The organism is Bacillus sp. BP-3, from assembly GCF_028401955.1.
In the GTDB taxonomy this organism is placed as follows: domain Bacteria; phylum Bacillota; class Bacilli; order Bacillales; family Bacillaceae_G; genus Bacillus_A.
In genome coordinates, this window is the sequence record NZ_JAQOTJ010000010.1 from 57672 (window position 1) to 173014 (window position 115343).

At 37.8% G+C, this 115343-nt stretch carries 112 protein-coding genes and 2 pseudogenes (2 of these 114 cut by a window edge); 18 read left to right on the forward strand and 96 right to left on the reverse strand.

Annotated features, from left to right (window positions below):
* On the reverse strand, positions 1-46 hold the beginning of the coding sequence (locus tag PLX19_RS16375; RefSeq protein ID WP_272189796.1) for a YkvA family protein. Its footprint begins 320 nt before the window's first position; the window shows 46 of its 366 coding nt (coding positions 1-46); it begins with the start codon at positions 44-46; its stop codon lies beyond the left edge, outside the window.
* Positions 47-681: 635 nt separating this feature from the next.
* On the opposite strand from PLX19_RS16375, the gene PLX19_RS16380 reads away from it, so the two are divergent.
* From PLX19_RS16380 to PLX19_RS16395, 4 genes are all read left to right on the forward strand, one after another.
* The gene (locus PLX19_RS16380; RefSeq protein WP_272189797.1) at positions 682-2604 is read left to right on the forward strand and encodes an LTA synthase family protein; all 1923 of its coding nucleotides are present in this window, start codon (positions 682-684) and stop codon (positions 2602-2604) included.
* Between the two features lie 258 nt (positions 2605-2862).
* On the forward strand, positions 2863-3744 hold the full coding sequence (locus PLX19_RS16385; RefSeq protein WP_272189798.1) for a D-amino-acid transaminase: 882 nt from the start codon (positions 2863-2865) through the stop codon (positions 3742-3744).
* 201 nt (positions 3745-3945) lie between these two features.
* Positions 3946-5475, forward strand: coding sequence for a C40 family peptidase (locus tag PLX19_RS16390; RefSeq protein WP_272189800.1), 1530 nt, complete (start codon positions 3946-3948; stop codon positions 5473-5475).
* Between the two features lie 401 nt (positions 5476-5876).
* A complete protein-coding gene (locus tag PLX19_RS16395; RefSeq protein WP_272189801.1) occupies positions 5877-7085 on the forward strand; it encodes a NupC/NupG family nucleoside CNT transporter in 1209 nt (402 codons plus the stop codon).
* 325 nt (positions 7086-7410) lie between these two features.
* Here the strand turns inward: PLX19_RS16395 and PLX19_RS16400 are convergent, their stop codons facing one another.
* The gene (locus PLX19_RS16400) at positions 7411-7545 is read right to left on the reverse strand and encodes a hypothetical protein (RefSeq protein WP_272189802.1); all 135 of its coding nucleotides are present in this window, start codon (positions 7543-7545) and stop codon (positions 7411-7413) included.
* 839 nt (positions 7546-8384) lie between these two features.
* On the opposite strand from PLX19_RS16400, the gene PLX19_RS16405 reads away from it, so the two are divergent.
* From PLX19_RS16405 to PLX19_RS16420, 4 genes are all read left to right on the forward strand, one after another.
* Positions 8385-9233, forward strand: coding sequence for a 3D domain-containing protein (locus tag PLX19_RS16405; protein ID WP_272189803.1), 849 nt, complete (start codon positions 8385-8387; stop codon positions 9231-9233).
* A gap of 92 nt (positions 9234-9325) precedes the next feature.
* The gene (locus tag PLX19_RS16410) at positions 9326-9640 is read left to right on the forward strand and encodes a DUF3910 family protein (protein ID WP_272189804.1); all 315 of its coding nucleotides are present in this window, start codon (positions 9326-9328) and stop codon (positions 9638-9640) included.
* A gap of 144 nt (positions 9641-9784) precedes the next feature.
* Positions 9785-11404 carry a hypothetical protein gene (locus tag PLX19_RS16415; RefSeq protein WP_272189805.1) on the forward strand — a complete coding sequence of 540 codons (1620 nt, stop codon included), beginning with the start codon at positions 9785-9787 and terminating at the stop codon, positions 11402-11404.
* The gene (locus PLX19_RS16420; RefSeq protein ID WP_272189806.1) at positions 11388-14144 is read left to right on the forward strand and encodes a DEAD/DEAH box helicase; all 2757 of its coding nucleotides are present in this window, start codon (positions 11388-11390) and stop codon (positions 14142-14144) included. The genes PLX19_RS16415 and PLX19_RS16420 overlap by 17 nt, the downstream gene beginning before the upstream one ends.
* A 49-nt stretch (positions 14145-14193) precedes the next feature.
* Here the strand turns inward: PLX19_RS16420 and PLX19_RS16425 are convergent, their stop codons facing one another.
* Positions 14194-14679: a VanZ family protein gene (locus PLX19_RS16425; RefSeq protein WP_272189808.1), complete on the reverse strand. Its 486-nt coding sequence runs from the start codon at positions 14677-14679 to the stop codon at positions 14194-14196.
* 111 nt (positions 14680-14790) lie between these two features.
* Here PLX19_RS16425 and PLX19_RS16430 point away from each other — a divergent pair, with 111 nt between their 5' ends.
* Positions 14791-15015: a DUF1659 domain-containing protein gene (locus PLX19_RS16430; RefSeq protein ID WP_272189809.1), complete on the forward strand. Its 225-nt coding sequence runs from the start codon at positions 14791-14793 to the stop codon at positions 15013-15015.
* Positions 15016-15034: 19 nt separating this feature from the next.
* Positions 15035-15250 carry a DUF2922 domain-containing protein gene (locus PLX19_RS16435; protein ID WP_272189810.1) on the forward strand — a complete coding sequence of 72 codons (216 nt, stop codon included), beginning with the start codon at positions 15035-15037 and terminating at the stop codon, positions 15248-15250.
* A gap of 27 nt (positions 15251-15277) precedes the next feature.
* Here the strand turns inward: PLX19_RS16435 and PLX19_RS16440 are convergent, their stop codons facing one another.
* Positions 15278-15667 (reverse strand): DUF4359 domain-containing protein, encoded by a 390-nt coding sequence (locus PLX19_RS16440; protein ID WP_272189811.1) that lies wholly within the window; start codon positions 15665-15667, stop codon positions 15278-15280.
* 229 nt (positions 15668-15896) lie between these two features.
* On the opposite strand from PLX19_RS16440, the gene PLX19_RS16445 reads away from it, so the two are divergent.
* Positions 15897-16400, forward strand: coding sequence for a competence protein ComK (locus PLX19_RS16445; RefSeq protein WP_272189812.1), 504 nt, complete (start codon positions 15897-15899; stop codon positions 16398-16400).
* A 261-nt stretch (positions 16401-16661) separates the two neighbouring features.
* Here PLX19_RS16445 and PLX19_RS16450 read toward each other — a convergent pair whose 3' ends face one another.
* The 5 genes from PLX19_RS16450 to PLX19_RS16470 form a co-directional block, all read right to left on the reverse strand.
* A complete protein-coding gene (locus tag PLX19_RS16450) occupies positions 16662-17138 on the reverse strand; it encodes a sigma-70 family RNA polymerase sigma factor (protein WP_272189813.1) in 477 nt (158 codons plus the stop codon).
* 245 nt (positions 17139-17383) lie between these two features.
* Positions 17384-18049, reverse strand: coding sequence for a Yip1 family protein (locus tag PLX19_RS16455; protein ID WP_272189814.1), 666 nt, complete (start codon positions 18047-18049; stop codon positions 17384-17386).
* 169 nt (positions 18050-18218) lie between these two features.
* The gene (locus tag PLX19_RS16460) at positions 18219-19418 is read right to left on the reverse strand and encodes an ABC transporter permease (protein ID WP_272189815.1); all 1200 of its coding nucleotides are present in this window, start codon (positions 19416-19418) and stop codon (positions 18219-18221) included.
* Complete coding sequence (locus PLX19_RS16465; protein WP_272189816.1) at positions 19415-20095, reverse strand: ABC transporter ATP-binding protein; 681 nt, start codon at positions 20093-20095, stop codon at positions 19415-19417. The genes PLX19_RS16460 and PLX19_RS16465 overlap by 4 nt, the downstream gene beginning before the upstream one ends.
* Positions 20092-21279 (reverse strand): efflux RND transporter periplasmic adaptor subunit, encoded by a 1188-nt coding sequence (locus tag PLX19_RS16470; protein WP_272189817.1) that lies wholly within the window; start codon positions 21277-21279, stop codon positions 20092-20094. Before PLX19_RS16470 ends, PLX19_RS16465 begins: the two co-directional genes overlap by 4 nt.
* Before the next feature lie 515 nt (positions 21280-21794).
* Between PLX19_RS16470 and PLX19_RS16475 the strand changes: the two genes are divergently transcribed.
* Positions 21795-23519 (forward strand): GW domain-containing glycosaminoglycan-binding protein, encoded by a 1725-nt coding sequence (locus PLX19_RS16475; protein ID WP_442869059.1) that lies wholly within the window; start codon positions 21795-21797, stop codon positions 23517-23519.
* Between the two features lie 238 nt (positions 23520-23757).
* On the opposite strand, the gene PLX19_RS16480 is transcribed toward PLX19_RS16475, so the two are convergent.
* The 7 genes from PLX19_RS16480 to tagU all read right to left on the reverse strand — a co-directional run bounded on the left by PLX19_RS16480 (position 23758) and on the right by tagU (position 31147).
* Entirely contained in the window at positions 23758-25098 is a 1341-nt protein-coding gene (locus tag PLX19_RS16480; protein WP_272189819.1) for an MFS transporter, read from the reverse strand.
* Positions 25099-25117: 19 nt separating this feature from the next.
* A complete protein-coding gene (locus tag PLX19_RS16485; RefSeq protein ID WP_272189820.1) occupies positions 25118-26152 on the reverse strand; it encodes an ABC transporter substrate-binding protein in 1035 nt (344 codons plus the stop codon).
* Entirely contained in the window at positions 26149-26931 is a 783-nt protein-coding gene (locus PLX19_RS16490) for a DUF3919 family protein (protein ID WP_272189821.1), read from the reverse strand. Before PLX19_RS16490 ends, PLX19_RS16485 begins: the two co-directional genes overlap by 4 nt.
* A gap of 66 nt (positions 26932-26997) precedes the next feature.
* The gene (locus tag PLX19_RS16495; RefSeq protein ID WP_272189822.1) at positions 26998-28425 is read right to left on the reverse strand and encodes a sensor histidine kinase; all 1428 of its coding nucleotides are present in this window, start codon (positions 28423-28425) and stop codon (positions 26998-27000) included.
* A 10-nt stretch (positions 28426-28435) separates the two neighbouring features.
* Positions 28436-29104, reverse strand: a complete 669-nt coding sequence (locus PLX19_RS16500) for a response regulator transcription factor (protein WP_272189823.1) — start codon at positions 29102-29104, stop codon at positions 28436-28438.
* 200 nt (positions 29105-29304) lie between these two features.
* Positions 29305-30129, reverse strand: coding sequence for an SGNH/GDSL hydrolase family protein (locus PLX19_RS16505; protein ID WP_272189824.1), 825 nt, complete (start codon positions 30127-30129; stop codon positions 29305-29307).
* A gap of 100 nt (positions 30130-30229) precedes the next feature.
* Positions 30230-31147: a polyisoprenyl-teichoic acid--peptidoglycan teichoic acid transferase TagU gene (gene tagU / locus PLX19_RS16510; RefSeq protein WP_272189825.1), complete on the reverse strand. Its 918-nt coding sequence runs from the start codon at positions 31145-31147 to the stop codon at positions 30230-30232.
* 356 nt (positions 31148-31503) lie between these two features.
* On the opposite strand from tagU, the gene PLX19_RS16515 reads away from it, so the two are divergent.
* Positions 31504-32493, forward strand: coding sequence for an LCP family protein (locus tag PLX19_RS16515; protein WP_272189826.1), 990 nt, complete (start codon positions 31504-31506; stop codon positions 32491-32493).
* A gap of 74 nt (positions 32494-32567) precedes the next feature.
* Here the strand turns inward: PLX19_RS16515 and rfbD are convergent, their stop codons facing one another.
* The 43 genes and pseudogenes from rfbD to PLX19_RS16730 all read right to left on the reverse strand — a co-directional run.
* A complete protein-coding gene (gene rfbD / locus PLX19_RS16520) occupies positions 32568-33437 on the reverse strand; it encodes a dTDP-4-dehydrorhamnose reductase (RefSeq protein ID WP_272189827.1) in 870 nt (289 codons plus the stop codon).
* Between the two features lie 4 nt (positions 33438-33441).
* Positions 33442-34461 carry a dTDP-glucose 4,6-dehydratase gene (rfbB, locus tag PLX19_RS16525; RefSeq protein WP_272189828.1) on the reverse strand — a complete coding sequence of 340 codons (1020 nt, stop codon included), beginning with the start codon at positions 34459-34461 and terminating at the stop codon, positions 33442-33444.
* 10 nt (positions 34462-34471) lie between these two features.
* The gene (gene rfbC / locus PLX19_RS16530) at positions 34472-35029 is read right to left on the reverse strand and encodes a dTDP-4-dehydrorhamnose 3,5-epimerase (RefSeq protein WP_272189829.1); all 558 of its coding nucleotides are present in this window, start codon (positions 35027-35029) and stop codon (positions 34472-34474) included.
* Between the two features lie 14 nt (positions 35030-35043).
* Complete coding sequence (rfbA, locus tag PLX19_RS16535) at positions 35044-35937, reverse strand: glucose-1-phosphate thymidylyltransferase RfbA (protein ID WP_272189830.1); 894 nt, start codon at positions 35935-35937, stop codon at positions 35044-35046.
* Positions 35938-36012: 75 nt separating this feature from the next.
* Positions 36013-37167 carry a beta 1-4 rhamnosyltransferase Cps2T gene (gene cps2T, locus PLX19_RS16540; RefSeq protein ID WP_272189832.1) on the reverse strand — a complete coding sequence of 385 codons (1155 nt, stop codon included), beginning with the start codon at positions 37165-37167 and terminating at the stop codon, positions 36013-36015.
* Positions 37168-37185: 18 nt separating this feature from the next.
* The gene (locus PLX19_RS16545) at positions 37186-38304 is read right to left on the reverse strand and encodes a glycosyltransferase (protein ID WP_272189833.1); all 1119 of its coding nucleotides are present in this window, start codon (positions 38302-38304) and stop codon (positions 37186-37188) included.
* 440 nt (positions 38305-38744) lie between these two features.
* A complete protein-coding gene (locus PLX19_RS16550) occupies positions 38745-40052 on the reverse strand; it encodes a glycosyltransferase (protein WP_272189834.1) in 1308 nt (435 codons plus the stop codon).
* Between the two features lie 151 nt (positions 40053-40203).
* Positions 40204-41508, reverse strand: coding sequence for a hypothetical protein (locus PLX19_RS16555; RefSeq protein WP_272189835.1), 1305 nt, complete (start codon positions 41506-41508; stop codon positions 40204-40206).
* 202 nt (positions 41509-41710) lie between these two features.
* Positions 41711-43141 (reverse strand): lipopolysaccharide biosynthesis protein, encoded by a 1431-nt coding sequence (locus tag PLX19_RS16560; protein WP_272189836.1) that lies wholly within the window; start codon positions 43139-43141, stop codon positions 41711-41713.
* Positions 43142-43168: 27 nt separating this feature from the next.
* On the reverse strand, positions 43169-44287 hold the full coding sequence (locus PLX19_RS16565; protein WP_272189838.1) for a glycosyltransferase family 4 protein: 1119 nt from the start codon (positions 44285-44287) through the stop codon (positions 43169-43171).
* A gap of 152 nt (positions 44288-44439) precedes the next feature.
* Entirely contained in the window at positions 44440-45681 is a 1242-nt protein-coding gene (wecC, locus tag PLX19_RS16570) for a UDP-N-acetyl-D-mannosamine dehydrogenase (RefSeq protein ID WP_272189839.1), read from the reverse strand.
* A 34-nt stretch (positions 45682-45715) separates the two neighbouring features.
* A complete protein-coding gene (locus PLX19_RS16575) occupies positions 45716-46402 on the reverse strand; it encodes a sugar transferase (protein ID WP_272189840.1) in 687 nt (228 codons plus the stop codon).
* A gap of 19 nt (positions 46403-46421) precedes the next feature.
* Positions 46422-47303, reverse strand: coding sequence for a UTP--glucose-1-phosphate uridylyltransferase GalU (galU, locus tag PLX19_RS16580; RefSeq protein ID WP_272189841.1), 882 nt, complete (start codon positions 47301-47303; stop codon positions 46422-46424).
* Positions 47304-47560: 257 nt separating this feature from the next.
* Entirely contained in the window at positions 47561-48328 is a 768-nt protein-coding gene (locus tag PLX19_RS16585; RefSeq protein ID WP_272189924.1) for a tyrosine-protein phosphatase, read from the reverse strand.
* A gap of 65 nt (positions 48329-48393) precedes the next feature.
* Entirely contained in the window at positions 48394-49098 is a 705-nt protein-coding gene (locus tag PLX19_RS16590) for a CpsD/CapB family tyrosine-protein kinase (protein WP_272189842.1), read from the reverse strand.
* Positions 49088-49831, reverse strand: a complete 744-nt coding sequence (locus PLX19_RS16595) for a YveK family protein (RefSeq protein WP_272189844.1) — start codon at positions 49829-49831, stop codon at positions 49088-49090. Before PLX19_RS16595 ends, PLX19_RS16590 begins: the two co-directional genes overlap by 11 nt.
* Positions 49832-50138: 307 nt before the next feature.
* Positions 50139-50816, reverse strand: coding sequence for a CpsD/CapB family tyrosine-protein kinase (locus tag PLX19_RS16600; RefSeq protein WP_442869060.1), 678 nt, complete (start codon positions 50814-50816; stop codon positions 50139-50141).
* Between the two features lie 287 nt (positions 50817-51103).
* Positions 51104-51538, reverse strand: a complete 435-nt coding sequence (gene fabZ / locus PLX19_RS16605) for a 3-hydroxyacyl-ACP dehydratase FabZ (RefSeq protein ID WP_035430592.1) — start codon at positions 51536-51538, stop codon at positions 51104-51106.
* Between the two features lie 477 nt (positions 51539-52015).
* Complete coding sequence (locus tag PLX19_RS16610) at positions 52016-53017, reverse strand: rod shape-determining protein (RefSeq protein WP_242216887.1); 1002 nt, start codon at positions 53015-53017, stop codon at positions 52016-52018.
* 161 nt (positions 53018-53178) lie between these two features.
* The gene (gene spoIIID, locus PLX19_RS16615) at positions 53179-53448 is read right to left on the reverse strand and encodes a sporulation transcriptional regulator SpoIIID (RefSeq protein WP_272189847.1); all 270 of its coding nucleotides are present in this window, start codon (positions 53446-53448) and stop codon (positions 53179-53181) included.
* Positions 53449-53772: 324 nt separating this feature from the next.
* Positions 53773-53907, reverse strand: a complete 135-nt coding sequence (locus PLX19_RS16620) for a hypothetical protein (RefSeq protein WP_035430594.1) — start codon at positions 53905-53907, stop codon at positions 53773-53775.
* Positions 53908-54046: 139 nt separating this feature from the next.
* Complete coding sequence (locus PLX19_RS16625) at positions 54047-55015, reverse strand: M23 family metallopeptidase (RefSeq protein ID WP_272189848.1); 969 nt, start codon at positions 55013-55015, stop codon at positions 54047-54049.
* A 161-nt stretch (positions 55016-55176) separates the two neighbouring features.
* Complete coding sequence (locus PLX19_RS16630; protein ID WP_272189850.1) at positions 55177-55884, reverse strand: ABC transporter permease; 708 nt, start codon at positions 55882-55884, stop codon at positions 55177-55179.
* Positions 55884-56726 carry an ABC transporter ATP-binding protein gene (locus PLX19_RS16635; protein ID WP_272189851.1) on the reverse strand — a complete coding sequence of 281 codons (843 nt, stop codon included), beginning with the start codon at positions 56724-56726 and terminating at the stop codon, positions 55884-55886. The genes PLX19_RS16630 and PLX19_RS16635 overlap by 1 nt, the downstream gene beginning before the upstream one ends.
* Positions 56727-56960: 234 nt before the next feature.
* Positions 56961-57968 carry a LytTR family transcriptional regulator DNA-binding domain-containing protein gene (locus PLX19_RS16640; protein ID WP_272189852.1) on the reverse strand — a complete coding sequence of 336 codons (1008 nt, stop codon included), beginning with the start codon at positions 57966-57968 and terminating at the stop codon, positions 56961-56963.
* A gap of 116 nt (positions 57969-58084) precedes the next feature.
* Positions 58085-60040, reverse strand: a complete 1956-nt coding sequence (locus PLX19_RS16645; protein WP_272189853.1) for a pre-peptidase C-terminal domain-containing protein — start codon at positions 60038-60040, stop codon at positions 58085-58087.
* A 201-nt stretch (positions 60041-60241) separates the two neighbouring features.
* Positions 60242-61852 (reverse strand): long-chain fatty acid--CoA ligase, encoded by a 1611-nt coding sequence (locus PLX19_RS16650; protein ID WP_272189854.1) that lies wholly within the window; start codon positions 61850-61852, stop codon positions 60242-60244.
* A gap of 244 nt (positions 61853-62096) precedes the next feature.
* Positions 62097-63119 carry a stage II sporulation protein D gene (spoIID, locus tag PLX19_RS16655; protein ID WP_272189856.1) on the reverse strand — a complete coding sequence of 341 codons (1023 nt, stop codon included), beginning with the start codon at positions 63117-63119 and terminating at the stop codon, positions 62097-62099.
* 201 nt (positions 63120-63320) lie between these two features.
* Positions 63321-64625, reverse strand: coding sequence for a UDP-N-acetylglucosamine 1-carboxyvinyltransferase (gene murA / locus PLX19_RS16660; protein ID WP_272189857.1), 1305 nt, complete (start codon positions 64623-64625; stop codon positions 63321-63323).
* Positions 64626-64659: 34 nt separating this feature from the next.
* Entirely contained in the window at positions 64660-65358 is a 699-nt protein-coding gene (locus PLX19_RS16665; RefSeq protein ID WP_272189925.1) for a YwmB family TATA-box binding protein, read from the reverse strand.
* A gap of 70 nt (positions 65359-65428) precedes the next feature.
* Positions 65429-65665, reverse strand: a complete 237-nt coding sequence (locus PLX19_RS16670; protein WP_020061457.1) for a DUF1146 family protein — start codon at positions 65663-65665, stop codon at positions 65429-65431.
* 129 nt (positions 65666-65794) lie between these two features.
* Positions 65795-67315, reverse strand: coding sequence for an NADH-quinone oxidoreductase subunit NuoN (nuoN, locus tag PLX19_RS16675; RefSeq protein WP_272189926.1), 1521 nt, complete (start codon positions 67313-67315; stop codon positions 65795-65797).
* A 7-nt stretch (positions 67316-67322) separates the two neighbouring features.
* The gene (locus PLX19_RS16680; protein WP_272189858.1) at positions 67323-68825 is read right to left on the reverse strand and encodes an NADH-quinone oxidoreductase subunit M; all 1503 of its coding nucleotides are present in this window, start codon (positions 68823-68825) and stop codon (positions 67323-67325) included.
* Entirely contained in the window at positions 68822-70687 is a 1866-nt protein-coding gene (gene nuoL, locus PLX19_RS16685) for an NADH-quinone oxidoreductase subunit L (RefSeq protein WP_272189859.1), read from the reverse strand. Before nuoL ends, PLX19_RS16680 begins: the two co-directional genes overlap by 4 nt.
* 29 nt (positions 70688-70716) lie before the next feature.
* The gene (gene nuoK, locus PLX19_RS16690) at positions 70717-71031 is read right to left on the reverse strand and encodes an NADH-quinone oxidoreductase subunit NuoK (protein WP_272189860.1); all 315 of its coding nucleotides are present in this window, start codon (positions 71029-71031) and stop codon (positions 70717-70719) included.
* Complete coding sequence (locus tag PLX19_RS16695; RefSeq protein ID WP_272189861.1) at positions 71024-71548, reverse strand: NADH-quinone oxidoreductase subunit J; 525 nt, start codon at positions 71546-71548, stop codon at positions 71024-71026. The genes nuoK and PLX19_RS16695 overlap by 8 nt, the downstream gene beginning before the upstream one ends.
* Entirely contained in the window at positions 71545-71964 is a 420-nt protein-coding gene (gene nuoI / locus PLX19_RS16700; RefSeq protein ID WP_020061451.1) for an NADH-quinone oxidoreductase subunit NuoI, read from the reverse strand. The genes PLX19_RS16695 and nuoI overlap by 4 nt, the downstream gene beginning before the upstream one ends.
* A gap of 22 nt (positions 71965-71986) precedes the next feature.
* Positions 71987-72988, reverse strand: coding sequence for an NADH-quinone oxidoreductase subunit NuoH (gene nuoH, locus PLX19_RS16705; RefSeq protein ID WP_272189927.1), 1002 nt, complete (start codon positions 72986-72988; stop codon positions 71987-71989).
* A complete protein-coding gene (locus PLX19_RS16710; RefSeq protein WP_272189863.1) occupies positions 72988-74088 on the reverse strand; it encodes an NADH-quinone oxidoreductase subunit D in 1101 nt (366 codons plus the stop codon). Before PLX19_RS16710 ends, nuoH begins: the two co-directional genes overlap by 1 nt.
* A gap of 3 nt (positions 74089-74091) precedes the next feature.
* On the reverse strand, positions 74092-75243 hold the full coding sequence (locus tag PLX19_RS16715) for an NADH-quinone oxidoreductase subunit C (RefSeq protein WP_272189864.1): 1152 nt from the start codon (positions 75241-75243) through the stop codon (positions 74092-74094).
* Positions 75240-75758: an NADH-quinone oxidoreductase subunit NuoB gene (gene nuoB, locus PLX19_RS16720; protein WP_020061447.1), complete on the reverse strand. Its 519-nt coding sequence runs from the start codon at positions 75756-75758 to the stop codon at positions 75240-75242. The genes PLX19_RS16715 and nuoB overlap by 4 nt, the downstream gene beginning before the upstream one ends.
* Positions 75749-76117, reverse strand: a complete 369-nt coding sequence (locus PLX19_RS16725) for an NADH-quinone oxidoreductase subunit A (protein WP_272189865.1) — start codon at positions 76115-76117, stop codon at positions 75749-75751. The genes nuoB and PLX19_RS16725 overlap by 10 nt, the downstream gene beginning before the upstream one ends.
* Before the next feature lie 283 nt (positions 76118-76400).
* A pseudogene (locus PLX19_RS16730) lies at positions 76401-76613 on the reverse strand (DUF975 family protein); the annotation flags it as partial.
* Positions 76614-76969: 356 nt separating this feature from the next.
* On the opposite strand from PLX19_RS16730, the gene PLX19_RS16735 reads away from it, so the two are divergent.
* Both PLX19_RS16735 and PLX19_RS16740 read left to right on the forward strand, forming a co-directional pair.
* Complete coding sequence (locus PLX19_RS16735; RefSeq protein ID WP_272189928.1) at positions 76970-77413, forward strand: MarR family winged helix-turn-helix transcriptional regulator; 444 nt, start codon at positions 76970-76972, stop codon at positions 77411-77413.
* Between the two features lie 339 nt (positions 77414-77752).
* Positions 77753-79624, forward strand: a complete 1872-nt coding sequence (locus PLX19_RS16740; RefSeq protein WP_272189867.1) for a sensor domain-containing diguanylate cyclase — start codon at positions 77753-77755, stop codon at positions 79622-79624.
* Positions 79625-80002: 378 nt separating this feature from the next.
* Here PLX19_RS16740 and PLX19_RS16745 read toward each other — a convergent pair whose 3' ends face one another.
* The 17 genes from PLX19_RS16745 to PLX19_RS16820 form a co-directional block, all read right to left on the reverse strand.
* Positions 80003-80404 carry a F0F1 ATP synthase subunit epsilon gene (locus PLX19_RS16745; RefSeq protein ID WP_090917905.1) on the reverse strand — a complete coding sequence of 134 codons (402 nt, stop codon included), beginning with the start codon at positions 80402-80404 and terminating at the stop codon, positions 80003-80005.
* Positions 80405-80424: 20 nt separating this feature from the next.
* Positions 80425-81819 carry a F0F1 ATP synthase subunit beta gene (atpD, locus tag PLX19_RS16750; protein WP_272189868.1) on the reverse strand — a complete coding sequence of 465 codons (1395 nt, stop codon included), beginning with the start codon at positions 81817-81819 and terminating at the stop codon, positions 80425-80427.
* 231 nt (positions 81820-82050) lie between these two features.
* Positions 82051-82908 carry an ATP synthase F1 subunit gamma gene (gene atpG / locus PLX19_RS16755; RefSeq protein WP_272189869.1) on the reverse strand — a complete coding sequence of 286 codons (858 nt, stop codon included), beginning with the start codon at positions 82906-82908 and terminating at the stop codon, positions 82051-82053.
* A 207-nt stretch (positions 82909-83115) separates the two neighbouring features.
* The gene (atpA, locus tag PLX19_RS16760; protein ID WP_272189870.1) at positions 83116-84624 is read right to left on the reverse strand and encodes a F0F1 ATP synthase subunit alpha; all 1509 of its coding nucleotides are present in this window, start codon (positions 84622-84624) and stop codon (positions 83116-83118) included.
* An 11-nt stretch (positions 84625-84635) separates the two neighbouring features.
* The gene (locus PLX19_RS16765) at positions 84636-85178 is read right to left on the reverse strand and encodes a F0F1 ATP synthase subunit delta (RefSeq protein ID WP_272189871.1); all 543 of its coding nucleotides are present in this window, start codon (positions 85176-85178) and stop codon (positions 84636-84638) included.
* Positions 85175-85684, reverse strand: a complete 510-nt coding sequence (gene atpF, locus PLX19_RS16770) for a F0F1 ATP synthase subunit B (protein ID WP_272189872.1) — start codon at positions 85682-85684, stop codon at positions 85175-85177. Before atpF ends, PLX19_RS16765 begins: the two co-directional genes overlap by 4 nt.
* 126 nt (positions 85685-85810) lie before the next feature.
* Positions 85811-86029: a F0F1 ATP synthase subunit C gene (atpE, locus tag PLX19_RS16775; protein WP_020061436.1), complete on the reverse strand. Its 219-nt coding sequence runs from the start codon at positions 86027-86029 to the stop codon at positions 85811-85813.
* A 57-nt stretch (positions 86030-86086) separates the two neighbouring features.
* A complete protein-coding gene (atpB, locus tag PLX19_RS16780) occupies positions 86087-86806 on the reverse strand; it encodes a F0F1 ATP synthase subunit A (protein ID WP_272189874.1) in 720 nt (239 codons plus the stop codon).
* Positions 86807-86813: 7 nt separating this feature from the next.
* Complete coding sequence (locus tag PLX19_RS16785) at positions 86814-87206, reverse strand: ATP synthase subunit I (protein ID WP_020061434.1); 393 nt, start codon at positions 87204-87206, stop codon at positions 86814-86816.
* On the reverse strand, positions 87206-87430 hold the full coding sequence (locus PLX19_RS16790; RefSeq protein ID WP_272189876.1) for an AtpZ/AtpI family protein: 225 nt from the start codon (positions 87428-87430) through the stop codon (positions 87206-87208). The genes PLX19_RS16785 and PLX19_RS16790 overlap by 1 nt, the downstream gene beginning before the upstream one ends.
* Positions 87431-87471: 41 nt before the next feature.
* Positions 87472-87516 carry a DUF4024 domain-containing protein gene (locus tag PLX19_RS26240; protein ID WP_368087050.1) on the reverse strand — a complete coding sequence of 15 codons (45 nt, stop codon included), beginning with the start codon at positions 87514-87516 and terminating at the stop codon, positions 87472-87474.
* Positions 87517-87913: 397 nt separating this feature from the next.
* A complete protein-coding gene (gene upp, locus PLX19_RS16795; RefSeq protein ID WP_020061432.1) occupies positions 87914-88543 on the reverse strand; it encodes a uracil phosphoribosyltransferase in 630 nt (209 codons plus the stop codon).
* A 584-nt stretch (positions 88544-89127) separates the two neighbouring features.
* Positions 89128-90369: a serine hydroxymethyltransferase gene (gene glyA / locus PLX19_RS16800; RefSeq protein WP_272189877.1), complete on the reverse strand. Its 1242-nt coding sequence runs from the start codon at positions 90367-90369 to the stop codon at positions 89128-89130.
* Positions 90370-90547: 178 nt separating this feature from the next.
* A complete protein-coding gene (locus tag PLX19_RS16805) occupies positions 90548-91120 on the reverse strand; it encodes a TIGR01440 family protein (RefSeq protein WP_272189878.1) in 573 nt (190 codons plus the stop codon).
* A gap of 66 nt (positions 91121-91186) precedes the next feature.
* A complete protein-coding gene (gene rpiB, locus PLX19_RS16810) occupies positions 91187-91630 on the reverse strand; it encodes a ribose 5-phosphate isomerase B (RefSeq protein ID WP_098917345.1) in 444 nt (147 codons plus the stop codon).
* A gap of 99 nt (positions 91631-91729) precedes the next feature.
* Positions 91730-92170 carry a low molecular weight protein arginine phosphatase gene (locus PLX19_RS16815; RefSeq protein WP_272189879.1) on the reverse strand — a complete coding sequence of 147 codons (441 nt, stop codon included), beginning with the start codon at positions 92168-92170 and terminating at the stop codon, positions 91730-91732.
* 145 nt (positions 92171-92315) lie between these two features.
* A complete protein-coding gene (locus PLX19_RS16820) occupies positions 92316-92813 on the reverse strand; it encodes a PTS sugar transporter subunit IIA (protein ID WP_272189880.1) in 498 nt (165 codons plus the stop codon).
* Positions 92814-93174: 361 nt separating this feature from the next.
* Between PLX19_RS16820 and PLX19_RS16825 the strand changes: the two genes are divergently transcribed.
* The gene (locus tag PLX19_RS16825) at positions 93175-93561 is read left to right on the forward strand and encodes a DoxX family protein (protein ID WP_272189881.1); all 387 of its coding nucleotides are present in this window, start codon (positions 93175-93177) and stop codon (positions 93559-93561) included.
* Positions 93562-93719: 158 nt separating this feature from the next.
* Positions 93720-94328, forward strand: coding sequence for a flavin reductase family protein (locus tag PLX19_RS16830; RefSeq protein ID WP_272189883.1), 609 nt, complete (start codon positions 93720-93722; stop codon positions 94326-94328).
* 374 nt (positions 94329-94702) lie between these two features.
* Here PLX19_RS16830 and PLX19_RS16835 read toward each other — a convergent pair whose 3' ends face one another.
* The 13 genes from PLX19_RS16835 to PLX19_RS16895 all read right to left on the reverse strand — a co-directional run bounded on the left by PLX19_RS16835 (position 94703) and on the right by PLX19_RS16895 (position 106978).
* Complete coding sequence (locus tag PLX19_RS16835) at positions 94703-95263, reverse strand: manganese efflux pump MntP (protein ID WP_272189885.1); 561 nt, start codon at positions 95261-95263, stop codon at positions 94703-94705.
* Positions 95264-95320: 57 nt separating this feature from the next.
* On the reverse strand, positions 95321-96364 hold the full coding sequence (locus PLX19_RS16840) for an L-threonylcarbamoyladenylate synthase (protein ID WP_272189886.1): 1044 nt from the start codon (positions 96362-96364) through the stop codon (positions 95321-95323).
* A gap of 107 nt (positions 96365-96471) precedes the next feature.
* The gene (locus tag PLX19_RS16845; RefSeq protein ID WP_272189888.1) at positions 96472-96930 is read right to left on the reverse strand and encodes a mechanosensitive ion channel protein; all 459 of its coding nucleotides are present in this window, start codon (positions 96928-96930) and stop codon (positions 96472-96474) included.
* 52 nt (positions 96931-96982) lie between these two features.
* A complete protein-coding gene (gene spoIIR, locus PLX19_RS16850; RefSeq protein WP_272189889.1) occupies positions 96983-97810 on the reverse strand; it encodes a stage II sporulation protein R in 828 nt (275 codons plus the stop codon).
* 188 nt (positions 97811-97998) lie between these two features.
* Positions 97999-98847, reverse strand: a complete 849-nt coding sequence (prmC, locus tag PLX19_RS16855) for a peptide chain release factor N(5)-glutamine methyltransferase (RefSeq protein ID WP_272189890.1) — start codon at positions 98845-98847, stop codon at positions 97999-98001.
* Positions 98847-99914 carry a peptide chain release factor 1 gene (prfA, locus tag PLX19_RS16860; protein WP_272189929.1) on the reverse strand — a complete coding sequence of 356 codons (1068 nt, stop codon included), beginning with the start codon at positions 99912-99914 and terminating at the stop codon, positions 98847-98849. Before prfA ends, prmC begins: the two co-directional genes overlap by 1 nt.
* Positions 99915-100087: 173 nt before the next feature.
* Positions 100088-100672, reverse strand: coding sequence for a thymidine kinase (locus PLX19_RS16865; RefSeq protein ID WP_272189891.1), 585 nt, complete (start codon positions 100670-100672; stop codon positions 100088-100090).
* A 305-nt stretch (positions 100673-100977) separates the two neighbouring features.
* Entirely contained in the window at positions 100978-101223 is a 246-nt protein-coding gene (locus PLX19_RS16870; protein ID WP_034635411.1) for a type B 50S ribosomal protein L31, read from the reverse strand.
* A gap of 141 nt (positions 101224-101364) precedes the next feature.
* A complete protein-coding gene (gene rho, locus PLX19_RS16875; RefSeq protein ID WP_020059786.1) occupies positions 101365-102636 on the reverse strand; it encodes a transcription termination factor Rho in 1272 nt (423 codons plus the stop codon).
* Between the two features lie 299 nt (positions 102637-102935).
* A complete protein-coding gene (glpX, locus tag PLX19_RS16880) occupies positions 102936-103901 on the reverse strand; it encodes a class II fructose-bisphosphatase (protein ID WP_272189892.1) in 966 nt (321 codons plus the stop codon).
* Positions 103902-103991: 90 nt separating this feature from the next.
* A complete protein-coding gene (locus PLX19_RS16885) occupies positions 103992-105281 on the reverse strand; it encodes a UDP-N-acetylglucosamine 1-carboxyvinyltransferase (protein WP_272189893.1) in 1290 nt (429 codons plus the stop codon).
* A 261-nt stretch (positions 105282-105542) separates the two neighbouring features.
* The gene (locus PLX19_RS16890) at positions 105543-106400 is read right to left on the reverse strand and encodes a class II fructose-bisphosphate aldolase (RefSeq protein ID WP_098310043.1); all 858 of its coding nucleotides are present in this window, start codon (positions 106398-106400) and stop codon (positions 105543-105545) included.
* Between the two features lie 209 nt (positions 106401-106609).
* Positions 106610-106978: a response regulator gene (locus PLX19_RS16895; RefSeq protein WP_272189894.1), complete on the reverse strand. Its 369-nt coding sequence runs from the start codon at positions 106976-106978 to the stop codon at positions 106610-106612.
* Between the two features lie 191 nt (positions 106979-107169).
* Here PLX19_RS16895 and PLX19_RS16900 point away from each other — a divergent pair, with 191 nt between their 5' ends.
* Entirely contained in the window at positions 107170-107697 is a 528-nt protein-coding gene (locus PLX19_RS16900) for a DUF2529 domain-containing protein (protein ID WP_272189895.1), read from the forward strand.
* A gap of 38 nt (positions 107698-107735) precedes the next feature.
* Here the strand turns inward: PLX19_RS16900 and pyrG are convergent, their stop codons facing one another.
* From pyrG to PLX19_RS16935, 7 genes and pseudogenes are all read right to left on the reverse strand, one after another.
* On the reverse strand, positions 107736-109343 hold the full coding sequence (pyrG, locus tag PLX19_RS16905) for a CTP synthase (RefSeq protein ID WP_272189896.1): 1608 nt from the start codon (positions 109341-109343) through the stop codon (positions 107736-107738).
* Between the two features lie 251 nt (positions 109344-109594).
* Positions 109595-110122: a DNA-directed RNA polymerase subunit delta gene (rpoE, locus tag PLX19_RS16910; RefSeq protein ID WP_272189897.1), complete on the reverse strand. Its 528-nt coding sequence runs from the start codon at positions 110120-110122 to the stop codon at positions 109595-109597.
* 172 nt (positions 110123-110294) lie between these two features.
* Positions 110295-110936, reverse strand: coding sequence for a TetR/AcrR family transcriptional regulator (locus PLX19_RS16915; protein ID WP_272189898.1), 642 nt, complete (start codon positions 110934-110936; stop codon positions 110295-110297).
* Between the two features lie 57 nt (positions 110937-110993).
* Positions 110994-112133 carry an acyl-CoA dehydrogenase gene (locus PLX19_RS16920; RefSeq protein WP_272189899.1) on the reverse strand — a complete coding sequence of 380 codons (1140 nt, stop codon included), beginning with the start codon at positions 112131-112133 and terminating at the stop codon, positions 110994-110996.
* Positions 112134-112146: 13 nt separating this feature from the next.
* Entirely contained in the window at positions 112147-113277 is a 1131-nt protein-coding gene (locus PLX19_RS16925) for an acyl-CoA dehydrogenase (protein ID WP_272189900.1), read from the reverse strand.
* 76 nt (positions 113278-113353) lie between these two features.
* A complete protein-coding gene (locus tag PLX19_RS16930) occupies positions 113354-114205 on the reverse strand; it encodes a 3-hydroxybutyryl-CoA dehydrogenase (protein WP_272189902.1) in 852 nt (283 codons plus the stop codon).
* Positions 114206-114220: 15 nt separating this feature from the next.
* Positions 114221-115343: pseudogene (locus tag PLX19_RS16935) on the reverse strand (acetyl-CoA C-acetyltransferase); its annotated part runs 53 nt beyond the window's last position; the annotation flags it as partial.

Here is a 115343-nt window from a genome sequence, read left to right on the forward strand (position 1 = left end):
TTTTTACTTTATCCCAAAACGCCTCAACTGAAAAATTCTCCTTCATTATGAAATCTCCCCTCGCTATTCTTCCGCGATTCGCGGTCAATTTGTGACGAAATAAAGAAATTTAGTAAGAGCGTTTCATAAGCAAGTGATGTTCTCTTACTAATAGAAGTTTCATATTTATTTCTATAATACCTAGCTTATTTACAACATAAGTAAACTACACACACATACAATATAGTGTAGATTCTAGCTTGGAACGTTACTTATCATATGCTTTCATTGTAACAAATAAACATAAAAAGAACAAGTGTTCGATTTGTATTTTTATATTTTTCTCAATATAAAATACTCGCTTCTACTACATATTCTTTCCCAATTTTGTTATATTTTTTAGTTGACGATCATATAAACCAATGTTAAAGTTTTCACTGTCAGCTATAATGGACAAAATACAAAAAAATGTAAGATTCCACTGTGTTCCTAATAGCCAAATTTTGTTGTATAATACAAAAATGACGTTGTGCTTACGGAACAACATAGAGGCAGGAAAACAAAAGGTATGCATAGTTCAAGTCATATATGGATGTATGAAAGAAAAAAACTCTATCCATGGCAAAGAAAACTATGTATTTTTTATTTGAGCATTTTTCTCTCAAAAATTGACCAAGCCTGATAGAGAAAGGGTGTAAATGGATGAAGGAATCTTTGAAATTACAATTTCAAAACGTGCGATTTACGTTATTTGTTGCCCTTACATTATGGTTAAAAACGTATATAATCACACGTACTAGTTTCGACCTAAAACTAGAATCGTTTATGCAAGAGTTTATTTTATTAATTAGCCCATTAGCGACATCATTATTTCTAGTGGGTCTCGCATTATTTGCAAAAGGTAAAAAACGTAACTATATTGCACTTGGAATCGACTTTGTTCTTACTATAGTTCTTGTTGGTAATGTAATGTTCTATGGTTTCTATAATGACTTCGTAACATTACCTGTACTCGGACAAACGTCAAACTTCAGTAGTCTTGGCTCTAGTGTAAAATCGCTCTTTAACTACAAAATTGTTGTTGCATTTGCGGATCTTATCTTCTTCTTCATTTTGTTAAAGAAAAAGAAAGAGTATGCAAAAACAGAGCGTATTTCACGTCCAATGCGCTCACTATATTTTGTATCAACAATTGCAATTTTCTTTGCAAACTTAGGACTTGCAGAAACAGAGCGTCCTGAATTATTAACGCGTTCATTTGACCGCGTCATGCTTGTGAAAAACTTAGGTTTATACACACACCAAATATACGATCTTGGCTTACAAGCAAAATCAAGTTCACAAAAAGCATTTGCAGATGGAAGTAAGTTGCAAGAAGCAGAAAACTATGTGAAGACAGTACAAGAAAAACCAGATCCAAATATGTTCGGCGCAGCAAAAGGGAAAAACGTAATTGTTGTATCTCTTGAGTCCATGCAGCAATTCTTAATTGGTGCGAAAGTAAACGGACAAGAAGTGACGCCATTCTTAAACCAATTTGCAAAAGAAAGTTATTACTTTGACAACTTCTATCATCAAACAGGCCAAGGAAAAACATCTGATGCGGAGTTTCTTGTAGACAACTCATTATATCCATTAGATCGCGGCGCTGTATTCTTTACACACGGTAACAATGAATTTGTTGCAACACCAGAAATCTTGCATGATCAAGGGTATTACACAGCTGTATTCCATGCGAACAATGCAACGTTCTGGAACCGTAACATCGTGTACCCAGCACTTGGTTACGATCGTTACTTTAACGAATTAGATTATAAAATAACACCTGAAACAAAATTAGGTTGGGGTTTAAAAGATATTGAGTACTTTGATCAATCAGTGGATATGTTAAAAAATATTAAGAAACCATTCTATACACGTTTCCTTACATTAACAAACCATTATCCATTTGATTATAATGAGGCAACAAAATTAATTGAACCTTATAACTCTGGTGACGATGTATTCGATAATTACGTAGTCACAGCTCGTTATTTAGACGAAGCGTTAAAACACTTTATTGAACGTTTAAAAGCAGAAGGTCTTTACGATAACTCTGTTATTGTATTTTACGGTGACCACTATGGTATTTCTGAAAACCATAACCGTGCAATGGCACAGTTCTTAGGAAAAGAAGAAATTACAACATTTGACCAAATGAACTTACAACGTACACCGTTCTTCATTCACGTTCCTGGTCAAAAAGAAGGTAAAACAATTACAGCACCTGCTGGAGAAATTGATGTAAAACCAACAATCCTTCACTTACTAGGTGTTGATACAACAAATGATATTCACTTCGGGCACGACTTGTTCGCACCAGAACGCAAACCATTTGTCGTATTACGTGACGGAAGCTTCGTTACTGATCAATATATTTACAAAAATAACACATTCTATAACCGCCTAACAGGTGAAGTTGCACAAGTACCAAAAGCTGAAGCACAAGCAATGGTTGACCGTGCTCAAAATGAATTGCATATGTCAGATAAAATTATTGAAGGCGATTTACTTCGTTTCTATGAAGGTAACAAAACAAAAACAGGTACAATCAAAACAAAAATTAAAGAAAAAAGCGCTGAGTAATCAGCGCTTTTTTATATAGTGACATCTATACAAAAAAGGCTGCGTAATCATTACACAACCTTTACCAAAATTTTACAAAAAATTCACGAAACATATCTATAATAAAACATGTAAGCTTTGTCCCTAATAAACAAGCTGCCCTCCTTTATGCAACGTTCTACTCTAGAACGTTGTTTTTTTGTATTATAAAGCAGGATTCTTTCTTTCAACCTTCGAATTTGTATGTGCAAACACTACTCGGAGAAGGAAGGGAAAAACATGACGTATGAACGATTTATATTATGGAATGGAAGAATGATGGATACAACAAAAGAACAACCTCATATTGATTTAGAAGAGCGCGGTCTACAGTTCGGTGATGGCATATATGAAGTTATTCGTATTTATAAAGGTACTTTACACTTATTAGACCCGCATATCACAAGATTATACCGCTCTATGGAAGAAATTGAGTTGTCCCTCAATCTCTCAAAAGCTGAGCTTATCTCATCCTTATACGAACTACTTGAAAAGAATCAATTTCAAGAAGACGGCATCATTTATTTACAAATTTCCCGTGGCATCAAGCCTCGTGTTCATGCCTTCTCTTTTGATACAACTCCAACTATTTATGCCTACATTCGAAAAAAAGAGCGACCTGCTTTATGGATTGAATATGGGATCCGCGCGATAACAGAACCCGATATTCGCTGGCTTCGCTGCGATATTAAATCATTAAATTTGTTACCAAATATACTTGCTAATACGAAAGCAGAGCGAAAAGGCTGCAAAGAGGCTCTTCTCGTTCGGAATGGCATTGTCACAGAAGGTAGTCATTCTAACTTCTTTCTTGTGAAAAATGATGTACTATACACCCATCCTGCAAATCATCTCATTTTAAACGGTATTGTTCGGCAATATATTATATCACTTGCCCACACATTACATATTTCTCTGCGAGAAGAATTGTTTAGCATTCATGATGTATATAAAGCAGATGAATGCTTCTTTACAGGCACAACCTTTGAAATAATGCCGCTTACCCATCTAGATGGAACCCCTATTCAAAACGGACAAGTAGGTCCTGTCACAAAATTACTACAAAAAACATTTATGCAAAGCTTTTCTACTTCCAACGCCTTTTACCTTAAAAATGAATAACAGTATATCTGTTTATTGTAAATATATAGATATAATTGACAGAATAAGGTGTGAGTTGGCACCTTTCTTTTTTTTTAACCTTTTTGTCATATATGGATTTCGTTATAAGCATTGACATCAGTCGACAACCATTTTAGAATTTTTATTAGTTGGTAATTTTTTTCATCACCTAAAATACAGACAGAAAGGAATCGACAAACTATGAAAAAATATCTTGCTGGTCTTGCAGCAGTGTCTGTAGCAGGTGCAGCAGCCCCGGCAATGGGCACAGTTCAGGCAGCAGCTCCTGATCAAAACGCACAACAACCTGCAGCACAAGCAGCACAAACAACTAAAACAGCTCCAAAAAGTGAAACAAAATACACAGTAAATGCAGACGTATTACGCGTTCGCACAGGTCCTAGCACCAACTCTGACATTTCGTCTCGTGTATATGAAGGACAAACATTAAACGTAATTGGCCAGGAAAATGGCTGGTACAAAATTAGCTATAATGGACAAGTTGGCTACGTTAGTGGCAAATTTGTAAATACGGACACTTCTAACAGTGGTTCTCAATCACAAGGCAACTCAACTGTTCAGCCAGCAAGCGGAAATTATACCGTAAGTGTATCTTCCCTTCGTGTTCGTACAGGCCCTAGCACTTCACACACACAATTAGGCTCTGTACATAAAGGACAAGTTGTACAAGTCGTTGGTGAAGTACAAGATTGGTTCAAAATTAGCTACGGTGGACAAAACGCTTATGTTAGCAAAGACTATGTAACAAAAGGCGGTTCTGATTCAAACGTAACACAAGATAACCAACAACAAAATAACAGCAACGTTACAGTTCAAACAGGCGGTACATATGTTGTAGATGCTACATCTTTACGTGTTCGTACAGGCCCAGCTACATACCACGGCATCATTGGCGGTGTATTAAAAGGCCAAACATTAAACGTTATTGGCGCTGAAAATGGTTGGTTCAAAGTGAAGCATAACGGAAATACAGGTTATGTTAGCAGCGAATTTGTGAAATTTGTAAAAGGCGGCACTTCTACAGCTCAAAAACCAGCTGAAAATAACAACAATAACACCGAAACTCCAGCTCAAGGAAGCGGCGAATATTACATTAACGCAAGCGCACTAAATGTACGTAGCGGTGCTGGAACAAACTACAGTGTAATCGGTGCACTACCGCAAGGACAAAAAGTACAAGTACTTGCAGATGAATCTGGTTGGAGCAAAGTTAACTATAACGGCCGCACTGGCTATGTAGGAACTCGCTTCTTATCTAAAACACCTGTAAGTGGTGTACAAGAAAATAAGCCAGCTCAAAAACCAGCTGAAAACAACAGCAACAATAATAACACAAGCAATAACTCTCGTGATACTTCATCACTACTTTCATACGCACAATCAATGGAAGGTGTTCCATATGTATGGGGCGGCACTTCTGCAAACGGTGTTGACTGCAGTGGTTATATCTATCACGTATACAAAAAATTTGGTTATTCAATCAGTCGTCAAAGCGTAGCTGGATATTGGAGCAGCTTCCAACATACATCTAACCCACAGCCAGGCGATTTGATTTACTTCCAAAACACATATAAATCTGGCCCATCTCATATCGGTATTTACCTTGGTGGTGGCAGCTTTATCCAAGCTGGGGACAATGGAGTTAAAGTAGCATCATTAAATAGCTCATATTGGAGCAGCCATTTCTTAGGATATTCTAAGCCTTATTAATTAATAGGTTCAGAGCCTTCTAGATTACTAGAAGGCTCTTTTGTTATATAAATATAAATGAAACAACGACTTAAAAAACCTTTTTTTGGATGGACGAGAGCATCTGGCCATACATAGTAGCAGCGGTCAAGGTCTTTTTCTGCTACGGGAACGGTTTAAAACAAAGGGAGACAGCGAGTTTTGTTCGAGGTGGCAGGGATTTTAAAATGCTTTTATATCACTTCTCTATACTTCCTCTTATATGCGTTAATTCCAATTATTGTTTTCCTATTCTGACTTTTTTACAGACGTTTGACCTCTGATGTCTGGTGTGATAAGTTACATAAGATAATGTTTTCAGAGAAACGGAGCAATCATACTATTTGCAATGTTCCAACAATTCAGAGAGGGGATTTACAAGCATGAATGTTTTATGGGGAATTGGCGGCGTGTTTGGAGTTTTGGTAATTGCAGTTTTACTGTCTTCCAACCGCAAAGCTATTAATTGGCGCACGATTTCAATTGCGCTTGCACTGCAAATTACTTTCTCCTTCATCGTCTTAAGATGGGACGCAGGAAAAGCGGCTTTAAAGCATGCTGCTGACGGCGTACAAACTCTTATTAACTTCTCGTATGAAGGAATTCAATTCGTTGTCGGTGGTTTAGCTAACGCAAAAGGGCCTTGGGGCTTCGTCTTTGTTATTCAAGCATTACTTCCAATTGTATTCATTAGCTCACTCGTAGCCGTATTATATTATTTTGGTATTATGCAATGGTTTATTACAATTATTGGCGGCGGGTTAAGCAAACTTCTTGGAACTTCAAAAACAGAAAGCTTAAATGCTGTTACAACTGTTTTCTTAGGACAATCGGAAGCACCGATCTTAATTAAACCTTACTTAGATCGCGTAACGAATAGTGAATTCTTCGCTATTATGGTTAGCGGTATGACATCTGTTGCCGGATCGGTACTTGTTGGTTATGCGGCAATGGGAATTCCACTTGAACACTTACTTGCAGCTGCTATTATGGCTGCACCTTCAAGCTTACTAATTGCAAAATTAATGATGCCTGAAACAGAAAAAGTAAATAACGATGTAGAGCTTTCTACAGAGCGTACAGATGCAAACGTTATTGACGCAGCAGCACGCGGTGCATCTGAAGGGATGCAGCTTGTTATTAACGTTGCAGCAATGCTCATGGCATTTATCGCATTAATCGCTGTATTAAACGGTTTATTAGGATGGATCGGTTCTTGGTTCCATATCAAATTAAGTCTTGATTTAATTTTTGGATACCTCCTTTCTCCATTCGCTATACTAATCGGGGTTTCGCCTCATGAAGCGATTCAAGCTGCTGGTTATATCGGACAAAAGCTTGCGGTAAATGAATTCGTTGCATATGGAAACTTAGCTAAGCATATGGCAGAGCTTTCTGATAAAACAAACGTTATTTTAGCGTTTGCAATTTGCGGATTCGCAAACTTCTCATCTATTGCTATTCAATTAGGTGTGACAGGTACACTTGCTCCTTCACGCCGCCAACAAATTGCACAATTGGGAATTAAAGCGGTAATTGCAGGTACATTAGCAAACTTCCTAAACGCTGCTGTAGCAGGCATGATGTTTTAATAAATGAAAAAGACCCATCTTAAGTTCATTTTTCACTTAAGATGGGTCTTTTTCATTTACACTTTTAATTTTTCGATATCTAAGTCACATACAGATACTCTCGTCTCCCCCCTAAAAAGAAAGGAATTTTTATGTCGTTTTTTGAACGTGTATATATAGAGACCCAATAAGCAAAAAAATAAACGCAGAGCTGCCGTATGCTCTGCGCTTATTTTAGCCGTAAAACTTATATATCGAACTAATACCCCTTAGTTGAAAGTTACTTCACGCCCATCCCCCAATGAACGTAATACTTTCTTATAATATATACGAAAAAAAGTGGATACTACTTTTGCAAGACAAGTTGCTTTTCTCGCTCCCCTGTAGTTTTCTCTATTTTCTGCTCTGCGTTTTCATGTATCGCTCGTTGTGTAGCACGCTTTAAACAAATATGTTTCCACTTTCGTTCGTAACGTCTCATTATTCTTGATGTCCTCCCCTGATTGCCATGAAACTTTAATTGAAATCGCTTACAGGAAATAATATAGCACATTTAGAAAGATGTGACAACACATTTTCGACACTTTTTTGTAAATATCATGCAAAATTAAATATCTCATACCTAATGATGCTTCAAACTCGTTCTGCCTGCCTTCTCGTTTGCGCTCATAGACGATATTTTACAAAGACATTTATCTATATAATATTTCAACATCTAAGTCGCTGCTATGCAGAATACAATATAATTTGCACTCGCATGTGGCAGGTAAGGCCCTGATTGCTTCTATGACAGCCAGATACTCTCCTCCTCCCCTAGCATTTATGTCTTTTTTTACTTATATATAGAGAGAAATGTCACTAAGTAAGCTCCTCAATTATCCCATTCACGTACTATTACAGAAATGAAACAGGCCAAATTTGTTCTATGACACCTTCTTTTTTTGTAACAATTACATGATGATTTTCCTTAAAATCGGGCTATAATTTGTGAAAGGTAGCACAAATTGATTATATTTTTATAACTATGCTGCTTGTGAATTAAGAAAATCCTCTGTTTACGCAACACTTCCATAATAACTTTGTAATATGGGTGAAATACGATTAACTACTTTGCAATATCTCATTTCCGTTCCTCAATCCGTAAATATGGAATAGAATCCTTTAAAACATAAGAAAAGAGCGTTTTCCTTATACTTCTTTTTATATTACAAAGTGTTAATGAACTGTTACGAATGGTTTGTAATTGTGTGTTTTCCCATTTCCCCCAAAAATCTGTTGCTATAATGAGGTCACGAAAACAAAAGCATTGGAGGCTATTTCATGAAAAAGTTACTTGGTATAGCAACAGTAGCAGTTTTTGGTCTTGGGATTTTCACTTCTTCTGCACAAGCAGAAACAGTTGTTAAAACAGAGGTACTAAACGTACGAGAAAACCCAACTATTGAATCAAAAGTTGTAGGAAAAGTACTGGATGGTAATAAATTAGATGTTAAAAATACAGAAAACGGTTGGCTAAAAGTGAACCTAAATGGTAAAGAAGGATTCGTAAGCGCAGAATTTACGAAAAACATCTATTATGTAACAGCAAACGTATTAAACGTACGCGCTGATGCAAACACAAACTCAGAAATTCTGGGTACATTAAAGAAAGATGATGTGATCGAAACAACACATCAAGTTCAAAACGACTGGTTACAATTTGAATATAACGGAAAAACAGCTTATGTAAATGTTCCTTTCTTAACAGGTAATGCACCTGTCGTAACAGCACAGGAACAAGCACCTGCGCCGGCAAAAGCCGGGCCAGCTAAGGCTCAAGAAACGCAGAATGCTACAGAAACAAAAGCTGAAAAAGCTAATGGCCGTGAATTAACAGTTGTCGCAACTGCTTACACAGCTCATCCAAGCGAAAATGGCGGCACACATGGCGGTCGCGTATTATCTGCAATGGGGCATGACCTAACAGCAAACCCAAATATGAAAATGGTTGCCGTTGACCCGAAAGTCATTCCACTTGGTTCAAAAATTTGGGTAGAAGGATACGGTGAAGCAGTTGCTGGTGATACTGGCGGTGCAATTAAAGGAAATCGTATCGACGTCCTAGTAGGCTCTGACAGCGCTGCGAACAACTGGGGACGTAAAACTGTAAAAGTGAAAATTATAGACTAATTACTATTGTTGCTAAAAAAAAAACGAGCCAGCTCTCATCAGTTGAGAGCTGGCTCTTATTTTTCTTATAATAGAAGAAAGGAGGATTTCATATGGATATAAATGCAAGCGTTGACTGGATTGGTACACCAACTCCATATATATATAAAGATGCAGTTACATACGATGCAACTGCAATTGATTTTTCATTAGAGCATGACGATAATCGTTATAGACTCATTATCTTACAGCACGGCAGGGACGTAGAATACAAAATCATACAATACGGCGTCAAGCCTGGCAGCCAAAAGCCATTTCCAATTGATACTGGCTACCACTTCAAAAATAAAACGATTCCTTTAATCAAAATGATTTTGCAAGACCCTTACGTACAAAGCATATTACAGCAAAAGACTACCTCTTCCTAAAAGAGATAGTCTTTTTAGTTGAATGAAAGGGAAAAAATTAGGAGATAACTGCCCATAAGAGCCTAGTTCATTTAACTACTCCCCACTGAGGGAAGTTTCACCTTATAATAGAAAAGAAGGAAATCTTTTGCGCGGAGGAACAGTATGCTGCAACATTCAATTACGAAAGATGAAATTATGGAAATTGCCAATGAGTTTTTGAAAGGACTCGATCCACAGCAAGCGGCTGACAAGGAACAAGTATCAAATGCACTTCAGCTCTATCGTAGTGGACTCGTGTATAACGTTGATTTCGATGGATATACATTATCAGGAACAGTCGAACATGACGGAGATATTTATAGCGTAAATATTCCGATTCGAAACGTGTCCGAAAGTTACTGTGATTGCTTTTCACCGACGCAATGTGAGCATATGCTCGCCATATTACTATATGCAGCTTCAAGCTTTGGACAAGTAGGAGACATTCTAACTTTATTTAAGAAGAAAACGAAGCCGGCGCTCCCGCCCATTCGCACCGCGCGGCAAATGCTGCAAATGACCGATTTTAACGATACAAATTATGAAAGCTGGTTTCCGTACTTCGAATCTGAGTACGATGCATTTGCGAAAGAACACGCACGTCTTTCATACAAACAAATGTATTTTCTGATGAATATTTTCACGGAGTTCTATATGAAAATTGAACGAAAAGCACCGCGCATTGTTACGGTTCACGAATTATTTAAACTAAGTGCAGCACTCTTTTCTTTTCAGAAGCTACTTAAAGAGATTGAAACATTTGAAGAGGACAAACTCTATTCTTATCATCAACCAATTAATATTGTACGACTCTTTGTTAATAAAATAGAAAACATTGTACAAGATTTGAAAGCTGAACCATTTCAAGATGTATTTCAACCATTTCTACAGCACATCGCCGAAATGCTACATACAATCTTCTTCTCTGCCTCTTCTTATACACAGGAGCGATTTTTTATTTATCGCCACCTATGGGGAGAGCTGTTTGTAGAACCCGACTGGATACAGGAAGAACAACAGCGGATTGAAACAAAAATGCAACCCTTATCAAAAGCACTTGCATCCGCTCATCTTCTCTTTCTACAGCGAAAAGATAAAGAGGCAATGGATGTACTAAAAGCGCAGCCACCACAAATTGTTGGCCTGTACTTTGATTGGCTTGAAGATTTATTAAGTTCCATGCAGTGGGAGCGGGCAAAACAGTGGCTGTCCTTCACCTACAAGCGAGTGAAAGACACGATAACGACCGAGCACGATTCATACTTTGTGAAAGATGTTGTCCGCTTATTTATGGTGATGTATGAAACATATGCAACGCATACGAACGAACAAGCTGGCTATGAGATGATTCTTCAAGAATTATTACCATATAGCTTCACCAGCTATGAACAGTATGTACTCGCTAAAAAGCAATATCACACATGGACTGAGCTCCATTTACTGTATGGGTTTGAAACCATTGAATTGTTAAAAGAAGCATTAAAAGAAGTTGAAAAAGAAGCGCCGGAAGCTGCTCTTCCACTCTATCATTATGCTGCATTGCAAGCGATTGAAGAAAAGAATCGCAAATCGTACCGCAGAGCTGTTCGTTACTTAAAAAAACTAAGAACACTTTATAAAAAGCTCAAACGGATAGATGAATGGGAGTCTTTCATTATGATCATTGCATCCTCTCACTCACGACTGCGAGCATTACAAGAAGAACTGCGGAAAGGGAAGTTGATCCATGAAAACACAAATTGATATTATCATTCGGCTCGAACGAATGAAACAAAACTGGTTTCTTTGGGCAGAAGATGAAACAGGGAACAGTTTGCCTTTAAGCAGCTGGAAACAACATGCGTTCACATGGCACTCCTCCTCTTTCTATGGAACACTTCTACAAGAAGGAACTTATGAACAGCGGAGCGGCATCATTTTAAATGCTACTCAAGCATTTGAATATATCGCCAAAAAGCCGGTAAATTCATTTACCAAGCTACAAACAAGTGCAACGATTAGCGAACTCGCGCCAATGGCAGAAAAAATGTGGGAAGCTTACAGGACAGGAGACTTCCTTCCAGATATAAAACAATGGCATCGATATCCTTCCTGGAAAATCGCTCATGAGGAAGCAATAGATGAGACGGTACAAGCACTGTTTTCAGAAGCAATTAATGAAACACTGCGCCATCATACTCGTTCTGGCGAAACATGGGAAGATGCACAGCGCCTATATGAGCATTATGACTTTACGAAAAGACAGCTCGAAACTGCCATTCATGAAAACGATTGGCTGCGTAAAATTGGCTATATCGAAGATGATCTTCCATTTGCAGTTGGACTCCGCCTCCAAGAACCGGAGAATAATTTTGAAACGTGGCAGCTCGAAACCATATTAACTCCAAAGCGCGGCACTCATCGAATATACGTATATAAAGATGCTGAATCACTACCGAAAAGATGGTTGAAACACGAAGCACGTATTACGGAAACGCAAGAAGGTTTCGGCAAACTCGTACCTTGGTTAATGGAAGATGATCTATTTCGAAGTGAATTATACGAAACGGAAGCATGGCGCTTTTTAACAGAAGCCAGCAATGAATTGCTAGCAGCTGGGGTTGATATTTTACTGCCATCATGGTGGCAAAACTTGAAAGCAAATAAACCAAAGCTGCGCATCCAAGTGAAACATAATGCAAGAGCAGGACAGGCATTCTTTGGCATGAATACGCTCGTTGATTTTAACTGGCGTATTTCTACAAACGGCATCAATTTATCAGAGACGGAATTTCTCGCGCTCATTGAACAAAACAGACGCCTTATCCATATAAACGGACAATGGATGAGACTTGACCCTGCTTTTATCGAAGAAGTGAAGAAGCTGATGAAGAAAGCAGACAAATACGGACTTGAAATGAAAGACGTCGTGCAGCAGCGATTACTTCGCGGAGCAGAAACAGAAGTAATCGAAGAAGATAGTCCATTCGCAGATATGGAAATCGAACTCGATGATTATTATGACAAGCTGTTTGACAGATTGCTGCACATCGGAGAAATTCCATCTATACAAGTACCATCTTCCTTACAAGCAACATTAAGGCCATACCAACAGCAAGGAGTCGAGTGGCTCCTCTATTTACGAGAGCTTGGATTTGGTGCGTTACTAGCCGATGATATGGGACTCGGAAAAAGTATCCAGACAATTACTTACTTACTATATATAAAAGAACACAAACTAAAAACAGGCCCAGCGCTTATTGTGGCGCCCACATCTGTTCTCGGTAACTGGCAAAAAGAGTTCGAGCGCTTTGCACCGAGCTTACGAGTGAAGCTTCATTACGGCGGTAGCCGGGCAAAAGGAGAAGGTTTGTCCACTTTTATGCAAGATGCCGATGTAATTCTAACATCCTATGCACTCACGCAGCTTGATGAAGAAGAACTCAGCTCACAGCGCTGGGATGCGATTATTCTTGACGAGGCGCAGAATATTAAAAACCCGCACACGAAACAATCGCGTGCTGTTCGAAAATTACAAGCAAATCATAAAGTCGCTTTAACAGGAACACCGATGGAAAACCGTTTGTCAGAATTATGGTCAATCTTTGACTTTCTGAATCACGGTTATCTTGGCAGTTTACCGCAGTTTCAGCGCCGCTTCGTAACGCCGATTGAAAAGGACCGCGACGAAACAAAGATTCAGCAAGTGCAGCGTTTAATCGCACCGTTCTTACTGCGCCGCACGAAGCAAGATAAATTGGTTGCCTTGAACTTACCAGATAAACAAGAGCAAAAAGCATACTGTCCGTTAACGCCAGAACAAGCATCGCTCTATGAACAACTTGTTCAAGATACGTTAAAGAATGTGGAAGGGTTAACAGGCATTGAGCGCCGCGGCTTTATTTTGCTCATGTTAAATAAACTAAAACAAATTTGTAACCATCCTGCTCTCTATTTAAAAGAAGATGCCCCAACAAACTTAACTAATCGTTCTATGAAAATAGAAACATTATTGGAGCTCGTTGAAAACATACGGGATCAGCATGAAAGCTGCCTCATTTTCACGCAATATATTCGAATGGGAAATATGTTGCAAACATTGCTAGAAGAACACTTTGGAGAGCGCGTCATCTTCTTAAACGGCAGTGTACCAAAGAAAGAGCGCGATAAAATGATCGAACAGTTCCAAAGCGGACAACATGGCATTTTCCTGCTCTCTTTAAAAGCGGGCGGAACAGGATTGAACTTAACCGCAGCCAACCATGTTATTCATTACGATCGCTGGTGGAATCCTGCCGTTGAAAGCCAAGCGACAGACCGCGCTTATCGTATCGGTCAAAAACGCTTTGTCCATGTGCATAAACTCATTACAACAGGAACACTTGAGGAAAAAATTGATGAAATGCTCGAGCGAAAACAATCGCTCAACAATGCAATTATTACAAGCGAAAACTGGATTACAGAACTATCAACAAACGAGCTGAAGGAACTTTTAGGAGTATAAGCAACTTTATCTTATATCGTCGAAAAGTCTATATAAAAAAGGAGCTATTTCAGCTCCTTTTTCTTTTCCAAACGAAATTGCTTATGAAAATACCTGTGATACCACCGCACGTATCTAATACAGAATCTTGCCACATCGGTGTACGGTCACCTGTGAAGGCTTGATGCATCTCATCCATGCCCGCATACATAGCGACGAGAAGCAGCGCCAACCAGAAGGCTTTCTTCCGCTTAAAGCCGCACTTTAATAACGCGAAATATGACAATGCACCAAGAATACCGAACACAATAAAATGAGCACCTTTACGAATAAAAAATTCGAGAAATCCATCGACCCCTTTGTTCACAATGCTAACAGGAGTACCCCCGCCATAATCAATCGATACCCATGAAAAATGCTCTTTCACAAATTCCACATTCACATATTTTGTGATATCTGGACGTATATCTTGCTCTTGATATGTTTGAGAAGATGAATAAAAAATGATCCCCATCCATATTAAAACGGGAATCCAAAATAACCATTTACGCTTCATGTTTGAAACTCCTTATTTTATTTCTTTTAAGCGTATCAAAAAAAAGAAAAAAATTCACGCCAAAAATCTGACCTTACCACCTATATATATAACGAAAAGGGGGTGAAAAACATGGCGATTCAAACAATTGTATCCGATATGAGCTTACGTCTAGTCCTAAACGGTGGCACAGACAAAAACGGCAAAGCGATCATGAAAAACAAACAATTTAAAAATGTTAAACCAGATGCAGACTTAAACAAAGTACACGAAGTTGCAACTGCAATTGCTTCATTACAACAGCAAAAGCTTGATTCCGTTCAGCTTGTCAGCACAACCGACGTATCTAACCTATAACAAAAGGAGGGAATAACAAATGGAAGTACTAGAGCTAGTTTTCTTAAAAGAAGACGGTAAAACAACCACTTTCTCAATCGAAAATCCTGTTACACCAGTAAACGAACAAACCGTAAACAGCGTCATGGATACCATTATATCCGCTGGCATTTTCCTATCACTTGGGCAGCATGCTCGCAAAAAAGGCGCACGCATTGTCGAAAAGAGTATTTCTGAAGTGAAAATTAACATATAAGCAAAAAAAGAGGGGTAACCATTCCGGTTACTTCTCTTTCTTTTTTGGCATTTCAACTGGTATAAAGATATGTGAAATACCGACTGAAACATATTTATAATTTTCTTTTCCTATCTTAAACTCCGTTGTATATGTCGAGAAAAAAATATAGTCATTCCGCTTCGTATAATGATCAATTAATAAACCAACTTGCGGCTCTACATAATTCTTCGCTAATTTCTTTCCAATAGTAGCTAACTCACCAAGAAGTCCTTCTTTATCTTCTTGCTCAACCTCCGTCAATTTCTTATGAATATCATTCCGTGTCATAAACTGCTTTGCTGCCCAGTCTGTATATTCCCCTTTACCCGGGTTACTGTTTGCTAAATATACGAAAAGTACTACAGTCAGAGCGAGAAGCACATATTTCCATTTCATATTTCCTCACCGCCTATCCTTTCTATTTTCATATATATGGAATCCCATTGCAAATTAGACAACCTAAATAGCTACAAATTTCTAATGGAGAATCCCTCCCGCAAATACCGGGATAAAAAAGTAAATAAATACATTTTTTAACATTAATTTACAAATTCTTTAAATTATTTTTATATTTTATTTTTATAATAGAAAGTGTAATTCATTACAATATGAGGAGGCTTTTTCATTGGCTGATTTAGTTGATTGGTATGAAATTTCCGCGCAAACGATGGCACTTGAGGCATACGCTCATCCTGTTTATCAAACAAAAATTTGGGAAACGCAAAGAATCATCTTTTCAGCGAAAACACCGCTACAACTCATTCGTGAAAGTTGCATTATGCGAAACTACTCAACTTATGAAGGAAAACGATTAGCCATTCAAGAATGTTGTCGTTTTAAACAAAACGTCCCAATCCCTATTGATCACAAAAACCTCATGTGCGCCATTCCTACAAAGTCACCTTCATCTTGGACATGCTCCTGGATATTTTATGCTTACATCGAAAGACTTGAACGTCACGATTCACGCCATACAAACATACATTTTCGTAATGGCAAAAATCAAATTTTCCCTATTAGTCCCAATCAAATGAAGAATCAATGGATGAAAGCCGGTCATATTTTAGCAAAACTCATTCTTCTAGATAAAATGAAGCTATCAATAGATCGTTCTTTTCCTCTTCGTTAAGCGAACGCTACATACAGATAGACAAAGGGTACCTACTCAGTCACTCCATGAAAAAAAGGCAAAAAAGCATTTTTTTCATGGAGTGACTGGCTATGTATAGGAGCGGTCAGTGTCTTTTCCTGCCACGCGCAAAGTTTGAAAACAAAGAAAGGTAGCAAAGTGTATTGCCATTTTTATCTTCATGGCAGCAATTTATATGCTGGAAAATGAAATGTATGGCCGAGTAGTTACGAAAAAAGAGGCTATCGCCTCCTTTTTCTATCACTTTTCCATTGCATACGCCCGCATTTTTTTCAGTGCTTGCCTATATATCCAGCGCGCTTGATGATACGTCATACCTAATTCAGTTGCAATCTCATGTATTTTCTTCCCGCCGTAGAAATGCTCAAATAAGACAAACTGTTCATTCTCCTCTAGCATACTCATATACTCAAACGCCTCTCTCTGCTTCTCCTCTTCGCCAATATTTTCCAAAATATGCTGCTCCGTACAAATCTCCTGTTCTTGAACACGACACTCCTTCTTTAATCGCTCTAACAAATACCCACGAACCGTCACAAGCGCATATGTCGGAAAGCTTCCCTTCTCCTCATCATATTTCTCATACGCCCGCCAAAGTGCAATAAGCCCACATTGATAATACTCTTCATAATCTCGATAAATACGAAGCTTCTTCATTTGATTTTTAATCATCTTCTCATACAGCGCTACTGTTTCCGTAAAGGTAACTAGCTTCACGTTTAACCCATTTCTAAAAGGTATACCTCTTCGTTATTCCGCGGTACCTTTACCTTATAAAAAAACAGTGCCCCTTTCACCGCACTGCATTTCATGATAGACTAGCAAAATTTCAAATTTACCTATGCAGCATTTTAAATTTTACTGGCCTTATGTGAAATTCCATAGCAATTTTGTCTTCAGCGCCATTATGCAACATAAAAAAAGGTTGTCGGGAAATCCCGACAACCCTCTCATCATTTTACTTAAGCACCAAAACCTTTGAAAGCACTAAAAACAAGAGAAATAACAAAGAAAATCACAATAAGAATCGTTGCTTGTTTCTTGCTTAAGCCTGCTGCAATGTGTAGTCCTAACCATGTCACATACATGCCCCAAATTGTAAAGATTTCAATTGAGTTTCCAATTTCAAATGCGGTTGTCCCTTTTTCAAATAAAGATCCTAAGCTTGTATAGCGTGCAGTTCCATCGCTGCCTAGTCCAATTGCTAATACAGCATTCACTAATAAACCGATGTATGTAATGATACTTGAATATACTGTAATAGATAATAATTTCTTGTATGATGTATCATTACCCATAAACATCATAATGATTTTATAGAATGCAGCAGAAATGAAGAACATAATCATTGTTATAATGAGACCCGTAACAAATCCCCCACCAATTATAAAGTACTTAGCAGTTCCAGTAGAATCTTCTTTAAGTGCTTTTACTAATTCAGGGCTGTTTAACGATGCATAGCTAACCGCCATGAATGCAATACCACCAAATAAAACTAATAAGAAAAATGCGCCCCACACCGGTGCATTCGTTCTCATTCTCTCAAACTGCAAACCAGGCGATGTAATCATTCCAAATAATGATGGCTTCTCTCCACTTACCTTTTGCGTGTTTACGTTCGCTTCCATATGTAAAACCTCCTTTATTTTTATACCCGTTCTAACGGGTGGTGAATCCCCACTTTTTCAAACAGAGATTCACCACCCATAAGAACTGGGTGTTATCCCGCTATTTGTGGGCAGTAGAACAGAGAAGAAAACTGCCCGTAAAAGTCCACCCACTCAGGGAAGTTTCACTTTATTCATAGCGCAGCGCTTCGATTGGATCTAATTTTGCTGCTTTGTTTGCCGGAATCAATCCGAAAATAATGCCGAGCGTCATGGAGAATAAGACGCCGCCAACGACAACTTCCCATGAAACAAGAGGTGGCCATTTCGCAAATGTAGAAACGATATAAGCGCCTCCGTATCCAAGACCAATTCCAATCAAACCGCCAAGAAGTGTTAACATCACAGCCTCGATTAAGAATTGAAGCAAGATTTTCCCGCGCGTTGCACCGAGCGCTTTCCGAACACCAATTTCACGTGTACGTTCCGTAACAGATACGAGCATAATATTCATAACGCCGATGCCACCAACTACAAGGGAAATACCTGCAATACCGCCGATGATCATTGTCATAATACTCGTCACTTTCGAAATACTTTCTTTCATTTTCTCAATATCGAAAACTTCATACTTTCCTGGAATATCATTTGATTTTCGGTCATTTAAAACGCCAGCAGCTTTTTTCCCTGCCGATTCCATTTGATTAACATTTTTTACTTGTACTGCAATATTTTGAATTTCATTTTTTCCATATAGTGTTGGCCAAAGCGAAATCGGAATTAATATTTCCGACGGGCCCATGCCCATAAAGCTATTATCTGATTTATACACCCCGATAATTTGCAATGGCTGACCTTTTACCTCGATAATTTTCCCAACAGGATTTTCTTTCGGATAAAAAGTGTCCTTTGCTTTCGTACTAATCATCACAACGTTATTGCCCTGCTCAACATCTGATTCATGTAAAGAACGGCCTTCAGTCAATTTAATTTTATTCACCGCAAAATATTCACTATCAAGTCCAATAATATTCGTCATGTCTTTTTTATCATTAATATTGAGTGCTTCCATACCCGAATTCGTCGTAACAACATGACTAATCTCTGGCAATTCTTTCAGCGCGATAATATCTTCATCTTTTAATTCTGGACGTTGCCCCATCCCCATCGAATATGGATCGTCAATATCCTCTTGAAACTGAAGCTGAATCACATTATTACCTGTACCTGCAAATTGAGATTTCAGCATCGCTTCCCCGCCTTGCCCAATCGCAACGACAGTAATAATGGAACCAACACCGATAATAATCCCAAGCATCGTCAATGCGGAGCGCAGCTTATGAGCTAGAATAGAAGAAAGAGCGATTTTAATACTATCTAGTAAGCTCATACAGCACACCTTCTATCTTCTGTAATTTTTCCATCTCTAAGCACAATGCGGCGAGACGAATACGCTGCTACTTCCTCTTCATGCGTAACCATTACAATTGTTGTACCTTCTTTGTTTAGCTGGGTGAAAATATTCATAACTTGTTCACCCGATTTTGTATCAAGCGCACCTGTTGGTTCATCGGCCATAATAAATGTTGGATCATTGGCAATCGAACGTGCAATGGCCACACGTTGCTTTTGTCCACCTGATAATTCATTTGGCAAATGATGCACGCGATCTGCAAGTCCTACCTTCCCTAATGCCTCTAATGCTCGTTCACGGCGCTCCGCCTTCTTTATACCGCCGTAAATAAGCGGAAGCTCTACATTCTCCACCGCCGAAAGACGCGGCAGTAAATTAAAATGCTGGAACACAAAGCCGATATATTCATTTCGAATGAGCGCCAATCTTGACTCATCTGCTGTTAAAATATTCACGTCATCCAACATATATTCGCCCTCTGTTGGACGATCGAGACAACCAATAATATTCATAAGCGTTGATTTCCCCGATCCAGATGGTCCCATAATCGAAACAAATTCACCGTTATCAATCTTTAAACTAATACCGTGTAAAATTGGTACAGCTAAACTTCCTTGATAATACGTTTTATGAATATTGTTTAAGGTAATCATTTTTTCTTCACTTCCATTCCGTCATGCACTTTATCGGAAGGATTTTCAACCACCTTTTGTCCTACTGTTACGCCTTCAACTACTTCGGTCCAATCTCCATCACTTGAGCCTTTCTTCACAATTTGCTTGCGAAGTTTCCCTTTCTCCTCTACATACACAAATGAATCATCTTTTTCTGTTACAATACTTTTACTAGGAACAGCAACCATTTTCTTATTCTCTAAATTTACTTGAATAGACACATGGTACCCTGGTGATAATCCATCTTGGGAATCTAATGATGCTTTATATGTATAATAAGACATATTTGCGCCTGCTTCCCCGCCTGCTGAAGCTTGTGTATTTACTTCTGCACTTGTCGGATATTCACTTACCTCTGTAATTTTCCCAGCCCATTTCTTCTTCGGCGCTGCCTTTGCCGTCACTGTAACCGTTTGATCTTTTTGGATTTGTGATTTTTGAAGTTCAGTTAATGTACCTTGAATTTGAAATGCATCTTTAGAGGCGATTTGTAAAAATGCTTTCCCTTGACCACCCATTGCTGACGTAGAACCTTGCGAAGCATCTTTATCAAGCTTTTGCACAACACCAGCAAAATTACTGTAAACCGTAAGCTCATCTCGTTTTTTCTTTAATTCTTCGATATGAAGATTCCCTTTTTCTTTTTCAAGGTCCGATGTTTTTTGTTGCATTTCTAATTCATTTAATTGCGATTCTAACTGATCGATCATCTCTTTCGCCGCTCCGCTATCCTTCGCTTTCTTAATATCTTGTTTCAATGAATCTATTTTTTTCTTCCCTTGATCAAAGCGCATAGAAGCCACTTTTTGTTCGATTTCTGCTTGCTTCACTTGTAAATTAACTTCTTCATTATCATAAGAGAACAGCTTGTCCCCTTTGTTCACTTCTTGACCTTCTTTTACAGCAATATCTTTCACTTTTCCTTTAGTCGCATCCGCATAGAAACTCTCAATATTCCCTGGTTTCACTTGACCAGAAACGAGTTTTGTATTATTGAGCTGACGTTCTGTTACTTCCGTAAACTTCACATCTTCTGTGCTGCCTGTTTTCTTACTCTGCATAATAAAAATATTTACAGCAGCAACGATAATAATAAGCGCAATAACTCCTATGATAATCCACTTTTTCTTCTTATTCGGAGTACGAACGGTATCTGGTAACATTGTCTCTCTCCTTTTGTTTAAGTTGTCATTATACTTAAATTATACAAACTTTTCCAAAATATCTCAACAAACATAAGACATTTATTACATTTGTATGTCATAGTTTGGCACAACTACTATAAATTGTATCAAACTATGTCGTGTTTTGAAATTCATTACTTGTGAATATGCATATATGCATATCTTCCTTAAACAAACGTTTGATAACACAATCGGGTATATGTTGAATGCTTTGCTGCTTTTTTCACAAAGTGACTGAGTAGTTACAATTTTCTTATTTTTAAGCTAAAATCTAAAGTTTGGTGATGGACCATATCTAGTATGTTAATCTATATGATGGCATACATTTTATGCGAGAATCGATTTTTTACTTTCAGAGTAATTGATAAAGATAGTTTCTGAAGGAGCAAATGTTATTTTACTAGAAAGGGAGGGAAATTTAGCACGAAATATTATACATATATGATACGTGTTAGACCGATAGTATGAAAAAATCAATCTATAAAGTTTTGGCTATGTCGCTTGCATTAGAAATATTTGCAGTTCCGACGTCTTCTTTTGCGGAGCAAGTGAAACAAAAGGAACAAACAGAGTTACATTCAGTAGATGAACAAGCTTTGAAAAGTATTGAGAAGCATATGAAAAACGAGGATGGACGAGGGGATAATGAAGCAGCAATTGTTGAAGATCCAGGGAAATCTGCAGTTGGAAAATCTTCTTTGCTTCAAGGTAAATCTGCTTTACTTCGAAGTAGGTCTGCTTCAACATTGAAGAAAGGTATGATTCAGGATGTTCCGTTTACAGAATGGATTGTTCCAAAAGGAAATTCAAATATTCGTCCTGGCTACTGGATGCAGCCAAAGTATATTACCATTCATGAGACTGATAATACAAGTGTTGGTGCAGGTGCAAAAAATCACGCGCAATATTTATATAACCAAGCGACAGGTAATACAGATCGAGGTGCATCCTGGCATTTCACAGTAGATGATAAAGAGATTTATCAGCATCTACCTCTCGATGAAAATGGATGGCATGCCGGTGATGGAACAAACGGTGCAGGTAATAGGAAATCTATTGCGATTGAAATTGCAGTGAATCAAGATGGAAATTATGATAAAGCTGTGGAAAATGCGCGTAAATTAACAGCTCATTTAATGAAGGAACTTAATATATCCTTGGATAATGTAAAAAAACATCAGTACTGGAGCGGAAAATACTGTCCAAGTAACATAATGGATCGTGGTTCGTGGGACGATTTTCTACAAGGGACGAAAGCTTATTATGAAGCAGATCATAATCCTACAACTAGTGTGAATGAGAATCAAATCGTGAAATGGACAGAGGGAAATTCTGTTTGGACATCTCCTTATGGGCTACCAAATGCTAATTATGTAGGATCTACAAATGATTTTGTCGGTAAAAAAATTCATCTAGTTGAAAAAATGACTTTGGATACAGTTACATGGTACAAATTTAGCATAGACGGTAAAATTATTGGTTGGCTAGATAGTCGCGCGTTAAGTGATTTACAAAACATTCAATCGATTAATCAGACTTCCGTGATGGGTGCAATGACCAATAATGGTATATGGTCGATACCATATGGTGTACCAGGCGCGAATTATTTAGGATCAACGGATTTTTATGCTTATCGTGACCTTCAGTTAGTAGAAAGTGCTACATATGGTGATGTGCAGTGGTACAAATTTAGCATAGATGGTAAGTTGATTGGCTGGATCGATAAAAAAGCATTAGATAATGCTGAGGAAGCACAACCTGCCAATTTTACGATTACAATCGGCGGAGCCTATGACAACGGTATATGGACTTTACCTTATGGAATTACAGGTGCTCAGTATTTAGGAAGTACGAAGAATTACGTTTATCAAACACTTCAGGTAGTTAAGACTGTAACAAAAGACAATACAAACTGGTATCAAGTGAAGAAAGACGGTAAGTTGTTAGGTTGGATCGATGGAGAGAGGGCTTCAGCTAATTTAGAGAATATAAAAGATGAAAATTATTCTGTTACAATGGGTTCTTGTTCCAAAGGAGACGGAATCTGGAGTGTTCCCTATGGCGAAAATGGGGCAAGTTGGATTGACCCTATCAATAAATATAGTTATCAGAATGTGCAAGTTGTTCGAAGCGCTACAAAAGAATCAGTTAATTGGAAAAAAATCAAAGTAGGAAACACAGTATTGGGTTGGGTAGATGCACGTTGCTTAACGAACTAATCCTCTAATATACAAAATGAAATTACTACAATCACAAAGGTCTGAACAGAGTTCAGACCTTAACTACTGCCTAACGAAATAACTTGTCTCACTTTATGAGGCGCACTTCAAACGTATTAGTAAGTGAGAGCTAGTTGACAGGCTTTGTGTAGTTGAATTGGTATTGTTACACAAATCATAAACGTTTGATTAAAAAAAAGAGAACCTACCAATTGATAGATTCTCCTCTCCAAAATCATTAAGCCAACTTCTTCTGAGACTCTTTTCTTTCATGACCAAATTGAACGATGAATAAGAATACAGTAGATAAAATACCACCTGCTATTAATAGAATGAAACAGCCGTCCCAACCAGAGCGATCAACGATAACACCAATCGCTGCGTTTGCAACAAGGCTTCCGCCTAAATAACCGAACAAGCCGCACATACCTACTGTTGTACCTACTGCAAATTTTGGTACTAATTCCATTGCACTTAAACCAATTAAAAATTGTGGCACATAGATTAAACAACCAATAATCGAAACTGCCGCACTCACAACAAGTATGTTAGATGCTTGCCAGTATACAAACGTTCCAATAACAACACCAACCATACTAAACACACATAGTGACATACGTTTTCCTTTGAATAACTTATCACTTAACAAACCAACGATTAATGAACTTGGAATTGCCATAACTTCAAAGATTGAGAACGCTGCATGTGCTTCTGTTTTTGTAAATCCTTTAACTGTTGTTAAATAAATTGGTACCCAGTTAATTACACCGAAACGAATTAAATATACAAATGCGTTCGCAATACATAAATACCAAACAAATTTATTTTTCACTACATATTTCATCAAAATTTCTTTTGGTGACATTTTGCTAGCATTGTCTGCCTTCTCAAGATCTTCATAATCATTACGATATTCATCAATTGGCGGAAGACCGACAGATTCTGGTGTATCTTTCGCATTGATCCACATAAGAATTGAAATCACCATTGCAATGATCGCCGGGAAGATAAACACAGCGGATTGCCAATGACTTTCACCGAAAATACCAAAACCAATTCCAACAATCGGTGGTACAAGCATCGCACCGATGTTATGTGAAATATTCCAAAGTCCTGTTTTCGTACCGCGCTCTTTCTTCGAGAACCACTTTGCCATTACAGTACTACAAGGTGGAGCCCCCATACCTTGGAAAACATTATTTAACACTAATAATGTTAAAATCATGCCAAATGAAGATACAAAACCAAAACAAATATTTATAATTGCTGATATAAATAACCCAACCGCTATAAAGCGCTGAGCATATGCTTTATCTGATAAATTTCCCATAAAGAACTTACTTAGTCCATACACAATCGCCACAACGGAACCTAGTAAACCAATATCCGTTGTAGTAAAACCATATTCTTTCATTAAGTACGTACTAGATAACGTAAAGTTACTACGAACTAAATAATACGCTGCATACCCAACCGAGATTCCAAGTAACACACGAATACGTAGTAGTTTATATAATTTGTCGATCATATTCGCTGGCAAACGCTCGATTGCTGGTGCAGGCTTAAGCCAATTAAACATATTATCTCTTCTCCTTTTTTCACTTTTGAGAGAGACGTTGTCTATTCCATAACTCGATGATTCCACTATCTGATACTGATTGATTCGTTCTTCCAACTGGCTGACCTTGCACTTCTTGCTGACGCTTTGCAAGCATCGTTGGTACGCCAAACGAAACCTTTTCTAAAATATACCCCGCTTCTTCCGAGAAACAATAATCAATAAATAAATCCGCTATAATACCATCCGGTGCATGTTGTATTTTAGAAATCGCATTAACAGATAACCCTGTTTGCTTCGGTACCTTACTTACAATTGGGAAGCCTTGCTTTTGCAGCATACGCTGGTCTCCGATGAAATTAATGCCGATAATCGATTCACCGCTCGCAACATATTCCGCAGGCATATAACCATTAACCGTTACTTTTGCAACTTGTTTGGCAAGCCCTACCGCAAATTTGTTTGCTTCTTCTTCTCCAAACGTATCTATTAATGATTGAAACAACGTATATGCTGTTCCTGATACATTCGGATCAGGTATGACGATTTTCCCCGCATAAGCAGGATGTAATAAATCTTTCCATTCTGTGGGATACGAAAGTCCAAGCGGTTCTATTTCCTGCTTCCATCGCTCCTTATTAATAGCGATTGCCAGCTGCTCTACTTCATAACCATACCAATAGCCATCTTTATCTTTTACGGCTTTTGAAATATTATTAGCATGCTGGCTTGTTACAGGAACCGAAATGTCCTTTCGCTTCATCATTTGATGAGCATCTAATGTGCCCCCAATAATCACATCTGCTTTTGGGTTATCAGCTTCCGCTTCTACTCTTCTTAACATTTCCTCTGTAGAAAGACGAATAAATTCATACGTACATCCGCGCGCCCTGCAAAAAGACGATAACAATGCCTCGCCTACTTCTTCACGCGCTGCAACATAAGCAACGAGATGACGGTCCTTTAAAATCGGAAGACCGCTCTTATCATATTTAATAGTGGTAGTATCTCGAGAGCAACTAGACATCGTTCCTCCAATTACTAGCAAAAAGAAGAAAAAGGCTATCTTTTTCATGAAACATTCTCCTTTACAAATAATGCTGCTAGGGAGCCTTTCATATACATAACATTTCCATTATTATCGCCGAGATATTGGACAATAAAGTAATCTCTATATACAGAAATCGTAAGAATATCCTCGCGTCTATTCTCTATTTGTTTTCCGTTTTGATAGGCGGTTATATAAGCGATTGGATTTTTCTGCGCATACAGCAACTTTTGAATTTCTGCATAATCCGTAATTTGTTTCGCTTGCCGGATTCGCGCAAGTATGGGATCCAAATCGGCAGCACGCACATTATCACCTTGCCGCACAACCACTTCCTTTGCATGCGCAAAGAAATCACTAATTCTCTCGGGCGTATAATATAAACTTAACAAATACGTTTGAAACGCGGAGATCATTGGATCTGTACCACTCTTTCCGTACACATCTGCCTCATACTGAAACAAATCACCTACTACGAAAGTACGCTTATGCCCGTTCAAGTACGTTATTTCTCCAGTAAATACTTTCTCTCCGGCATTTGCATGATTCTTTTCCATTTGAATACGATCAAAAAATGAGATAATTGCATGCAGACGAACTTCGTCTGTCACAACTACTTCTCCCCACTTTTCATGCTTTACTCTTACTTCAGTAGGAACAGATTCATTTGCTCCTTTTAAAACTGCTTGCTTGTCATTTACAATCGTGACACGGTTGTACAACTGCTCTTCAATGAAATAAAACAACAGGACAAAACACATCATACAGCAGACAAACAAGAGCGCTTGAAATGATAGCCTTTTCATTTCTGCCTACCTCCAAGATAAAAAAACGTTGTTTCGAAAATACCGCATAAATGTTTCATAAATGTATCATTTAATCGCTTTCAAATGTTTTATATCTTCCATATATCCCGGTAACAGAAATGTGATATATACCATCGTCCCCATATCATTGCTTTCAATCCGCATACTTCCTCCTTGCTTACTCATAATCTCCTTGCAAATCAATAAACCGTATCCGTTCCCGTAACTAGAAGATAACACTTTCCCATGAGAAGAACGATTCCATTCCGCAAGCACCTCTTCATCCATTCCAATACCATCATCATAAATAAGCACCTTTGCTTCCTGTTCATTTCTAACCGTACTCACTCTTAATTGCGAAGCATCACTATATTTAATCGTATTATCAAATACATTTAAGAAAATCTGCTTTGTCTTATCAAAATCAGCCACAACATATGTAGAATATAACTCATTCACAACCTCGATCTCATACTGCTGTAAGCGTGGCTTTACAATCGAAATGGCTTCATCCACAATTTGCTTTATATCCACAATCGTCGGTGAAACTTCAAACGTACTCGTTCCATACTTCGAAGATTGCAATAACTCCTCCACCAGCGACAATAAACGCTGACTCTCTACCGAAATATAATGAAGGCTTTCCTTCACATCGCGCTCCTGCTGCAGCTTTGGAATTAAATCGACATAACCAATAATGGCAGTGAGCGGTGTTTTCAACTCATGCGTAATCCGGTCCAAGAAATCCTTCTGCTTCTCCTTCTCTTCCTTTAATTGCGTTACATGTAACTCAATTGCATCAGCCATCGCATTAAAAGAAGCCGACAACTGCGCAATTTCCACATACTCTGTTAACTCAATTTTGCTTTTATAATCACCATTGGCAAGACGTTTTGCCATTTGTCTCAATTGATCAATCGGCTTATGAAGCGACTTCGCCAAACGAATCGCAAAGAAAATGCCCCCGGCCACTAAACAAATCGATGTCACGACAAATGTCCAGCTCACACTCATCAATACGTCCTTCTCATCACGCAGTTCATCTACAAACCGAATTGCCCCGATCACTTCATCTCCGTAATAAACGGGACTTGAAAACAATAAAAGCGGAGCTGGATCACCATTTTCCACAACATAGGCCTTCTTCCCTTGCAACGAACGCTCAATATCGACATTCCGGTACAGAAGTGCTCCTTTTTGCGTATCCGCCACAACTTCTCCGTTCTTCCCAATCATCTGAACACGAACATCCATCCGCTTTGCTAAATAAGAAGCAATCAATAACGAATTGGGCCCAAGCGTCTCCACTTCCGCTTCCTTCTCCAAATAATTCATCGTATATATTTGTGCTTCCACACTTAACTTCTCGAGTGAACTTGCCGCATTTCGATACATACTCTTTTCAAGCGAAATATAAATCACCATATAAAGAAGAAACAAAATGGGAATCAATAACCCTACTATACCAAGTACCATATTTCGTTTTAATGACATCCAATCACCTTTAACAATCTAACTTATAGCCAACGCCATAAATTGTTTTAATACTCTCTCCGCTACTCCCAAGCTTCTTCCGCAGACGCTGCACCATAATATCAACCGCTCTCGTATTGCCAATATACTCAAAACCCCATACTTTCTCTAACAACTCATCTCTCATAAAAACACGCTGAGGATTCATCACAAACAACTGGCACAAATTAAACTCGCGGTACGTCAAATGAATTTCTACTCCATTCACATGCAGCTTTCGTTCCTTTGGACAAATCACAAACTCGCTGGCCTGAATCACTTCGTGATGAATCGTTTCCTTCTTCTGTACACGCCGTGTCATATTTTTCACACGCAAAAGTAGCTCTGCATAATGAAAAGGCTTCGTCACATAATCATCAGCACCAAGCTGTAAACCGAGTAACTTATCATTCATCTGACTCTTCGCCGTTAACATTAACACCGGAATATCGCGATCCTTCTCCCGAAACAGCCGAAGAAGTTCATAACCATCTATGTCAGGAAGCATCACATCTAAAATCAATACATCAGGCTTCTCTTCCCATCTTTGTAGCGCCTCATTTCCATTCGCAGCCGTAAGTACTTCATATCCTTCCATCTCTAACTGCATCCGAATTAAATTACAAATGCTAGCTTCATCATCGACTACAAGTATTTTCATAGGGTACCTCCTTTCGAAGCTATATAAAAACCTCCTTTTCTTTTTAAGGAGGGCAAGAGCATCTGACCATGCATAGCAACAATTTATTTATGATTTATATAGTATAACAAACAGCAAAAATAAAAATAGAGGAAATTATCGACTATATATTGACGACAATTCCCTCTATTATATTCCCTAATTATTCTGTGAAACTATCATTATTTTGCAACAAAATAATTCGTCACATACTGTGCCCAAAGCTCATGACCTTTCGCACTTGGGAAACCAAACTCATCTTGTAAATATGGTAAGATACCCTTCGTCGTTGGATCTGGCCATACTTCCCAATGATTAATATATATATAACCGTTTTGCTCAGCAAACTGCTTCAAAGCAGCAATCGCTTTCGGGTAATTCTTTGCATTATACACTGGATTTGGCGGTTGAATCATAATCACAGCATCCTTCGCACCTGCCTGCAACGATTGTACAAACTTTTGCGTATTTGCTACAGAACTACCGTTACCCATTTTACTATTATCTGTAACAAACGGCGGTTCAAATAAAATCACATCTGGCTTTGTATCTGCAATTTCTTTATCGCGCTTATGTGCAATTAAATCATCTGTACTTTCATCCTTAAACTCTTTCACAGTAACATTCCAAAGTGATTCCCCATAAGCCTGCTTTAAATTAGCAGTCACCTTCGCTGGCCAAGCATTAGCCGCTGAAGCTTGATCGCCAACAATCACAAGATTCACAGCCTTCTTATCAGCTGCTGCTTTCTTCAATTTTTCCTTTACCGCATCAGGTAAATTCTTTGCATAAGCTTCATTAAAGGACACTTTTGTTTCCGGCTTTTTTTCTTCTGTCTTTGCACTTTGCTTTTGTGTACTTACTTCTTCCACCTTAGCCTCTTGCTTCGTTTCCCCCGCTTGCTGCGTTGCATTGGCAACTTTCTTATTCCAATACAACTTACCGCTCACAACAGAAGCAACAAATAACACAAAAACAAAAAGCACAAGTAATGCTTTTTTATTCATTCGTTCACCTCATCTGTTCATCTCATACTACATATATATTAGTATAAAAGCATGTAAAAATAAACCCAACTACTGTAAGAGTAATTGGGTTTATGAAAGATTACTTCTTAGGCAGCTCAAGATGTTCTCTTAATTTATTAGATAAATCTTTACGAGTCTGGTCTGTTACAAAGTAGTACCAAATACCATCCTCAGCTTTATGACCATCACCAGGAATTTGAACTTCTTCACTGTTTTTCGTACAATCTTTATAATTTTTTTGAATATCAAACATTTGCTCTTGCGTTAAGCTTGTCTTTACATTCTTTTGAATTGCTTGTAATACATCACCATAGTTTGCAAGTGAAGAAACATTTGCTCCCTTTTTAATTACCGCCTGAATCACTTGGCGTTGACGCATTTGGCGTCCGAAATCGCCACGAGGATCGTCATAGCGCATACGAGCATAATGCAAGGCTTGATCACCATTAATGTGAATATCACCTTTTGGAAGATGAACTCCTTCATGTGTAAAATCTAAATCATTATAAACATCTATACCGCCAACCGCATCTACAATATCCTTAAATCCAGCCATGTTCACTTCGATATAATGGTCAACAGGAACATCAAGGAAGTTTTCCACTGTTTTCACAGCCATGTCAATTCCACCAAATGCATAAGCATGATTAATTTTATCTTTCTTACCTTTCCCGATAATTTCTGTATAGGAATCACGTGGAATGCTTGTAATTTTCATCGACTTTGTCTTTGGATTTAAAGTAAATAACATTAAAGAATCCGAACGACCAGTCTCATCTTTTCGTTGGTCACTACCCATTAATAAAATCGAAATCGGTTTTTGATCTGCGACATCTACTTTTTGTTCTCGCTTCTCTGATTTTTCACGATCTAACGGTTTATGAACTGCTTCTAACGTATTTGATACATTAGAATAAATATGATACGCATAAGCTCCTCCAGCAATTGCGAGAAGACCTATAATGCCTAGAATCCAAAATAAAATTTTCTTTTTCATCTTTTATGCCTTCAGTCCCTTCAACTAATAGATTATTAACAACATTTATCATAACATAAAAAATTTACAATTAATTTGAATTTTTAAACTACAGATAATATAATCTATCAGATTTCCCAGTAACATTCCTTATTGTACGCCGAACACGTTTTATTATTCCAAAAAAGTTTCCTTTCTTGCTGAATCTTCAATGCCTATATCTATTACATACAAAGAACACCATTCTTTCCCATATTTATTACAAATTCAAAATACAAGAAAACAAGGTAGAAAAACGCCTTCATTATATAGTAGAATTAATCTATATGCATTCAACAAATATATTTATAGATAACTAGAACACAGTGGAGGCTCTTATGAAAAAAAGAAAGAAAATATGGAAAATTATTGGTATCAGTTTTCTGACAATACTTATCCTTGCTGTTGGTGGAGGCGTGTATGCCTACAAACAACTGCAGCCTGAGAACCATTTCAAAAATGTTCCTGTAGTCAATGCCAATTCTAATTCTAATAAAAAAGCAGATCCAAGTCAGAACACAAAGGTACAAAATGGTGTCTTTAACGTTTTATTAATCGGTTCAGATGAACGAAAAGGCGAAAACATCGGTCACTCCGATTCTATGATGATTGTCCATATGGATTTGAATAAAAAAGAATATCACGCGATGAGTATTCCTCGCGATACACGTGTACACCTTGACGGCTACGGTTATACAAAATTGACAAGCGTACAATACATCAAACAAGCGACTGAAGGCCAACAAAAAGGTGTTGACGCTGCAATACAGGCCATTACCGAACTAACTGGTGTAAACATTAACTACTACGTAGAAACAAACTACCAAGGCTTACAAGGCATGGTCGATGCAATTGGTGGTATCGAAATGAATGTACCGTTTGATGTAAAACTTACACATCCTTGGTACCCTGAAAATAAAAATAAAGTGATCAATGCCGGTACACATTCAGTAGATGGCAAAATGGTAACAGAGCTTGTGCATGAACGCTATTCTCTTAAAAACGGCGAATATGATCGTCAAAAATTACAAGAGGAAGCATTAGTAGGGATTGCAAAGAAAACACTGCAACCTTCAAACGCGACGAAATTGCCAGCATTTGTTAAACAAATTCCAAACTTCTTAATCACAACCAATATGACAACAACAGACATGTTAAGCTTAGGAATGGCTGTAAAAGACTTTGATCCAGCAAAACAATTGCAATATCATCAAATTGGCGGCGAATGGAAGACTATGTATGATGATATTTTAAAGAATAATAACGATGAGTTGATAATGGATAAGGAACAATTGAAGCAAGTTGTTTCACAGTACTTTATGAACTAATTAATAAAAAATAATACAAAAGGGCGGGTACCCATATGGATACCCGCTTTTCGTGTATTAAAGTGTAAAGAGTGTTATTTAACAAGACTCTCTACTTCTTGTGTATTCAAAGCCTCTATAAATTCCTTAGTCGCAATCTTCCAATGCGGTAAAGATTTAAATCCATTCAATTCAATTGCACTTTTATCTAGTACAGAATATTTAGGACGTTTTGCAGGACGTGGAAATTGCTCTGTATTAAGAGGATTTAACTTTATATCTACTCCTGATTGCTTAAAGATTTCTTGAGCAAATTCATACCATGAACATTCTCCAGAATTCGAAGCATGATATACACCATACTTATCACTTTGTACCAATTCAATAATAAATTCTGCTAAATCCTTTGTATACGTTGGTGAACCAACTTGATCATGCACAACACCAAGTTCATTACGCTCTTTTGCTAAGCGCAGCATTGTCTTAACAAAATTATTTCCATACAAACCAAATACCCAAGAAGTACGTACAATAAAATACTTCGAGCAATATTCTTTTGTATACTGTTCACCTGCTAATTTTGATTTTCCATATACAGTTTGTGGATTTGTTGGGTTTTCTGGTTGATAAGGCTCCGTTTTTGTACCATCAAATACATAATCAGTACTTACATAACAAAGTTTCGCTCCAACTTCTTCAGCCGCCTGTGCTAAATATTTCGCACCATCACCATTTACTTTAAAGGCCGTTTCTACATCAGTCTCAGCCTGATCAACTTGTGTATAAGCTGCCGTATGGATAATAATATCTGGTTGAATAGAAAGAATCTTATCATTTACTTGTTGTTCATTTGTAATATCTATTTCGTCTCTACCAAACCCGAAAACTTGCCATGTATATTCTTCTAGTAAACGCAATACATCTTGTCCTAATTGGCCCTTTGCTCCTGTTACTAGTACTTTCATGGTTTTATCCCTCTAATCTATCTGCGTATTGTTTTTGGAAGTATTCTTGATACTCACCTGAAATAATATTTTGCCACCATTCTTGATTATCTAAATACCATTTAATTGTTTGTTCAATGCCTGTATCAAATGTATATTTAGGTGACCATCTTAACTCTTCACGCAGCTTTGTTGCATCAATTGCATAACGGCGATCATGACCTGGGCGATCTGTTACATATTTAATAAGAGATTCCGGCTTTCCTAAATACTTAAGAATTGTTCTTACGATTTCAATATTTGTGCGCTCATTATTTCCACCGACGTTATATACTTCTCCGTTACGTCCTTTATGAAGTACTAGATCAATTGCTTGGCAATGATCTTCAACATGTAGCCAGTCACGCACGTTTAAACCATCACCGTAAACTGGAAGTGGTTTATCATTTAATGCATTAATAATCATTAATGGAATTAACTTTTCAGGGAAATGAAACGGACCGTAGTTATTGGAACAACGAGTTATATTTACTGGTAAACCAAATGTTTCATGATATGCACGAACCAATAAGTCAGCACCAGCTTTACTTGAACTATATGGACTATTCGATGCTAAAGGTGTTTCTTCTGTAAAATACCCCGTTTCATCTAACGTACCATATACTTCATCCGTTGATACTTGTAAATATTTTTTTACCTGTGCATTTTTAGCTGCATCAAGTAATACTTGTGTACCTTGAATATTCGTTTGAATGAAAATATCAGGATTTGTAATACTTCTATCTACATGTGACTCTGCTGCAAAGTTTAATACATAATCAAACTTTTCTTTTTCAAATAAACTATTGATAAATGAACGGTCAGCAATATCACCTTTTACAAATTTATAATTCGGCTCATTCTCAATATCTTTTAAATTCTCTAAGTTTCCTGCATATGTCAATAAATCTAAGTTTACAATTTGATAATTAGGATATTTTTTCACCATGTAGCGAACAAAGTTACTACCAATGAATCCTGCGCCACCTGTAACTAATAACTTCATCATGTTCCTCCTATTTTCCATACACAAAGTTGATATTTGCTTCTGCTAATATTGGATGTTCTGTATCTTTTTCAGAAAGAATTGGCTCACTTGTTGGCCAATCAATACCTAATGCTGGGTCGTTCCAAAGAATTCCTGCATCATGCTCTGGAGAATAGTATTCATCTACTTTATAAGCAACTGTTGAATTAGGTACTAACGTACAAAAACCATGTGCAAACCCTTTTGGTACAACAAGCTGGCGTTTATTATGCTCACTTAAAATAACCCCTACCCATTGACCATATGTTGGCGATCCTTTGCGAATATCAACAGCTACATCGTAAATCGCACCTGTTATACAACGAACTACCTTTGTCTGTGCCTTCGGGTTTAATTGAAAATGCAGACCACGTAATGTTCCAACCGGCACTGATAATGATTGATTATCTTGAATAAACTCATATTCTAGACCAAGTTGGTCAAAAGCTTCTTTATTATAACTTTCCATAAAATAACCACGATGGTCACCAAATACTTTTGGCTCTAAAATAACTACATCAGGAATTTTTGTTTCGATAATTTTCATGAATTATGCACCTCTCATTGATAGATTGGTTGTTTTTGTTTGCTCTGACCTGCCAAACGGATTAAATATTGACCATATTGATTTTTCTTCATCGGTTCTGCTAAATCTAACAATTGTTTGCGTGTAATATAACCTTTTCTGAAAGCAATCTCTTCTAAACAAGCTACCTTTAAGCTTTGACGCTTTTCAATCGTTTCAATAAATTGGGATGCTTCTAATAAAGACTCATGCGTCCCAGAATCTAACCAAGAAAAACCTCGACCAAGAATTTCAACATGTAATTCATCTAATCCTAGATACACTTTATTTATATCTGTAATCTCTAATTCTCCACGAGCTGACGGTTGAATATTTTTCGCAATGTCTATAACACGATTATCATAGAAATATAGACCTGTTACTGCATAATGCGATTTAGGTTCTTCTGGTTTTTCTTCAATAGACATAGCTTTTCCAGATTCATCAAACTCAACAACCCCAAAACGTTCCGGATCATTTACATAATAACCAAATACGGTTGCCCCTTCTTGACGTTCTACAGCATTTTGTAATAACTTCGTTAACCCGTGTCCATAAAATAAGTTATCACCTAAAATTAGTGCTACTGAGTCATCTCCAATAAAATCTTCTCCAATAATAAATGCTTGTGCTAAACCATCTGGTGAAGGCTGCACTGCATATTCAAGTTGAACCCCAAATTGAGACCCGTCTCCTAATAACTCTTGAAAGCGTGGTGTATCCTGTGGTGTTGAAATAATTAAAATTTCACGAATACCCGCAAGCATTAATACGGATAATGGATAATAAATCATTGGCTTATCATATACAGGTAGCAACTGTTTAGATACAGCTTGCGTTAATGGATATAAGCGTGTACCACTACCACCAGCTAAAATAATTCCTTTCATACCTTCTTCGTCCTCCCTGTTACATCATAAAAAAATAGGGAATGCATCTTTTCAGACTCATTCCCTATTCTCCTACTAATTTAAGAATAAAGATTCATAATTGTTTACAATTCTCTCCCATGAATACTCATGGATAATACGTGATTTAGCTTTTGTACCTAATTCACTAATTTGAACTTGCGAATATTGTTCCACTACATGAATTAGGTTAGCTAAAGACCCTTCTTCTTTAGAGAAGTACACGGCTCCTTCTTCACCAACTTCTTTATTAAATACAACATCTAAAAGCATGTTTAATTTTGTAGATGCTAAAGCTTCTAGTAAAGAAGGATTCGTCCCACCTACTTCATGGCCGTGAAAATATGCAAATGCATTTTCACGAATCTTTTTCAATAACTCTTGATCATATACCGTTCCAACAAACTTAATACGCGAGTCTTTATTGAAATTCGTACGTGCTAATAACTCCTGATAAAATTGATTTTGCTCTACATTTGAAATGATAACAAAATCCTTCTTAGAATCTGACTTCATAAATTCACGAACCATTAATTCATAATTATTTTCAGGTACAAAACGCCCAACAACTAAGTAATATTCATTGTCTCTTACACCATGCTTGTTATACCACTCTTGTAATTTCACATCGTCCTGAGTAAGTGTCGAAGGTGTCACATCGGCTCCATATGCAATAAATGTTGTCTTTGGTGCATACTGTTTATAATCTGTTTTTATATAAGACTCAATTCCTTTAGAATCACATACTAATAAATCTGCATGCTTCACCATTAGCTTCTCAGAAACTTTCCAATATGTTCTGATAGCAGGGCTCCATTTGCTACGCTTCCACTCATGACCATCTGGATTTACAAATACTTTTACACCCATCTTCTCTAAATTTCCTTTATAAAAAGAAAAGAACGGTCCAATACGACAAGCTAGTATATAAACAATACAATTTTTAAGATTGTGTTCCTTAATATAACGAATACATGCTCTTAAACTAGCTAAATCATATAGTACAGCCTTTGCACTACCTACATCTGGAATTTTCACATTAAAACATCTTGCGTTATTGTGCTCAAATTCATCGTTATTATCTGCTAAACAAGAAACATGGTATTTGATATTTTCACTTTGTTTTCGAGCGGTTAAATATTCTACAAATGTTTCGAACCCGCCGTATTTTGCGGGTATTCCTTTGGATCCGATGATAAATACATGTTTCATAATTTTCAAATCTCCTAATCAAACTGAATTAACTTTTCTATTTTGTAAAGCTAGATAGTATCCTTCTAGTGTTTTCTCTGCTGCTTTTTCCCATGTATAATTTTCTAAAATGTATTCCCTAAAACCTATATCGTATTGTTGTTTGTATGCCTTATCTATTGCTTTTCTTATATCAGCAGTATCATTAGGAGCACAATAAAATGCATAGTCTTTAAAATAATCCTTTGTTGTCCCTCTATCACTTACGACCACATTACATCCCATGCTTGCAGCTTCTAAACTAACTAATCCAGGTGTTTCAAACCAACTTATCAATATATGAACTTTACATTTTTTATACAATTGATACAATAAGTCGTTAGAAATCGAATCAATATACTCATAATTAGAATTAGCTTCTATTTGTTCAAGAATCTTATCTCCATACGCTTGATGACTTGGAGCCACTTTTCCTACAAAAAGAACTTTATAGTCTGATCCTTCTAATGCCTTTATTAAATTCTCCTGATTTTTTCTTGTTTCAATTCTCCCAACACATAAAATATAATTTTCGAACCGCTCAAATTCATCATTATTTTCTTCCAAAGATCTTACAACTCGTTCTTTATCAATTGCGTTCGGCACTACAGTATAGTTATCTGTTTTGAAATTTAATACTTCTTCAATTTGGTCCATTTCAAGCTTTGAATTAGGTAAAAACCAATCCGATAAGTTTAAAATTTGCCTTTGCATGTTATCAAAACTATGAGTCATTAAATACCTTGTTCCCTTATTTCGTTCCCCTTTAAATACATATTTATAACACGCTTTAAGTGATTCGATTTGATTTACAGACAACATGTTACTTACCAAACGTCTAACACCTTTTTGACCAATTTTTTCGAATTCATGAGAAGGCCAATATACTGTAGATAATATAATTGGCTTATTTTGCCTTTTTGCGTTTAACATTTGAATATATGTTTCTTGTACTCTTGTTAAATTAAAGAGGTGAACTATATCATATCCATCTAAATTTGGCTCTAATTCTACACTTACATCTACTTCAACATCTATTTTCTCTAAATATTCTTTAGTTTTTAATAACTGAATAGTATCTCCACCAGGACATGTAAATAAATTAATTCTTGATTGCATTAGTACTCGCATAAAAATATTCCTTTCAATATAATATTTACACACTTAATCTTTAATAATGTTCCTGAAATTAAAGTAACATTCTCTCCTGTAAAGACACATAAACATATATATGTATTATAATTTTCAATAGCATCTTTTAGTGTCAATAAAAAGTATCTATACTTTAACAAAAAAATAAATAAGAGGTTTACACAATTGTAAACCTCTACGTTTCTATAATAACTTGTTTTTTACCATTAACCTTTTTGAAACGATAAACTTTCCAAAATATAAGCTTACTACCTGGTACTCAAGTCACCACGTCAGTACTCATTCTATTACATCTAGTCTATCTATACGAGATATAATAGTAATCCGAATGAAATATGCCGTGCATTCAACTTATTTCCACTTTTATTTCAATACTATCTTTATCAACACATTCAACAAATTAATTATTAATATCTTTTAACAGATAATTTTTTTTCCAAATCTTTACCAATATTAATCCATTTATAATCATCTGCTGGCTTATTCCAATTTTCATTTTGAACTTCCCCGATATCCACAGCATTCAGGGATTTTATCGCTCTCAAAATATCAGCTTCTGTATTCAACACAATAGGTCCCTTATCAACCTGGTGAACAAGATGGCTTAATTCATCTTGTTCATCTCCTAGTATCGTCCATACAGAAGCTTTACTTCCCAAGTATTCATATACTTTTCCAGGAACTTGTGTACTATTTTTGTTCCCATATAACAATAAAACATCAGCATATACTACATACTTTAATGCTTCCTTATAAGGAATTAATGGCTTTATTGTTACATTATCAAACTTTTTTAACCTTAACTCATCTTGTGGATTATCAAATTGACCAATAAAAATAAAATGTAATTTTTTAAATAAATTCTTGTTTTCTATTTTCAACTTATCTAGTGCATTACACAATGGAGTGATGTCCCGTAATGATTTATATATTGTCCCAGTATGAACAATGTTAAGTTTATTATCTTGCAATTCTATTGGCTTTTCTTCCTTCTCTTCTATATCACAATATAAATTTTCATCATAACCACGATATACAATATCTGCAATTTCTGGATTTAAATTATACTTATTAATATACATCTCTTTTGTACTATTAGTTGTAAAAAGCATTTTATCTACTTTTCCAATAATATTTTTCTCAAGCTTTTCTTCTATAAATGTTTTAAACCTCGACCGTCCTTTTCTTAAACTATCCCCATTCCAAGGATCGCTCCAATACCCTATCCATGGCAGAACAGGATAATCTTTTTTAATTTTATATGCAACAATATGACTAGAAGGTGTTTCGTGCATAGAGAAAATACAATCATACTTTCCTTTAGCCTTTATTAAAGACAATGCTTTTTTATAAGCTGGATTTATCCACTGTAAAAATGGATCTGGAATTAAAATATTCCTTTTTACCAAACCAGCAATTTTCTTTTTTAGACTTACTTTTTCTTTACTATCAGCAGAACTAGCGATACTATTCATTAATTTTTTTGTATAAGAAACACTATAAAGTAAACCGGGATTCACTCTATGTATTTGTACTTCTTTATCAAAGACATCCTCTAAATTCTCATCATATGCAATAGAATCTTTAGGATAGTCTATTGCAATTACATCCAATTCATGTCCTAAACGATTCAAATAATTGATATAATTTAGCGCTCGTACATTACCTGAGCCAATAAAAGGGGGGAGTTGCGTTGCAATAAATAAGATTTTCATTAATAAACACCCCTATTTTATAAGATATAAAATAACATTTAAGATAAATAGATTTTAAAAAGGAATTTAAAACTTATTTATCTACTTATGTTTAAGAAATAGCCCCCTACTTAATTTCGCATTATTTCTCAAATTAATAATTCAAATCCAACTATTCGCAATTAACCTTTTTACTTGGGTTAAAATCCCTCACAATACTTAGCAATAGAAAAACCAAAATTGAAAATTGAGCTGTATAATCAGTACCTAATGTAGCTAATCCATTATTAGTATTCACCATTATAGATATAATCAAAAAGTTGAAAAGAATATAGAATTGTTTCTTTCTAATAAAGATTACTATAGGGTAAATAAATAGTATTAAGTAAAAAAGTATAGTAGCAATTATTCCATAATCATATGGCCACATTAAAAAAGGGTATTCAAAATTATATATATTTTTCACAGCAAGGTTGGTAGCTATTTCATAAGAATGATTAGCTCCTTTTCCTATAAACCAATCAGGTTTTTCAATGCTATCATTTGCTATTAATGACTCAATTAATGTATTTCTTCCTGTAGTAAGATCTCCTCGTTCTATTCCTTGTATAAATCTTTCTTTAACATTTTTCTGAAAAACTTGTGTACTACTAGCAAATATTAATCCAATAATAACAATTGAGTAATATAATCCTTTATATTTAAGTGGCGGTCTACAGAAGATAAATAGTATTAAACACAGCACTATAGCCATTTTACTAGCACTTAACAAAATACCAATAACTGTTATAATAAAAATTAAGTACTTATTCATCTTAAATTTATTAATATATTTTGCATATATCATATTTATTGAATAAAATATTAAAAAGTATTTAGCCATTGTCAAAGGTAATCCAAATATCGAATAATATCTGTATACACCCCATATATGCTCTCCATAGATATATGTATCTACTCCACTATTCTGAAATATGGTATTTGCCAAGAAAAGTTGAATTTTAGACCCTAAAAAATAATCTAGTAACCCCATTACTATCAAAATTATTATAAATATATTAAATACACTGACAAATCGTTCAAAGAAACCTAGTGTTTCAACCTTATCTAACTTTATCGACATATAGTAGACAGGTATAATAAATGTGGATACCAATAAGCTTACATAATAAAAAAGATTCATTTGAACTTCATTAAAAAAACTATTTAATATTAATAGTGAAGAAAAAATTGTACAAATGTAAAATAGAAGCCAATTTATTTGACTTGTTTTTATTTTTAAAATGAAAAACAATAGTGAGATGGCCAAGAAAATGATATTCGTCCTATGCAACATACTACCTGCACCAAAAATATGCCTTGTTATATCATTAAAAACAAATGTCGAAATAATAATAATAACAATAGAGTAATCAAATACAGGGGAATTTTTTTTTAATCTTTTATTTGTTTTACTACCTTCCATATACAGATTCACAACTATATATTCTCCTTTATTAAATAACTAAGCTAATTCACACTATAATTTTACTATACAATTAGCTAAATGTTCATACAAACTAAAGATATATTATTACTTAGATATTACTTTTACCGATTACCCTGGCTCTTACACCAATTAATTCAGAATTTAACCTTTTTAAATATATTCATAAACTTTTGAATAACCACCTCAAAAATTATGAGACCGTCTTTATTTTTTTATCTTTAGCCATAAATCCCCTTACAATATCCTTGTATAATAAACAAATAATAACTAATATTATTAAGCCAATTACAATATTTAAAATCAACAAATTGTACTGGGTATTAACCCAAGCATATACCATTAATAATAGGCTTGAAAAATAAAACTTTCTTAACCCATAATCAACTTTGTAATACCTCAAAGAAACATGTGTACGCAAACTAGCAAATGCAAAATATGCTATTCCTGTTGATATTGCTGCTCCTTTAGCCCCTAGCTTAGGAACCAAAATGATATTTCCTATGACATTAATTAAACAAGCACTTACCGAAATGACAATATGCCACTTTGTTTTTTTTGAAAAGTTAATACCTATTACACTAGTCTCTGAAATTGTATACATAACAGGAAGAAATACTAGAAACGGCATAATAGTTGCTACTTCTCTATAACTAGGCCCTAATAGATATATAATTAAGTCTTTGAACATTAGTGTTCCAATTCCCACTATGAACATCGCTAATGTGATAATCTGATTCATATTTGAAAAAAATTCCGTATCTTCAGGATTCTTAGCATAACGCTCGTAACTTACCGGAGCCCAAAATGTCGTAAATGTAGTCTGAATAACATTTAAAATCGAAATAATTTTAAATGCAGCTGTATACAACCCCAGTTCTGTTAGTGTAGACCAATGTTTAATAGCAATCCTATCAGTTGATTGAAATAACCACGTGACTAATAATGTGATTGATAAAGGAACACCATAGTATACAATTTCTTTCATACTATGTTGAGATGTTACTTTATTCTTTTTAAAGAAATTCCAATAAGATAGCGCAAATACGATTGCAATAATTGTAACAAATAAATAACTTAACGCTTGAGAATAAATTAATATTTTATAGGTTGATCCTAAATAATAAGCAAAAGCTAAAATACCTACAAACTCGAACAATTTACTAAATAATTGTAATAAGGAAAATAAAAATCCTTTTTGTTCCATTCTAATGATCAATACTGCATATCTATTTACAATTTGAATAAATAACGAAAAAACCAAAATTACCGCTAACCATATACTTTCCTCAGAAAATACAAAAAGAGAGGTTTGTTTATAAAATAATAAAAGAATTATAGAAAGTATTAAAAAACTAAATAAAGGTGGTTTTAAACAATCCCTTAATAATTTTTTTCTAGTCTCTTCATCTTTTTCATAAAAAAAACGGACAAAACTTTGGTCCGTTCCAAACAACGAGATTAACAATAAAACATTCAAAATCACCATAAATAATGATGATTTCCCAAATTCTTCTGGAGAAAGTATTCTAGTAATAATAGGTGTACTAATAAAACCAATTATTATACTTAACCAACTTCCAATAGAAAAAGAGAGGAATTTTTTTAATAACCCTGACTTCATAAATATTCTCCCAACACTTGGTAAACTTTATTTGGACATAATTAAATTTAACTCTTTATTAATTACATCTACTGGATTACATTTATTAATTACAGATTCAGCTGTCGCTTTTGACATTTTTGAAAACACATCTGCATTGTTATATAAATGTTCTATACTATCAGCTATTTCTTTATAATTCTTTGTTGTAAAACCAGTTACCCTATTGGTAACAAATTCAGGTATTGCTGTATTATCAGAAGTAATAGGTACTAATCCACTGGCCATAGCCTCACACATTGAAACTCCTTGAGAATCTTGTCTTGTTGGACATAGAAATACACCATTTTTTTTATGTTCGTTTGCAATCTCACTATGAGTTAAATATTTATTATAAACGTGAACATTTTCAAAGTTTAAGAGTGGCTGTATTAACTGATCAAACAGCCTACCTTTACCATATATAGTAAATTCCATATCTTTAAAAACTTCTCTTTTACTTAGCTCTACTATAGCTTTTATAGCTAGATCATTTGCATATTTTCGAGATTCGAATGGTCGAATTAACAATACTTTTTTCCTTAAGTCTTCATCTTTTTCTTCAAATTGAAATACCCTTGTATCAACTACGTTAGGAATAACCTCATATTGATTAATTTTAGTCAACGTATCCGTTTCTGTAATACGTTTCATCCACTCTGAAACAAAAACAAAAGTAACATTCTCATTTTTTGTTTTCTCTATGAACTTTTTCAAACTAATCATTTGTCTTATATTACAAAGAGCATATTTAATAAAAGCTACATTGTACGCATTAAATAATCTTCTATACCACCCTAATGCTTCTACTCCATGTATCCACACAATAGAAGGGTAAGCAAATTTCAATTCTTCTAAAGTACTCATCATATCTTTATCAATAAAATGAATTAAAATCTTATCCGGATTGTAATCCTGTATATAATTTAGTAAGAAATTCTTATTCCCTTCAATTACATTAACCCCATCAAAACTATATGCAAAATGTCTATCCTTGCTCTTATCCATTACAAAAACTTTTACATCACATTCCTTTTGGATGTATTGTACAACCCTACGATGTATAAAAGCGTTTCTGTACAATTCATTTTCTTTTGGATACATATTAGTAAGAACTAATAATCTCACTCTTTTTTCACTCTTCCTTTTGCAAATTTTAATAAATATTTTTTATGGTTTTTCAAATATATAACCATTGAAAAAATATACAAGCCATTCTATCTACAACAAGAAATAATTATTGATTCTAGATAGAATGCCACCTTATATTTTTATTTATATTATTTGATAAACCCTTTTGTATCAATAACAACTTTCTCTTTCAATTGATCGAAGTCAATAGCGCTAAAGATTTCATGGTCTACTAATACTAAAATAATATCAGCTTTGGTAATTGCTTCTTCAACTGATAGCATAGAAACACTTTTCTCTTGTAGTAAGGCCGGTAATTCACTTACATGAGGCTCTACTGCAATCACTTCTCCAACATTAGCTTCTGCTAGATGTTTAACAATTTCTACTGCTGGACTTTCACGCAAATCATCAATATTTGCTTTAAATGCTAATCCTAAACAAGCAATTACAGGGTTTTTAAATCGGTCCGCTTTTTCTTTCACTTTTTCTACAACATACATAGGTTTATAATCATTCACATTTCTAGCCGTATGAATTAATTTCGCTTCTTCTGGAGCTGCATCTACAATAAACCATGGGTCTACAGCGATACAGTGTCCACCAACACCAGGACCTGGTTGTAAAATATTCACACGCGGATGGTGGTTCGCAAGACGAATTAATTCCCAAACATTAATATTTAATTTATCACAAATCAAAGATAACTCATTTGCAAATGCAATGTTTACATCACGGAATGAATTCTCTGTTAATTTTGCCATCTCTGCTGTTCTTGCATTTGTATCAAGAATTTGTCCTTTTACAAATTGCTTGTAAAATTCTACTGTGCGTTTTGTAGATTCACGATCTATCCCACCGATAATACGATCATTTTCAACTAATTCTCTTAAAATATGACCTGGTAATACACGCTCTGGGCAATGAGAAACATAGATTCTTCCTTTCTCACCATGCAATCCTTCTGAAACTGTTAAATCTGAACGCTCTTCTAAAATCCATTCTGCTACTTTTTCTGTTGTTCCAATTGGACTTGTAGATTCAAGAATAATAATATCTCCATTTTTTATAACAGGAGCAATCTTTTTAGCAGCAGCTTCTACATATGTTAAATCTGGCTTATGTTCATCTTGAAATGGAGTTGGAACTGCTAAAATAAAAATATCTGCTTCTTCTGGAGTTAGTGCCGCGTTCAATTTGCCACTTTGTACAGCCGCTTTTACTAAAATGTCTAAATCCGGCTCATAAATGTGTACTTTACCACTGTTAATCATTTCAACTGCTTGTTCATTTACATCTACACCATGCACTTGAAAACCTTTTGTTGCTAGTAAACTAGCTGTTGGTAAACCGATATATCCTAAACCCATTACACAAATCTTTTTATTCATCTGCTTTTCAACCTCTTTTTCTTGAATTTAACTACTAAGATGCTCCATTAGATTTAATTATTATTTGAATCGTTTTAATAATAATTTTCAAATCATATAGTAATCCGCGTTTACTTATATACTCTAAATCTAGTTCTACCATTTCTTTAAACCCAACATTATTTCTTTCCGTCACCTGCCAAAGTCCCGTACAACCAGGTGTAACAAGTAATCTCTGTTTATCATAAGAAGTATATTCTTTCACTTCTCTTGGTAGTGGTGGCCTCGGACCAACTAGGCTCATATCACCTTTTAATACATTAAGTAATTGAGGAAGTTCGTCAATACTCGTTTTCCGAATAAATTTCCCTAACTTCGTTACACGAGGATCTTCTTTCATCTTAAACATTGCACCTGATACCTCGTTATATTTTAGTAAACCGTTTAGTCGCTCTTCCGCATCCGTAACCATAGAGCGAAACTTATACATATAAAATTCTTTTCCATCTTTGCCAACACGAATTTGTTTAAAAAACACAGATCCCTTTGGATCCTCGTATTTAATGAGTATCGCCACGATGAGAAAGATAGGAGATAATACAATGAGACCACATAGCGCACCGACAAAGTCCATGCAGCGCTTTGCCACTAAATAACCTTTACGACCGTTCACACCTTCCAAAACAAGCTCTCTATTATTTATTTTCTCTACATCTTCACTTGATACTTTTACCAAGTTCAAAGTTCTCCCACCTCACTTTTTATACATGTACATTCTCTTTCTCCACCAACTCATTCATATACTTCATCAACTCGTCTTTTAGTTCATCATGCTGAAGTGCCATTTCAATTGTCGTTTTAATAAAACCAAACTTCTCTCCAACATCATATCGTGTTCCTTCAAAGTCATAAGCAAACACTCTTTGAATTTCATTTAAACGTTGAATAGCATCCGTTAATTGAATTTCTCCGCCCGCACCTGTTTGCTGGTCTTCTAGGAACATAAAGATTTCTGGTGTTAACACGTAACGACCCATAATTGCTAAGTTAGATGGCGCTGTTCCTTGTGCTGGTTTTTCTACAAATTTACGCACTTGGTAGCTGCGGCCCTTTTGTATAGTTGGATCAATAATGCCGTAGCGATGTGTTTCGTTGTCTGGTACTGTTTGGACACCAATGACAGAAGCACTTTTTGCTTCGCATTCATTGATTAACTGACGTAAGCATGGCGTTTCTGCTTGTACAATATCGTCGCCAAGTAATACCGCAAATGGTTCATTTCCGATAAATTTACGAGCACACCATACTGCGTGTCCTAACCCTTTCGGTTCTTTTTGACGTATATAATGAATGTTAATCTTTGAAGATTCTTGTACTTTTTCTAAAATTTCATATTTACCTTTTGATAGTAAGTTTTCTTCCAGTTCAAAGGAATGATCGAAATGATCTTCAATTGCACGTTTTCCTTTTCCTGTTACGATAATGATGTCTTCAATACCAGATTCAATTGCTTCTTCTACGATGTATTGAATTGTCGGTTTGTCTACAATTGGTAACATTTCCTTTGGCATTGCTTTCGTTGCTGGTAAGAATCTTGTTCCCAGTCCAGCCGCTGGAATAATTGCCTTTTTTACTTGTTTCAAAATAATTCCCCCTAACTATTTTTCCATTCCTCTTTTATCTTTATATAAGAATACCAAAATGATAAAAACTCTAGCTAAAGTGTCATTCCGCACAACTCCATAGCTAGAGTTTTTATAAAATATATTGGGCATCTAACCCATCCTCACGCCATGCTCCCGACGACAAGCGTCTAAGGTAGGTTGAAATATAATTTCTACCCACAGCACAACCGAGTGCCTCCGTTGATAACGGTTAGGAGACATCACCATTGTTTACCTTAAAAAATACCAAATATTTTTTTACGGCGAATTTGTTGTGGATCTTCTTTATAGATCGTTTTACCGTTAATTAACAAATATGGGTTTTCTTTGAAGTCTATGAGCGTATTTGTGCCAAATTCATTTTCGATAACATCATAGCCAGCTTGTAAATGAAATGCTCTTGTCGTTGTGTTATGCGCATCTGATGCGATCATATGCGTTAAGTTATGTTCAACAAGCTGCATGGAGAACTTTTTAATTTTTTTACCGAAGTTCCCGAGCAGACTCCCAGCTGTTACTTGTGTTAACGCACCTTTATTTACGAGGTTATATAATTTATCTGGCTGCTCGATTAACTCAGCATTGCGTTCGGGGTGAACAATAATAGGAATTATACCCTTTACTCTTAATTCGTATAACATTTGTTCAGCATAACGCGGTACATGATTGGATGGAAATTCAATTAGTATATATTTATTCATTTCATTTAATGTAAGAATTTTACCAGCTTCATAATCTGCTAATAAGTCCCCGTATAAACGAACTTCTTGACCTGGTAACACAGTTAGAGGAATATCATGTTCTTGGAGTGCTTCATTTAATTGTTCTACTTGATGAAGAACCTCTGCGCGTTCATTTATATATTTGCCGTTTTGATGATGCGGAGTTGCAACAATTGTATGAATACCTTCTGCCACTGCTTTTTGTGCCATTGCAAGACTATCCGTTAACGTCCCAGCCCCGTCATCGATACTAGGCAAAATGTGACAATGCAAATCGATCATTGTCTTCACCCTCTCTTCTTATGAATTTTCAAGATGAAAGAGAAGTGCGCCGTGCGCACAACCCTTTAGTTTGCACCGTAGTAGTAATATAAGCTCTGTTCACGTTCACGATCGTTCAGAACGACACCTAGCAATTTACCTTTTGCAGATTCTAATAATGTTTTTGCTTTTACTGCTGCTTCTTTTTCAGTTTGTTCACTACGTACAACAAGTACAGATGCATCACACTGGCTCGCCATAATTTGTGCGTCTGTTACTGGTAAGATTGGTGGCAAGTCGAAGATTACTAGATCATATAAGCTGTAAGTTTGAGCAAGCAGTTCTTTCATCGCATTAGATCCAAGTAGTTCTGCAGGATTTGGCGGAATTGGGCCAGATGAGAGAAAATCTAATTTATCTACTGCTGTTTTTTGAATGCACTTTTCTAATCGTTCACCAGCTGTTAAGACGTTTGTTAAACCGAAAATGTTGTCAACTTGAAACATTTGGTGCGTTGCTGGTTTTCGCAAGTCTGCATCGACAAGTAGGACGCGCTTTCCTTGCTGAGCAAATACAACAGCAATATTTGATGTTGTCGTCGTTTTTCCTTCACTTGGATTCGCAGACGTCACCATTAAGGAATGGATTTTTCGATCTACTGAGGCAAATTCAATATTTGTACGAATGTTACGATATTGCTCAGAGATTGGTGATTTTGGCTGTTGGTATGCAATTAATTGACGGCGTTGACGATGATTATTCTTTTTCTTAAATAAGCTTTTAAGAACCAATTGTTTGCCCCCTTACTTTCTTCGCTGATGCTGCACGTGATTTACTCCCTACTTCTTCTGCATCCATACGCGCAACGATACCGAGAACTGGTAATCCTAGTAATTTCTCTACATCTTCTTCTTTCTTTACAGTGTTGTCTAAGTATTCTAGTAAGAATGCTAGTCCAACAGATGCCATTAATCCTACAACAAACGCAATCGCAATATTGATCATCGGACGCGGCTTAATTGGAGATTGATCGTCTGCCACTTCTGCTTTTGATAAAACAGTTACGTTATCTACACTCATAATTTTGGCAACTTCGCCTTTGAATATTTCTGCCGTTGTGTTAGCAATATCACGAGCTACCTTTGGGTCTTTATCTTGCGTTGTTACCGTTACAACTTGTGAATCTTTTTCATTAGCAACTTCAATCTGTTTATTTAACTCTTGTGTTGTTATATTTAAGTTTAACTTTTCTTTCACTTGATCTAAAATAACAGGACTTTTAATAATGACCTTATATGTGTTAGTCAATTGAACGTTCGTTTGAACTTCATTAAATTGAATCGCTGCTCCTTCTTGCTTCTTTTGGTTAACAAGAATTTGCGTTGAAGATTGATAGATTGGTGTCATAAAGAAAAAGCTCACAATCGCACTAATGATTGCTGCTCCAAATGTAATAGTAAGAATCATTGCGAAGCGCTTTCGTAAAACTTGAAATAATTCTTTTAAACTAATCGTTTCTTCCATAAGCTCCCCCAGCTCTCATAATTTTACATAACAAAAAGTATAACATAAAAAAATGTACGATTTTTATAAAACCTAAGATTTTTATAAAAACCTCTATGTTATTGTCAATTCACAGTACCTATATTCATTTTTTAAAAAAACCTAATTTAATATTACAAAATCCTACTAAATCTGACAATATCCTCGCGGCAATTTACCAACAAACACCTAATAAACATTCATGTATTTTTATACATCTAAAATATTTATATATATAAAAAACCTAGGAGTCAATAAATTTCACCTAGGTTTCTTATTTTCTTAAAATTCAATAATATCCGTAAGTATGTTCAGACTGAGGTTTCCCATTAAGCACAACACCGAGTAATGTTGTGTTTGTATGATGTAATACATTTTTCGCTTTTAGTGCTTGCTCTTTTTCCGTTTTTCCGCTGTATAGTACAAGTATCGTACCTTGACATTGATTTGCAACGACTTGAGCATCTGTAACAGCAAGAACTGGTGGTGTATCGAAAATGATGAGATCGTAGTGCTTCTCTGCTTCTTTCAATAACTCCCCCATCATCGCTGAGCTTAGTAATTCTGCTGGATTCGGCGGGATAGGTCCACACGCTAACAGATGCACGTTTTCTACATCCGTTTCTACAATGCATTCCTGCAGTGTCCGCTGCCTCGATAATACATTTGTTAATCCAAAAACGGTATCAACTCGAAATAGTTGATGAAGAACTGGTTTTCGTAAGTCCGCATCGACAAGCAAGATTTTTTCTCCTTGTTGTGCAAAGGCGACAGCAAGATTGGCAGTCGTCGTTGTTTTTCCTTCTCCTGGGTTTGCCGATGTTACAACAATAGAACGGATCTTTTGATCAATAGAAGCAAATTGTATATTCGTTCGGATATTACGGTATTGCTCAGCAAGAACAGATTGCGGCCTTTCATATGCAATGAGTTTCCGCTTCGACTGCAGACGTTTACGAAAAAACATATACGACATCCTCCTCATATAAAGTGACACCTTCATCCATTGGGAGTAATTCCCCATTAATCATCAGCGCATACTAGAGGTTTTTTCTATTCTCAAGATGACATATACACTTTTCTAGCATAAGAAAATCACAATTTATTCAACCGTTTCTAGCACATACAAAATAATACATTATTTTACTTATATTAACAATAAGTTTTTTGAATATATTTTATATTCAAAAATGTAATGTTGTATAAGGAAAAAGAAATAGATAAAATAAAAAAAACCGTCATCATCATGACGGTTTACTCTTTCTTATCTCCAAGTGCAAATGTAATTTCCGCTTCACATGCTACTTCACCATTTACAGTTGCGACTGCTTTTCCTTTGCCAATCGGACCGCGTACACGTGTCATTTCTACTTCTAAGCGAAGCTGATCACCTGGGCGTACTTGTCGTTTAAAGCGGCAATTGTCAATGCCAGCAAAGAAAGCAAGACGACCACGGTTTTCTTCTTTCTTTAAAACAGCAATTGCGCCAACTTGAGCTAGTGCTTCTACAATAAGAACACCAGGCATTACCGCGTAGTCAGGGAAATGACCGTTAAAGTATTCTTCATTTGCAGATACGTTTTTAATCCCTACCGCACGTTTTCCCTCTTCTACTTCAAGAACTTGGTCAACAAGTAGAAACGGATAGCGATGCGGGATAATTTCTTTAATTTGCTCTATATTTAACATCACATCTGGCCCCTTTTTTAGATATTAGTCTTAGTACTAGGTTATATATATTATCCCACTTTATATATTATTTGTCATTACAAAAAAACGAAGCAGATTTTTCTGCTTCGTGTCATTTTAAAAAAATGCATATACTCTTTCTTCCCTACAAATTTTGGTATAACAAACATAAATACAGTTCACACGGAGAGAGAAAAAGCATATGCCCAAGTTAGGGGAAGTCAATATACCAAAGGCATATTCACCTCAATTTGTCGTATTCGATTTCATTATAATACAATTGTATACGATATGAAAACGACAAATTTCTACAAATTTCCCCATAATAATCTATTTTTCTCTTTTTCTCTTTATTTTTCTTCGTTTTTCGTAAAAACGTTATATTTTTAAAAATAGATAAAGAGATATATAAACTAAAAAAAACGTTAGGATGTATGCCTAACGTTTTTCGTTCTTTCAATTGATTCCATTACGTCTCTATCGCAGGGCGCGTCGTGGTAACTTGTCAATGTTCTCAAGCATGATACCTGTTCCAACCGCTACACAGTGCATTGGATTTTCCGCAATTAATACAGGTACTTTTAACTCTTCTGCAAGAAGCATGTCAATGCCGTGTAATAATGCACCGCCACCTGTTAAAATAACACCGCGGTCAATAATATCAGCAGATAATTCAGGTGGTGTACGTTCTAATACACCTTTTGCAGCTTGTACAATAACAGCTGCGTTTTCTTTTAGTGCCTCTGTAATTTCTTCAGAGCATACTGTAATTGTGCGAGGTAAACCTGTTACCATGTCACGACCGCGAATTTCAAGTTCTTCACTACGTGCACCTGGGAACACTGTACCTACTTTAATCTTAATATCTTCTGCCGTACGTTCCCCAATTAATAGCTTATACTTACGTTTAATATAGTTTAAGATCTCCATATCAAACTTATCGCCCGCCATTTTAATGGAAGAGGAGGTAACGATATCGCCCATAGAAAGTACTGCAATATCTGTTGTACCTCCGCCAATATCCACAACCATATTTCCGCTTGGTTGGAAGATTTCCATACCAGCACCAACAGCAGCTACTTTTGGTTCTTCTTCTAAGTATACTTTCTTGCCGCCAGATCTTTCAGCAGCTTCACGAATTGCTTTTTGTTCTACAGACGTGATGTTTGTTGGACAGCAAATTAAAATGCGAGGTTTTGATAAAAAGCCTTTTACGTCAAGTTTGTTGATGAAATGTTTTAACATCGCTTCTGTAATTTCGAAGTCAGCAATTACACCATCTTTAAGCGGACGAATCGCTACAATGTTTCCAGGTGTACGCCCTACCATACGTCTTGCTTCTTCCCCTACCGCTAATACTTTTCCTGTATTGCGGTCAATTGCCACAACAGACGGTTCATTTAATACGATTCCTTTACCTTTTACATGAATTAATACGTTGGCCGTGCCAAGGTCAATTCCGATATCTCTCGCAAACATTCCTGTGTCTTCCTCCTCAATATCTAAATCAGGTTAAACCCGAATTCTTTTATACCTAATTTCTAATTTTAGCATATTATTTCCTAAAACGTAATATTGAAGAAATGAATTATCCTGAAAAAAAGTTACTTTTTTTGGAATGTTTGCTTAATGTCAGATTATTAACGCACGATTTTTTCTGTATCCTCTTTTTGATACTTTTGTTTCGTCGCTTCGCCGCCCCGGAGATGACGAATTGACTTATGGTAATCAAGAATTTCCTTCACTTCATTTGCGAGCTCTGGATTAATTTCTGGTAAGCGTTCTGTTAAATCTTTATGCACAGTACTTTTTGAAACACCAAATTCCTTCGCAATAACACGAACTGTTTTTCTTGTCTCCACGATATACTTGCCAATCTTGATTGTTCTCTCTTTGATGTAATCGTGCACACCACTCGCCTCCCTAAGTTGGATGTGAGAAGGGTGAAATGAGACTCGCTGCATGTGACTAAGCTGTAAGTTCGAGTGCTGTTTGTAAGCGCTACACTTTCTGGGATTTATAATGAAATGATCCACGATTTCTCACCTCAAACACTCTCTTTGCTTTGGTTTATAACCATTGTATTGCCCGCATTGTATTTATATGCTACAAGTTCTCTATTTTTGCGGACTACGGTGACAAAAATTACATTTTTTTTTGAGAAATCGGTGAAAAATGAAAGTTTTACGTTTGAAACAAAAGGGAAACAAAAAAATGACGCCTTCTAAAAAGCGTCATTCCTCTCGATCAAATTCTTCCTCCAAAAGGCTTTGATGGGGGACTTCTTTCTTACTGGTAATCAAATAATATAAAGAAAACAAAACAAATAATAAAATAATTGCAATTGACACAACAAATAATAACGACAAACCAATCCCCTCCCTTTAGTAATATATATTCGAGAATTCTGTCCAATTTCCTTGCCGTTACAATGTTTTTAAAAACATTTTATTTTTATATAAAAATAAAACCATCAATTCTCGTATAGAGAGTTGATGGTTTTGTACATTACTCAGCTTGTTCAGAAGATGTCGTTTCGTTCTCTGTTGAACCATTTGTTGATTTCTCTTCTTTTTTCTTGTCATCAGCTGAGCTGTTTGTTGATTTTTCTTCTTTTTGCTTATTGTCAGTTGAACCACTTGTTGACTTCTCTTCTTTTTGCTTATCATCAGCCTGACCGCTTGTTGATTTCTCTTCTTTTTGCTTATCGTCAGCTGAGCTGTTTGTTGACTTTTCTTCTTTTTGTTTATCATCAGCCTGACCGCTTGTTGATTTCTCTTCTTTTTGCTTTTCTTGCTTTTCAACTTTAATGTCCGCAACAGACTTATCAAAGAAGCTCTCTGGGTTTACAGCAACATTATCTTTACGAACTTCGAAATGAACGTGATAGCCTGCATCTTTATTCACTTCGCTTAATCCTGCTTTCCCTAACACTTCACCTTGATTAATTTTCGCGCCTTTTTCCACTTTTGCATTTGCTAAGCTTTGGTAAAACGTTGTAATACCGTTGCCGCTGTCAACTGTTACAACATAGCCAAGAAGTGGATCTTTTTCCGCTTTTGTAACGGTTCCGCTTAATGCTGCTGTTACGTCAAACTCTTTTCCATTTTTCGCTGCGATATCGATTCCTGTATTTGCAGAGTATGTGTTGTTATAAAAAACAAGTGCTTGTTCTTGCTCCTCAGCCGCTGCTTTATCTTCGTAAAACTTCTTCTTTACAACAACTTCTGTACCATTTGCAGTTGGCATCTTCACAACTTCTGAAGATTTGATTACTGGCATTGTTGGGTTTTCACCTTGGCTTTGCTGCGTTGCTTCATTTTTGTCAGGCATCTTTTTCGTATTCGTTGCCTGATACCATAATGCAACCGTTAAAATGACTGCTGCACACACAATGTATAGTGTCGGGAATACCCAACGCTTTTGAAACAAATGGACTACTTTTCGAGAAGACTTCTTGTTTTCCCTCTCTCTCATTCTATCATCACCTCAGCAATCATTTTGAACAAGATTCATACATCCTATACAATCTATAACTGATTACTTTTCGACAAAATTTGTAAATATATGCATCGGAATTACAAAATTTCCGAGGAAATGATAAAAAAAGAAAAAACCGAGCCAAATTGCTCAGTTTTTTAGTCTAGTTTTTTCTTTTTGTAGACGAAGAGAAACAGAATAAACGTAATCAAAATCCAAACGGAGATATTTATTATATATTCACTCAATGCAGAAAAGCCTTTTCCCTCTAATGCACCTGTAATTGCGTTAAAAATATGATTTGTCGGGATATGATAGAGAATTTTTTTTGCGATTTCATTCTTCACAAAGAGATGCAATAAAGGCCCTGCAAAAAAAATCATCATAATCGGTGTGCCAAGCACAGAAACCTGCACTAGGTTTTTAGCTAAAAGACCAATCATTGTCCCTATTATAATAAATAGCAGTATTCCCAATAAAATAATGATCATTAATAAAAAGGCATTTCCCTTTAACGTATCTAACAAAAGTAAACTTATTATACTTAAAAAGAACGATAAAACCATAATTGGTAAAGACTTCCCTAAAATGACTTCTATAGGAGAAGCTGGTGATAGCATCATAACGCGAAGAGTATGTTTTTCTTTTTCTTCTGCAATTAGAGTCGCTTGTGTAATTGTTGTCACCATACTCAATACCATAATAACTACAATTCCCCCTAGAAGCTCTTTCCCGCCCCCCATTTGTTGATAAAATAACGCTAAGCCAAGTGGTAAAATCGCCATTAATAATACTTGGGCATTCGTTTTTAAATCTTGCATCTCTTTCCGTAAAATTGCCGAAAACCGCTTCATAGAAAATGTCATCATAATCCCCTCCCAGTTACTTCAATAAAGATATCCCCGAGCGTCGGCTCATAAGAATGAATCGATAGTAATTCACCTTTTTTCATCCATTCCGAAATACGTTTTGCTCCTAATTCATCTTTTTGCACTGTTTCTTTTTTCTTATCTTTTAACACAACTTCAATTTTATCTTTCGCATATTGCAGTCGTAGGTTTTCTGGTGTATCAAGTGCAACAATTTCCCCACCGCACAAGAACGCAATGCGGTCGCAAAGTGTTTCTGCTTCATCCATATTGTGCGTCGTTAAGAAGATTGTCGTTCCTTCTTTATTTAAATCTCTTAAGATGGTATGAATGTTTTGAACATTCACCGGATCAAGCGCTGATGTTGGTTCATCTAAGAAGAGAATATCTGGTTTGTGAAGAATTGCTCTTGCTAATGTCACCCGTTGTTTCATCCCTTTTGAAAGCTTTTTCACCTGTGTTTTTTTATCGTCTAATAAGTTTACCTCTGCTAACACTTCATCAATTCGTTCTTTTTTACAGTCGTATAAGTCACAAAATAATAGTAAGTTATCATAAATGCTAAGTCTTTCATATAGACCGCTGTTATCTGTTAAAATACCAATTCGTTTATAATCAATGCTTCCTGACCCTGTAATATCTTGTCCTAGCACTTTTACCGTTCCTACACTATGAAGTAACTGAGCGGTTAAAATTTTTACAGTTGTTGTTTTTCCAGATCCACTCGGACCAAGAAACCCGAAGATTTCTCCTTGTTTTACTTCAATACTTACATTGCGAAGCGCTGTTTTGCTGTCGAATGTTTTCATTACGTCTTTCATTTCAACTGCCAACGTCATTTCGTCATCCCCTTTGCTTTTCTTTTATAGTTGAAGTCTGCTTCAGCGACTTGCTGGCTGCCTCCGCTTGTTTGTTTACGCTTTTCTTGAGTCAATCATATGAAAAATAAAGAGGCTTGGCAGTAAAATACCGGTAAAAGGAGTATTTTTACCGGTGAATGGAGCGTAATATGAGTCCAGTGAAACAGTATATGGGGTGGTTGGAGCAATAATCGGATTGAATGAAGCACCAACTTACAGTCCAATTACATCTTTCAATTCATCCATTCTTCCTTTTGACAGCGGAATTGATGTTTTTCGTTCATCATCAAGAATTAAACTGTAGCTGTTTCGCGTCCATGTAATCACTTCTCGTACACGTTGTAAATTCACAAGGTAAGAGCGATGACATCTGAAGAATCCGAATCCTTTTAGACGTTCTTCTAATTCACTTAACGTAAGTGCACAAATAAAATCACCTTCACGCACATGAATATGTGTAGTACCATTTTGCGTTTCAATAAATTGAATTTCCATCGGATCCAATAAAATGATTTTATCGTTTACTTTTGCTGGGATACGTTCTAATTTCATTTGCGGAATCATATTGATCACTTTTTCGTCTTCTACTTCTACTTGTTCTTCTTGTTCAATTTCCACTTTTTTCACGCCATCTGGATGTAACACATACACATCCTCTGTTAAAGATAATGCGTCTGAAAGAAAGGCAGAAGTAATGAAAATTGCTTTTCCTTGTTCTTTTAATTTCATAATTGCCTTCCGAATAATAATCGTACTCTCTATATCTACGTTTTGTTCCGGTTCTTCAAATATAACGAGATCGGGGTTATGAATCATGACACGTCCAATATGAAGACGACGTTTCTCTGAAAATGACAACTTTCCTATTTGGACATTTTTCTTATCAAGTAAACCAACACGTTGAAAGACCTCTTCTATATTCATACTAGATTCATACAATCCGGATAAAAAGGTGAAATATTCCTTCACTCTCAAACGATCATATGCCTCATCTTTTAAAAAACAAAAACCAATACGTGCATACACTTGTTTTTGAATAGGCTTTCCTGCAAATAACACACTTCCTGTCGATGCCTCTTCCTCTCCAATGATAATACGGTGTAAAACTTTAGCTGTATGATTATTACATTGCAGCACAACGCATTGTCCTTTTTCGATTTTGAGCTGAATCGTTGGCAATTGATTTGTCTTTCCCAATTGTTTTAGCTCAAGTAGCGCCATATTTTTTCCCCCATGTTATTTTTTCTTTTCATTATAACAAACAACAACTGGAAAATTATGATAATTACACGAAAAACAAGCCAACGACTTGATTCACTGGCTTGTTCATACAATCTCTATTCTGCTTTATAAGCTAATTTTACTTTTGTGCTTTCTTTCATTCCTGCACGCGTTACAGAAACATAAACATAACCTGCTTGTGTTCCCAACTGTTTCACCTCTGCCGTAACAGTAGTTCCTGTTGCTTGCGGAGAAGTGACTAAGAGCTTACTGTTTGCGTCATACACGCGCACTGTATCACCCTTAACAACTCCACTTACTACTATGTGATCTGCTTTCCCTTTATTATTTGTAATTTTCACTTGGCTTACTTGTAATGAGTTTGATACTTCTCCCTCAAACTTATACGCCGTTCGTGTACTTTCATTCATACCAGGCTTTGTAACAGTCACGTATGTTGTTGCAGCTTTCTCACCTAACTGCTGCACACTCACTACCGCTTGTGTTCCTTTTGTAACTGTTGCTGTTCCTAATAATTTTCCGCCTGTCGCGTTGTCATATACCTTTACAACGTCGTTTACTTGTAAACTACTTACCGTGATAACGTCAGCTTTCCCTTTGTTGTTAACAACGTTCACTTGGTTTGCTTGTAGTGCATTTGTTGGTTCACCTGCAAATTTATATGCTGTTCGTGCACTTTCTAATAAACCAGATTCTGTTAACGCTACATATACACTACCTGCTTTTTCTCCAATTTGATTCACATTTATAACTGCTTGTGTTCCACTTGTTACTGTTGCTGTGCCCAATACTTTTCCGCCTGTTGCTTGATCATATACCTTTACAACACTGCCTTGTTTCACATTACTTACTGTAATAACATCAGCTTTCCCTTTATTATTTACAACTTTCAGCTGACCTGCTTGCAGTGCATTTGTCGGTTCACCTGCGAAACTACTAGCCGTACGCATACCTTCTCCCATTCCTGGTTGTGTTAAAGAAACATACACTTTACCAGCTTTCGGTCCAAGTTGCTTTACGTTCATACTCACCTGTGTTCCTTTTGTTACTTTAGCCGAGCCTAACAATTTACCACCCGTTGCTTGATCGTACACCCTTACAACATCGTTTACTTTCACACCATTTACTGTAACAACATCGTCTTTCCCTTTATAGTTATTCACTTGTATTTGTTTTTCTGTTAATTGTGGGGAACGATCTAAAACGCTAAATTGATACGGATTCTCCACCACACCCTTCCCATTAAATACTGTAATGTAATATTTCCCTTTTGTTAACGTGTATGTACGTTCTTCACTTCCAACTCCATTTTTTCCATATTCAGTCGAGAAGTTACTCATATACTTTTGTTTGGCATCATAAAGCGTTACGTCCCAAGAACTTTCTTTAGATCTTTCCATTTTTATACGGATTACTTTTGTTGCATCAACTGAAAATGAATAATAATCAGTATCGATACCATTTATCGACGCTCCTCTATAATTTTTATTTAATTCAATAGAATTAGCTTGCGCAAAGCTGTCATTGAATTCTTTTTCAAAATAGTTACTCGCTTGAAATTTCACTTGGAATTCATACGGAATATTCATTGCTTTTTGATTATCCATTATCTCTACATAATATGTTCCCTTCGGTAAACCAATTTGTTTTTCTTCATTGCCAGTAGCATTTGCACCATTTCCTGTTGTGAAATGTTTGTAAGAGTTCCCCTTGCTATCTGTAATATACAAATACCAACTCGCTGTTTTATTGCGTTTCATTGAAAATGTTACATTTCCATCAGACGGAAGCGTAAATGTATAATAATCATGATCCCAAGATTCTTTTAATGCCCCTTTATATACTGTATTTAATTGAATTTTATTTGCCGTTTGCCGTGTATTATTGGGTTCTTTTTCATATCCATTTTGAGCACTACCTGCAGAGTCACGATTCATAGCAATAGAAGTTGCATTTTTCATATCTGCAAAAACAGGTGCTTCGATAAAAAAATTCATAAAAATAAAAATAAATACTGTTAAAAAAGCTATTTTATTACGCCATTTTACCATTTTCTTTCTTTCTCCCCTTTTTTTATATGTTATACCAATTTCAGAATATTACAATTTACATATTTTTTCAATTATAATTACCATATTTTATAATAAATATATACATATCACTTATCTGCACTTCGACAACATCAGATACTCACTCCACATAAAAAAGCATAGCGCCGCCGCGCTATGCTTTCACTCGTTCATTTTATCTTTCTACTTCACCATATAACTCTTCAACTGATCGCGAAGTGCTCGCTTCAAAAACTTCCCGACAGATGTTTTCGGAATTTCTTCGACAAATAAAATATCATCCGGCATCCAGAATTTTGGAAATTGATTTTCTAATAAATCATATAGCTCTTCTTGATTGACCATTTCTCCTTCTTTTAGAACGACACATGCGACAGGACGCTCTTGCCATTTTTCATGCGGAACAGCAACGACTGATGCTTCTAATACTTTTTCGTGTGTCATTAAAGCATTTTCTAAATCGACGGAGGAAATCCATTCGCCCCCACTTTTAATCAAGTCTTTCGTGCGATCAGCAATTTTAATAAAACCTTCCGGGTCCACTGTTACGATATCTCCTGTGTGTAGCCAGCCGTCTTTCATCGATTCTTCAGTACGTTCATCATGATAATAACTGCCGGCAATCCATGGCCCGCGGAGGCAAAGCTCCCCCATTTCTTCACCGTCCCATTTTATTTCACCCTCTTGACCGATGACTTTCATTTCAAGACCTGGGAGTAAATAACCTTGGCGGGAGCGTAACTCATAATACTCTTCTTTCGGTAAATCACGTTGATACGACTTCGGACAATTAATGACAACGGCCGGACTTGTTTCTGTCATGCCGTAGATTTGTCTGAACGCAATTTCATATTTTTCTTCATAGGTACGAACCATACCCTTTGGTGCTGCTGATCCGCCTGACCATATCGTACGGACACTGCTAATATCATACGGATATTTTTCAAGCTCTTGCAGTAAGCCAATCCAAATAGTTGGAACACCGGCAGTAATCGTTACTTTCTCACGTTCAATTAGCTCTGCTAAAATTCCCGGGGTAAAGTGCGGTCCTGGTAAGACGAGCTTTGTACCAAACCATGTACTTGCGAATGGGAGCCCCCACGCATTGACATGAAACATTGGAACAACAGGCATACAAGTGTCCGATTCTGATATGCCCCCTCCGTCTACAAGTCCAAGCGTATAACTATGGAGTGCAATACTACGGTGCGTATACACAACACCCTTTGGTTTTCCTGTCGTTGCGGAAGTATAGCACATACCGGCAGGTGCTTTCTCATCTAAATCTGTTATAAATTGAAATGTTTCATCGCCTTCTTCAAGGAGTTTATCATAGTGATATGCTGGTGATAGCGTTGTATGAGGTAGTGCATCGTCATCTGTCATAATGATAAATGCTTTCACATGAGGAATTTCGTGTTGAATACTTTCTAATACAGGAACCATATCTTCATCTACCAAAATAACTTTATCTTCGGCGTGATTAATAATGTAGGAAATGTGCTCTGAGGAAAGTCGTAAATTAATCGTATGTAATACCGATCCGATTCCTGGAATTGCAAAATACGCTTCTAAATGGCGATGGTGATTCCAGGCGAGTGTCCCTACTTTATCTCCTGCCCTAATCCCCATTTTCGTTAATACACTTGCAAGCTTTCTTGTCCTCTTTGCAATTTCTCCGTATGTTAATGTTTGAATTCGTGATGCCGTACGCGAGACAACTTCCTTTTTGGAAAAGTACTTCTCTGCCCGTTCCATCATTGCCGGAATGAGAAGTGGTACATCCATCATCATCTTCCATACCCCCTATCATCATTGTATATCTAAAGATACAACTGTATTATAACACGACAAACCTAGGCAAAAACTAACAACCGTTCTTTCCTTTTCTACAAAGTCTGACAGGGGGTTACATCATACAAAATGATGTATTCATACCTTTACCACTGTTTATCGGCAGTTCGACACACCTTAAAGATCCTTCGACAAAACGAGATACTCTAACATAAAATAAGCATAGCGCCGCCGCGCTATGCTTTCACCTCTTCGCTGTCAATTTTCCCTCATATTGATTCAGTGCCGAAATGGCTACACCTTTATAATAATGGGCAACAATATCTGTATATGCCTTCCCTTCCTTAGCCATTCCGTTTGCACCGTATTGGCTCATTCCGACGCCGTGACCATAGCCTTTCGTTGTGATGACAATTTGATCACCTTGCTGCTTCCACGTAAAGTCAGAGGAACGTAAGCCTAATTTGTCCCTTACATCTCTCCCTGTTAATGTCTTTCCTTGAAAGTCAACTTCCTTAACGCGCTTTCCTTCTGTGCGTTCTTTAATGTTGCCAACATTTCCGTTTGCCAACACTTTTATGCCAAGACGCTTTTGAAAGTCAGCAACAGTAAAGGTTTGTTCACTCGTAAATTTCGGTGCTTGTTGATCCCAAGGACTATTTACACTTTTTAAGTACGGATAATCACTGCCCCAATAATCTGCGGCATTTTCTGTATAGCCATTGCTTGTCGAGAAAAATGATGCTGTAATCGGACTGCCGTCATACGTTAAAACTTGTCCGGCTGTCTTTGCTACCGCTTCTTCAATTCGCTTCATTTTACCTTCGTACTCTTTGCCCCATTGTTCTTTTAGCTCCGCTTTACTTTTGTACACTTGATTTTCTACCGTATCTGTTACGTCCGCTTTATTTTGAAGCTTTTGTCCGCTTAACATACGCTTCACAACGAATGTACGCGCTGTTAATGCCTGTGCTTTGAATGCTTCCATTTCAAAGTTTGCTGGCATTTCTGCCGCAACAACACCGGCAACATAGTCTTCAATTGAAACTGTTTCGGTCTTTTTTTGCTGACTGCGATACACAGATACTTGCACATCAGTTTTTGTAGGAGAGGGAGCTGGTATGTCTTGTGCGGACTTAAGAGCAGAAGGTAAATGATCCTTCCCTTCTTTCACTTTCCCAAATGGAAAAACAAGCAAGCTTGGTACGATAATCACTAACGCTATTAACAGCGTTATGATGACAATAATGGGCTTTGTCGTTTTCATGATCTTCCTCCACTATGAAATTAGACTCATTTCATTCTTATGGAGTAAGACAAGCATTTAGAACACGTTCTTTTTCATCTGTTTTTTGTTTTAATTTTTAGAATTTTAAATGAAACAGGCATAAATATTATGTTTCTTGACTATAACAATAAGAGTACACAAAAAAGTAGCTTCCATGCCTTTGCATAGAAGCTACCTTTATTAAGCGTGAAGATCAGATACTTGCTGTTCTACTACTTCTTTCACTTGTTCAGTTACACGTTCAATATCTGCACCTAATGCAGCTAACTTGCCGTGGAAGTTTACATATCCGCGGTCAAGATGTTTTAATTCTGTTACACGCGTATGGCCTTCAGATACTAAACCGGCTAAGATTAATGCTGCTGCAGCGCGTAAATCTGTTGCTGCTACTTCAGCACCTTGCAGGTTACCTGGTCCATTCATAATTACAGAACGACCTTCGATTTTAATATCTGCATTCATACGACGGAACTCTTCCACATGCATGAAACGGTTTTCGAATACTGTTTCTGTAATCATGCTTGTGCCGTTTGCTTTCAGTAATAATGCCATCATTTGTGATTGCATGTCTGTTGGGAATCCTGGGTGTGGCATCGTTTTAATATCAGCCGCCTTTAACTTCTCAGGACCGATAATGCGGATACCTTCGTTTTCCTCAATAATTGTAACGCCCATTTCTTCCATTTTTGCTGTAATAGAGCGTAAATGTTCTGGTACAGCATTTTCAATTAACACGTTTCCGCCTGTAATTGCTGCTGCAACCATAAATGTTCCTGCTTCAACACGATCAGGAATAATGGAATGGTTTGCACCATATAATTTATCGACACCTTCGATACGAATTGTGCCAGTTCCAGCACCACGTACTTTTGCTCCCATTGCATTTAAGAAGTTCGCTAAGTCTACGATTTCTGGTTCTTTTGCTACGTTTTCAATAACTGTTGTTCCCTCTGCTAATACAGCGGCAGACATGATATTTTCTGTTGCCCCTACGCTTGGGAAATCTAAGTAAATTTTCGCACCTGTTAACTTACCGTCTACATGCGCCTCAACAAATCCATTACCAACTTTTACTTTTGCTCCCATTGCCTCAAAGCCTTTTAAATGTTGGTCAATTGGACGTGAACCAATTGCACATCCACCAGGAAGCGCAATACGTGCACGGCCATTACGTGCTAAAAGCGGCCCCATTACAAGAACGGACGCGCGCATCTTACGTACATATTCAAATGGTGCTTCGATGTTTAGTTCTTTTGATGCGTCAATTGTTACTTCATTGTTTGCAAAAGATACTTCTGCATTCAAATGACGCAAAACCTCATTAATTGTGTATACATCTGATAATTCTGGTACTTCAGATAGTACATTCTTTCCATCACTCGCTAATAGGGCTGCAGCGATTATAGGTAATACAGCGTTTTTTGCGCCCTCTACGCGCACTGTGCCGTTCAACCGCTTTCCGCCACGGACGATGATCTTTTCCAAGTTATTCCCCTCCGTGTCCTTTTTTCACATCTATTCAATACTCAGAAGTTATGATCGGTGTGCCAACCACAATTGTATTCTTGTTGTTCGTAGAACGTATTGCTATTTGCACATTGATTTTCTCTTTATTTGTTGAAAGAGCGTCATTCCACTTTTTATTATATGCGGAGACTGACACAAATGCTCTTTCTTCTATTTTTTCAATCGTTGTTGCTGAAAGATCTTTCAAAACTTCATTTGCTCTATCTTGCAAAACACCTTCAATCTTATCACTGAGCACACCTTGAATACAAGTATAAATTTTTGGTTTTGTATCAAAAATTTTAATCGTTTTATCTGTATATTTTGGATCCCATTTTGTTCCGCTCAATTCATATATAATGAAAGTGTTTTCTTTAGTATTTTCCATTGTCCACGTAACTACTAGTCTTTCTTCATAAGAAGAAAACTTTTTTTGCGCGGTTGCTTTATAGCCATCTTTAGATTGCTCAATTTCCCATTCTGTTACATTTGCATGTTCCTTCACTTGACTCAATAACTTTTCAAACGTATGTATATCGGAAATTGTCTTTGTTTCCCTTGCTAACCAAGACCAACGCTGAACATCAGCACCGTTCTTTTTTAAAGCAGTAATCATACTTTCCATTTTTCCCTGATCGCTCACAGGTTTCATTTCTCGATATCCAACTAAAAATATAACTACACTCAGGACAATCAACATCATGGCTTGCATTTTTTTCACGTTCATCCCCTCCTAGTCCCCATTGTTGACGGAGAAGGATGGTTCTATACGTTGTACTTTTTTACTTTACAAGGTACGTTAAACTCTTTGAATAGCCTAAGTAATCAAGGAAAAAGTTACTTACAGATGTACCGATGGCAATCGTTACAAGAATAAGAAGCACCCTCGTTTGCATAACTTTCCCTGGCTTCATTAATCGTTCTAGATGAAGACCTTGCAGCGCCCACCACGTGATAGTAATAAACAGTAAATGCGACACAATTGCAATGAGTGCTTGTTGCCCTAAAATTTGTGCCATAACCAATCAACCCTCCTGCTCAAACGGGAAGCTGCCCGTATGAACCAGACTTTCTTACTACTCATGTAGTAAACGAAAATTTACCAAAATAAAAAGTGCAGAGTTTAGGCTCTACACTTTCAGTTTGTACTATTGTACCATGTTCCCAAGAAAGAAGAAATCCTTCATCAATGGAAAATAATTATAAAAGAAATTGTAACCGCTTGCTGGTAATATACCAAGTACAACTGTTGCAATCGCGCAAATACTTACAACGACTTTCAAGTTAACCGGAAGAACAATGCGCTCTTCACTTTCTGCCCGTCGAAAAAACATTTGCTGTAAAATGCGAAAATAGTAAACGAATGAGATAACCGTTGTTCCCATCATAATCGAGGCTAGTATGTAATGAGTTGGCTGGACGATAAAGGCCCCTAAAAAGATGTTAATCTTCCCGATAAATCCAGCTGTCCCAGGAATACCAGCTAGTGACAAAATAAAAATCGTCATCATAGTCGCAAGAAATGGTGATCGTTTATACAAACCAGCAAAAGCGGAAATATTTCCCTGCCCTGTTTGTAAGATTATCCCGTGGATAATTGCAAATGCTCCGATATTCATCAGTACATAAGCAAACATATAAAACCACATACTATCTATAAGAAATGGCGACATGGCAACAAGTGGTACGAGTAAATAACCAGCATGCGCCACTCCCGAATACGCAAACATTCGCTTTATACTGCTCTGCTTTAAAGCAACGCTATTTCCAACAATCATCGTTATCCCAGCAAGAACAGCGATATAGATGCTCATATTTCTAAATAGTGATGTTGTCTCATTTTGCACAGGAATAGCTGCGAAAATGATTAAGAAAATGCGCACAATCATTACAAACCCAGCAATTTTCGATACAGTTGCTAAGAATGCCGTAACAGGCGTTGCTGCTCCTTCATACACATCAGGTGCCCACATATGAAATGGGACAGTTGCAATTTTAAAAGACAACCCGACAAAAAGCAGGATAAACGCAAGCGACAGTAAAAGTTGTATATCACCGCTCACACCTTGCACGAACAAACGCTGCATATCTAAAATATTTGTTGAGCCTGTCAGTCCGTACAAATAGCTCATTCCAAACAACGTAATTGCCGTAGAAATACCACCGTTTATGACATACTTCATTGCCGCTTCATTCGAATATTTATGCTCCTTACGAATGCCGACTAAAATGTACGAAGACAATGACAATAACTCAAGACCAATAAACAGTGTAATAAAATCACTACTAGATGCCATAAACATCGCGCCAAGAAGCGCCGTTAAAAATAAGTAATAATATTCTCCTCGATCTTCAATCGGCTGCTTATCATCATCGCTCATCGCAAGAAGTAATACAAGAATGCCACCGAGCAATAAGAGTGTTTTAAATGCTTTTGAAAATCCATCTAATATAAAAGATCCGTCTAATATCTCTCCGGCTGGTGCACCGTACAATGTAACGAGCGCCACAAGTGCAAGTATGACCGTCCCAATTGCCCCGTATGCTAAATTTCGGCGCTGAAACGTTTGTTTCGCAAACAGATCTAGAAGTGATAGAAGAATAGCCCCGCCAAGCAGGATGAATTCCGGCGTCATGAAATGCCATGATAAGCCTAGTAATGTTTTCATATCCATTCTACCTACCTCCTAACGATTGTAATGTGTCACGAAGCGGTTCACCCAGCACATCCGGCAAAATACCGATGATTAGAATACAAACAAGCAAGGTTATCACTGGAATATACTCCAATCCGTGTAGATCACTCTTCGCCTCGCATTCGCTTTTTCCAAATATAACTTGCATAGCTGCCCGGAGTACGTACACGGCTGTTAAAATAATTCCAATCGCCCCAATTGCCGCTAATACCCTGTGCTCTTGAAACAAGCCAAGAAATGCGAGAAATTCACTCACAAAGCCAGACATTCCAGGAAGTCCAAGCGAAGCCATACTTCCCGCTAACAAGAATCCACTAAGCACCGGTACTCGCTTCGCTAAGCCGCCAAGCTTTGTAATGTCAGAAGTATGAAAGCGCTGCTCGATTATACCAAGCAAGAAAAATAACAACGCCGCAATTAAACCGTGGGAAACGACTTGAAACAATGCCCCCTTCATTCCCGCCGCGTTCAGCGCAGATAGACCGATTAGTACAATTCCCATATGCGAAATACTGGAATATGCGAGCACCTTCCGGAAATCTGTTTGAACAAGCGCTAAGAGTGCTCCGTACAACAAGTTGATAACGCCTAAAACGCCTAAAACAACCGCGAACGTTTCAAACTGCTCTGGGAAAAGTCCCATTCCAAAGCGAACAATCCCGTATGCTCCAATCTTTAAGAGAACACCTGCATGCAGCATGACTACCGCCGGGTGCGCCTCTACGTGGACATTTACCATCCAGCGATGCAGCGGAAAGACTGGAAGTTTAATCATGAACGCAATCATAATTGCTATAAATAAACCAAGCTGCAAGGAGTTAGACAGTTCACCAACGGTTGTCATTTCTTTTCCTGCTAAAACAGCTTGCAGCTCTGCAATATTTGTTGTACCTGCTCTTGCGAATAAAATGGAAAAGGCAATGAGTAAAATCGCTGAACCGATGCCGTTATAAATTAAATAGCTGTACGCCGCTTTTTCACTGCTAAATTTGCCCCATTTCCCAACAAGTAAAAACATAGCTGGCAATGTAATTTCAAAGAACACGAAGAACAGTAGCAAGTTTTCCGCTGCGAAGACGCCAAGCATGCCGACTTCAAGCATAAGCAAGAGCATGTAAAAACCTTTTACGTGCTTTGTAACGGAAAAGGCCGTAATAGCTGCCAAAGTCGCCAATAATGCCGTCAGAAACATCATGACGAGCGAGAAGCCATCAATGCCGAGTTCGTAATAAATGGTAAACAATTCTTTCTCTACACTTGGAAATTTTCCAAATTGAATCCACTTTACCTTTTCTGCAAACATCGTTAAACTTTTTCCCGATGCATATGTACTTACGATAAAGAGCGCGGAGCCAAGCGGAAGTAATGTTCCAAGCAAACCAACCATCCTCGCCGCTCTTTCCTCTTTCTTCGGTACAAATGCCAGCAGGATGATACAAAGAAGCGGGGAGAAAATGAAGAAAGATAATAGAAAGGAACTCATTGTCCATACCCCCCTGTCAATAACAGAATCATTACGAGCGCGGCTAAGCAAACCGCTGTAACCGTGCCGTACATTTGCACTTGCCCGTTTTGGAGTTTCGAGCCAATCGTACTTACACCTTTTACGCTGCAGCTAATAAGCTGCATGATCCCTTCGACAATATACGTTTCAAAGAAATATAGAACATATGCAATTCCTTTCACGAGCGGAAGCACCGTTACACTATACAATTCATCAATATAATATTTCTCCTTGAGCAAGCTATACATGGCCGTATTCTTCCCGCCAAGCCAATCACGGGAAATGGTACGTTTTCCATATATCAAATACGCTAAACCAATCCCAGCCAATGAAACGATCGTTGCCACAATCATAATCCAGGCGGGGCCATGAACCTCTCTCACTTGAATCGCCGCGTCCTCTGTAAGCCAATCCCCAAGAAACGTTCCGAACCAAGGTGTATTCACATAACCAGCCACGATTGCTAGAATGCCAAGAACCATCATTGGCACTGTCATTACCTTTGGAGACTCATGCACATGTTTCTGCTCCCCGCGCGCCTCTCCCATGAAGACAAGGAAGTACAAGCGGAACATATAGAAAGCAGTGAAGAAAGCTGCGACTACCGCTAGGACGAATAAACCGTAATTGCCGCGCTCCCACGTCGCCGCTAAAATTTCATCCTTACTAAAGAAACCAGAAAATAATGGAACACCGCTAATCGCAACCGTTCCAATTAAAAACAATAAGCCGGTCACTTTCATCTTCTTAAACAGGCCGCCCATTTCTTCTATGTTTTGCGTATGCAGGGCATGAATGACGCTGCCGGCCGCTAAGAACAATAAAGCCTTGAAGAAAGCATGCGTCGTTAAATGAAACACACCCGCCACGTACCCAGCAGAACCGAGCGCGAGCATCATATAACCAAGCTGACTTACCGTGGAGTAGGCTAATACACGCTTAATGTCCGTTTGCACGATACCAATAGATGCTGCAAAAATTGCTGTAATACCGCCAATAACCGCAACAGTCTGCATCGCTGCTTCGCTCGCTGCGAAAAGCGGGAACATAGTAGCAACTAAATATACCCCAGCAGCAACCATCGTTGCCGCGTGGATCAGCGCTGATACCGGCGTCGGACCTTCCATCGCATCTGGAAGCCACGTATGGAGCGGAAACTGACCTGACTTCCCCATTGCGCCGACGAAGATTAAAATCGCCGTCAATGTAATCATCGTTCCAGAAATTTCTCCAGCTTGTACGGCCTGAAAAATGACATCGTAATCAAAGCTGCCAACTTGCCAGAATAATAGAATCATCCCGATAAACAAGCCGATATCACCGATCCGCGTCATAATAAACGCTTTTTTCGCAGCAGCCTTTGCTGCTTCTTTAAAGAAATAGAAACCAATCAATAAGAAGGAACCGAGTCCTACTAACTCCCAGAATATATAAAGTTGTAATAAGTTAGTCGAGATGACAAGCCCCAGCATCGCAAATGTAAACAACCCTAAGTATGCATAAAAGATATGGAGTCTTTCATCGCCGTGCATATATCCCTTCGAATACATATGAACGAGCAAACTTACAAGTGAGACAATAAAGAGCATTAATACGTTTAATGCATTTACTTCGAAGCCAAAAGAAATGTTTATATCCCCAATTTGAAGCCAAGTCCATTGCTGCTTTACCGTTTCTGATGATAGCCGTTCTATTAATACAACTACCGCACCCGCAAATGAAAGAAAAGTAAGCAAGATACCAACCCAGCTACTTCCTTCTTTTAGCTTCTTGCCAAATATCACGAGTAAAACGAAAGACACAAGCGGGAAAAGCGGTATTAGCCATGCATAATCCATCATGAATTTCTCCCCCCTTTTTGGTCATCACCTTAATGCTTTAACGAATCCATTTCATCTGTATTAACAGTTGCGCGGTTTCTATATAAAGCAATTAAAATCGCCAAACCAACCGCTGCTTCAGCTGCAGCAACGGACATTGTGAACAATGCAAAAATTTGTCCCTTTAAATTTGGAAACATCCCTAATTTACTAAAGGCAACTAAATTTAAGTTCGCCGCATTTAACATAAGTTCAATACAAACCAATACAATTACTGTATTACGCTTCGTTAATGCTCCAAATAAACCGATGCAAAACAGTATAATCGCAAGCGTCAGGTACGCAGAAGCTGGAATACTATTCATGCGAATCCTCCTTTTTCTCGCCCTTCTTCGCAAGTACAATTGCTCCCACAAGGGCAACAAGTAATACAACAGAGGTTAACTCGAAAGGTATTATATATTTCGAATACAACAATTCTCCGATCTGACGTGTATTTTGTTCATGAAGTAGTGAACCGCCTTGAACACGTCCACTCTCAAAATCGACGTTATTCACCGCAAAATACATTACCGCACCGAAGATTACTACAGCAAGAAAAACAATGAATTTACGAAAGCCAAAGCGTAATTCTTCTTGATCATTATGCTTCGTTAACATAATGCCAAAAATCATAATAATTGTAATCGCACCGGAATAAATCAAAATTTGGACAACCCCGACAAATTCTGCTGATAACATGAAATAAAGCCCGGCAATACTAAGGAATGTAAATACTAGAGCGAGCATCATATGCATCACTTTCGTTAAGTTCAGCATAAGTACACCGCCCATGATCGCAAGCAGGGCTAATGCTAAAAATGCTACTAACTCGCCGCTCATGCTTTATTCTCCCTTCTCACATGTTGATCATTTTCATCAAGCCACTGTAAGTTTTTAAATAAATCATCTCGCGAATATTCGGCCAGCTCAAAGTTATTTGTCATCACGATGGCTTCTGTCGGGCAAACTTCCGTACAAAGATCGCAAAGAATACAAATTTCAAAATTAATATCATACGTATCAATGATTTTCCCTTTCTTCTCTGGATCTGGGTGCTTTTTCCCTGTTAGTTGAATGCAGTCTGTCGGACAAATATTTGCGCATTGATTGCACACGATACACTTTTCCGGATAAAACTTTTGAATACCGCGAAAGCGATCTGGGAGTGGTAGTGGCTGATTTGGATAGTCGTACGTTACTTTCTTCTTACTTAAATTGCTAAGTGTATACTTTAAACCTTTAAATAATCCCTTCATTGTACTCCTGCCCCCTTTTAGATTAGAAGAACAATTCTTTTATCAATGCTGCTAAGAAAATATTCGCAAGTGCTACCGGCAGTAATACTTTCCAGCCAAACTCCATTAATTGATCGCCTCGTATACGCGGGAACGTTACGCGGAACCAAATCAACAGAAAGACAACCGCACTAAATTTGAGCGCGAACCAAACAGCCCCTGGAATAAACGCTAGAAACGGAATTGGCTGCCAACCTCCTAAAAATAGCACTGTCATAAGCGATGCCATTCCGAAGAAATACACATACTCAGAAAGCATAAAGAACGCCCAGCGAAATCCCGAATACTCCGTGTGATATCCAGAGACGAGCTCCGATTCGGCTTCCGGTAAATCAAACGGCGTTCGGTTCAATTCAGCAACAGCCGCGATTAAAAAAACGATAAAACCAATTGGCTGCACGAAAATGTACCAAACCCCTTCTTGCGCCTCTACAATATCATTTAAATTTAAGCTGCCCGTTAGAAGGACAACCCCGATTACGCTCATCACAAGTGGAATTTCATAGGAGATCATTTGTGCTGCGGCGCGCATTCCGCCAAGTAATGAATATTTATTGTTAGACGCCCAGCCCCCAGTTACAACACCAATTGTCGTAATACCTGAGACTGCAATGTAATACAGTAAGCCAACGCCGATATCGGCAAACTGCAACTTATCTGTAAACGGAATGACCGCTAGTACCATGAATGCCGGCGCAAACGCAATGACCGGTGCTAATATGAAGAGCGGTTTATCGGCCAATTTCGGAATCGTATCTTCTTTTAACAAAAGTTTTAACACGTCTGCCACTGTTTGCAGGAGTCCAAAACGACCGCCCACTTGATTCGGCCCTATACGTCCCTGCATAAACCCCATTACTTTTCGTTCTGCTAAAATCCCATATGTAACAAAGCCAAGAACGACAAACAATAACAACGTTGCCAATCCGAAAAAGATAAGAAAATTCGTCCAGCTTGCGGGTGACTCCAAGAGGTTTTGTATCATCACCCATCAACCTCCCCAAGTACAATATCAATGCCGCCTAAAATTGTAATTAAGTTTGCGATATTCTCGCCTTTCAAGATATGCGGTAAGATTTGCAGATTATAAAAAGATGGGCGACGGAACTTTAAGCGATACGGTTCTTTCTTTCCCTCACTTGCAATGTAACAGCCAATCTCGCCGCGCGGTGACTCAATTCGCACGAATGCTTCACCTTTTGGTGGTTTAATAATCTTTGGCACCTTCGCTAAGATTGCTCCTTCCTTTGGAAACTGCTCTACCGCTTGTTCAATAATTTTCAGCGACTCTTCAATCTCCTCCATTCGGCAAACGTAACGATCCCAAGCATCACCCACTTTACCGACAGGAACATCAAACTCAAATCGGTCATAAATAGAGTACGGCTCATCTTTACGAAGATCCCATTTCACACCTGTGCAGCGCAGGTTTGCTCCGCTTAACGAATATTGCAGGGCGTCCTCTGCCGAGTAAGTACCGACTCCCTTTACTCGATTTAAGAAAATTTCATTGCCGCTCACAAGGTCGTGGTACCCCTCTAGCTGCTCTCTCATATAAGGAACAAATCCCTGCACTTTTTCAATCCAGCCGTCCGGCGCATCCCACTTCACCCCGCCCACACGCATATAATTAAACGTTAAACGCGCTCCGCATAATTCGTTCAGTAGGTTAATAATCATCTCGCGTTCGCGAAATGCATATAGAAATGGACTGACAGCTCCAATATCAAGCAAATTGGTTCCCCACCAAACAAGGTGACTCGCCACGCGCCCAAGCTCCATTGCAAGTATGCGCAAATATTCAGCACGCTCCGGTATTTCCAGCCCCATCATCGTCTCCACTGCGTGACAAATGACATAATTATTTGTCATTGCCGCTAAATAATCCATTCGGTCTGTGTATGGAATAATTTGCGTATACTGCAAACTTTCCGCAATTTTCTCTGTACCACGGTGCAAATAACCAATTACAGGCGTAGCTTCCTTAATGATTTCCCCATCAATTTTAATAACGAGCCGAAATACACCATGGGTACTCGGATGCTGCGGTCCTACATTTAAAAGCATTTCTTCTGTACGAATCATGTTTTACACCCCCGCATCAAAAGGCTCATAATCTTTTCGTAGTGGATGGCCGATCCAATCATCAGGCATCAAAATACGCCGTAAATTTGGATGTCCTTCAAACACAACGCCAAGCAAATCATATGCCTCGCGCTCCGGCCAATCAGCCCCGCTCCAAAGTGGTACAATTGAAGACACTTTTGGCTCGTCCCGGTCAAGCTTTACTTTCACCGCTACAGATCGCTTCTTACCGTATGAAAATAAATGCACATACACTTCCATATGCGTAGCAAAATCTGTTGCATGCAATTCTGACATATAACTAAATACCAATTCAGGATCTTTCTTTAAAAGCTCCATCACTTCATAGTAATGCGCTACTTTCACAACGAGCGTTGGAACATCCTTAGACAACCTATTAATATAGAAATCTTCCAGCACACCTTCGCCAAATTTCGCTATAACCGCCTGAACATAGGCATCTAAATACGGCTGATTTTGCGAAGGTTTTTCTACTTTTTCTTCTTCCTCTTTCTTTCCTCCAGCAGCGCGGGCCTTTGCTGCAGCTACTGCTTTCGCCTTTGCAACCGCAATTGCTTTTTCTTTCTCCGCATCTATGTTTCCGCCTTCAGATTGCTTCGCTAACGCGGCCGCTTTTGCTTTTGCTGCTGCAGCTGCTTTTGCCTTCGCGGCGGCGATTGCTTTTTCTTTCTCACTATCTTCCGAATCTGATTCTTTTTCCTTTTCCTTCTGCTTCGCTAGTGCGGCCGCCTTTGCTTTTGCTGCTGCAGCTGCTTTTGCCTTCGCGGCGGCGATTGCTTTTTCTTTCTCATTATCTTCTGGATCTGATTCTTTTTCCTTTTCCTTCTGCTTCGCTAGTGCGGCCGCCTTTGCTTTTGCTGCTGCAGCTGCTTTTGCCTTCGCGGCGGCGATTGCTTTTTCTTTCTCATTATCTTCTGGATCTGATTCTTTTTCCTTTTCCTTCTGCTTCGCTAGTGCGGCCACCTTTGCTTCTGCTATATCGATTTCACTCTCACTTGATAGCGCTTTCTCTTTTTCTTCTACATGATGAACTTCATTTTCCTGACGTGCCGCAAGCCTTTTTTTTGCTTCTTCCTTTGCACGTCTTGCCGCTTCTTTCTTCAGATCATCTATATTTTTATCTTGATCGCTCATTTATTCGTCACCTGCTTTCCTGTCTTTGCTTCGTAACGAATTTTTTCTTTTAATTTATTAATCCCGTAAATTAAAGCTGCTGGATTCGGCGGACAACCAGGAATGTATACATCCACCGGCACGATTTGATCTACTCCCTTTACAACAGCATATGAATTTACATACGGTCCACCCGCCGTTGCACACGATCCCATTGCAATGACCCACTTCGGTTCTGGCATTTGATCATATAAACGCCGAACAATAGGGGCCATTTTTTTCGTAACCGTTCCAGATACAATCATGACATCCGATTGACGCGGGGATGTACGGAAAAACGAACCAAATCGATCTAAATCATAATGTGAAGAACCTACTCCCATCATCTCAATTGCACAGCATGCCAATCCAAATGTCATTGGCCATAATGAATTGCTGCGTGCCCAACCTTTTACTTGTTCAAGCGTCGTGAAAAATATATTTCTTTCTAACTCAGCGCGTTCCTGTGGATGAATATCTTCAAAATTTATAGCCATTGTAACACCTTCTTTTTCCAAGCATATGCAAGACCAATGAGTAGCATAATAACAAAAATGAGCATTTCCACTAATGCAAATAACCCCAGTTCGTCATACGCTACCGCCCACGGATATAAAAACACAGTTTCCACATCAAAAATGACAAAAAGCAATGCAAAAATATAATAGCGGGCATGGAAGCGGACGTTTGCATCATGAAATGGCTCAATTCCACTTTCATATGTTGTTTTCTTCGCTGCACTTGGTTTATGTGGACGTAGCAATTTCCCCAAGGTGAGTGCTACAACCGGTAACAATATACCTAATAGCAAAAAAATACTGACAATCATATAACTATTTTCATATACATTTACCATTGTGAAACTCTCTCCCCCTCATAAAAACAAGTTCACTCAGTACACGTTATGATTCATTTGCATCATTTATTATTTTTTAATTTTTCTAAATAATGCAATTATAGATATTATAGCAAATTTCAAATTCTTATGTCGATACATTGAAAAAAAGAAAAACCAAGTAACCAGAGGAAGACTTTCCCTTACGTTACTTGGTGTACAGTAATTGTAACTAATTTCATTCTCATAAAGTGAAACTTTAATCAGTAGGGGGTTCTTCATCCCCCACTGATTAAAAGCCCTCACCAAGCGTTAACGGACCGATAATAAGCATCGCCACAATACTTACTGTAATAGAATCCTTTGCCTCTTTCCACCCCCAAAACATTGAAAAAGCACCTGTAGTTGCTAACTCCACAGCACCAATAAGAATTCCGATTAATAAAGTCGCTCCTACCGCTAATCCCCATCTTCCTCTTAATGCATCAAGTGCTTCTCTTTTTAATTCGCTGATCATATATAACCTCCTAATACTCTAAATGATACTATTATATATATTACATTTATTTCATAATAATCCTAAATTTAGGTTAATAATATCTCCCTTTTGATATATTTTGATAAAAATGAGCCATTGTAAATAGCAAGTCATAACAAAATTCTAACCACGTTACTTTTTTCTCTTCCATTTTTAACACTCCTTTTCATACAAAACGTAATGGTAAACAAGTATAACATTTACATTTATCAGTTTAATTATAAACCGATTTTATCTAGGAAACTTATAACAACGTCACGTACCGACTATAAGCCTTGACATTCTATCAGTTTAGTCATAAATTCAATGTAAAAATGAAAGAATTAGGTGACATGATGAAAGAAACTGCAAGCAATCCTTCCTTATCTAAACAAGAGGAACGTCTCGGTTTAATGTTATGGTTCCGTCTCTCAAGAGTATATAACCAAAGTATTCGCGAATCGAATCAACACTTAAAAAAATGGAATCTATCGGTAGCCCAGTTTGACGTCTTAGTTCAAGTCGGTTCCCATGAAAAATTGTCTCAACAAGAATTAGCAGATAAGCTTTTTGTTACGAAAGGCAATATTACGCAACTGTTAAGCAAAATGGAAGGATTGGGATTCATTAAACGCGAGCAAGAATGGAAAACAAAATACCTTTCATTGACTGAAAAAGGAAAAAAATTATTTCATGAAGTGGTTCCAAGTCAAGAGCACTTTCAGGTAGCACAATTTTCTAAGTTGGATCATGAGGAAAAAAAACAACTTTTAGATTTACTTAGGAAAGTTCAAAAATAACCATTATTTACGGGAGGGAGATTTTATGGATGATGAATGCAAACGTTATCCAGGGAAAGATATCGATATGTTTTTTAACACTGAAATATGTGCACATGCAGCAAAATGACTCAAATATCGATAACATAGTTATAAAGGTCCGATTTCCCTACACTTTGGAACAATCGGGCTTTTTTTATTGTGTGAGCAAATATATTTTGAGTATACTATTCCCTTTAAAAAAATGACATACTATAACATGACATCTAACTTCATAGGGGACTTATTATGATAAAAAATGGACAAACCCATTTATTTTTTCTTATATATTCTTTATTGATTTATATTGCATTTCATTATATGGCTTTGCAAATATGGGATGCATACTCATTCCCATTTCAATTACAAACAAGTATCGTAACTTTCATTCTTAATGTGATTATATGTTGCTCGTTATTGTATTCTACTTCTCGTAAAGAAGGGCATGCTTATACGTTTTGGATGCTCTTAACAATCGGCTCATTCTTTTATTTTATCGGCGACACAATTGTTATGTATCAACACTTCATTTCGCATAGTTACAAAGCACTTATAGATTCTTCAGATCTATTCTATTTGTTATTTGTACTTTTCTATACGCTAGCTTTTTTCTATAAAAATATGTATGAGTGCACAAATTGGGAAAAAATCTTTATGTTATGTGATGTTTGTATCATCGTTACAGCAGCATTTACCTTACATTGCTATCTATTCTTTAAAAATACTGTACATCCAGATGCGCTCGCTAACATTCATAAATTTATATTACTTGTATATCCAATTACAGATCTACTATTTTTAGTCATGGGCATTAGCTTATTATTTCGTCCCTTATCATTTGTTTCTCGAGTAGTTATTGCTTTATTAAGCGGTTCACTCATTTTATATGCACTGCTTGATTCCATGTATGGATATATTAAATATTTTGCAACCAATCATTCTTTATTCACAATAACACCTTTCTTCCAAATTGTATTAGGGCTAGTCGCAATCGCTTGTCTGCTTCATACACACGAAGAAAACAAATCTGAACAAATATTTTTCAATCCCGAAATAGGCGAGAAGGTTCGATTATCACTTCCTTATTTAGCAGTTGCGTCATTAATTCTATTTACCTTACATGAAGGAAACTTTTCTCCCATTTTAGAAAAAGGCGTGTTTATAACATTTTTCTTCGTACTTATTCGCCATATGTTAGTACGGCATCAAAATAAAAAACTATTGCAAAAGCAACAGCTGTTTAATCTAGAGTTAGAAAAACAAATTGAACTACGGACAGAGGACTTAGTCAAACAAACAAATGAATTATATAAAAGCCAACAAATGTTTAAATCACTATATGAGCATCATCCAGATCCTATTTTCACATTAGATTTACATGGGAATTTTTTAAATGTAAATAATGCAGGGATTATATTACTTGGCTATCAAACAGATGCACTTTTACATGAATCCTATCGCTCTCTCGTATATGAGGAAGATTTAGAAAAAGCCATAAATGCTTTTCGTTATGTGAAAGAGGGACACTCTACAACTTTAGAAATAAGAGCGTATCATCAGAACCGAGATATTTATTATTTACATGTAACCGTAGTACCCATCATACCGCAAGCACGCATCACAGGTATTTACTTAATGGTAAAAGACATTACAGAAGGAAAACGACAGCAAGAGCAAATTAACTTCTTAGCGTATCATGATACATTGACACAGCTTGTTAATCGTCGTGCATTTGAAAAGCAACTTAATCATGCGATTCTTCACGCTAAGAAAGAAAACATAACACTCGCTATTATGTTTCTCGATTTAGATCGATTCAAAATTATTAATGATACACTTGGGCATAAAACTGGAGATTTTCTCTTAATTGAAGTTGCAAAACGCTTGCAACATGCGGTTGGACAAAACGGAATGGTTGCCCGGTTCGCGGGCGATGAATTTACCATTTTAATCGAAAAATACGAAACCCTTTCAGAAATTAAAAGTATCGCAAATGCTATCTTACAAATCATGAACGCACCAATTGAATTAGAAAATCATACGTTACAAATTACACCGAGCATTGGGATTGCCACATATCCAGACGCCGGTGAAGACGCGATGTCACTCCTACAACATGCTGATATGGCAATGTACGAAACGAAAAATAAAGGAAAAAACGGTTTTTCAATTTATACAAAAGCCCGGCTGTGAATATATGCAAAGTTATTACTTTAGTAAACCGTTAAACAGTAAAGATTTTCTTCATTTTTTACGGGCAATTTATCTCCTGTCTAGTTTCTTAAGAAAAGCGGAAGTGGCTCGCCGCCGAACATTCTAGCCACTAGAGCTGGACAATGCTTTTGCTGAATTTTGAGGCGGGGGTATTACTGCCCACGAATAACGGGATAAAACATGAACGCTACTTGCTTTCTCTCTTTGTTTTAATGGCAGGAAAAGGCCCTGATCCCTTCTATGCACGGCTAGATGCTCTCGTCCCCACTAAAAAAGGGTTTTATGTCATTTTTTCAATTTGTATTTATATATATATGAGAAAAAGCCGCAAAGGTTTATCCCTTTACAGCTTTTTCTTTACTTCATATTTGAAACGTCCAAACGGTTAATCGCACGTTTAAGTGCCATTTCTGCACGTTTGAAGTCAACATGTGCTTGTTTATCTTGCATACGTTGCTCAGCGCGGCGCTTCGCTTCGTTTGCGCGATGAACGTCGATATGATTTGCTGTTTCAGCAGATGGTGCTAATACTGTTACTTTCTCAGGGCGAACTTCAATAAAGCCACCGCTAACTGCTACGTAATCTGTATGTCCACCATTTTTTAAGCGAATTGCACTAATTTTAAGTGGTGCAACAGTCGGAATGTGACCTGCTAAGATCCCCATTTCCCCGCTCTCTGCTCTTACGCTTACCATTTCAACTTCGTTTTCGTAAACCGGTCCATCAGGAGTTACAATACTGACTGGAAATGTCTTCATAATTCGTCCCTCCTAAGGCCTTATGCCATCATTTTCTTCGCGTTTTCAACAACTTCTTCAATACCACCAACAAGACGGAATGCGTCTTCTGGAAGGTCATCATGTTTTCCTTCTAGAATTTCTTTGAATCCACGAACTGTTTCTTTTACAGGTACGTAAGATCCTTTTTGACCTGTAAACTGTTCTGCTACGTGGAAGTTCTGTGATAAGAAGAACTGAACGCGACGAGCGCGATGTACAACTAATTTATCTTCTTCAGATAACTCATCCATACCTAAGATAGCAATGATATCTTGAAGCTCTTTGTAACGTTGCAGTGTTTGTTGAATTTGACGAGCAACTGCATAATGCTCTTCTCCTACGATTTCTGGAGATAGTGCACGAGATGTAGATGCTAATGGATCTACCGCTGGGTAAATACCCATTTGTGTTAAACGACGCTCTAAGTTTGTTGTTGCATCTAAGTGAGCGAACGTTGTTGCTGGTGCTGGGTCAGTGTAGTCATCGGCTGGTACATATACCGCTTGGATAGACGTGATAGACCCTTTATTTGTTGATGTAATACGCTCTTGTAATTGACCCATTTCTGTTGCAAGTGTTGGTTGGTAACCTACCGCAGATGGCATACGACCAAGTAGGGCAGATACTTCAGAACCAGCTTGCGTGAAACGGAAGATATTATCGATGAACAGAAGTACGTCTTGTCCTTGCTCATCACGGAAATGTTCAGCCATTGTTAAACCTGTTAACGCAACACGTTGACGTGCGCCAGGCGGCTCGTTCATTTGTCCGAATACCATCGCTGTTTTCTTGATTACGCCGGAATCACTCATTTCGTGGTATAAGTCGTTACCTTCACGAGTACGCTCACCTACACCAGCGAATACAGAGATACCACCGTGCTCTTGTGCGATGTTGTTAATTAATTCTTGGATTAATACCGTTTTACCTACACCGGCACCACCGAATAGACCAATTTTACCACCTTTAATATAAGGAGCTAATAAGTCTACTACTTTAATACCAGTTTCAAGAATTTCTACTTTTGTAGATAACTCTTCGAATGCAGGTGCTTGACGGTGAATTGGATCACGGCGTACATCCGCTGCCACTGCTTCACCTAAGTCAATTGCATCACCTAATACGTTAAATACACGACCAAGTGTTGCATCACCAACTGGAACAGAAATTGGTTTACCAGTATCTTCTACTTCTGTACCACGAACAAGTCCGTCTGTAGAAGACATTGCTACTGTACGAACTGTATTATCACCAAGATGAAGCGCAACTTCTAAAGTTAAGTCCATTGCTTCTTCTTTGATTCTAAGGGCATTGTAGATTTCAGGTAGCTTTCCGCCGTCAAACTTAACGTCTACAACCGGACCCATGATTTGCGTAACGCGCCCTTTATTCATCGGGTTCCCTCCTAGCTTTCTTTAAATTAACCGGCTTTTCTACGAACAGTCGGTTTTGCATTTTTTATATTTCATTTCGCATAAGGATTATCGCTTCTGCTTTTTACTTAATCCAGCTCCAGCGGCTAGAATACTCGGTGGCTTCGCTTCTTCCTACGAGGCAAAGAACGCCTCTACGTCTGAAGCTCCATCCCCCTCCCATTCTGAGCGAGCCGCTTCCGCTTTTTATTACTATTCTAACGCAGCTGCACCGCCAACGATTTCCGTAATTTCTTGCGTAATCGCTGCTTGACGAGCGCGGTTGAAAGAAAGTGTAAGTGTATCGATAACTTCCATTGCGTTGTCTGTAGCACTTTTCATTGCTGTCATACGCGCTGCATGTTCACTTGCTTTACCATCTAGTAATGCACCGTAAACTAAGCTTTCTGCGTATTGTGGCAATAATACTTTTAAAATATCTTCTTCAGATGGTTCAAATTCATATGAAGTTGTTGCTTTGTCAGATGCCACATCCGTAAGCGGTAAAATTTTCTTCTCCGTTACTTCTTGTGAGATCTTACTTACATAATGATTGTAGTAAATATACAATTCATCATAAGCGCCATCTGTAAACATAGAAATTGCTCTTGAAGCAATGTCTTTAATATCAGCGAATACTGGTTGATCTGATAATCCAAGTACTTCATCAATGATATTAAAACCACGACGTTTTAAGTAATCACGTCCTAGACGTCCAAGTACAATAATTGCGTATTGATTTGCATCCATGTTATGACGCTCTTTCACTACGTTGCTTACTGCACGTAAAACGTTACTGTTATATCCACCTGCTAGTCCGCGATCCGATGTAATAACGATGTATCCTGTTCGCTTCACAGGACGCGCTGTTAACATTGGGTGATTTACCCCGCTACCTTGCGCTATGCTCGCTACTACTTCTTGAATCTTATCCATATACGGAACGAAAGATTTAGCATTTTGTTCTGCACGGCTTAACTTCGATGCAGATACCATCTCCATCGCTTTCGTAATTTGACTCGTTTTCTTTGTCGAGTTAATTTTCGCTTTTATATCGCGTAAAGATGCCACAGGTTTTCACCACCTTTTTTCCGGAAGTTGGCATGATTAGAAAGAGTTCCACTTCGTCAATCTTTCTAATCGTTATACTTGTTCATGATTGAAGGAAAAGAATAGGTGCACCTACTCTTTTCCTCTTCATATCCGTTAGCACTCTATGTAAGAGTCCTGCTTATATAAAAGTGGAGCGGCCAAACAAGCCGCTTCCGCTTTTTATTATTACTCAGAAGCCACAAAAACTTTTTTGAAGCCGTTAATAGCTGCTGCCATTTTGTCGTCTTCAGCAAGTTTTGTTGTTGTACGAATTTCAGTTAATAGTTCAGCAGCATTTGTATCTAACCAAGCATGGAACTCGTCTTCGAAACGAGTGATATCTACTACTGGGATATCATCTAAGAATCCGCGTGTTAATGCGTAAAGAATCATAACTTGCTTCTCTACTTTTAATGGCTTATGTAAGCCTTGTTTTAATACTTCTACTGTACGTGCACCACGGCTTAATTTCGCTTGTGTTGCTTTATCAAGGTCAGAACCGAACGCAGCGAATGCTTCTAATTCACGATAAGATGCAAGGTCAAGACGAAGTGTACCAGATACTTTGCTCATCGCTTTGATCTGAGCCGCACCACCAACACGAGATACAGAAGTACCTGCGTCGATCGCTGGACGTACACCAGAGAAGAATAGATCAGATTGTAAGAAGATCTGTCCATCTGTAATAGAGATTACGTTTGTTGGGATGTAAGCTGATACGTCCCCTGCTTGTGTTTCGATGAAAGGTAATGCTGTTAAAGAACCAGCGCCTTTTGCATCACTTAATTTCGCCGCACGCTCTAGTAAGCGAGAGTGTAAGTAGAATACATCCCCTGGATACGCTTCACGACCTGGAGGACGACGTAATAGTAATGACAGCTCACGGTATGCAGCTGCTTGTTTTGATAAGTCATCATATACAACTAATACGTGTTTGCCGTTGTACATGAACTCTTCACCCATTGTTACACCAGCATATGGAGCTAAGTATAATAATGGAGCAGGTTGAGAAGCAGATGCAGTTACAACGATTGTGTACTCTAATGCACCGTGCTTACGTAACGTTTCAACTACGTTACGAACTGTAGATTCTTTTTGTCCGATTGCTACATAGATACAAACCATATCTTGATCTTTTTGGTTCAAGATTGTATCAAGTGCAACAGCTGTTTTACCAGTTTGGCGGTCACCGATAATTAACTCACGTTGTCCGCGTCCAATTGGTACAAGAGCGTCAATCGCTTTAATACCAGTTTGAAGTGGCTCATGAACAGATTTACGATCCATTACGCCTGGTGCTGGGTTTTCGATTGGACGAGTTTTTGTTGTGTTAATTGGACCTAAACCGTCTACTGGTTGACCTAGTGGGTTTACAACACGACCGATTAATTCTTCCCCTACTGGTACTTGCATGATGCGACCTGTACGACGTACTTCGTCACCTTCACGAATTTCAGTATAAGGTCCTAAAATAATGATACCTACGTTATTTTCCTCTAAGTTTTGTGCTAGTCCCATAACGCCGTTAGCGAACTCAACAAGCTCACCAGCCATAACGTTATCCAGACCATGAGCACGTGCAATACCGTCACCAACTTGAATAACTGTACCAACATCGCTAACTTCGATCTCAGACTGATAGTTTTCAATTTGTTGCTTAATCAGTGCGCTAATTTCTTCAGCTCTGATGCTCATGCGCTTCACCCCTATCTATTCTTCATAAGTTCACGCTGAATACGTGCTAACTTTCCTTGTAAACTGCCGTCGTAAATGCGGTTTCCAATGCGTACTTTAATACCGCCTAGTAAATCTTCATCTACAACATTTTGAACGCGAATTGCATCTTTTCCTGTTTTCTTTGCAAATGCCTCTGCAACGCTAAGCTTCTCATCTTCTGTTAAAGAACGAGTAGAGTAAACCGTTGCATCCGCTACGTTACGCTCTTCATTGGCAAGTGCAACGTACACATCTACAATTTCAGGTAATAATGTTTCGCGATGATTATCGATTAAAATATATAACGTGCTTAAAATCGGCTGAGAAACAGTAGAAAACACGTTAGAAAGAAATTGTTTTTTCTTTTCAACTGAAATGCTTGGTTGTCCTAAAAATGTATGTAGTTCTTTACTACTTACAAAAACACTTTGCACAAGGCGTAGTTCTTCCTCAAACATTTCTAGTACGTGTTTTTCTTTTGCGATTTGAAAAAGAGCGACGGCATAACGTTTAGCTACAATCTCATTGCTCATCGCGCTTCTCCTACCTCTTTAATATAATCGCGAATTAATTGAACTTGGTCTTCTTCTTTCAGTTCTTTTTGCATAACTTTAGAAGCAATTTGGACAGATAAAGAAGCAACCTGTTCTTGAAGAGCAGCAATTGCTTGCTCTTTTTCGCGTTGAATTTCTTGTACAGCAGATTCTTTAATAGATACTGCTTCTTCTTTTGCAGCAGCAACGATACTTTCTTTTTGATCCTCTGCTTGCTTTTTCGCTCTCTCGATTAATTCTTGCGCTTCAATACGTGATTGTTTTAACATGTCACGTTGTTCTTCTACTAACTTTCTCGCCTCTGCATTGTTCTTTTCTGCAGCGTCGATTTCGCTAGAAATATGATCTTCACGTTCCTTCATAATTCCCATTAAAGGTCCAAATGCATATTTACGAAGTAATGCTAATAGAATTAGGAAAACGACAATTGTATAAATCACTGTTCCGTATGGGACAGCAGCAGCTCCTAATAATAGAGTTGGCACAAGGATTCACTCCCTTCAAAAATCTAAATTAAACAAATGAAAAGACAAGTAATGTTTCATTCATAAAGCAATGGCGAAGAAGGTCCCAAAACGATCTTCGCCACTTATTGTAAGGGGAGCTATCCCTTATTTGTTTAATACGATAAACGCGATTACTACACCGATGATTGGAAGCGCCTCAACTAACGCTACCCCGATGAACATGATTGTTTGAAGTACACCACGTAATTCTGGTTGACGAGCAACACCCTCAACTGTGCGAGATACGATAAGACCATTACCAATACCAGCACCTAATGCAGATAAACCAATTGCAATTGCAGCTGCGATTACACCTAAACTCATTTTAAAAGTCCTCCTTTTTATCAATAAAAAATAAATTTTGTACTTACTTTAAATATATTAATGGTCATGGCTTACTTTATGAGCCATGTACACCATCGTTAACATTGTAAAGATAAATGCTTGGATAGCACCTACGAAGATACTGAAGCCCATCCATGCTAACATCGGCAGAACAGCACCTAATGCGCCAAACGTTCCGCTTGCTCCTAACTGAGCAAGTAACGTTAATAAAATTTCACCTGCATAAATGTTACCAAATAAACGCAGACCTAACGTCAATGTATTCGCAAATTCCTCAATTACCTTTAATGGGAATAAGAATTTCATTGGTTGAATATAGCCTTTTAAATATTCTTTCGTACCCTTCATTTTAACTCCATAATAATGGGTGAGGGCAACTACCATCACGGCTAAAGTTAGAGTAACTGCTGGGTCAGACGTTGGAGATCTCCACCATGCAATATGCTCTCCACCTTCAGCTGTCGCAATCATGAACGGCAAACCGAGCATGTTTGCTACAAAGATGTACATAATGAGTGTAACTCCAAGCGTTAAAAAGCGTCCACCTGTTTGCCAATCCATCGTACTATTAATCATACCTTTTACGAAGTCCACAACCCATTCAAAGAAATTTTGCATTCCTGTTGGACGTAGAGCTAAGCGACGGGTACACATAATAGCAATGATAAATACGATTACTGCCGCAACAGTCGTCATCATAACAGAGGACAAGTCGAACGTTAAACCTAGAAATTCAACTAATTTACCGTGTTCCACTAGTAATTCACCTCTCTTCCCTGCTCTTATACTGTAGATAAAGAAAATCTATGATCATGACAAGATATCCTGTCAGCAATCCTAATGCTAAGCTCCACATCGCCATTAAATGTTGATATTTTGCTGCAAATAAAATTAATAGCCCTATCGCGGCTAATCTCGAATATGTACTCACTGCAGTCGCTTTATACTTCACTGTCTCACCTTGTGTAACGCGATCTAACAGTTTGTCCGTCTTGTGTGCAACGATGCGCAAACTAAGAAAACCGAAAATCGTTCCGATAATCAGTCCTAGAAAGACATCTTTGTATGAGGTAAAGCCCCATCCTAATACAAAGAGTGCGAGAAGGTTGTACATATATTTCTTTTGTCTTTGGACAAGTTCATGTACTTCTATCATCATTGCTCTCCCGAATAAAATTGTCGAATGAGTCGAATCATCGCATAAACCCCTGTTCCAAGTCCTAATAATAAACCGATTACTAGAAATAATGGAAACGTTCCAAGCTTACTATCAATCCATTGCCCGCCAAAAATTCCAACTAAAATCGCACCAACGAGCTGAGAAAGAATTCCGGTCATTAAAGCATATGCCTTAAATGGACTACGCTTGTTTTCCCCCAAGGATTCATCCCTCCATATGTAACGCCTCATTCACTATGTGTTTAAGAATGTGTTAATAATAACTCATTTTTTTGCATAAATCCTATTTAAATGAGAAAATTATTTTTTTTGTCAAAGAATAGACGAAAATTTGTCAATGAAAACCCTACCATCTATCCCCGTTGTTAGCATACAATAGGGTATTAAACAGTGTCAACGTCAAATCGAAAAAAATCAAAAAATTTGAGTATTAGGTATTTATTCCCATAACTGAAAACGTTCTCCTTCAAAAAAATGTTAAAAGTCGTCTAACTTCTAGACCTTTTCTCATTATAATAGAAGAAAAAAGTTCACAACTTTGTCACTATTATGTTTTCTTGATATATAAATTTTCACATTTAACATACCTTTCTCAAATATGATGTTTCTATATTATATGCGATTTCACCAATTTTTATGTTGTATAAAAAAACAGACGAGAAGGATGTCCTCTCGTCTGTTGTCTTACTTCGTTCCAAATAAACGGTCGCCAGCATCTCCAAGACCTGGTACAACATATCCATGATCGTTTAATTTTTCATCTAATGCAGCCACATAAATATCTACATCAGGATGGTCTTCTTGAATCACTTTTACGCCTTCTGGAGCACCAACGATACACATTAATTTAATATGTTTCGCACCGCGCTTCTTTAATGACGTAATGGCTTCTGATGCAGAACCGCCTGTCGCTAACATTGGATCAAGTACAATAAAGTCACGTTCTTCTACATCAGTTGGAAGCTTCACATAATATTCTACAGGTTGTAATGTTTCTGGATCACGGTATAAACCGATATGACCTACTTTCGCTGCTGGAATTAATTTCAAAATTCCATCTACCATTCCTAAGCCCGCGCGTAAAATCGGAATTAAACCAAGCTTCTTACCTGCAATCACTTTTGTTTTCGCTTTACTTACAGGTGTTTCAATTTCAATCTCTTCAAGAGGAAGATCGCGTGTAATTTCAAACGCCATCAAACTTGCTACTTCATCTACTAGTTCACGAAATTCTTTCGTACCTGTATTCTTATCGCGAATATATGTAATCTTATGTTGAATTAAAGGGTGATCAAAAACATACAGTTTTCCCATGTGAATCGCTCCTTCGGATGATATTGATGCGTGAGAGCACCTGTTTTTACACTATGTACGATTGTAAAGAAAACGCTTCTAATATTCAAGGGCAAATTTGGTAAAATTTCAAACACTTCTTCCTTTTACAAGAATAGCTTTACCAATTATAGAGACGGCATCCCTCATTATATATTTAGAATGTCTTCAAGATTTGTATACATAGGTTACCTTGAATGTTCTTCTCTTCATATATAAAGTTTTATGAAATACTGTTTTTTAGTTTCTTACTATTAATTATGTTATTTCAATAGAACATAATTAATATAAGAAAAAAATGAACCTTTCATTTAATAAACTCCTTCAAAACTATGTCTTTGCAATTCATTTCAAGAAGCACTTCATCTAAATCCGTTATTTCGAAAGGAAGAAATCCCCCCTTTTACCTTACGTTTTCCGAAATGCTCCACCTGTTTTGGATCACACAATAGCTTCTTAACATATTGCATCCACTTACCGATATCACATTTGTTTCCATTTAATATTAAAGGAATAATTGTCTTAAAAAAAGCTGTTGAAACAATACGTTTCAACAGCTTTTTTTATTATAGCTCTTTATACATTGGGAATTTATCAGTTAAGGCATTTACACGAACACTCGCTTCTTCTAATGCTGCTTCATTATCATGATTTTTTAATGTGTAAGCAATAATTGATGCGATTTCATCCATTTCAGCAAATCCAAAACCTCTTGATGTTACAGCTGCAGTTCCAATACGAACGCCACTTGTTACAAATGGGCTAGCTGGATCAAATGGAATTGTGTTTTTGTTTACTGTGATACCAACTTCATCTAATACATGCTCTGCAACTTTTCCGGTAATATCCAAATTGCGAACATCAATTAAAATTAGGTGGTTGTCCGTTCCACCAGAAACAAGAGTAATCCCTTCTTTTTGCAGACCTTGAGCTAAACGATTTGCATTGTTAATAATATTTTGTGCATATGCTTTAAAGTCGTCTTGTAATGCTTCTCCAAATGCAACTGCCTTTGCCGCGATTACATGCATAAGCGGTCCGCCTTGAATACCAGGGAAGATGGATTTATCAATTTGCTTTGCAAATTGTTCTTTACATAAAATCATACCGCCGCGCGGTCCGCGTAATGTTTTATGAGTTGTTGTTGTTACGAAATCAGCGTATGGTACTGGGTTTGGGTGTAAGCCTGCTGCTACAAGTCCTGCGATATGTGCCATATCTACCATTAAATATGCGCCAACCTCATCAGCGATTTCACGGAATTTCTTGAAATCAATCACACGAGGATATGCACTAGCACCGGCAACAATTAATTTTGGTTTATGCTCTTTCGCTTTTTCTAATACGTCTTCATAATTGATGTGATGTGTGTCAGGATCTACACCGTATTCAATGAAGTTGTATTGCACACCACTAAAGTTAACAGGACTTCCGTGTGTTAAGTGACCGCCGTGAGATAAGTTCATACCAAGCACTGTGTCACCTTGCTCTAGAATTGTGAAGTATACAGCCATATTTGCCTGTGCACCAGAGTGTGGTTGAACGTTTACGTGCTCTGCGCCAAAAATTTCTTTTGCGCGATCACGTGCGATATCTTCCACGATATCTACATGTTCACAACCACCGTAATAACGTTTTCCAGGATATCCTTCTGCATACTTGTTCGTTAATACAGAACCTTGCGCTTCCATTACCGCTTCGCTTACGAAGTTTTCAGATGCAATAAGCTCAATTTTTGAACGCTGTCTTCCTAATTCTAATTCAATCGCAGCAAACACCTTTTCATCTTGACGTTTTAAATGCTCCACCAAAATCCCCCTTTTCTGAACGAACTACACCTATTTCCGATATTTTCCCTTCATTTCCTAAGAAAAAACGAAAGTTCTAGCTGTAATCCTATTAAATCTTCACATTTTCAACTACATTCTAACACGACTCCACACATGATAAAAGAAAAAAAGACCAAATTCGGTCTTTTTTTCTTACTTAACTACAAGTAAACGTTTCCTCTTTTATTGCATATACTGCACGTGCTCCGCCAATTAACTTCGGACGCGTTTTTGCCATCGTTACATGAGCATGCCCAATCTCTTTCACTCGCGTACGGACCGGAACAGCTACATGTTTTAAATGCATACCGATAAATGTATCTCCAATATCAATACCTGCATCCGCTTTTACAAACTCTACGATAACGGGGTCTTTCATATTATGATATGCATATGTTGCAAGAGCCCCACCCGCTGATCTGACAGGCGTAACAGTTACAATCTCAAACTGATGCTTTTCTGCGACTTCTCTTTCTACCACTAAAGCACGGTTTAAATGTTCGCAGCACTGAAATGCTAGGGTAATGCCATAATGCTCTTGAAAATGTGTTAACTCAGAAAAAATCGCCTCTGCAACTTCCATCGTTCCGGATGTTCCAATTCTTTCACCAAGCACTTCACTTGTACTACATCCCACAACAAAAAGGTTCCCATTCCGCAGCGTGGCTTGCTCTTGAAATTCAAAAAGCGCTGTTTGCAACTGCTCTTTTAATTGTGATATTTCACTCATTACGCTCTTCCTTTCGCAGGTAGGTTCAACAAATTATATTATCTCTTACTAGAAGTTAGACTACAATTACTTCGCTTCGTACGCTTTAATTTTCCCTACACGATTTTCGTGACGGCCGCCTTCATAATCCGTTGTTAACCAAATTTTTGCGATATCGCGTGCTAATCCAGCTCCAATTACACGCTCACCCATTGCTAACATGTTTGTATCATTATGTTCTCTCGTTGCTTTTGCACTAAATGTATCATGTACTAATGCGCAGCGAATACCGTGTACTTTATTTGCTGCAATTGACATACCGATGCCTGTTCCACAAATTAAAATACCGCGATCCACTTCACCGTTTGCAACCATTTCTGCTGCTGGGAATGCAAAATCTGGATAATCTACAGAACCCGCTTCGCACTCACAACCTAAATCAATATATTCAATGTTCAATTCCTCTAATAGACTTACGATTTCTTTACGAATATTCAATCCGCCATGATCAGATGCTACAACTACTTTCATTCTAAACCCCTCCAAATATAAAATGAAACTTCTATTAGTAGAAATCTCTTCTTTCCATTAAATCAGCATAATCTCCAATATCGTATTATACACGAAACATTAGCTTTCTGAGTGTTTTTTCACCAAAGTTTGCATAAGTTGCTCCATTTCTTCCAGTGTTGCTCGATAGGTAGCAAGCGAACCGCCAAAAGGATCAGAAATATCCTTATTTGTACCTTCTACAAATTCATATAATGTATGCACTTTTTCGCTTATTTCCGGATAGTGTGTTAATAAAAGTTGACGATGTCCCGCTGTCATCGTCAATACAACATCCGACCACTCCAGCAACCCTTCTGTCACTTGCTTTGAAGAATGCACAACCCGGATACCTTTTTCATCCAGTGCACTTTTGGCATGAGAAGATGCATCGCTGCCAACCGCCGCAAATACACCAGCAGATTGCACATCAAACTGTTCATTACCATGATGACGTAATAGCGCCTCTGCCATTGGACTGCGGCACGTATTACCTGTACAAACGAATAATACTCGCTTCACCAAACACCACTCCTTATGATGAATATCTATTTTCATCATAACTCACAATGGTAGCGAAAAAAAGAAATGTATATATAAGTTAAAAAATTGACATAAAAAAGAAACCCATTTCAATTATGAAATGGATTCCCTACTCATCAAATGATTATTTCATTGTTACTTTCATTACTCCAGTTGAACCTTTTGTAGCTGTTACACCTACAGTTGTTTCAATAGATTCGGTTGCATCTGTGTTTGTAATAACGATCGGTGTAATTGTACTTTTCGCTTTTGCACGGATTAGTTCTAAATCGAAAGAGATTAATTTATCGCCAGCTTTAACAACTTGTCCTTCCGATACGTGTGTTTCGAAGCCTTCGCCTTCCATTTTTACAGTCTCTAATCCAACGTGGATTAAGATTTCTGCGCCGTTTTTCGATTTAATCCCTACAGCATGTTTTGTATGGAATAATTGGACAACCTCGCCATCTACCGGAGATACTACTACACCTTCAGTTGGCTCGATGGCAACACCGTCTCCCATCATACGACCAGCGAATACTGGATCTGGTACTTCTTCAATATTTTTCACTTCTCCAGTTAATGGAGATACAATTGTTTCTGCATTTGTTTTAGAACCAAAACCAAATAATTTTTTAAACATAGGGTAATCCTCCTTATCATTCACCGCTTTAGCGATATAAAAACGTTTCCATAAAGTGAAACTTCCATTAGTGATGCTTTTCTCACTGATGGTTAGTTGAAATTGTTAACCAGACCCTTATTGTATCTTCTTGGAAAATTCTAGTCAATTCAGACTGTCTGAATTCAATTGAAAATGAAGCGAATTCCTTTCAATTTTACCCACAAATTGTCTAAACTCCTTAACAACATCATTATCTTTTCATTTATTGTTTGTAAAATTAATTTTTGTTTTTTTGATAATCCACTTGACTAAAGTAAGTAACTATTTTATTATTTACTTATATAAGGTAAGTAAATAAACTTTTTGGAGGTTTTATAAAATGATGAACATTGGTCTTCTTATTATTCGTCTTATTATTGGTATTACTTTCATGGGACATGGCGCTCAAAAGTTATTTGGCTGGTTCGGGGGTTACGGTTTAAAAGGAACTGGCGGCTGGATGGAATCAATCGGCTTACGACCAGGCGTATTGATGGCATTTATGGCCGGAGCAACTGAATTACTAGGCGGTTTCTTATTTGCTGCTGGTATTTTCACTTGGATAGGCGCTCTATTTATTGTTGGTACAATGTTAGTATCGATCATCACAGTTCACGGTAAAAACGGCTACTGGGTTACACAAAACGGTTTCGAATATAACCTTGTTTTAATCGCGGTTGCCGTTGGCGTAGCACTTATTGGTCCTGGTGCTTACACTTTAATTTAATTAAACATCTTGAATTCAAGATGTTTTCAATCCCTCACAATTGTGGGGGATTTTTTTATCCCCTTTACAAAAATATATTTTTTCAGCAGGAGTTTCCCCCTTTTATCTTGTAAACAAACAAAGAAGTGTTACACATGTTAAGAGGGGAGATTACATATATGCTATCGATTAATCCAAATGAACAAACTGAGAAAGACAATTACAAATTACTAACGGGGAGTATTATTCCGCGCCCAGTCGCATTCGTCACAACTGTTACAAATGAAGGAGTACTAAACGGCGCCCCATTTAGCTACTTTAATATTGTTGCGGCGAATCCGCCTCTTATCTCCGTTTCTGTACAACGAAAAGAGGGCAAACCAAAAGATACAGCACGAAATGCAATGGAAAAAGAAGAATTTGTCGTTCACATTTCTGATGAATCTTATGCAGAAGCCATTAACGAAACCGCAGCCAATCTTCCTCCGAATGAAAGCGAAATTGAACTTGCCAAACTAACACCAATTGATAGCGATATCATTTCTGTACCAGGGGTAAAGGAAGCAAGCATTCGTATGGAATGTGTATTGGAGCGCGCTATTCAATTAGGTGGAACAGAAAATTCCCCAGCATGCGATCTATTAATCGGTCGCATCGTACGATTCCATATCGCTGAGCACTTATATGAAAACGGACGCATTCATGCTGAAGAACTAAAACCAATCAGCAGATTAGCTGGACATAACTACGCAAAACTTGGGGAGCAGTTTGAGCTTGTAAGGCCATAATTAAAAGCGGAGGCGACTGCTTAGCCCCGTCGGCTAAGGTTCTTTCGCACAAAAGGTGCTCTTTACCTTTTGGTGCGGAAGGCTCTTAGACAGAAGGGGCTAGGAGCCGGAGCTAGATATATTAAAAGCGGAGGCGACTTGCTCAGAACAAGAGGGGGATGGAGCTTCTGACATAGAGGCGCTTTTTGCCTCGGCGGAAGACGCCGATATTTTATGTATACAACTATGAAAGCCCAGCTACTTATCGCATCTGGGCTTTCATACTATTCCTCATGAAATTATTTGACTTCTTTTTTCTTCGGTTTCGCTAATTTAACAACAAAAAAATATAAGGAAATAAGAGTTACAATAAATACAATTAAAGTTGACTGCGTTCATACTGAAAATAATAATTTTATCCCAAATCCAACAAGTATAATACCGCCAAGTACTTCTCCATATGTTCCCAGAATACTATGTGCCTTACGGCCAATTAACAATCCGAACCAAGTAAGCATCATACTCACAACACCAAATATGAGAATTGTGACAAACGTACGCGCTCCGTAAATACCGAGACTTAAGCCAACAGAAAAACTATCCATACTCACACTAAAAGCAAACAATAGTAAACTCGCCCCGGCCGGAGCATTCCTATACTCATCACCGCGGGACATTGACGTATACACAATGTGAAATCCTAATCCCATTAATAAAACACTACCTATAATAGTAGCAATAGAGCCAAATTGCTCTGATAAAAAACGACCAAGCATCATACCTATAAAAGGCATAATTATATGAAATGTACCAATTGTAATGCCGATATAAAAGATTTGACGCAGTTTAAGCGTAATCATCCCCATACCGAGACTAACAGAAAACGCATCAAGTCCTAGCGCAAATGCCATAATAAATAGCGGCAACAATTCGCTTATAATATGCTCAATTGTCATAATGTCCCCCCTCGGACTTGCTACTTCAAAATATGCACGTCCGAGGAAAGTTAGAATTTATTTTTCGAATATGATTTGGTGACCTGCAGCTTTTGTTAAGCGATTCATGATGGCACTACCAATCCCCTCACTTGGGAACGACTCGCTAAAAATAATATCAACACCGCTTGCGTCAAATGTACGCAATACATCATAAAGCTTCGTCGCAACGGTTGCTAAATCACTGCGCTTTCCACAAGATAAAACAACGTCTGCTTTATACACGTGCTCATATTCCTCTGTTGTTAATACACCTACTTTATAGCCTTCTTGCCTTTTATTATCCACAAGTTGTTGGATAAATGTACGTGAACCTTCTACAATACTAAGCGGAGCTTTCGGTGCATAATGCGTATATTTCATCCCTGGTGATTTTGGTTTTTCCGTTTCATCCTTTAATGCCGGATCCAATAAAACAGGGCCAATTACTTTTTCTAATTGCTCCTTCGTAATACCACCCGGACGTAAAATCGTTGGTATTTCACTCGTACAATCTAGTACGGTTGATTCCACACCAACACCAGTTGCCCCGCCATCCACAATACCAGCAATTTTCCCATCTAAATCTTCATATACATGGGAAGCGAGCGTCGGGCTAGGGCGCCCAGAACGATTCGCACTTGGAGCCGCTACCGGTACACTCGCTGCTTCAATAAGCGCTAATGCTACCGGATGATCTGGCATACGAACTGCCACCGTCTCCAATCCAGCCGTTACTTTTTCAGAGATCCCTTCCTTTTTCGGAAAAACAAGCGTTAATGGTCCCGGCCAGAAATGCTTCATTAATTCATTCGCAACTGGCGGAATATGAGCTACAATACCATCTAATTGTTCTTCCGTACCAATATGTACAATAAGCGGATTATCGCTTGGTCTTCCTTTTGCTTCAAAAATTTTTGCAACAGCTTCGTCGCTTAATGCATTCGCACCAAGGCCATATACTGTTTCAGTCGGAAACGCTACCGCTTCATTTTCTCGTAATAAATGCGCTGCTTCTTGTAATTGTGGATAATATTTTTTTATTTCCACAACATTATCCACAGTCCACATTTTTGTGTTCATTTTTTTCCACGTCCTTTTCTGCCATGAAATACTTGTTATTTGTAGTTTACTATGAGATTTATCCAAAAGACAAATAAGATTTATCCACAAAATGTGGATAAATCCTTTTAATCAGTGGATAACTTTGTGAATAGCTGACAATTTAGTATAATTACATTCGGTTGTTTTATATTTTTACAAAAATGTTCTAATTCCCGAATTCCTTCTGCTACAACATCCTTTTCAACCATTTCAAATCGAAAAAATTGAAATATTGTCACAGATTGTGGACTATTTGTGAGTAAATATAATTGTTCAATATTTTTCTCTTTAATATACTGTAAAAACGTTTCGAAAAAGTGCAAAAACATAGCTTTATCCACAGCAGGTGTGAATAAACAAGAACGAAGAAGCGCATCATTTCCAGCTTGCTCATATCCAACAGCTGCTTGAATTTGTTCCTCTTCTTCTAATATCATAAAATTCCCATGCAATTGATCTAAGCGTTCTTCTTTCATTCGAGCTTGTCCAAAAAAGGTTTGCAATCTTTCCACATCTGTTTTTGTAGCAAAACGAATTTGCTTCATACACAATCCCTCCTCATACTTGTATATATGAGGAGGGACTCTTTTTTAGAACTTACTTTGAAAATAAAGATGTAAATGCTTCTACAATAAACAATTTTACTTCTGGCTTTTCTTCCGTTTCTTCTACTACCTTCACTTGTTCTTCCTGTTTACTAATACGTGGTTCTTCTTGCTTGCTTTCTTCTTGTAATTCTTTTTCGATACGATTTTCTTGCACAGCCTTTGCTTTCACTTTTCGCTTAGGTGCGATGTGCGTCTCTTTCTTATCCTTAAGAGATTGTTTTACTTCTTCTTTTACAATTTCCTTTTGCACATAATTTTCTTCTACATCGTCCTCATCAATTGTTTCGGCCTTTACAACATGCTCTTCTCGCTTAACAGCTGTACCACTAGAGAAGTCTAAGAAACACATAGGTGGAAATAACACGCACCACCAATTTGCCCCTTCACCTTTTCCAATTGTCACAAGTACTGCTTCATACTCTCCAGCCGGATAAATAAAATTCCCATATACTTTCGTTGGAAATTTGATATTTTTATTAAACTGAACAGTAAAAGTTTCCTTACTGCCTTCTCGTTTCAATGTTTTTGCAACTGTTTGTTCAAGTTCTGGGATACGGCTTTGAATGACGCGACGTGCGTCTTCAAACGATTTTAACTCTGCCACCCAACCATCGATTTGCGCTTTCACTTCATCACGCACTTTACGTTTTAACTCTTGATCTTCCTTCGAATCACTATTAGCCAAAATACGTAATCGAATCGCCTCTTTCGGAATTACGACAGGTCCTTTTGCATCAACTTTCATATATCCAAAGTGCGCAATCATCTGTGCACCAATTAATAATAAAAGCAGATAAGCAATCGCTTGTTTTTTCATCTTATCTCCACCGCCCCTTCAGTAAAACAGTGTAGACAAGTTTTTTTCTTTCTAAACTAGTAAATTTAGAATCTATTCATTTTTTAGACTGACGATTGCATGTCCACTAATATATCGGCGGTTCGACATGCTAAATGCACAAAAGAGAGCTGACAAAAATCCGTTCCCAGGTCAGCTCCCTGTTAAAATCACATTTCCGCAAAGACCATGCGATCTTTCCCGTTAATATCAAATACAACCTCTACATGCGCATGAGGGAATGTTTCTTGCAGCAAGACACGCACATCTTCACCTTGTCCTACACCCACTTCAAACGCAACAATCGCTTCCTCTTGCAGCACCTTTGGCAATTCCTCCATAAAGCGTCTATAGAAATCAAGCCCATCTTCACCGCCAACAAGTGCACGCTTTGGCTCATGCTCTTTCACTACAGAAGAAAGACCTCTCCAATCCTCTTCTGGAATATAAGGCGGATTCGACACAACAACATCTAGCTTTTGCTTTGTTTCCAGAAATGGCGACAATAAATCACCGTGATAGAACGTTACATTCGCCTCAAGTTCTGCCGCATTTTTCTGCGCCACTTCAATTGATTCTGGAGCAATATCAACTGTGTATACATGTAAATGCGGATTTTCTAAAGCCAGAGTAATTGAAATTGCTCCGCTCCCAGTACCAATGTCTGCCACGTGAACATCTTTATCTCCAAATTTACGACGAATACGTGTTAACACCCCTAGCACCAGTTCCTCTGTTTCTGGCCTTGGAATGAGCACTTCTTCATTTACGAAAAATGGGCGCCCATAAAACATTTCATAGCCAATTAAATACTGAACAGGAATACCCTCTACATGCTTATGAATAAAGTTTGTAAAAGTTTGCTCTTGTTCTTCCGTTAATTCTTCACGCATGTTCATCATTAAACCTGTTCGATTTGTATGCAGTACATGACAAAGGACGATTTCTCCCGCGTTTTCATCACGTCCATGTTCACGTAAAAAAGAAGAAGCCCATTTCAGGGCTTCATATAGGCGCATTACTCAGCTGCCTCCATCTTTTGCGCCTGATCTTCCATCACTAAGGCATTGATGAAATCATCTAACTTACCTTGTAAGATTTGATCCAGCTTCTGAATCGTTAAACCGATTCGATGGTCTGTAACACGATTTTGCGGGAAGTTGTACGTACGAATACGCTCAGAACGGTCTCCCGTACCAACAGCTTGTTTACGGTTTTGATCGTACTCAGCTTGCGCTTCTTGTCTAAACTTATCATAAACACGTGCACGTAATACTTTCATTGCTTTTTCTTTATTCTTAATTTGTGACTTTTCATCCTGACAAGAAACAACTACGCCAGTCGGTAAATGCGTTAAACGTACCGCTGACATCGTTGTATTAACACTTTGTCCACCAGGACCACTAGAAGCAAACGTATCCACACGAACATCTTTTTCATGAATATCGATTTCTACTTCTTCTGCTTCTGGTAATACAGCTACAGTTGCTGTAGAAGTATGGATACGTCCTCCAGATTCTGTTTCCGGAACACGCTGTACACGGTGTGCACCATTTTCAAATTTCAACTTTGCAAAAGCACCTTTACCGTTGATCATAAAGATAATCTCTTTATATCCACCTAGTTCTGTATAGCTCGCTTCGATAATTTCAGTTTTCCAACCTTGCACCTCAGCATAACGGCTATACATACGGTATAAATCACCAGCAAATAATGCCGCTTCATCACCACCAGCAGCACCACGAACCTCTACGATAACGTTCTTATCATCATTCGGGTCCTTTGGAACAAGTAAAATTTTCAGACGCTCTGATAATTCCTTCTCTTGCCCCTCTAGCTCAGACACTTCTTCTTTTACCATTTCACGCATGTCAGCATCTAACTTCTCTTCTAACATCGCTTTTGCATCTCTTAATTGTTCACGAGTATCTTTATACTCACGGTACACCTCTACCGTCTCTTGTATATCAGATTGTTCTTTTGAATACTCACGAAGTTTGTTCGAATCACTTATAATCTCTGGATCACTTAAAAGCTCGTTTAACTTTTCATAACGGTCCTCTACAGCTTGCAAACGATCTAACACAACATTCACCTCAACATCCTAGTCTCTAATCTAATACAAATAGTATATGGTACATAACAAAAAAAACGCAAATTATATTTAAAAGTGGAGGCGGAATTAGATATCTCCTAAAAACAGAGCCACATCTAACCTGCCCGCACTTTCTAAAAAAACCCGCCTTATGTAGCGAGTTTTTATCTCTGTTTAGTTGGTACAGCATGGCAATGACGACAACGTGGCTCATATGACTCAGATGCGCCAACTAAAATAATGGGATCATCAAAAGAAGCTGGTTCCCCATCGATTAAACGTTGCGTACGACTTGCAGGAGATCCGCATTCAGCACATACTGCTTGCAGTTTTGTTACATGCTCCGCAATTGCCATAAGCTGAGGAACTTGTCCAAATGGTAGACCGCGGAAATCTTGGTCTAAACCGGCAACAATTACACGATAGCCACGGTTTGCCAATTCTTGCACCACTTCCACAATGTCCCCATCAAAAAATTGTACTTCATCAATTGCTATAACATCAATATCTTCTGTTACGTGTTCAAACATCTCTTTTGAAGCAGCAACAGGAACCGCTCTTACTTTCAATCCATTATGCGACACAACATCTTCTTCACTATAACGATTATCAATACACGGTTTAAATACAATCGCGTTCTGCTTTGCAAATTGCGTACGGCGCACACGGCGGATGAGCTCTTCTGATTTCCCTGAGAACATGCTTCCACAAATCACTTCAAGCCAACCGTGTTGATTTATTACGTACATAAAAGCTCCTCCTTTCACCTATATGAGCCCATTTTGATTTTTCGACATATAGATTGCTGCTATGCAGGAAAAAAGGAGCCTGCTACTTTCTTTCTCCTTTTGTTTGAACTTCGCATATGGCAGTAAAAGTCTCTGACCGCTTCTATGCATGGTCAGATGCTCTCGCCCACCTAAAAAAGATGGTTTTATGTCGTTTTTCACTTTGGATTTATATACTTATTCCTACTCTAAGTAGGTAAAGCTTTATATTTTTGCAAAAAAAACAGACAAGCGGATATATACACTTGCCTGCTTTATGTTTGTTATTACTTAAGGCCGTATTTCTTATTGAAGCGGTCAACACGTCCGTCTGCAGTAGCAAACTTCTGACGTCCTGTGTAGAATGGGTGAGAATCAGAACTGATCTCAACTTTTAGTAATGGATAAGTGTTACCATCTTCCCACTCGATAGTTTCGTTAGAACCTTTTGTAGATCCGCTTAAGAATTTGAAGCCTGTGTTTGTATCCATAAATACAACTTTCTTGTAATCTGGATGGATTCCTGCTTTCATTCTTTTCATCTCCTTCCGCCCTGAATCATTTTCGAAACAGAGTTTTTTCATCGTTAGCTGCAATCACAACTATAGTGATGAAACGCACATGATGAAATTATAACAAGGCTATCTGCATTTTGCAACTACCTGTTTTTAGCATTACTTCATTGTGACATATCTCTTTGAATCTGCAGGGATATTTTGCAAGAATTCTTCATTTGTCTTTGTCTGACGCAACTTACGCAAGAAGCTTTCTATGAAGTCTGGCGTATCTCTCATTGTTTTACGAATACCCCATAACTTATCTAAATGTTCTTTTGGAATCAATAAATCTTCTTTACGTGTACCAGAACGACGAATATCAATAGCTGGGAAAATACGACGTTCTGCTAAAGAACGATCTAAGTGAAGCTCCATATTTCCCGTTCCTTTAAACTCTTCATAAATGACATCATCCATACGAGACCCTGTATCGACAAGAGCCGTTGCTAAAATTGTCAAACTACCGCCCTCTTCAATATTACGAGCCGCTCCGAAAAAACGCTTTGGTCTGTGGAATGCCGCTGGGTCAATACCACCAGATAACGTACGTCCGCTTGGCGGAATCACAAGGTTGTAAGCACGTGCTAAACGGGTAATACTATCCATTAAAATGATAACGTCTTTTTTATGTTCAACAAGACGCATCGCACGCTCTAGTACAAGTTCAGCTACTTTAATATGATTTTCTGGTACTTCATCAAAAGTAGAACTTACAACATCGCCTTTTACAGAACGTTCGATATCCGTTACTTCCTCTGGACGTTCGTCAATTAAAAGTACAATCAGTTCTGCTTCTGGATGATTTGTTGTAACGCTGTGTGCAATTTCTTTTAACAGTATCGTTTTACCAGCCTTTGGCGGTGCAACGATAAGACCACGTTGTCCAAATCCAACTGGTGCAATTAAATCCATGATACGTGTTGATAATTTCTTCGTTTCCGTTTCCAATTTCATTTGACGATTTGGATATAACGGTGTTAACGCTGGAAAATGCACACGTTCTTTTGCTGATTCTGGATCATCTCCATTAACCGCCTCAACTTGCAACAACCCGAAATATCGTTCATTCTCTTTTGGAGGTCGTACCTTACCAGAAACCTTATCTCCATTACGCAAATCAAAACGACGAATTTGCGAAGCTGAAATATAAATATCTTCAGAACTCGGAGAGTAGTTGATTGGACGTAGGAATCCAAATCCTTCTGATTGAATAATTTCCAGTACACCTTCCATGAAAAAGAAACCTTCTTTTTCTGCTCGCGCTTTTAAAATTGCAAAAATTAATTCTTTCTTCGTTAATTTGCTGTAATAAGAAATCTTAAATTCTTTTGCAAGTTCATATAATTCTTTTAACTTCATGTTCTCTAATGCTGAAATTGTTAAATTCATTCGGACACCACACTTTAATATTATTCTCTTTTTTCATTGGGTAAGGGAAATTACGGAAGGCTAATACATATTAATGAAAGGCAATAAATACAAGTAGAGTAATATTCCCTATTGTAACCCTTTTACCTCATTTTAATCAATACATTGCGAGACAAATACAAGAAGCGAAGACAATAAAATTTGTCTTCGCCCTATCCATCACTTTTACACGTCTTATTTTATCTATGCAAACAGCTAAATCCTCATTAGCTATAATTTCCAGTAGCGGGAATGAAGAAAAATTCCCACTACTGGAAGTTTTACTTCATAACTAAATTTGGTTTTTTATTTAAACTGTGACGCCCATCAACAAAGCGAACTGTTCCCGATTTCGCGCGCATAACAAGAGAGTGTGTTGTACCAGTACTTCCTTTAAATTGAACACCGCGCAATAATTCACCGTCCGTAACACCTGTTGCTGCAAAGATTGCATCGTCACCTTTTACTAAGTCTTCCATACGAAGAATACGATTAATATCATCGATACCCATTTTTTTACAACGTTCTAATTCTGCTTCGCTTTGTGGAAGAAGCTTCCCTTGAATTTCTCCACCTAAACATTTTAATGCTACAGCAGCTAGAACTCCCTCCGGCGCACCGCCAGATCCGAATAAAATATCAACACCTGTGCGATCAAACGCTGTGTTAATAGCACCAGCTACATCACCATCGTTAATTAATTTAATACGCGCTCCCGCTTTACGGATTTCCTCAATGATTGCTTGATGACGCGGTCTATTTAAAATAGTTGCTACAACATCTTCAATATCTTTATTTTTTGCTCTCGCAACAGCACGTAAGTTATCAATAACCGGTGCATTAATATCAACAGCGCCAACTGCTTCTGGGCCAACCGCAATTTTATCCATATACATGTCAGGTGCATGTAGCAAGTTTCCATGGTCTGCTACGGCAATGACTGCTAATGCATTCCATCCTCCTGCTGCAACGATATTTGTTCCTTCTAATGGATCAACCGCTACGTCAACGCGCGGACCATATCCAGTCCCTAATTTTTCACCGATATACAGCATTGGTGCTTCATCCATTTCCCCTTCACCAATTACTACAGTTCCTTTCATCGGTACTGTGTCAAACACATCGCGCATCGCTGAAGTTGCTGCTCCATCTGCTTCATCCTTCTTACCGAGTCCCATCCAGCGCGCTGATGATAACGCTGCAGCCTCCGTTACACGTACTAATTCCATGGATAAACTTCTTTCCAATCTAATCCCTCTCCTTTAAACCTTAATATTTCTCCCACAATTCATATTCAATCCCATTTACCTTATGCCCTTTGACAACCGCAAAGCTCTTTAGGCATTTTTTATCTGTTCAATCTCTTGCTCTGTCATTTTTTCACGCCAAATTTTGGCTCCAAGACCTCGAAGCTTGTCCTCTAAATTTTCATAGCCGCGATCAATATGCTCGAGCCCCGTAACCTCAGTAATTCCTTCTGCCATTAAACCTGCAATGACAAGAGCAGCTCCGGCACGTAAGTCACTCGCTTTCACTTTAGCTCCTTGCAGTGAAACAGGGCCTGTCACAATAGCAGAACGGCCTTCTACTTTAATTTGCGCATTCATTCTTCTTAACTCATCTATATGTTTAAATCGCGCTCCGTAAATGGTATCTGTTACAACTGCCGTTCCACTAGCCTTCGTTAATAACGTGGTAAACGGTTGCTGTAAGTCAGTTGGAAACCCTGGATATACGAGCGTTTTTACATCTACCATTTTTAATTGGCGATCCCCGTCTACCAAAATTTGATCATCGTGCGTTTCTACTCTTACACCCATTTCTCGAAGCTTAGCCGTTATAGATTCTAAATGCTGCGGAATCACATTATCAACTACAACTTCACCGCCAGAAGCCGCACCCAAAATCATATATGTTCCAGCTTCAATACGATCTGGAATAATAGAATGATAACAACCGTGAAGCGATTCCACACCATCAATACGAATCACGTCTGTTCCTGCCCCTTTAATACGAGCTCCCATACTTGTAAGCAGTGTGGCTACATCAATAATTTCTGGTTCTTTCGCTGCATTTTCAATGATTGTTCTACCTTTTGCACGCACGGCAGCAAGCATAATGTTAATTGTCGCACCTACACTGACAACATCTAAATAAATACGCGCACCCCGCAGTTCATCTGCACGTAAATATATTGCACCTTGCTCATTCGTGACATGTGCTCCAAGCGCTTCAAACCCCTTAATATGTTGGTCAATTGGCCTAGGCCCTAAATGACATCCACCAGGAAGCCCAATTACCGCTTGTTTGAAACGACCGAGCATTGCTCCCATTAAATAATAAGAAGCACGCAACTTTTTTACCTTTCCATTCGGAAGAGGCATTGCTACCATCTTAGAAGGATCAATTGTCATTTCCTCATCTTGATGATACGTGACAGATCCACCAATTTCCTCTAACAAATCACCGAGGATTTTCACATCAGAAATATTAGGTACACCACCAATTGTAACTGGTGTTTCTGCTAAAATGGTCGCAGGAATAAGCGCAACAGCACTATTTTTCGCACCGCTCACACGAATCGAACCATGTAAGGGCACACCGCCTTCAATCAGCAACTTATCCATCTTAAGCCCCCTTCATGTGAATTCATTTCCCGATCTACTCCCTACTTAAACCGGTAAATTTACTAATTCGGATACATTCTTACACTTACGAGTATGTCCATGCTATTTGTTCCCTTTATTTTTACACAATTACAAAAATATTTCTCTTTAAATGCCCTAACAAGTAGAAATTTGTCTATTCCATAAAATGTTCGCGCTTTCATTATACAACGAAACGAAACCGTCTAAAAGGCTAGACGGTTTCTAAAGTCATTCTTAGAATTATGCTTGACCGTTAGAACCAAACTCACGGATTTTACCGATTACAGTCGCTTTAATTGCTTCACGACCAGGTCCGATAAATTTACGAGGATCGTAAACTTCTTGGTCTTTATTTAATACTTCACGAACCGCTTTTGTAAACTCGATTTGGTTTTCAGTGTTTACGTTGATTTTAGAAGTACCTAAAGAGATAGATTTTTTAATGTCAGCTGTTGGGATACCAGTACCACCGTGAAGTACTAAAGGTACACCAGTTAAGTCACGAACTTCTTCCATTTCTTTGAATCCTAAGTTAGGCTCACCTTTGTAAGGGCCATGTACAGAACCTAATGCTGGAGCTAGGCAGTCGATACCTGTTGCAGCTACTAGTTCTTTACATTCTTCTGGGTTAGCGTAGATAACACCTTCAGCTACTACGTCATCTTCTTGTCCACCAACTGTACCAAGCTCAGCTTCTACAGATACGTTACGAGCATGTGCATATTCTACTACTTTTTTAGTAGTTTCGATATTTTCTTCAAATGGGTGGTGAGAAGCATCAATCATTACAGATGTGAAACCTGCATCAATTGCTTCTTTACATTTTTCGAAGCTTGAACCATGGTCAAGATGAATCGCAACAGGAACAGTGATGTTCATTTCTTCGATTAAAGCTTTAACCATAGCTACAACTGTTTTGAAACCAGTCATATGACGAGCTGCACCTTCAGATACACCTAAAATTACAGGAGATTTTTCTTCTTCCGCAGCAGCTAAGATAGCTTGTGTCCACTCTAAGTTGTTCATGTTGAATTGACCAACTGCGTATTTTCCTTCTAGCGCTTTGTTTAGCATTTCTTTCATAGAAACTAAAGGCATGGTAAATCCTCCTAAAAACGTTTTTTGTATCCGATAAGTTCTTATCGGTGGTAGTATCACCACAACGAGGAAAAATATGTATAATCACATACCGGACTTTCTTCTACACTCCATAGGATACCAACTTGTACTCAAAAACTCAACTGCATTCACCTGCTCATCAGCCCATGAAAACGCTTTTTCTATATTTTTTAATAAAAAATTCACGATTATGCTTGTACAGCAATTTCTTTTCGCACAGCACCACGAATTTCATCAATATCAAACGGCTTTGCAAAGTGCATTAACGCACCGAGTTCTTTCGCTTCTTGAATCATATCTAATTCACCATAAGCCGTCATTAAAATCACTTTAATGTCTTGATTAATTTCTTTTATATGTTTTAAAATTTCAATTCCGTCCATTCCTGGAATTTTCATATCTAAAATAACTAGATCTGGGCAATCTTTTTTCACGATATCAAGGGCTTGAAAACCATTTGCCGCTTGGAATGTTTCGTAACCTTCCTTTTGAAACACCTCATGTAATAAAACACGAATACCATATTGATCATCAACGATTAAAATTTTCCCTTCCATGCTCCCCAACCTTTCTATAATAAACCCATAATTTATATTTTTCGCATCTCTTTCGATTATTTTCGCTACTTTTTATCAAATTCCTTCCTATTCTTTCTTATTTTACCGCCTCCCATTCCCTAGTGCTAGCACCATTGTGAATAAATAAGCTATAATAAAAGCCGTCAAGCACGCTAGAAAGGAGCATCACCATGTTTAAAATTTTTTCTACTCAGCTAAGTGGCTATTTCACAAACATTGCTCAGAAAGAAGAGATGAATATAGAAGATAGCGCTCGTTTACTTGCACAAGCCTTAGCCTCAGATGGGCACATTTATTTGCATGGTACGAAAGAGATGGAAGGTGTAATTTGCGAGGCTTTATATGGAATCGAGCCTATGCAAAATGCAAAACGTCTATTTGAAGACGGTAAACAAGCAGACGTAACTGCTACCGATCGCGTACTACTTATTAGCCGTTTTTCCACAGATGAAGAAATTATTTCACTAGCAAAACAATTGCAAGAAAACGGTTCTTTTATTGTTGGTATGTCAGCTAAACAAGAAGGCGAATTATCATTAGAACAATTCACCGATGCACATATTGATACAAAACTTGTAAAACCATTAATTCCAGATGATGACGGCTCTCGTTATGGTTTTCCAAGCTTAATGACAGCTTTATTTGCATATCACGGATTAAAATTTACAATCGATGACATTATGAATGAATATGAGTAACAGAAAAAGGCGCCCTATAGTAGGACGCCTTTTTCTTATTACTTACTTTCTTTATTAATAATAGAAGCTTGTACGAAGTCACGGAACAACGGTTGTGGACGGTTTGGACGAGATACAAGTTCTGGGTGGAACTGTGCTGCCACGAACCAAGGATGTTCTTTTAACTCGATAATTTCTACTAAACGGCCATCTGGGCTTGTACCAGAGAACAGGAATCCTGCGTTTTCCATATCTTGGCGGAATTGGTTGTTGAACTCATAACGATGACGATGACGCTCGTATACAACCGGTTCGTTATATGCATTGTAAGCATTTGTTTCTGGTGTAAGCTTACATGGGTATAAACCAAGACGAAGTGTACCGCCTAAATCTTCAACATCTTTTTGTTCTGGTAATAAATCGATAATTGCGTAAGGCGTGTCAGGATTAATTTCAGAAGAGTTCGCACCTTCCAATCCTAATACGTTACGTGCAAATTCGATTGATGCAAGTTGCATTCCTAAGCAAATTCCTAAGAATGGAACTTTGTTTTCACGAGCATATTGAATTGCAGCGATTTTACCTTCTACACCGCGGTCCCCGAAACCACCTGGTACAAGGATACCATCTGTATCGCCAACTAATTCTTTCACGTTTTCTACTGTCACATGCTCAGCATTTACCCATTTTACTTCTACATCAGTATCAAATTTATAACCTGCATGACGAAGTGCTTCTACAACAGAAATGTATGCATCTTGAAGCTCTACATATTTACCAACAAGAGCGATTTTTGTTTTCTTAGACAGGTTGCGTACTTTCTCAACTAATGCATTCCATTCTGTCATATCTGCAGCTGGATTGTTTAATTTCAAATGATCGCAAACGATTTGGTCCATGTTTTGCTCTTGAAGAGATAATGGAACTGCATATAATGTATCTGCATCACGTGCTTCAATTACTGCTTTTGTATCAATGTCGCAGAATAATGCAAGCTTATCTTTCATATCTTGAGAAACAGGAAGCTCTGTACGAACAACGATAATATTTGGTTGAATACCTAAGCTGCGAAGTTCTTTAACGCTATGCTGTGTTGGTTTTGTTTTCATTTCGCCAGCTGCTTTTAAATAAGGGATTAACGTACAATGAATGTACATTACATTGTCACGACCAATATCGCTCTTAATTTGACGAATTGCTTCTAGGAACGGTAAAGACTCGATATCACCAACAGTTCCTCCGATTTCTGTAATAACAACATCCGCATTAGTTTCGCGGCCCGAACGATATACGCGTTCTTTAATTTCGTTTGTAATGTGAGGAATAACTTGAACAGTTCCTCCTAAATATTCACCACGGCGCTCTTTTTGAAGCACAGAAGAGTAAATTTTACCTGTTGTTACGTTGCTATATTTATTTAGGTTGATGTCGATGAAACGCTCATAGTGACCAAGGTCTAAATCTGTTTCTGCACCATCATCTGTTACGAATACCTCACCGTGTTGGTATGGACTCATTGTTCCTGGGTCTACGTTAATGTATGGATCAAACTTTTGAATTGTTACGTTTAAACCACGATTTTTTAATAGTCTTCCAAGGGATGCTGCTGTGATCCCCTTTCCTAGAGATGATACTACACCGCCTGTTACAAAAATATACTTAGTCATGAATGTACTCCCTTCTACTTTGCTGTTATATAATTACCGCTGCAAATCGCAACGTATGTAGATAACACTTACCTTATTGTTAGACTCTTTCATTTTTCTAAACAAAAAACAAAAAAGAAAATTGCTCCCTTTATCACAAAAAGTAATAAATAGGGAGCAATTTTCTTTTATATTTACACGTAAAAGTTATTATCGTCTTTTTTAAAGAGCCCAAAAATGATTCTACATGGACGATAATGAAAAGTCAAGAACTACAGCTCTTCCTCTTCTTCTTCTTCTGATTCGTCGTATTCTAACTCATCTTCATCAACGAAATCATCATCTTCCTCATCTAAGTCATCAAGATCATCATCATCTTCCTCAGCAAGAAGTTCATCAAGATCTTCTACTTCTTCCTCTTCTTCTTCGAAGTCGGCATCTTCTTCGAAGTCCTCATCTTCATTGACATAGGCATCTAACTCATCTTCGTCAGCTTTACGTTTCTTCTTAGGCTTCGGTTGAGGTAAAATTTCTTCATCAATTTGCTCGTATGGGTACCATCCACGTAATCCCCAACGATTTTCTCCAAGGTTGATAAAACGCCCATCGATATTTAGATCTGTATAAAATTGCGCGATTTTCGCAGCAACTTGTTCTTCGGATAGTTCCAGTAATTGAGCAATTTCTTGAACTAGATCATGAAACGGTGTTGCTTGTTTTTTTTCCTCTAACAAGCTATGTACAACTTCGATCATAGACAATTCTTTTTGCTCTTCTGGTGAAAATTGCTTTAAATTCACTTGTGCGGCACTTCCTTTCTTAAAATATATCCTAATTATATAAAGGCCTGTTCAAAAAAAATCCATACTATTCATTATAAACAAAACTGCACCAAATATGCCACAAAAAAATAGGGAATTGTAAAGTGAAACTTCCATCAGTGGGGGGGCTCTTCCCCCCACTGATGGAAGTTTATTTTCCTTTTTCGTTTTGAATCATATGAGCGCCATTTAACACATAGCAAATTTGCATCTCTGTATACTCTTCCAGTGTATAAAGTTTCTGCAACGCCCAGCGACGAAATCCCCACATTTGCCCTTGAATAAAAATATTATGAGCAAGCAATTGAATCTCTTTTTTTGTTAAAGTAAATACTTTATTTTGAACACATTGCTGCAAAATATCTTCGAACATCCCTACCATTTGAAATTCTTTCTCTAGTACGTAAGGCAGCGATTCTTTTGGTAGAAAACGAACTTCTTGATACATAATAAGAACCTCTTCTTGCAATTCATCCATAACTTTAAAATAATTTGTAATCGCTGCTTTCAAACTATCAACATTGCCATTTCCTTTACAAAGCACTCGTTCTAAGCGCTCTTTTACATGTTCATAAATACTATCACACACTAAATAAAGCACATCATCTTTCGTTCGAATATATTCATAGAGTGTACCAATGCTAAAGCCTGCTGCCTTTGCGATTTCTCTCGTTGTTGTGCGCGGAAATCCTTTTTGTTTAAAGAGCTGCACAGCACCCTTAATCATTTGTTCACGCCGAAGTGCAATGAGTCTTTCATCTTTCACAGATGCTTGTACATTGTGCTTAGCCATCTCCTTCACCCCTTTGCATGAAGAAGCGTAGGGGGCTCCTACGCTTCTTCATAAATTCTACTTTGTTAACATACGTGAAATAACAAGGCGCTGAATTTCTTGCGTCCCTTCGTAAATTTGCGTAATCTTTGCATCGCGCATAAAGCGTTCCACTGGATAATCCTTTGTATAACCGTATCCTCCAAATACTTGTACAGCCTCTGTTGTCACTTTCATCGCTGTATCTCCTGCAAATAATTTAGACATTGCTGATTCTTTTCCATACGGTAAACCTTCTGATTCAAGCCAAGCCGCTTGATATGTTAACAAGCGCGCCGCCTCTACTCCCGTCGCCATATCCGCTAGCTTAAATCCAATTCCTTGCTGCGCGGCAATTGGTTTCCCAAATTGATGACGTTCCTTCGCATAATCAGCAGCAGCATCAAGTGCGCCTTGTGCGATACCAACGGCTTGCGCGGCAATACCATTACGACCGCCATCTAACGTTTGCATTGCAATTTTAAATCCTTGTCCTTCCTCGCCAAGTAAATTCTCAGCAGGAATGCGGCAGTCCTCAAATATAATCTCCGTCGTCGGTGAAGAACGAATACCAAGCTTGCTCTCTTTCTTCCCAACAGAAAACCCCGGCGTACTGCTTTCCACAATAAATGCACTTGTACCGCGCTGCTTTGATTCTGTATCTGTCAGTGCAAATACAACATAAATATCTGCAATTCCACCATTTGTAATGAAAATTTTCGAACCATTTAAAATATAATGATCGCCGTCACGCTTTGCTGTTGTTTTCATTCCGCCAGCATCTGAGCCAGAACCCGGCTCCGTTAAAGCGTAAGCGCCAATTTTCTTTCCTTCTGCCATCGGGCGTAAGTACTTCTGCTTTTGCTCCTCTGTACCGAATGTAAAAATTGGCCATCCTGCAAGCGATGTATGCGCCGATAATGTTACACCTGTAGATGCACAAACACGCGACAACTCTTCTACTGCAATTACGTAAGCTAAGTAATCGCTTCCAATTCCGCCGTACTCTTCAGGCCACGGAATACCAGTTAAGCCAAGTTCCGCCATTTGATCAAATAAAGTGCGGTCAAAGCGTTCTTCTTCATCGCGCTCTGCTGCCGTTGGTGCGACTTCATTTCTCGCAAAATCACGAACCATTTTTCGAATCATTTCATGCTCTTCTGATAGTTTAAAATGCATCTCTATTTCCCCCTTAAAGTGCTCTGCTAATAACTAAACGCTGAATCTCACTTGTTCCTTCATAAATCTCACATATTTTTGCATCACGGAAGAATCGCTCTGCAGGATACTCTTTTGTATAACCGTAACCACCTAACACCTGCACACCTTCAATTGCCACTTCTACTGCTGTTTTGGAAGCAAATAATTTTGCAATTGACGCTTCCTTCCCGCACGGTAAACCTTGTGCTCTTAGTGACGCAGCACGATATACAAGCAAACGAGCTGCTTCAACAGACGTTGCCATATCCGCTATCTTAAACCCTAGTCCTTGCTGCGCAGCAATTGGCTTGCCAAATTGATGACGTTCTTTCGCATAATCAGTAGCACACTCCAGCGCTGCTTCAGCGATACCAAGTGACTGTGCCCCGATACCGATGCGACCGACATCTAAATTTGCCATCGCCACTTTAAATCCTTGCCCTTCTTCACCAAGCAAATTCTCAGCAGGAACTTTCATATCTTCAAACGTTAATTGCACTGTACGAGAACCTAATAACCCCATTTTGTGTTCATCTTTCCCAATAATTAAACCCGGTGTATCTTTTTCAACAATAAATGCCGATATTCCGCGCGTACCTGCCTCCGGATTCGTCGAAGCAAAAACAATATATGTATCTGCCTCGCCGCCGTTTGTGATAAATACTTTCGAACCGTTAATAACGTACTCATCACCTTGCCTAACTGCTCTTGATTTTAAACTCCCTGCATCCGACCCGGCGCCTGGCTCCGTTAACGCAAATGCTCCTAAATATTCACCAGTTGCCAACTTCGGAAGATATTTTTGTTTTTGCTCTTCTGTTCCAAAATATAAAATCGGATTCATTCCAACAGATGTATGTACGGCTAAAATCACCCCTACGGTAGCGCTTACTTTTGAAATTTCATGAATGGCTAAAATATACGAAATAAAGTCCATTTCCGCTCCGCTGTATTTCGCTGGAATCGGTATCCCCATTAGTCCAAGCTCACCCATTTTCTTTAGGACTTCTCTAGGAAACACCCCTTGTTCCATAATTGGAACAAAGGGAGCTATTTCCTTCTGAGCGAAGTCCCGAACCATTTTTCGCATCATTTGCTGCTCTTCTGTAAATTGAAAGTTCATCTGCTCCACCTCAAATTATTTTTCATTGTGATTGAATGACTTGGTAAGACCACTAGTAAATAGAAAGAGGTATTACTTATTCATAAACGTAAAAGCCGCGTCCTGTCTTCCGTCCTAGCCAGCCTGCGTTTACATATTTACGTAGGAGCGGGCATGGTCGATATTTGCTATCTCCTAATCCTTCATGCAGTACTTCCATAATGTATAAACAAGTATCTAAACCGATAAAATCAGCAAGTGTCAGCGGTCCCATCGGATGATTCATGCCAAGCTTCATAACTTCATCGATTGCTTCTTTCGTTGCCACGCCTTCATATAGCGTATAAATTGCTTCGTTAATCATCGGCAATAAAATACGGTTAGACACAAACCCAGGGAAATCATTTACTTCAACTGGGACTTTACCGATTTTTTTTGTAATATCCTCAATCGTTTCATATACTGCGTCCTCTGTTGCTAAGCCGCGAATAATTTCAACTAGTTTCATAACCGGAACCGGGTTCATAAAGTGCATACCGATAACTTTTTCTGGACGATTCGTAACAGCTGCAATTTCAGTAATTGGCAGCGAAGATGTATTTGTTGCTAAAATCGCATGCTCCGGTGCTAATTCATCTAAGTTCGCAAAAATTTTCTTTTTAATGTCCATTCTTTCTACAGCCGCTTCAATGACAAGATCTGCTTCTTTTACACAGTCTAGCGTAAGCGTTGCTGTCAGACGATGTAACGTTGCCTGCTTATCGTCTTCGCTCATGCGGCCCTTCTCAACTTGCCTAGATAAATTTTTCGTAATAATTGCGATGCCGCGATCTAACTGTTCTTGCTTTAAATCTTGCATATATACGTTATAACCTGCCATCGCACACACTTGTGCAATGCCAGAACCCATTTGCCCCGAACCAATTACAACAATGCTTTGTACCGTCATGCTTATAGCCCCCTTTTAATGAACCTCAATCATAATTGCGTCGCCTTGGCCACCACCACTGCAAATAGAAGCAATCCCAATTCCGCCACCGCGCTGCTTCAATGCATGAATAAGGGTCACAATAATGCGCGCCCCGCTCGCTCCAATTGGATGCCCCATCGCAACAGCTCCGCCATTTACGTTAATCTTCTCTGGATCAATGCCTGCAATATTCGCACTTGCAATTGCCACAGCAGCAAACGCTTCATTAATCTCAAATAAATCAATGTCTTCTATTTTCTTGCCAGTTTTCTTTAATAGCTCGTTAATGGCATAACCCGGTGTTCTTGGAAAATCCTTTGCTTCCACCGCTATCGCTGTATGCCCTAAAATTGTTGCAAGCGGCTTTCTTCCTTCTTCCTTCGCACGCTCTTCACTCATTAATACGAGCGCTGCTGCTCCATCATTCAAACCTGGCGCATTTCCAGCTGTAACCGTTGCATCCTTATCAAATACAGGTTTTAGCCTTGCTAATTTTTCAACTGTTGTATCTTCGCGCGGCGCTTCGTCACGCGCTACGACTACCGGCTCCCCTTTTCGCTGTGGCACAGATACAGGAACAATTTCCTCTTCAAAGCGGCCTTCCTTTTGTGCTTGGATAGCAAGCATGTGACTTCTGTATGCCCATTCGTCTTGCATTTCGCGGGAAATACCATCTTCTTTGGCAACATCGCCGCCGTACACCCCCATGTGCACGCCAGTAAATGAGCACGTTAAACCATCTGCCACATTTAAGTCGACAACTTCGTTATGCCCCATGCGATATCCCCAGCGTGCGCCGCGTAAAATATATGGACTATTACTCATTGATTCCATGCCGCCTGCTACAAGTAATGAATGATCGTCAGTACGAATAATTTGATCCGCTAACGTTACAGCACGAAGTCCAGATGCACAAACTTTATTCACTGTTTCCGTGCGAGTCTCCCACGGAATCCCAGCTTCTCGTGCTGCCTGGCGCGATGGAATTTGACCTTGTCCTCCTTGAATAACCGTCCCAAATACAACCTCTTCAATATCACTTGCTGCAACATTCGCACGCTCTAATGCCGCTCGAATTGCAATTCCTCCAAGCTCCGTTGCCTTTACATCCTTTAAA

Excerpts from the sequence above, each read along its gene's own strand:
- PLX19_RS16920 (WP_272189899.1), bottom strand. The coding sequence starts at position 112,133 with ATGCATTTTAAACTATCAGAAGAGCATGAAATGATTCGAAAAATGGTT.
- PLX19_RS16895 (WP_272189894.1), bottom strand. The coding sequence starts at position 106,978 with ATGGAAGGGAAAATTTTAATCGTTGATGATCAATATGGTATTCGTGTT.
- rpiB (WP_098917345.1), bottom strand. The coding sequence starts at position 91,630 with ATGAAAGTAGTTGTAGCATCTGATCATGGCGGATTGAATATTCGTAAA.
- PLX19_RS16715 (WP_272189864.1), bottom strand. The coding sequence starts at position 75,243 with ATGAGCGATCAAGATAAAAATATAGATGATCTGAAGAAAGAAGCGGCA.
- PLX19_RS16900 (WP_272189895.1), top strand. The coding sequence starts at position 107,170 with ATGTTTAAAATTTTTTCTACTCAGCTAAGTGGCTATTTCACAAACATT.
- PLX19_RS16495 (WP_272189822.1), bottom strand. The coding sequence starts at position 28,425 with ATGTCATTAAAACGAAATATGGTACTTGGTATAGTAGGGTTATTGATT.
- PLX19_RS16665 (WP_272189925.1), bottom strand. The coding sequence starts at position 65,358 with ATGCAAGCCATGATGTTGATTGTCCTGAGTGTAGTTATATTTTTAGTT.
- prmC (WP_272189890.1), bottom strand. The coding sequence starts at position 98,847 with ATGCGCCTATATGAAGCCCTGAAATGGGCTTCTTCTTTTTTACGTGAA.
- PLX19_RS16745 (WP_090917905.1), bottom strand. The coding sequence starts at position 80,404 with ATGAAGACATTTCCAGTCAGTATTGTAACTCCTGATGGACCGGTTTAC.
- rfbB (WP_272189828.1), bottom strand. The coding sequence starts at position 34,461 with ATGAAGTTATTAGTTACAGGTGGCGCAGGATTCATTGGTAGTAACTTT.
- PLX19_RS16470 (WP_272189817.1), bottom strand. The coding sequence starts at position 21,279 with ATGTTACCAGATACCGTTCGTACTCCGAATAAGAAGAAAAAGTGGATT.
- PLX19_RS16820 (WP_272189880.1), bottom strand. The coding sequence starts at position 92,813 with ATGTTTAAAAAATTATTTGGTTTTGGTTCTAAAACAAATGCAGAAACA.
- PLX19_RS16845 (WP_272189888.1), bottom strand. The coding sequence starts at position 96,930 with ATGAAGCAAATTCGTTTTGCTACAAAAACAGATGTGGAAAGATTGCAA.
- PLX19_RS16680 (WP_272189858.1), bottom strand. The coding sequence starts at position 68,825 with ATGAGTTCCTTTCTATTATCTTTCTTCATTTTCTCCCCGCTTCTTTGT.
- fabZ (WP_035430592.1), bottom strand. The coding sequence starts at position 51,538 with ATGTTAAATATAGAGCAAATTAAAGAAATTATCCCGCATCGCTATCCG.
- PLX19_RS16635 (WP_272189851.1), bottom strand. The coding sequence starts at position 56,726 with ATGACGTTGGCAGTTGAAATGAAAGACGTAATGAAAACATTCGACAGC.
- nuoB (WP_020061447.1), bottom strand. The coding sequence starts at position 75,758 with ATGGCTATAAATTTTGAAGATATTCATCCACAGGAACGCGCTGAGTTA.
- PLX19_RS16765 (WP_272189871.1), bottom strand. The coding sequence starts at position 85,178 with ATGAGCAATGAGATTGTAGCTAAACGTTATGCCGTCGCTCTTTTTCAA.
- PLX19_RS16505 (WP_272189824.1), bottom strand. The coding sequence starts at position 30,129 with ATGAATAAAAAAGCATTACTTGTGCTTTTTGTTTTTGTGTTATTTGTT.
- PLX19_RS16740 (WP_272189867.1), top strand. The coding sequence starts at position 77,753 with ATGGCTTTGCAAATATGGGATGCATACTCATTCCCATTTCAATTACAA.
- PLX19_RS16440 (WP_272189811.1), bottom strand. The coding sequence starts at position 15,667 with ATGAAATGGAAATATGTGCTTCTCGCTCTGACTGTAGTACTTTTCGTA.
- PLX19_RS16735 (WP_272189928.1), top strand. The coding sequence starts at position 76,970 with ATGAAAGAAACTGCAAGCAATCCTTCCTTATCTAAACAAGAGGAACGT.
- PLX19_RS16825 (WP_272189881.1), top strand. The coding sequence starts at position 93,175 with ATGATGAACATTGGTCTTCTTATTATTCGTCTTATTATTGGTATTACT.
- PLX19_RS16865 (WP_272189891.1), bottom strand. The coding sequence starts at position 100,672 with ATGTACGTAATAAATCAACACGGTTGGCTTGAAGTGATTTGTGGAAGC.
- PLX19_RS16380 (WP_272189797.1), top strand. The coding sequence starts at position 682 with ATGAAGGAATCTTTGAAATTACAATTTCAAAACGTGCGATTTACGTTA.
- PLX19_RS16640 (WP_272189852.1), bottom strand. The coding sequence starts at position 57,968 with ATGGCGCTACTTGAGCTAAAACAATTGGGAAAGACAAATCAATTGCCA.
- PLX19_RS16925 (WP_272189900.1), bottom strand. The coding sequence starts at position 113,277 with ATGAACTTTCAATTTACAGAAGAGCAGCAAATGATGCGAAAAATGGTT.
- PLX19_RS16805 (WP_272189878.1), bottom strand. The coding sequence starts at position 91,120 with ATGAGTGAAATATCACAATTAAAAGAGCAGTTGCAAACAGCGCTTTTT.
- PLX19_RS16430 (WP_272189809.1), top strand. The coding sequence starts at position 14,791 with ATGGCGATTCAAACAATTGTATCCGATATGAGCTTACGTCTAGTCCTA.
- PLX19_RS16410 (WP_272189804.1), top strand. The coding sequence starts at position 9,326 with ATGGATATAAATGCAAGCGTTGACTGGATTGGTACACCAACTCCATAT.
- PLX19_RS16455 (WP_272189814.1), bottom strand. The coding sequence starts at position 18,049 with ATGGAAGCGAACGTAAACACGCAAAAGGTAAGTGGAGAGAAGCCATCA.
- PLX19_RS16785 (WP_020061434.1), bottom strand. The coding sequence starts at position 87,206 with ATGATAGAAGTACATGAACTTGTCCAAAGACAAAAGAAATATATGTAC.
- PLX19_RS16840 (WP_272189886.1), bottom strand. The coding sequence starts at position 96,364 with ATGAACACAAAAATGTGGACTGTGGATAATGTTGTGGAAATAAAAAAA.
- PLX19_RS16725 (WP_272189865.1), bottom strand. The coding sequence starts at position 76,117 with ATGGTAAATGTATATGAAAATAGTTATATGATTGTCAGTATTTTTTTG.
- PLX19_RS16870 (WP_034635411.1), bottom strand. The coding sequence starts at position 101,223 with ATGAAAGCAGGAATCCATCCAGATTACAAGAAAGTTGTATTTATGGAT.
- PLX19_RS16670 (WP_020061457.1), bottom strand. The coding sequence starts at position 65,665 with ATGGCACAAATTTTAGGGCAACAAGCACTCATTGCAATTGTGTCGCAT.
- PLX19_RS16465 (WP_272189816.1), bottom strand. The coding sequence starts at position 20,095 with ATGATTACCTTAAACAATATTCATAAAACGTATTATCAAGGAAGTTTA.
- PLX19_RS16460 (WP_272189815.1), bottom strand. The coding sequence starts at position 19,418 with ATGAGCTTACTAGATAGTATTAAAATCGCTCTTTCTTCTATTCTAGCT.
- PLX19_RS16400 (WP_272189802.1), bottom strand. The coding sequence starts at position 7,545 with ATGAGACGTTACGAACGAAAGTGGAAACATATTTGTTTAAAGCGTGCT.
- wecC (WP_272189839.1), bottom strand. The coding sequence starts at position 45,681 with ATGAATAAAAAGATTTGTGTAATGGGTTTAGGATATATCGGTTTACCA.
- PLX19_RS16500 (WP_272189823.1), bottom strand. The coding sequence starts at position 29,104 with ATGAAAATACTTGTAGTCGATGATGAAGCTAGCATTTGTAATTTAATT.
- nuoK (WP_272189860.1), bottom strand. The coding sequence starts at position 71,031 with ATGAATAGTATTCCAGCTTCTGCGTACCTGACGCTTGCGATTATACTG.
- rfbA (WP_272189830.1), bottom strand. The coding sequence starts at position 35,937 with ATGAAAGGAATTATTTTAGCTGGTGGTAGTGGTACACGCTTATATCCA.
- atpD (WP_272189868.1), bottom strand. The coding sequence starts at position 81,819 with ATGAATAAAGGGCGCGTTACGCAAATCATGGGTCCGGTTGTAGACGTT.
- PLX19_RS16415 (WP_272189805.1), top strand. The coding sequence starts at position 9,785 with ATGCTGCAACATTCAATTACGAAAGATGAAATTATGGAAATTGCCAAT.
- PLX19_RS16425 (WP_272189808.1), bottom strand. The coding sequence starts at position 14,679 with ATGAAGCGTAAATGGTTATTTTGGATTCCCGTTTTAATATGGATGGGG.
- PLX19_RS16930 (WP_272189902.1), bottom strand. The coding sequence starts at position 114,205 with ATGACGGTACAAAGCATTGTTGTAATTGGTTCGGGGCAAATGGGTTCT.
- PLX19_RS16405 (WP_272189803.1), top strand. The coding sequence starts at position 8,385 with ATGAAAAAGTTACTTGGTATAGCAACAGTAGCAGTTTTTGGTCTTGGG.
- pyrG (WP_272189896.1), bottom strand. The coding sequence starts at position 109,343 with ATGACTAAGTATATTTTTGTAACAGGCGGTGTAGTATCATCTCTAGGA.
- spoIIR (WP_272189889.1), bottom strand. The coding sequence starts at position 97,810 with ATGAAAAAACAAGCGATTGCTTATCTGCTTTTATTATTAATTGGTGCA.
- PLX19_RS16830 (WP_272189883.1), top strand. The coding sequence starts at position 93,720 with ATGCTATCGATTAATCCAAATGAACAAACTGAGAAAGACAATTACAAA.
- nuoI (WP_020061451.1), bottom strand. The coding sequence starts at position 71,964 with ATGAAGGGATTATTTAAAGGTTTAAAGTATACACTTAGCAATTTAAGT.
- PLX19_RS16630 (WP_272189850.1), bottom strand. The coding sequence starts at position 55,884 with ATGACATTTTCTATGAAGCGGTTTTCGGCAATTTTACGGAAAGAGATG.
- nuoN (WP_272189926.1), bottom strand. The coding sequence starts at position 67,315 with ATGAAAACATTACTAGGCTTATCATGGCATTTCATGACGCCGGAATTC.
- nuoH (WP_272189927.1), bottom strand. The coding sequence starts at position 72,988 with ATGATACAAAACCTCTTGGAGTCACCCGCAAGCTGGACGAATTTTCTT.
- PLX19_RS16515 (WP_272189826.1), top strand. The coding sequence starts at position 31,504 with ATGAAAAAAAGAAAGAAAATATGGAAAATTATTGGTATCAGTTTTCTG.
- PLX19_RS16710 (WP_272189863.1), bottom strand. The coding sequence starts at position 74,088 with ATGATTCGTACAGAAGAAATGCTTTTAAATGTAGGACCGCAGCATCCG.
- rho (WP_020059786.1), bottom strand. The coding sequence starts at position 102,636 with ATGAATTTAACAATTTCAGCATTAGAGAACATGAAGTTAAAAGAATTA.
- PLX19_RS16610 (WP_242216887.1), bottom strand. The coding sequence starts at position 53,017 with ATGTTTGCGAGAGATATCGGAATTGACCTTGGCACGGCCAACGTATTA.
- PLX19_RS16600 (WP_442869060.1), bottom strand. The coding sequence starts at position 50,816 with ATGTTTTTTCGTAAACGTCTGCAGTCGAAGCGGAAACTCATTGCATAT.
- tagU (WP_272189825.1), bottom strand. The coding sequence starts at position 31,147 with ATGAAAAAGAAAATTTTATTTTGGATTCTAGGCATTATAGGTCTTCTC.
- PLX19_RS16395 (WP_272189801.1), top strand. The coding sequence starts at position 5,877 with ATGAATGTTTTATGGGGAATTGGCGGCGTGTTTGGAGTTTTGGTAATT.
- PLX19_RS16480 (WP_272189819.1), bottom strand. The coding sequence starts at position 25,098 with ATGTTTAATTGGCTTAAGCCTGCACCAGCAATCGAGCGTTTGCCAGCG.
- atpE (WP_020061436.1), bottom strand. The coding sequence starts at position 86,029 with ATGAGTTTAGGTGTAATCGCAGCTGCAATTGCAATTGGTTTATCTGCA.
- PLX19_RS16625 (WP_272189848.1), bottom strand. The coding sequence starts at position 55,015 with ATGAGAGAGAGGGAAAACAAGAAGTCTTCTCGAAAAGTAGTCCATTTG.
- PLX19_RS16585 (WP_272189924.1), bottom strand. The coding sequence starts at position 48,328 with ATGATCGATTTGCATTGTCACATTTTGCCTAGTATCGATGACGGGGCT.
- PLX19_RS16650 (WP_272189854.1), bottom strand. The coding sequence starts at position 61,852 with ATGATGATGGATGTACCACTTCTCATTCCGGCAATGATGGAACGGGCA.
- PLX19_RS16915 (WP_272189898.1), bottom strand. The coding sequence starts at position 110,936 with ATGGCTAAGCACAATGTACAAGCATCTGTGAAAGATGAAAGACTCATT.
- PLX19_RS16485 (WP_272189820.1), bottom strand. The coding sequence starts at position 26,152 with ATGAAAAAGATAGCCTTTTTCTTCTTTTTGCTAGTAATTGGAGGAACG.
- PLX19_RS16390 (WP_272189800.1), top strand. The coding sequence starts at position 3,946 with ATGAAAAAATATCTTGCTGGTCTTGCAGCAGTGTCTGTAGCAGGTGCA.
- cps2T (WP_272189832.1), bottom strand. The coding sequence starts at position 37,167 with ATGAAACATGTATTTATCATCGGATCCAAAGGAATACCCGCAAAATAC.
- PLX19_RS16835 (WP_272189885.1), bottom strand. The coding sequence starts at position 95,263 with ATGACAATTGAGCATATTATAAGCGAATTGTTGCCGCTATTTATTATG.
- PLX19_RS16490 (WP_272189821.1), bottom strand. The coding sequence starts at position 26,931 with ATGAAAAGGCTATCATTTCAAGCGCTCTTGTTTGTCTGCTGTATGATG.
- PLX19_RS16550 (WP_272189834.1), bottom strand. The coding sequence starts at position 40,052 with ATGAAAATCTTATTTATTGCAACGCAACTCCCCCCTTTTATTGGCTCA.
- atpA (WP_272189870.1), bottom strand. The coding sequence starts at position 84,624 with ATGAGCATCAGAGCTGAAGAAATTAGCGCACTGATTAAGCAACAAATT.
- upp (WP_020061432.1), bottom strand. The coding sequence starts at position 88,543 with ATGGGAAAACTGTATGTTTTTGATCACCCTTTAATTCAACATAAGATT.
- spoIID (WP_272189856.1), bottom strand. The coding sequence starts at position 63,119 with ATGAAAACGACAAAGCCCATTATTGTCATCATAACGCTGTTAATAGCG.
- PLX19_RS16420 (WP_272189806.1), top strand. The coding sequence starts at position 11,388 with ATGAAAACACAAATTGATATTATCATTCGGCTCGAACGAATGAAACAA.
- PLX19_RS16475 (WP_442869059.1), top strand. The coding sequence starts at position 21,795 with ATGTCGCTTGCATTAGAAATATTTGCAGTTCCGACGTCTTCTTTTGCG.
- nuoL (WP_272189859.1), bottom strand. The coding sequence starts at position 70,687 with ATGATGGATTATGCATGGCTAATACCGCTTTTCCCGCTTGTGTCTTTC.
- PLX19_RS16885 (WP_272189893.1), bottom strand. The coding sequence starts at position 105,281 with ATGGATAAGTTGCTGATTGAAGGCGGTGTGCCCTTACATGGTTCGATT.
- PLX19_RS16890 (WP_098310043.1), bottom strand. The coding sequence starts at position 106,400 with ATGCCTTTAGTTTCTATGAAAGAAATGCTAAACAAAGCGCTAGAAGGA.
- PLX19_RS16595 (WP_272189844.1), bottom strand. The coding sequence starts at position 49,831 with ATGGAAGAAACGATTAGTTTAAAAGAATTATTTCAAGTTTTACGAAAG.
- PLX19_RS16645 (WP_272189853.1), bottom strand. The coding sequence starts at position 60,040 with ATGGTAAAATGGCGTAATAAAATAGCTTTTTTAACAGTATTTATTTTT.
- rfbC (WP_272189829.1), bottom strand. The coding sequence starts at position 35,029 with ATGAAAATTATCGAAACAAAAATTCCTGATGTAGTTATTTTAGAGCCA.
- PLX19_RS16435 (WP_272189810.1), top strand. The coding sequence starts at position 15,035 with ATGGAAGTACTAGAGCTAGTTTTCTTAAAAGAAGACGGTAAAACAACC.
- PLX19_RS16695 (WP_272189861.1), bottom strand. The coding sequence starts at position 71,548 with ATGAGCGGCGAGTTAGTAGCATTTTTAGCATTAGCCCTGCTTGCGATC.
- PLX19_RS16545 (WP_272189833.1), bottom strand. The coding sequence starts at position 38,304 with ATGCAATCAAGAATTAATTTATTTACATGTCCTGGTGGAGATACTATT.
- PLX19_RS16560 (WP_272189836.1), bottom strand. The coding sequence starts at position 43,141 with ATGAAGTCAGGGTTATTAAAAAAATTCCTCTCTTTTTCTATTGGAAGT.
- PLX19_RS16385 (WP_272189798.1), top strand. The coding sequence starts at position 2,863 with ATGACGTATGAACGATTTATATTATGGAATGGAAGAATGATGGATACA.
- rfbD (WP_272189827.1), bottom strand. The coding sequence starts at position 33,437 with ATGAAAGTACTAGTAACAGGAGCAAAGGGCCAATTAGGACAAGATGTA.